Source organism: Stenotrophomonas sp. Steno-C15, assembly GCF_056393265.1.
Map to the genome: position 1 here is coordinate 1 of NZ_JBWJPF010000012.1, position 115,343 is coordinate 115,343.

Consider the following 115,343-nt stretch of genomic DNA (forward strand, 5'->3'; position numbering starts at 1 on the left):
GTTGATTCACCGAGGGCCCTGCCCAGGGCGTCAGATTGATTCGCCGAAGGCCTTGGCCAGGTTGCGGTATGCCTTCTTCTGCGCTTCGTCGGTGGCGGCCGGGGCAATGATCTCCAGCTCGACGATCTGATCGCCATCGGGATTGCCCGGCAGGCCGCGGCCGCGCAGGCGAAGCTTGCGACCGGCTTCGGAATCGGCCGGAATCTTCAGCTCCACCGCGCCGCCCAGCGTGGGCACGCTGATGCTGGTGCCCAGCGCCGCCTGCCAGGGCGTGACCTGCAGCGAATACAGGATGTTGCGGCCATCGACCTCGAACTGCGGGTGTGCGGCGTACTCCACCTCCAGCAGCAGGTTGCCACCGTGGTTGCCCTGCCCCGCCAGACGGATCACCTGGCCGGGACGGATGCCCTTGGGCACGCGCACATCCAGCTGCCTGCCGTTGACGGTGATGCGCAGGCTGTCGCCGTTGTAGGCGGCCTCCAGCGGCACCGACAGCTTGGCGCGGGTATCGCGGTTGGGTGCATGCCCCTGGCTGCTGAATCCCGGGCCCGGTCCCTGGCCACCGCGCTGGCGGGCGAACAGGCTCTCGAAGAAGTCGCTGAAGCCGCCATTGGGGCCACCACCGCCGAACACTTCCTCGAAATTGAAGCCACCGCCACCGTAGTTCGGTGGCACATTGAATTCCTCGCCCGGCCGGTAGCCCTGCGCGCGCAGCTGGTCATAGGCCGCGCGCTTTTCCGGATCGCGCAGCGCCTCGTAGGCTTCATTGACCGCCTTGAACCTGTCTTCGGCCCCGGCCTCCTTGCTGACGTCCGGGTGGTACTTGCGTGCCAGCCGGCGGTATGCGGTCTTGATCTCCGCATCACCCGCACTCGGTTCCACCCCCAGGGTGGCGTAATAATCCTTGAATTCCATCCAGCTACCTCGATTCGCTTCGGCCGCGCCGGTGGCGCCGCCCCGGGTTCATTCTACGCGCCGGCGATGCTACGCCGCCCCTCGTGCGGCCCCGGTGAGGCCGACTGATCCTGCGCAATGCGCCTGCCATCGGCCTGCGCCACGCTGTGGCTGGAACCCTGGCGCGTGCCCCCTGAAGATGGGGCCTGCACGCGGGGTTTCCAATGTCTTGACGCCCCTGTCCCATCCCGCCCACTAGCCTGCCCCAGCAAGGAGTCCATCATGACCATCCATGTCGGCGACCGCATTCCGGAAGTGACCCTCAAGCGCATCCGCGAGGGCATCGAGACGCTCGATACGCACTCGCTGTTCGACGCCCGCAAAGTGGTGATGTTCGCCGTGCCCGGCGCCTTCACCCCCACTTGCTCGGCCCGCCACCTGCCCGGCTTCGTCGAGAAGTTCGAGGCGTTCCGCCAGCGCGGCATCGAGGTCTACTGCATGGCGGTCAACGATCCGTTCGTGATGAAGGCCTGGGCCGCTGACCAGCACGTACCCGAGGGCCTGCTGATGCTGTCCGACGGCAATGCCGAACTGACCCGCGCGCTGGGCCTGGAACTGGATGCCAGTGCTTCGGGCATGGGCATCCGCTCGCGCCGGTTTGCCCTGTACGTGGACGACGGCGTCGTCCGCGCGGCCTGGATCGAGCAGCCCGGGCAGTTCGAAGTGTCCTCGGCCGAGTACGTGCTGGAGCACCTGCCCACCTGATCTTCCACCGCAAGAGGAAACGGCCAGCCATGTCCAATACGCCAGCCAACGCCACCACGTCTGCCCACCCGCTTCCCGGCATCAGCGACCGCAAGGTCCTGCGCGAACGCGCGCGGCGCAATCTTGAAGATGGCGCGATCACCGAAAGCTACAGTGCCGACCGCGAGGCCGTGATCAAGCTGCTCAACGACGCCCTCGCCACCGAGTATGTCTGCGTGCTGCGCTACTACCGGCATTACTTCACCGCCAAGGGGATGCTGGCCGATGCGGTCAAGGCCGAGTTCCTTGAGCATGCGCAGCAGGAACAGGCGCATGCTGGCAAGCTGGCCGAACGCATCGTCCAGCTCGGCGGCGAGCCGGACCTCAATCCGGACACGCTGAGCGCGCGTTCGCATGCCGAGTACAAGGAGGGCAGCGACCTGCGTGACATGGTCCGCGAGAATCTGGTCGCCGAACGCATCGCCATCGACAGCTACCGCGAGATGATAGACTTCATCGGTGATCGCGACACGACCACCAAGCGCATCCTCGAGGAGATCCTGGCGCAGGAAGAAGAGCACGCCGATGAGTTCGCCGACCTGCTGGACGGGTGGATCGGGGAATAGCGCTGCGCGTATCGGATACCGCGTGCCGGCCGTGGGCCGGCACCTACCGGAGGACGTTGAAACGCACCTGCGTCCACGCGCCATCGACAGCCAGCGCGGTCAGCGTATGGCTACCCGGTTCGGCGAACTCGCGCTGCATCAGCTGAGATCCCCGGGTCTGTGCGATCCAGCGGCCATCCAGCAGCCAGTCCACTGCCTGCTCGCTGCCCAGCGCGCGCAGCTGCAGGCGCACGCCGTGTTCGGCATTGGGCGCGCGCGCCAGCGTGGCCCCGTCATTCAGACCGTCCACGTGCAGCGCCACGCTGGCCTCACGGCCATCGTCGCGGCAGTCCGGTGACAGCGCCGGCAGCTGCGACAGCTCCCGGGTCGCCTTCGGCAGCCACGGCGACAGCAGCGCCGGCCAACGGGCGATTTCGCGCGCCACCTCCTCATGGGGCAGACGACAATCGGCCGAGACGCGCAGACCGGTGCGTGCATCTGCCAGGTAGCGCTGACGGCCCGGTTGCCAACGCCGGGCTTCGCGCTCGGGGAACGTGAGCGGTACGGCGCCGTCGAGCAGGTACGCCGGCATCCGCCGCTGGCACACGGCCGGCGGCAATCCTTCGGCGCGTTCACCGGTCGGCCAGCAGATGTCGCCCTGGCTGACGCTGGCCGGCATCGGTACCGCCGCCGAATCGCCACGCTGGCGCGGCAGACTGTCGACCACCTCGAACATCAGCGGCAGTGCGGTGACCGCGCCGTACTGACCCGGCAGCGGCGTGCCGTCGGGCCGCCCCACCCATACGCCCACGGTGTAATGCCGCGTGCTGCCGATGGCCCAGGCATCGCGGTAGCCGTAACTGGTCCCGGTCTTCCAGGCAACGCGGGGGCGCCCTCCCACATCGAAGGTGCCCACGCCATACCCCGGACGCGGGTTCGACTCCAGCATCTCGCGTACGATCCAGCTCGCCCCCGGCGACGCCAGCCGCCGCTCGATCATCGGCGCGTCATCGGTGTAGCGCACGCGGCCGGCGATACCGTTGCGGTTCAGTGCGGCGAATGCCCCGACCAGATCTTCCAGCCTCGCGCCGGTGCCACCGAGTATCAGCGAGAGATTGGGGGGGCTGCCCGCGGGAAACCGCAGCTGGATGCCGGCGTGTGACAGGCGCGCGGCAAAGCGCGCGGCGCCGACCCGCTGCAGCAGGTCCACCGAGGGTACGTTGAGCGACAGACGCAACGCACTGGAGGCGCCGATCGGGCCATTGAACGCCATGTCGAAGTTGCCCGGGCGGTAGCTGCCGAAGCTCTGCGGCGCGTCCACCAGCAGGCTCTCCGAGTGGATCAGGCCGTCATCCAGCGCCATCGCGTACAGGAACGGCTTGAGGGTCGAACCCGGCGAGCGCCAGGCCTGCACCATGTCGACGTGGCCCAGGCGCTGGCGGTCGCCGAAGGACAGCGTTCCCACGTAGGCGCGCGCCTGCAGGGTCTGGTTGTCGACCACCAGCAATGCCGCCGACGTCCGCTCCGGCAGGCTCGAGAAATAGCTGGCCACGCGCTCTTCCAGTGTACGCTGCAGGCCGATGTCGATGCTGCTCCGGATGCGCGCCTGGCCGGGGTGTGCCGCATGCAGCCGCTGCGCCAGCAATGCCGCATGCAGCGGCGGTCGCAGCGACCGCGCCACCACGTTCTCGATGCGTGCATCCTCCACCTCATCCGGTGTCCACGCCCCCCGTTCGGCCATGCGTGCCAGCACCTTGTCACGTGCCTTCTGCGCCGCTTCCGGATGGCGGTCCGGGCGCAGGCGGCTGGGTGCCTGTGGCAGCACCGCCAGCAACGCGGCCTCGGCATGTGACAGCTGCGCGGCCGGCTTGCCCAGGTAGGCCCAGCTGGCAGCCTCCACGCCCTCGATGGTGCCGCCGTAGGGCGCACGCTCCAGATACAGGGCCAGGATCTCCCGCTTGGAAAGATGCGCTTCCAGCTGCAGGGCACGCAGCACCTGCTTGAGCTTGCCCCAGGGGGTACGCGAATGCGGGTCGAGGATGCGTGCCACCTGCATGGTCAGGGTCGAGCCACCAGAAACGATGCGTCCGCCGCGCAGCAGCTGGCCGCCGGCACGCAGGATCGCCAGCGGATTGATGCCCGGATGGCGCCAGAACCAGCGGTCCTCGTAGGTCAACAACGCCTGCAGGTACAACGGCGAGACGCTGTCGATCGAGGCCGGATAGCGCCACACGCCCTCGGCATCGGCGAACGCACGCAGTGGCGTGCCGTCGGCAGCCACCACCAGGGTGCTGGTGTCGCGCTGCTTCGGCAGTGGCGGCGGGAAAACGACGTCCAGTACCAGCAGCAGCGTCAGCAGACCCGCCGTTCCCCAGCGCAGCCACGGCCACAGCGGCCGCAGCCGGCGGCGCAGGTCCGCCCGCCGGGTCGTCATCGCGCTCTTCATTGCAGGATGCCAGCAGGACGGGCCGCGCCGTCGCGGCCCGTCCGCGCGGTCACGGCTGCACCACCGTGATCGTGGTCGGGTTGCTGCGGCCGACGCCACGCAGCTGCGGCCGGTACATGTCTTCCACCAGCGGCGGCGGCACCGAGTAGGTGCCCGGGGTCACCGCACGCACCAGGTAGAACACATTGGCCTTTCCGCCGCGCGAGAGCTTGAGCGCTGCCACGTAACGGTCGTCGCGGAACTCCTCATGCTTGGTATCGGCCGCGTCACCGCGGTCGCTGATGGTGATGCCATCGACGACCACGTCCGCCCACTGCTTGGCATCGCCCAGGTTGAAGTTCTCGATCTCCAGGCCGGCCGGCAGCAGGTCGGTCAGCAGCGCATCCGGCATGGTGGTGTCGGCACTGACGGTGACCCGCACGATCAGCGCTTCGCCTTCCTTCAGCGGGCGCGGCGACCACGGCTTGCCGTCGGTACCGAAGTAGCTGCGCTCGACACCGATCACACTGTTGTCCGGCGCTGGCGCACTGCGCGGGATGCCCGCCACATCGATGCTGGCGAACATCGGCGGCTGGCCCTGCGGAGTGAAGCGCACTCCGCTGGCCAGTTCGCTGGCGCTGAAGGTGCGGCCGAACAGCTTGCGCTCGCTGATCGATTCACTGTTGCCACCGATCACCAGCTCGCCGGCTACCAGTGCCTTCTGGTTGGCCGCCAGCGCCTTGCCGAGGCGGGCAATGGCGACCTGCTCCTGCGTGCTCAGCCACATCCAGCCGGCGTTGCGGCGCGCATCCAGGCCGCGGCCGAGATCAACCGCACGCGCATCCCATGCCGGCTTCGCCAGCTTGTTCTCGTGGGTCAGCGCGATCATCAGCGCATCATCACGGATCGCGCTGCCGTAGTCGCCGAAGTACGACGGGCGCTCGCTGCTGGACTTGGCGAAGGCAGCTTCCAACGCGGCCTGGCCTCGCTTGGCGTCGCCCTGCAGCGACAGCGCCACACCCAGGTGGACCAGCGACAGGCCGCCAACCGCCTTGCTGCGCTCGTTGTCGTACAGCGTGCGCAGCGTACCCAGCGGCGCACGGTTGACCCGGGCCAGCACGTAGCCGGAATACGCCTGGTTGGCGAACTTCAGTTTCTCGCGCTCGTCCTGCCCGTAGAACGGGTTGCCGCCGGACAGCAGATCCTCGCTGAGACGGTTCAGTGCCTTCTGCAGCACGTTGTCCGGTACGGCGAAGCCGGCATCCCGGGCATCGAGCAGGAACTCGGCGATGTACGGGGTCAGCCACGGGTTCACATAACCATCGTCGCCCCACATCGAGAAGTTGCCGTTGGCCACCTGCATCGACGCCAGGCGGCCGAACGCGCCCTCCATGCGTTCGCGGCGGGTCTTGGCGTCCAGGCCGTCTGCGCCGAGCATCGACGACGTGGCCTGATCCAGGATCAGCGCAGCGTAGCCCTTGCTGGTGGTCTGCTCGGCGCAGCCATACGGGTAATTCAGCGCGCCCTGCAGAGCACTGGCAAACGGAATCGGGGGCAGCGGGCTGACCAGCAGGCGCGCATTGACCGACTCGGACATCAGGCCATCGGCCAGACCGCTGTCGAGGCTGACCGCCGCCAGCGGGTCGAGCGTGCGTACCTGCGAGCGCAGCACCTGCGGCCATGCCGCACGCACCGGCAGGTCGTAGCGGCGGTCGGCCTTGAAGCCATTGCCTTCCACACGCACCCGCACCTTGGCCACGCTGTGGCCTTCGCGTGCCAACAGCGGGAAGCTCAGCGTGGTCTTCGCATCGGCGTTGAGCTGCACGCTGCGGCTGCCCTCGCCAAGGGCCAGCGGTCCCTCGCTGTCCACGCGCACATTGAACTGGCCGGGCTTGCCGGTGAAGTTCTGCACGTCCAGCGTCACGGTGCTGCGGTCGCCCGGGGCGAGCACGCGCGGCATGCTGGCCTCGGCCAGGATCGGTGCGCGCACCACCGTTTCCACGTCGCGCTTGCCGTACTGGTCATCGCTGTACACCAGCGCCGACACGCGCAGCGTGCCGTTGAAGTCCGGCACCTTGAGGCGGATGCGGGCATTGCCCTTGGCATCAAGCTGTACCGGGCCGGAGAACAGATCCACGGTCTGCACGCGCGCGGTCGGCCGCTTGGCCTGAGGCAGGGACTGCAGCGCCATGTCACCGCCGAACTTCAGCTTGCCGGCGCCGCCGTCGAAGCTCTCGATCACCCGGCTGTAGATGTCATAGGCATCGATGCCGAGGCGGCGCTGGGCGAAGAAGTGCGCGCCGGCATCGGGCACGGGGAAACGGGTGATGTTGAGGATGCCCACATCCACCGCCGACACGGTGACGTGCGCGGCCTTGCCGGCCAGCTGCGGTGCGCTGACCGTCACCGGCAGATCCTGTTCCGGGCGCAGCTGCTTCGGCGCCACCAGGCCGACGGCCACGGTGCGGCCCCTGCGGTCCATCGGTACGTGCACCACGCCGACAGCGCGCGCCGGGGTGATCTTGCTCGGCGCACTGCCACCCCGGAACACCAGCGCGGTGATGTAGACATCGTGGCGCTCCCAGTCAGCGGTGACCGGGATGTTGAAGGTGGCACCGGGTTTGGCGTCGATGTCCTGCACGTATAGCATGCGATCGGTCTCGACCATCAGGATGCCCTTGCCGGCATGCGGCGGCGTCACCGTCACCTGCAGGGTGTCGCCCGCCTTGTAGCCGGTCTTGTCCAGGCCCAGCTTGACCTTGTCCGGGCGCGCATCGAGACCGCGATTGTCATCGCCCCAGCTCCAGCCGGCACGGAACGGATAGCGGCTGGTCAGGCCGGTGCCCGGATCGAACACGTCCACCCGGTACTCGCCCCACTCGACCGGGACATCGAACGCCACCGCGCTGCTGCCGGCATCGACCGTGCGGGTTTCCTTGTTCTCGAACCGACGGGTGAAATCGTAGTCCCAACGGTTGTCGTTGAAGGTCCAGTGATAGTCACGCAGCTCGCGCACCAGGGTGATCTTCAGGCCCTTGGCCGGCTGCGGCCGGCCGGCCGCGTCCACGCGCACCAGTTCGAAGCGTGCGTTGCTGTTGGAGTCGGCACCATCGTCGGGGTTGAACAGCGGACGCACGCCGACCAGTGCATTGGCTGGCCACATCACCCGCTTCAGGGTGCGGGTCACGGTCCGCCCACCGGTCTCGTACAGGCTGCCGGACAGCACCACCGCGATCGGCGCCTTGGCCTTGGCCGCTTCTTCCGGCAGCGTCACGTCCTCGCGCAGCTGGCCGTTGGCCGGCAGCGTCGTGTCGATCACGTCCTTGGCCTCGCGCGGCAGCTGCAGGGTCGGGTCGCCGAAGAAGTAGCCCGGCAATCCCTCGACCGGCTGCTGTTCGGCTGCCACAGCCAGGCGCGCGGTGAAGCGGTTGCCGTCAGCCGGCGCGCCGTACAGATACGCGCCATCGGCCTGCAGACGAAGATCTTCGCCCGGCTTGAGCGTCTTCTGCGGGCTGTCCAGGTCCAGCTTCATCCGTTCGGGCAGGAACTCTTCGATGCGCAGGGTCATGCCCTGGATCGCTTCCTTGCTGGCCGGATCAGTACGGAACTCCACCTGCCAGCGTCCCGTCGGCGCCTCGGCCGGGATGACCTGCTCGAAGGCGATGTAGCCCTGCTCGCCCGGCTGCAGGCGGGTCTCGCGGAAGGTCTTGCCGTCGGGCTGCTTCAGGCGCAGGAACACCGGCTGCGACTTGACCGGCTTGCCATCATTGTCGCGCAGCAGCGCGGACAGGCGCACGGTCTCGCCCGGCCGATAGAGGTCGCGGCCGGACCATGCGTAGACATCGAACCAGGCATTGTCACGGCCGGCAACGGCGAACTCGCTCAGGTCCAGGGCCGGCTGGTTGAAGGGCAGGAAGCTGGTATCGCGACCACTGCTGGCCACCAGCACGTGGGTGGCGTCGAGCGTGTAGTTCAGCAGCGCATTGCCGTTGCCATCGGTACTGCCCTTGAGCACCACCTCGCCTTTGCCGTCGAGCACGCGCAGCTCGACGTTCTTCAGCGGTGCTCCGTCCTTCAGTCCGGCGGTGTGGACGAACAGCTTGTCCTTGTAGGCGCGCGTGTGCAGGCCGATGTCGCTGACCGAGAAGAACGCGGTGTCGAACTCGCCCTCGTAATCGCCCGTGCGCTTGAGCAGTGCGAAGTACAGGCCCGGCTCCTGCAGCTCCTTGATGTCCTGGGTTGGCAGGTAGGTCAGCACCCGCTCGTTCTGCTTGCCGCCGAGGATGAAGCGGTTGACGTAGACCGGCTCGGCCAACGCATTGATCGGGCTGCGCTCGTAGTCGCTGCTCAGTTCCCAGCTGCCACGACGGCCGCCGCGCTGGTACTGGCTGAAGAAGGTCGGCAGATCCTTCTCGCGCACGCGCAGGAATTCGACGTCGACCTCGGGAACATTCACGGAGACAACCGGCAGGCCGCGACTGTCCTTGGCCGGCAGCACGCTGCCCTGCGAGGCGAAGCCGGCCACCGGCTTCAATTCGCCACTGAACACCTTCTGCTTCAGCTCCTTGCCCAGCCGGCTGCCATCGGCGGCCAGCAGGTCCGGCGATACCACCAGGCTGAACTCCTTGCCGGCTTCGACGAACGGATAGCGCAGGGTCAGTCCGTCATCGGACAGGGTCCAGCTGCTGTCGTCGGTGCCGACCTTCTCTTCGAAGCGCACCAGCGTGTCGAAATCCTGCGTGCCGACCAGCGGGCGCGAGAACTCCAGCGCCAGCGACAGGCCGTCATTCTTCTGGTCCGGGTAGGCGCGCAGCAGGGTGAAATCCTTCACCTGCTCGGCCTGGGTGGCAATGGCCTCGCCACTGGCCTTGGGCAGCTGCCCGCTGTCGTTGCGGCAACCGGCCAGACCCAGCAACAGGCCTCCTGCCAGTACCGCCGCCGCCCATCCCCACCGCTTGCGCCGTGCCGGACCGCTCATGTCGTCACTCCTTGATCGAGGCGGCCATTATAGGCGCGCCGCGTCAAGGTGTTGGCGCGGATCCGGCAGGAACACATCGGAACGGTAACGCCGGGCCATGCCCGGCGGTCCCGGTAGCGGCCAACCTTGGTTGGCGTTGGGCCCGTGCCAACCAAGGTTGGTACCTACCAGGGCGCGCCCTACCCCGGCCGGTACAGATCCACGTAGTCGGTCACCGGCATGGCCGCCAGCGCCACCGGTTCCAGCGAGGCCGCCAGGATGCGCTGCTGCTGGGTGGTGGGGAACCGATGGGCCAGATGCCGCCGGAACTTGTCCATCAACAGGGGCATGCCCTCGTCGCGTCGCCGGGCGTGGCCGAGCGGGTACTCGACCAGGACCTCCGGCAGTTCGCTGCCGTCGTTGAAGCGGACGGTCAGGCCGTTGGCGATGCTGCGCTTGTCCGGGTCCAGGTAATCCGCGCTGAGCTGCGGGTCTTCGTGGCAGGTCATCCGCGCGCGCAGCGCATCGATGCGGGGGTCAGCAGCAACATCGTCCTCGTAGTCCTCAGCCACCAGCCGCCCATGCAGCAGCGCGATGGCGACCATGTACTGCACGCAGTGGTCGCGGTCGGCCGGATTGTGCAGCGGGCCGCGCTTGTCGATGATGCGGATGCAGGCCTCCTGCGTGCGGATGGCGATATGCGCGATGTCATCGACGCTGCGCCCGCCTGCCCGCAGCTGCGCGTGCAGCGCGACCGCGGCCTCCACTGCGGTCTGGCCGTGGAACTCGGCGGGAAAACTGATCTTGAACAGCACGTTCTCCATCACGTAGCTGCCCAGCGGCCGCCCCAGCGTCACCGCCTGACCATGCATGGAGACCGCTTCGAAGCCCCAGGTGGGAGCGCTCAACACGCTGGGATACCCCATCTCGCCGCTGGCCGCCATCAGCGCCAGGCGCACGCCGCGACTGGTGGCATCCCCGGCGGCCCAGCTCTTGCGCGAACCGGTGTTGGGCGCATGCCGGTAGGTCCGCAGCGCCTGGCCATCGACCCAGGCCAGCGACAGCGCATTGAGCATGCGCTCGCGATCCAGCCCAAGCAGGCGTGTGACCACGGCGGTGGTGGCGACCTTCACCAGCACCACGTGGTCCAGCCCGACCCGGTTGAAGGAATTCTCCAGAGCCAGCACGCCCTGGATCTCGTGCGCCTTGATCATCGCCACCAGCACATCGTGCACGGTCGGCGGTGGACGACGCAGGGCCGCGGCATTGCGCCCCAGCCAATCGCAGACGGCCAGGATGCCGCCGAGATTATCCGACGGATGACCCCACTCGGCGGCCAGCCAGGTGTCGTTGAAGTCGAGCCAGCGCACCATCGCGCCGATATTGAACGCCGCCTGCACCGGATCCAGCACGTAGTGCGTTCCCGGCACGCGCGCGCCGTTGGTCACGCTGATGCCCGGCACCAGGGGCCCGAGCAGCTTGCTGCAGGCCGGGAAGGACAGCGCTTCCAGGCCGCAACCGAGGGTATCCAGCAGGCAGTAATGCGCGGTCTGGAATGCCAGTGGCGAGTCGATGCGCACGTCGCGCACGTAATCGACGATGTCCTCCAGCAGCGCATCCCACGTGGCACGTTCGTTGGACGGGGTGTGGCTGTCGGACATCGTCTGTTCTCCGCTGACGCCGGACCACGCCCGGCGGTTCATGGGCGGGCCCTGCCGCGCTCGCCGGGCATGGCCCGGCGCTACCGCCATGGTCCCGCGTTACAAGGTGTCGGCTGGTACCCGCACGCTGCCTTCCATCAATACACGGGCGCTGCGGCTCATGATGGCCTTGGTCACTGTCCACTGGCCGTCAACGAGACCGGCCTGGGCGCCCACGCGCAGCGTGCCGGACGGATGCCCGAAGGTCACCGCCTCGCGCTGGCCACCGCCGGCGGCACGGTTGACCAGCGTGCCCGGAATCGCAGCAGCGGTACCGATCGCCACGGCGGCAGTGCCCATCATCGCGTGATGCAGCTTGCCCATCGACAGCGCACGCGCATGCATATCGATGGCCGATGCCGGGATTGCCTTGCCGCTGGACGATACATAGTCCTGTGCCGGTGCCACGAACGCCACTTTCGGCGTGTGCTGGCGGGTCGCCGCCTCTTCCAGCGTCGAGATCAGGCCCATGCGCAGCGCACCGTGTGCACGGATGCTCTCGAACTTCTGCAGGGCAGCCTTGTCGTCGTTGATCGCCGGCTGCAGCTCGGTACCGCTGTAGCCCAGATCGGCCGCATTGAGGAAGATGGTCGGGATGCCGGCGGTGATCATCGTCACCTCGAAACTGCCCACGCCCGGCACATCCAGGGTATCGACCAGGTTGCCGGTCGGGAACATCGCGCCCCCGTCGCCATCATCGGAGGGATCTATGAACTCAAGCTGGATCTCGGCGGCCGGGAAGGTCACGCCATCCAGCTCGAAATCACCGATCTCCTGCACCTCGCCATTGCGCATCGGCACGTGGGCGATGATGGTCTTGCCGATGTTGGCTTGCCAGATGCGCACGGTGCACAGGCCGTCGCGCGGCACCCGGGCCGGATCGATCAGGCCGTTGGCGATGGCGAACGGACCCACCGCAGTGCTGAGGTTGCCACAGTTGCCGCTCCAGTCGACGAACGCGGTGTCGATCGAAACCTGGCCGTACAGATAGTCCACATCGTGATCGGGCACGGACGCACTGGAGATGATCACGCACTTGCTGGTGCTGGACGTGGCCCCGCCCATGCCATCGGTGTGCTTGCCATAGGGATCGGGCGACCCGATCACGCGCATCAGCAGCGCATCACGTGCCGGGCCCGGCACCTGTGCGGCTGCGGGCAGGTCCTGCAGGCGGAAGAACACACCCTTGCTGGTGCCACCGCGCATGTAGGTGGCGGCAATGCGGAGTTGCGGAAGAAAGCTCATGGAACGGTTCCTTGCAATGAAAGACGGCCCGTTGCCGGGCCGTCGGTTGTCTCATGCCACCCGGGCACCTTCGAGGAAATCCTGGGCGAAGCGCTGCAGTACACCGCCCGCTTCGTAGATCGCCACTTCCTCGTCGCTGTCCAGGCGACAGGTGACCGGCACGATGATGTCCTGCCCATCGCGGCGGTGGATGACCAGGGTCAGGTCGGCGCGCGGCGTGCGCTCGCCCACCACGTCGAAGGTCTCGGTACCGTCGATGCCCAGGGTCAGCCGGGTGGTGCCCGGCTTGAACTCCAGCGGCAGCACGCCCATGCCGATCAGGTTGGTGCGGTGGATGCGCTCGAAGCCTTCCGCCGCGATCGCTTCCACGCCGGCCAGCCGCACGCCCTTCGCCGCCCAGTCACGCGAGCTGCCCTGGCCGTAGTCGGCACCGGCGATGATGATCAGCGGCTGCTTGCGCTCCATGTAGGTCTCGATCGCCTCCCACATGCGCATCACCTTGCCCTCCGGCTCCACCCGCGCCAGCGAGCCCTGCTTCACGCTGCCGTCGTCGTTGCGCACCATCTCGTTGAACAGTTTCGGGTTGGCGAAGGTGGCGCGCTGCGCGGTCAGATGGTCGCCGCGGTGGGTTGCGTAGGAATTGAAGTCCTCTTCCGGCAGGCCCATCTTCGCCAGGTATTCGCCGGCGGCACTGGAGGCCAGGATCGCGTTGGACGGCGACAGGTGGTCGGTGGTGATGTTGTCCGGCAGCACCGCCAGCGCGCGCATGCCCGCCAGCGTGCGTTCACCGGCCAGCGCCCCCTCCCAGTACGGCGGGCGGCGGATGTAGGTGCTCTGCGGGCGCCAGTCGTACAGCGGACTGACCGCCGCACCCTGCTCCACGCGCACGTTGAACATCGGGTTGTAGACGCTGCGGAACTGCTCGGGCTTCACCGCCGCCTTCACCACTGCATCGATCTCGGCATCGCTCGGCCAGATGTCCTTCAGGCGCACCTCGTTGCCGTCGGCGTCCACGCCAAGCACGTCCTTCTCGATGTCGAAGCGCATGGTGCCGGCAATGGCATAGGCGATCACCAGCGGCGGCGATGCCAGGAAGGCCTGCTTTGCGTAAGGATGGATGCGGCCATCGAAGTTGCGGTTACCCGACAGCACGGCCGTGGCATACAGGTCGCGGTCGATGATTTCCTGCTGGATCGCCGGATCCAGCGCACCGCTCATGCCGTTGCACGTGGTGCAGGCGAACGCGACGATGCCGAAGCCGAGCTTTTCCAGCTCCGGCAGCAGGCCGGCCTCTTCCAGATACAGCTGCACCGCCTTTGAACCCGGGGCCAGCGACGACTTGACCCACGGCTTGCGCAGCAGGCCGCGCTCGTTGGCCTTGCGCGCCAGCAGGCCGGCGGCGATCACGTTGCGCGGGTTGGAGGTGTTGGTGCAGCTGGTAATGGCGGCGATGATCACCGCGCCATCAGGCATCAGGCCCCGCAGCTGCTCGGCCTTGCCGGCATCGAGCTTGGCTGCGTCGGCGATGCCGCGCTCGGCCAGCTCGGCCACCGGCAGGCGGCGATGCGGATTGCTCGGGCCCGCCATGTTGCGGACCACGCTGGACAGGTCGAAGCGCAGCACGCGCTCGTACTGCGCCGTGGCCAGCGCATCGGCCCACAGACCGGTGCTGCGTGCGTAGTTCTCCACCAGCGCCACCTGCGATTCCTCGCGGCCGGTCAGGCGCAGGTAATCGATGGTCTGCCCGTCGATGTAGAACATCGCCGCGGTCGCGCCGTATTCCGGGCACATGTTGGAGATGGTGGCACGGTCACCGATGGTCAGCGCGGCCGCACCCTCGCCGAAGAATTCAAGCCAGGCGCCCACCACGCGTTCCTTGCGCAGGAACTCGGTCAGGGCCAGCACCACGTCGGTGGCGGTGATCCCTGGCTGTGGCCGACCGGTCAGTTCCACGCCGATGATGTCGGGCAGGCGCATCCACGACGCGCGGCCGAGCATCACGTTCTCGGCCTCCAGGCCGCCGACACCGATGGCGATCACGCCCAGCGCATCGACGTGCGGCGTATGGCTGTCGGTGCCCACGCAGGTATCCGGGAAGGCCACGCCGTCCTGCACGTAGATCACCGGCGACATCTTCTCCAGGTTGATCTGGTGCATGATGCCGTTGCCCGGCGGAATCACATCCACGTTCTGGAACGCCCGCTTGGTCCAGTCGATGAAATGGAAGCGATCCTCGTTGCGGCGATCCTCGATGGCGCGGTTCTTCTCGAATGCCTGCGGATCGAAACCACCGCACTCCACCGCCAGCGAGTGATCAACGATCAGCTGTACCGGCACCACCGGGTTGACCTTGGCCGGATCGCCGCCCTTGTCGGCGATCGCATCGCGCAGGCCGGCGAGATCCACCAGCGCGGTCTGGCCGAGAATGTCATGGCACACCACGCGCGCCGGGAACCAGGGAAAATCCAGGTCGCGGCGACGTTCGATCAGCTGCGTCAGCGAGGCGGTGAGCATCGCCGGATCGCAACGCCGTACCAGGTTCTCGGCCAGCACGCGCGAGACATACGGCAGCGTGGCGTAGGCGCCGGGCTGGATCGCATCGACCGCAGCGCGCGCATCGAAGTAGTCCAGCGGGGTGCCGGGGAGGGTCTTGCGGTAATCGGTATTCATGGGCTGGCGGAATGCTTGGGGCGGGCCGGATGCCGGCGAGCGGCAATGAAGGCATCCGGCCGGCACCTGGCCGACCGGATGGATGGATCACGCGGCGGTCAGGCGCGCTTGTCGATGGCCACGAACTCGCGATCTTCCGGGCCGATGTAGTTCGCGCTCGGACGGATGATCTTGCCGTCGATGCGCTGCTCGACGATGTGCGCGCTCCAGCCGGCGGTGCGGGCGATGACGAACAGCGGGGTGAACATCGCGGTCGGCACGCCCATCATGTGGTAGCTGACGGCGCTGAACCAGTCCAGGTTCGGGAACATTTTCTTGATGTCCCACATCACCGTCTCCAGGCGCTCGGCGATGTCGTACATCTTCATGCTCGACTGCTCTTCGGACAGCTCACGGGCGACGTCCTTGATCACCTTGTTGCGCGGGTCGGACACGGTGTACACCGGGTGGCCGAAGCCGATCACCACTTCCTTGCGCTCGACGCGGGCCTTGATGTCCTCTTCGGCCTCATCCGGGCTGTCGTAGCGCTTCTGCACCTCGAAGGCCACTTCGTTGGCGCCGCCATGCTTGGGGCCGCGCAGCGCGCCGATGCCACCGCAGATCGCACTGTACATGTCGCTGCCGGTACCGGCGATGACACGGCAGGTGAAGGTGGACGCATTGAACTCGTGCTCTGCGTACAGGATCAGCGAGGTGTGCATCGCCTTCACCCACGAATCCTGTGGCTTCTCGCCGTGCAGCAGGTGCAGGAAGTGGCCACCGATGGAATCGTCATCGGTTTCCACGTCGATGGCGCGGCCGTTGTGGCTCCAGTGGTACCAGTACAGCAGCATCGAGCCGAGGCAGGCCATCAGCTTGTCGGCGATGTCGCGTGCACCCGGATGGTTGTGGTCATCCTTTTCCGGCGCCACGCAGCCGAGCACCGACACGCCGGTGCGCATCACATCCATCGGGTGTGCCGACGGCGGCAGTTCTTCCAGCGCGGCTTTCACCGCGGCCGGGATGCCACGCAGCGACTTCAGCTTGGCCTTGTACGAAACCAGCTCGGCGCGGGTCGGCAGCTTGCCGTGCACCAGCAGGTACGCGATTTCCTCGAATTCGCTGGTGTTGGCCAGATCCAGGATGTCGTAGCCACGGTAGTGCAGGTCATTGCCGCTGCGACCGACGCTGCACAGCGCGGTGTTGCCGGCGGCAGTGCCGGACAGGGCGACGGATTTCTTCGGCTTGAAGGTCGGGGTTGCGGTCGTATCGTTCATGTTTCCCTCCGAAAACTTGATGGTGCAGGGTACTGCTTATTTCTTGGCGGCGAACAGTGCGTCGAGCTGCTGCTCGAACGCGTGGTAGCCGATGCGGTCGTACAGTTCTTCGCGGGTCTGCATGGCGTCGACCACGCTGCGCTGGTGACCGTCGCGGCGCACCGCCTGGTAGACGTTCTCCGCCGCCTTGTTCGCCGCGCGGAACGCCGACAGCGGGAACAGCTGGATGGCGACCCCGGCCGAGGCCAGCTCGTCGCGGCTGAACAGCGGCGTCGCACCGAATTCGGTGATGTTGGCCAGCACCGGCACCTTCACTGCATCGACGAAGCGGCGGTAGGTATCCAGATCGTAGGCAGCCTCGGCGAAGATGCCATCAGCGCCCGCTTCGACACAGGCGATGGCGCGCTCGATGGCCTTGTCCACGCCATCCACCTGGATGGCATCGGTGCGTGCGATCAGGAAGAAATCCGGATCGGTCTTTGCATCAGCGGCGGCCTTCACGCGGTCGACCATCTCACCCTGCGAAACGATCTCCTTGCCGGGACGGTGACCACAGCGCTTGGCGCCCACCTGGTCCTCGATGTGGCAGGCGGCCGCGCCGGCCTTGATCAGCGACTTCACGGTGCGCGCGATGTTGAACGCGCTGGGTCCGAAGCCGGTATCGATGTCCACCATCAGCGGCAGGTCGCAGACGTCGGTGATGCGGCGCACGTCCACCAGCACGTCTTCCAGGGTGTTGATGCCCAGGTCCGGCAGGCCCAGCGAGCCTGCGGCAACACCACCGCCGGACAGGTAGATGGCGCGGAAGCCGGCGCGCTTGGCCAGCAGGGCGTGGTTGGCGTTGATCGCACCGATCACCTGCAGCGGCGATTCGGCGGCCAGAGCCTCGCGGAAGCGGGCACCGGCGGAAGAAGGGGCGGAAGCGGTCATGCGGCAATCCATGTTGAGGAACAGGTGGGCAGGCGCAAGCACCATGCCAAGCTGCAAGCGATTGATTTCAAAGGCATGACCGGCTGACAGCCATGAAACATATGAAACATTGAAACAGATGTATCATGAAACACTCCCGTGCCGGTGTCCGCCCCATGTACCTGCCCCGCTCGCCCCTGCGCCATGCCGATGCCGACCCCGGTCGCCCGGTGATCTGGACGGTCAGCGTTTCGCGGCTGACCGGCCTGCTGGGTGACGTCATTCCCGAGTTCGACCGCCGCGCGCGCATCGAGCAGATCAACCTCGGCTTCGAAGAGGCAGTGGAGGTGATCGGCCAACGCCTGCGCCGCGAGCACTGCGACGTGGTGATTGCCGGTGGCTCGAACGCGGCCTGGCTGCGCAGTCGGCTCGACCTGCCGCTGGTGCCGATCCAGGCCAACGGCTTCGACCTGATGGAGGCTCTGGCGCGCGCGCGCCGCATCGCCGCACGCATTGGCCTGGTCACCCATGCCAGCGACGTGCCGGTGTTCAGCGGCTTCCAGCAGAGCTTCGGCCTGGATATCGAGCACCGCCGCTTCGTCACCCGCGAAGATGCGCGCGACTGCATCGCCGATCTGCGTGCCAACGGCATCGAAGTGATCGTCGGCACCGGGATGGCCATCGACCATGCCGAGCAGGCCGGGCTGCCGGGCGTGCTGCTGTATTCGGCCGACTCGGTACGGCAGGCCTTCGAGCATGCGCTGGAACTGACCCAGACCCTGGCACGCTCGGTGGGTCCACGCCCCACCACGCGGCGCAGTGCCGCCCCGCGCGGCGATGCATACGCGCTGCTCGGCGACAGCGAGGCGATGGCGCAGGTGCGCGCACAGATCGCGCTCTATGCACCGCACGACAGCACCGTGCTGGTCACCGGCGAGACCGGTACCGGCAAGGAACTGGTGGCACGGCAACTGCACGCCGCCAGCGGCCGGCGCGGTCGTTTCGTCGCGCTGAACTGCGGCGCGATCAGCGAATCGCTGCTGGAAGCCGAACTGTTCGGCTACAGCGATGGCGCCTTCACGGGCGCACGTCGTGGCGGCCGGGTCGGCCTGGTCGAAGCGGCCGATGGCGGCACACTGTTCCTTGACGAGATCGGCGAGCTGCCCTTGCCGCTGCAGACCCGCCTGCTGCGCGTACTGGAAGAACGTGAAGTGCTGCGCGTCGGCGCCACCGAACCAACACCCGTGGACCTGCGGGTGGTGGCCGCGACGCTGCAGTCGCTGGAGCATCGCGCAGCTGCCGGCAGCTTCAGGCGCGACCTCTACTACCGGCTGGCGGCACTGCGCATCGCACTGCCCCCGCTGCGTGCCCGGCGCGCTGACATCCCGCTGCTGACCCGGCACTTCTTCCGCCAGCTGCGCGGTATCGACGCCCCCCTGGACCAGGACGCGATGGCAGTGCTGGGTGCCGCCGACTGGCCGGGCAATGTGAGAGAACTGCGCAATCTGGTCGACCGCCTGCGCATCCACTGGCAGCCGGCAGACGGGATGATCGACGCTGGGCGCCTGCTGCAGCTGGCGCCGGAACTGGCGCGCGAAAGCACCCCGTCCCTGCGGCTGGAAAGCAATGGCAGGCGCCCGGCACGGGCCCAGCTGCAGGCGCTGCTGCAGGAGCACCGCAATGACCGCGAAGGCATGGCCCAGGTGCTCGGCGTGTCACGCACCACCTTGTGGCGCTGGCTGCGCGCGGAAGGACTGTAGGCAGGCGCCGCGCGGACCGCGCGGCGCGCCGCCAGCCAAGGTTGGCACTACCCCCGCGTGACCGCGTCCAGCGGCATGCGGAAATAGACCACCCGCTCGGTCTCTACAAAGCCACAGGCGCGGTGTGCCGCATGCGCCTCTAAGTCCTCCAGGCCGCTGTCCGAGGCCAGCTCGCTGCAGCCCGCGTCCCGCGTCCACGCCTGCACTTCCGCCAGCAGGGCACGGCCGACAGCGCGGCCCTGCCACTGCGGCGTTACATACCAGCCTTCCAGGAACCCGACCGGCGAGGAACCGGTGCCGTTCACATAGTCGTGGCGCAGGCGTACCTCAGCGAAACCGACCGCCTCACCATCAGCCGCGCACGCCAGGAACACCGCACCTTCCGGATCGGCCAGCGACTGCGCCAGCTCCTCCAGTGGATCATCGGCGTCGGGCCACAGGCCCACGCGCAGCTGCGACCATGCAGCGGCATCGGCCGGTGTGGCCTGGCGGATCGTGGCAGCGCAGCCGCTCACGGATACAACAGGCGCTTGCTCCAGCGCCCCTCGGCGCCGGCTTCATAGCACCACCGCTCGTGCAGGCGGAACTGCGCGCCGTACCAGAACTCGATGCGGTCGGGCACCACGCGCAGGCCACTCCAGCCGTCCGGACGCGGCACGTCCTTGCCCTCGAAACGTGCCTCGACCTCGGCCACGCGCGCATCGAACTCTTCGCGCGTTGCAAGCGTCTTCGACTGCTGCGAGGCCCACGCGCCGATCTGGCTCATGCGCGGACGGCTGGCGAAATAGGCGTCTGCTTCCGCATCGGCCACCTGTTCGACACGGCCTTCGATGCGCACCTGGATGCCGGCCTCGCGCAGGCTGCGCCACAGGAACAGCAGGGCCGCCTGCGGATTGGCCCGCAGCTCCTGGCCCTTGTGGCTGTCCAGGTGGGTATAGAACACGAAGCCACGCTCATCGAAGGCCTTCAGCAGCACGGTGCGCGCCGATGGACGACCGTGCAGGTCGGCACTGGCCACGGTCATCGCGTTCGGCTCGACCTCGCGGCTCTGTTTGGCCTCGTCGAACACGGCCGCAAACGTGGACAGGGCTTCGGCGTACAGGTCGCTCATGATTGCGTTCTTCTCACACGGATTGATCTATTGTGGCGGCATGGTCGCTGCTGCGTATATGCCCCAGGTGAAAGGATTTCCCGAAACATTGGCCGAGCAGGCACTGGATGATGCGCTGGGCAGTGGCGCGGCGGTTCCAGTATTGGCGATCAGCGGGCTGCAGGGGAGCGGCAAATCGACGCTGGCCGAGCAGGTGGTGGCGCGCGCCCGGAACCGGGGCCTGAACGCCGCGACGCTGTCCATCGATGATGTCTACCTGACCCGCGCGCAACGGCAGCGGCTGGCACGCCAGGTCCATCCGCTGTTGATCACCCGGGGGCCGCCGGGCACCCACGACCTGCCGCTGGTCCACGCGCTGCTCGATGCCGCCGCCGCGCGCGAACCACTGGCGCTGCCGCGCTTCGACAAGCTGGCCGACGAGCGCCTGCCACAGGCGCAGTGGCCACGGCTGGAAAAGCCGCTGGACCTGCTGGTGTTCGAAGGCTGGTTCCTGGGCACACCGGCGCAGGAGGAATCCGAACTGGCTCAGCCGTTGAACGCCCTTGAACGTGATGCCGACAGCGATGGCCGCTGGCGCCACTGGTGCAACCAGGCCCTGGGCCGCGACTACCCGGCATTGTGGCAACGCTGTGACCGCCTGTGGTTCCTGCAGCCGCCGGACTTCTCGGTAGTACCGCGCTGGCGCTGGCAGCAGGAGCAGAGCCTGCAGGCGGCCCAGCCCGGCCGGCATGGCATGAGCCGGCCGCAGCTGGAGCGCTTCGTGCAGTACTTCGAGCGGGTCAGCCGGCAGGCACTGCATGCACTGCCGGCCCTCGCCGACCGGGTGGTGGTGCTGGATGCGCAGCGCCAGGTACAGGCACTGCGCTGAGGCCCCTCATTCCACCAGGAAGGTCACCCGCAGATTGACCCGCCACTCGGTGATCTCACCGCTGCCGTTGGTGACCACCTTGGTCTCGTTGATCCAGGCCCCCTGGATGCCCTTCACGGTTCCGGAGACCTTCTTCAGGCCGCTGCGCACGGCATCCTCCACGCTCGTGGGCGAAGAGGCGGTAATTTCGATGACCTTGGCAACCGACATGGCCTGTACTCCGTTGAACGCGGGAATCCCCGCAGGAAGTCCCACCCTGACGTGAAGGACGTAAAGGCCGGGGCACGGAGGTGTTAGCATCAGGGCGCATGAATCCTGCTCCGAACCTGATCCTGATCGGCCCGATGGGCGCCGGCAAAACCTGCATCGGCCGCCGCCTCGCCGAGCGCTTCACGCTGGACTTCGTCGATGTCGACCAGTCCATCGTCGACGCCGCCGGAGCCAGCATTCCCACGATCTTCGAGCACTCCGGCGAAACCGGCTTCCGCAGCCTCGAGCGCGACGCGCTGGCCCGCCTCCTGCAGGGCCACGGCCAACTGGTCTCGACCGGCGGCGGAGCGGTACTGGACCCGGACAACCGGGCATTGATCGCCCGCCGTGGCTTCGTGGTCTACCTGCGCGTCAGCGTGACCGCGCAACTGGAACGGCTGGCCCGCGACAAGGCCCGGCCGTTGCTGCAGCGCCCCGACCGCGAGCAGGTGCTGCATGACCTGGCCGCCCATCGCGATCCGCTGTACCGCGAACTGGCCGACCTCACCCTTGATACCGACCCGTACACCGCTGCCGACGCCACCGCCCAGCTGGTCGTCAAGCTCGCCGCGCAATGGCAGCGCCAGGACCTGATCGCATGACTTCCCCCACTCCGCTGCAGGTCGCCGTTGGCGGTGACCGCCCTTACACCATCTCCATCGGCGCCGGCGTCCAGAGCAATGGCCCTGCCCTCGCCCGCCACGTGCGGGGGCGCCACGTCCTGCTGCTCAGCGACAGCGACGTCGCCCCGCTGTACCTGGCGCGGCTGAAGCAGACCCTGCTGGCCGCGCGTCCGGACCTGGTCGTCGGCGAACACGTGCTGGCCGCCGGCGAAGCCTCCAAGACCCTGGCTGAATTCGGCCGCGCCATTGAAGCGCTGGCAGCCCTGGGCGCCACCCGCGATGCCTGTGTGTTCGCGCTCGGTGGGGGTGTCGTCGGCGACCTGGCCGGCTTCGCCGCAGCCTGCTGGATGCGGGGCATCGACTGCGTGCAGCTGCCGACCACGCTGCTGGCGATGGTCGATTCGTCGGTGGGCGGCAAGACTGCCGTAGACATTCCTGCCGGCAAGAATCTGGTCGGCGCCTTCCATCCGCCGCGCGCGGTGGTGGCCGATACCGCGGTGCTGGCCACCCTGCCGCCGCGCGAGCTGCGCGCGGGGCTGGCCGAGGTGGTGAAGTACGGCGCACTGGGCGATGCGGACTTCTTCGACTGGCTGCAGCACCACGCCGACGCGCTGTCCGCTGGCGAGGACGCGGTGCTGGCCGAAGCCATCGCCCGCAGCTGCAGGCACAAGGCCGCCATCGTCGAGCGCGATCCGTTCGAGAAGGGGGAGCGTGCCCTGCTGAACCTCGGCCACACCTTCGGCCATGCCATCGAAACCGAACAGGGCTATTCGGCGCCGGGCCGCGATGCGCTGAACCATGGCGAGGCGGTGGCAGTGGGCATGGTGCTGGCGGCCAGGCTGTCCACCGATCTCGGCCTGGCCGACGATGCCGACCGCGCGCGCCTGCAGGCGCTGCTGGAAAGGCTCGGGCTGCCGGTCGCGATCCCGGCCGGCCTGGATCCGCAGGCCCTGCTCGGCCGCATGCGGCTGGACAAGAAGAACGTGGCCGGTCGACTGCGCCTGGTGCTCTGGCGCGGCATGGGTCGGGCCGAGGTCGTGCCGGACGTGGATGAAGCAGCGGTATTGAAGGTGCTGGGCCAGGGTTGATCGCTTCCGCGTTGGCCGGGCATGGCCCGGCGCTACCCGGGTTTCCTGAGCGTCCGCCGGGCATGGCCCGGCGCTACCGCGTTGCGGCCGGGGTCACCCTGGCCCCGCTACAATCGGGCCATGCATGTCTACCTGCAACATCCCGAGGCCGGTGCGCAGGCACCGCGGTTCCTGCGCCTGAGCCTGCAGCCGGATCTTTTCGGCGGCTGGGAGCTGCTGCGCGAAAGCGGCCGCGTCGGTGGCCGCTCGCAGCTGCGCCGCGAGCTGTTCCTGCAGGCCGACGAAGCCCGCCACGCCTTCGAGAAGGCGCGCGATGCCGAACTGCATCGTGGCTTCCAGATCCTTTCGCACGGCGACTGATGCCGCTGCCCACCTTCGATCCAAGGAACGTTCAACGTGACCAGCCCTCTCCGCAACGATCGCCTGCTACGCGCTCTGCGCCGCGAACCGGTGGATTGCACGCCCGTCTGGCTGATGCGCCAGGCCGGCCGCTACCTGCCGGAGTACCGCGCGACCCGGGCCAAGGCCGGCAGCTTCCTGGCGATGGCCAAGAACCCGGAGATCGCCTGCGAAGTCACCCTGCAGCCGCTGCGGCGTTTCCCGCTGGATGCCGCCATCCTGTTCTCGGACATCCTCACCATCCCCGACGCGATGGGGCTGGAGCTGTACTTCGTCGAAGGCGAAGGCCCCAAGTTCCGCCACCCGGTACGTGACGAAGCCGCCATCGCCAGGCTGGCGGTGCCGGACATGGAGCAGGACCTGGGCTACGTGATGGATGCGGTGCGCCTGATCCGCCGCGAGCTGGATGGCCAGGTGCCGCTGATCGGTTTCTCCGGCAGCCCATGGACACTGGCCTGCTACATGGTGGAAGGCGGCGGCAGCAAGGATTTCTCGCGCATCAAGGCCATGGCGCTGAACCACCCGCAGGCGCTGCACCGCCTGCTGGAGGTCACCACCGACGCGGTCATCGCCTACCTGGGCGCGCAACGCGCCGCGGGCGCACAGGCCCTGCAGGTTTTCGACACCTGGGGCGGCGTGCTGTCGCCGGCGATGTACCGCGAATTCTCGCTGCGCTACCTGCAGCGGATTGCCCAGGGCCTGGACCGTGGCGAAGCCAGCGAGCGTACGCCGCTGATCCTGTTCGGCAAGGGCACCGGCCTGCACCTGGAAGCACTGTCGCAGACCGGTGCGGATGCACTGGGCCTGGACTGGACGCTGGACCTGGACGAAGCGCTGCGCCGCACCGGTGGTCGCGTTGCCCTGCAGGGCAACCTCGACCCCACCACGCTGTACGCTTCGCCCGATGCGATCGCCACCGCTGCCGCGCGCGTGCTCGATACCTACGCCGCCGGCAGTGGCGGGTCGCGCGAGGGCCACGTGTTCAACCTGGGCCATGGCATGTCACCGGACATGGACCCGGCCCACGTGCAGGTACTGGTCGACGCGGTGCACGCGCACAGCCAGCGCTGAACAGTGCGCATGCGGTTGCGGCGCGGTGTTGATCGCGCCGTGACCCGCAGTGCGCGATCATGGCGCCCCCACGTTGCACCGGCCACAACCCATGTCCACATCGCCATCGACCTACAACCGCCAGCGCCCCCTGCTGTGGCTGGTGTCCCTGGCGATCTTCATGCAGATGCTGGACTCGACCATCGTCAACACGGCGCTGCCGGCGATGGCGGCCAGCCTGGGCGAGAGTCCGCTGCAGATGCAGTCGGTGGTGTTCAGCTATGCACTGGCGGTCGCCACGTTCATTCCCGCCTCCGGCTGGATCGCTGACCGCTACGGTACCCGGCGCACCTTCCTGGTGGCGATCATCCTGTTCACCCTCGGCTCGCTGGCCTGCGCGCTGGCCCAGCACCTGCATCAGCTGGTGGGTGCCCGCGTGCTGCAGGGCATCGGCGGTGCGATGCTGCTGCCGGTCGGCCGCCTGGCGGTGATGCGTTCGGTGCCGCGCGAGGACTTCCTGCGTGCGATGAGCTTCATCGCCATCCCCGCCCTGATCGGCCCCTTGATCGGCCCGACGCTGGGCGGCTGGCTGGTCGAGATCGCCTCCTGGCACTGGGTGTTCCTGATCAACCTTCCGATCGGCGTGATCGGCTTCATCGCTGCGATGAAGATCATGCCGGACCATTACGCCAGCCACCGCACACGCTTCGACCTGCGCGGCTACATCATGCTGGCCTTTGCGATGGTGGTGCTGTCGCTGGCGCTGGACGGCATCTCCGGGCTGGGTACGCCGCACGCGCTGGTGATGCTGATGACCGTGGCGGGGCTGGCCGCACTGGTGGGCTATTGGCTGCACGCGGCCAACTCGACCGCGCCGTTGTTCTCGCTGGCGCTGTTCCGTGTGCCCAGCTATCGCATCGGCATCCTCGGCAACCTGTTCTCACGCATCGGCAGCAGCGCCATGCCGATGCTGATTCCGCTGCTGCTGCAGGTGGGCCTTGGCCTGGGACCGATGAACGCCGGACTGATGATGGTACCGGTGGCCGCGGCCGGCATGGTCTCCAAGCGGCTGGCGGTGAAGCTGGTCGAACGCTACGGCTATCGGCGCGTGCTGATGACCAACACCGTGCTGGTGGGCCTGGCCATGGCCAGCTTCATCCTGATGACGCCGGGCCAGCACCTGGGCTGGCGCCTGCTGCAGCTGGCCTTCTTCGGTGCGGTCAATTCGCTGCAGTTCACCGTGATGAACACCGTGACCCTGCGCGATCTGGATCGGGAGTTCGCCAGTTCGGGCAACAGTCTGCTGTCGATGGTGATGATGCTGGCTGCCGGCTTCGGCGCGGCGGCGGCGGGCAGCCTGCTGGCCGCCTTCGGCACGCACCTGGAGGGCCACGGCGCAACGGCGGCGTTGCACGCCACGTTCCTGTGCGTGGGCGCGATCACACTGACTTCGACGATGATCTTCTGGCAGTTGCCGGACACCAAGCCCGAACCCCGCCAGGTCGAACACGTCGCGGAGTAGCCTGCCGGACTGTGCCCGGCCTCAGCGCCCCAACACCTTGGCGATGGCCTCCACCAGCAGCTCGCCCGTGACCGGCTTGCGCAGGAAACCGCCGATCCCGGCCGCTTCCACCTGCTTCTGCAGGTCCGGGTCCGTGCGCGCGGTCACCGCCAGCAACGGCAGCGTGTACCCCTGGTTGCGCAGATGCTCGGCCAGCTCGAAGCCGCTGAGGCCCGGCAGGTCCAGGTCAAGCAGGGCCACATCGAAATCACTCCCGCTGATCTCGCGCAGCGCCGCCAACGCATGCCCGGCATGCACTACCTCATGGCCGCGCGCACTCAGAAGACCCTGCACGACATCGGCCACCGTCGCGTCATCCTCCACCAGCAGCACGCGCAGGGGGGGCATGTTCGCTACTGCATCCTCGCTCCGCGCGGCGCTGTCCGCATCGGCGTCGGCGTCCACTTCCAGCGGCAGGGGCAGCATCACTCCAAAGCAGGTTCCGCGCCCCAACTGGCTTTCGACCTGGATCCGGCCCTGCATCGCCTGCGCCAGCTCGCGGCAGATCGCCAGCCCCAGGCCACTGCCACCATACTGCGCCGCGGTACGTGCACCGTCAGCCTGCTCGAACCGGCGGAACAGGCGCAGCTGCTGTTCCTGGCTGATGCCCGGCCCGGTGTCACGCACTTCGAACTGGAGTGCACGCATCGCCTCATCGCACCGGGCATGCAGGGTGATGGTGCCACGGCTGGTGAACTTCACCGCGTTGGACAGCAGGTTGAGCAGGATCTGCCGCACCCGGATCGCATCGCCGGTGGCCTGCAGGCCGGGCGGCAAGCGATTGTCCAGGACGAAACGCAGTCCCTTCTGCGCGGCCAGCGGCCCCATCAGCGCGGCCAGGTCCTGCAGCAGGCAATGGAGCGCGAACGGCCGGGACTGCAGTTCCAGGCGCCCCGATTCGATCCGCGCCAGGTCCAGCGCATCGTTGACCAGATGCAGCAGATGCTCGCCCGCCTGGCGGATGGACTGGGTGTAGCCGCGCTGCTGAGGATCCAGCGGCGAGGACAACAGCAGCTCGCTCATGCCCATCACACCGGTCATCGGCGTGCGGATCTCATGGCCCAGATTGGCCAGGAAGCGTGTCTTGGCCGCCGAGGCCTGCTCGGCCAGTTCCTGCTTGTGCAACGCCAGCTGGTAGGCGTGGCGACGCTGCAGGCGGCGACGGTACAGCCATGCAAACCAACTGGTCAGCAGCAACGCGATCGACGTCAGCACCAGCAGGCCCGACAGGCTGCGCCACCACGGCGGCTGCACGCGGAACTCCAGGGTCTGCACCCGCGACCAGACGTGGTCGGCCGAGCGCGCCTGCACTTCCAGCCGATAGCTGCCCGGCGGCAGCCGCGAGAACAGGCGTTCACCGGCGGGCCCGACCTCGACCCAGTCCGGGTCATAGCCGGCCAGGCGGTAGCGATACGAATTGGAGGCCGAATCGGCGAAGGACAGCAGGCGCGCCACGATGCGCAGATCGCGGTCGCCGTCGGCGATCAGCAACGGTGCGTCGTGGGTCAGGTCCAGCACCTGCTCGTTGCGGCGCACCTCCACCCGCTCGATCACCAGCGGTGCGCGGCGCACCGAAGGTCGCACCTGTTCCGGATCGAACACCACCACGCCGGCCGGCGTGCCTGCCACCAGCCGTCCCGAAGACGTCGCGATCAAGGTATGCGCGCGGAACTCCTGGCTGGGCAGGCCATCGTGCACGCCATACAGGCGCACGCTCTGGCCGTCCGCGCCGACCCGCACCAGGCCGCGTGCGCTGGTGGCCCAGGCCACACCCTGCGCATCGACCACCAGACCGGTGGCGGAAACCGCCGGATATCCCTGTTCGGCACCAATGACCCCCTGCCGCTCCAGACGCCCCTGGCTCCATCGATAGCGCGACAACCGGCCGTCCTCGGACAGCCACACCTGGCCGTCGCTGCCGGTATACGCCGCGTACAGTGCCGTTGCCGGCGCGCCGGGCACCGGCTGGAAGCGCTGCTGCTCAGGCTGCCACTGCAGCAGCCCTCGGCTGCTGGCCAGCCACAGCTGCTTCTGCGGACCACATACCAGATCCTGGTTCAGCTGGCCGTTCTGCAGTCCGTTCTGGCCATTGTCCAGTTCGAGCAGCAGCCGACCATCCAGATCGCGCTGCTGCAGGCCGGCGGGCATCATCAACCACAGGCTGTTGCTGTCGCAGATCATCAGTGCGTCGACATCGCCCTCCATCGCGGCATCGGCAGGCGCATCGCGTCCCCAGCGGCGCAGCTCGTCGCGTGCCGGGTCATAGCGCAGCAGCGCTCCGGACGAACCGATCCAGACCCGGCCATGGCGGTCCTCGCGAACCGAGGTCAGCCAGTGGATGCCATTGACGCCACGCCGGAACTGCTCGATCTGGCCGGTACGGGGATTGAAGCGATCCAGCGCGCCGTGGCTGCCGACCGTCCAGACACCTCCGTTGCTGGACGCACTGGTGCCGAGTACGTAGGCGTTGCGCAGTGACGATGCATCGTCCTCCAGACGCGAGAACACCGAGAACTGCCACCACCGTGGCAACAAATGCCAGAGACCGGCATTGGTGCTGGCCAGCCAGATGCCGCCCTCGCGATCCTCGTAGGCGCCGGTCCAGTTCGGCCGCACCTGGCCGCGCGCGATCGCGCTGTACAGCGGCACCGTCTGGTACTGGCCATCGACCGCGCGGCCGAGTCCGCTGCGGGTGTCCAGCCAGTAGCCCCCCTGCTCATCGCGCAGCATCATGCCCAGCACCTCGTCGCCGGCCGGCACCGACCAGGGTTGCCGCTCGAAGCGACCATCCGGCCGGCGCACGAATGCGCCGGCCAGCGTACTGATCCACAGGCTGCCGTCAGGCTCGGCGGTCAAACCGTTGATCAGCTGGCCGGGCACCTGCTCGTCGCCGACCCGCTCGAAATCGCTGCCGGTCCAACGCGCCACGCCATGCTTGGTGCCCACCCACAGGCTGCCGTCGGGCAGCGTGGCCAGATAGGGCACCGCAGCGGCCGGCAGGCTGCGCGGATTGTTCGCCTCGGGCAGGAAGCGCTGCACGCGATCATTGCCATCCACCCGGTACAGCCCACCTTCGTGGGTACCGAACCAGATCGAGCCATCGGGGGTGGCGGCCAGGCTCCAGATCGTATTGGTGCTCATCAGCGGCTGGCTGCTGCGGTCGAAGAACCGCAGCTGCCGGCGGTCGGCCGACATCCTTACCAGGCCGGCATTCTCGGTGCCGATCCACAAGCGGTTGCGGGTATCGACCAGTACGGTCCAGATGCGGTTGTCGCGCAAGCCGTCCTCGGAGCGCCAGACCCGGTAGTTGCGGCCGTCGTATCGGGCCAGCCCGTCATTGGTGGCGATCCACAGGTAGCCGTAGCGGTCCTCCGCCATGCGGTTGACAGTGTTGGACGGCAGGCCATCGAACACCGTCACCTGCCGGGGCGTGGGCGGTACCGGCTGTGCGGCAGCGGGCGCCAGGCAGCACAGCAGAAGCATCAGCAGCATCGCCGCCCGCAGATACGCCACTGATCGCCTCCTCACGCGTTCCCAGATGGTGCCCGTCGTGCGGGCGTCGGCATGGTAAACCGAAAGTCGCGCCGTTCACGCCCGGCGCCGGCGCAATCAGCTCTCACCCTGGCGCTTGCTGCGAGCCTGCACGATGGCCGCCACCAGCATGTCGCCCGTGACCGGCTTGCGCAGGAAGCCGTCGAAACCGGCGGCCAGCACCTGCGCCTCCGCATAGGCATCGGACCGCGCGGTCACCGCCACCAGTGGCAGCTCATAGCCCATGGCGCGCAGCTGACGGGCGATCGCCGTTCCGTCCAGGGCCGGCAGATCCAGGTCGAGCAGACCGACATCGAACCCCTCGGTCGCGATCTCCGACAAGGCCCCCAGGCCATGCAGCACATGCACTACGTCGTGGCCACGACCGCGCAGCAGGCCGGCGATGACGTCCGCTACCGTGGCGTCATCTTCGACCAGCAGGATGCGCAGCGGCGGCAGCGGCGGTGGCGACGCCCTGTCCGAACCACTGTGGGCAGCCTGGCGGGTCCACGGCAGCGGCAGCTGCACGCGGAACCGCGCGCCCCTGCCCGGCTGGCTGTCGACATCGATGCGCCCCCCCATCGCCACGGCCAGTTCCTGGCAGATCGCCAGGCCCAGCCCGCTGCCGCCATAGCGCGACGCTGTCCGTGGACCATCGGCCTGCTCGAAGCGATGGAACAGACGCTGCTGCTGTTCGGCATTGATGCCGGGGCCGGTATCGAACACCTCGAAGCACACCCCGCCGCCATCCTCCTGCAGCCGCACGCCCAGTCCGACCTGGCCGCGCTCGGTGAACTTGATGGCATTGCCGAGCAGGTTCAGCAGGATCTGGCGGATGCGCATTTCATCGCCACTGACGCTGATCGGGCCGGGCAAGGCATCCTCGCGTACAAAATCGAGCTGGCGCTGCTGCGCCATCGGCCGCATCAGCATCTGCACCTGGTCCAGCAGCGCGGCAAGATCGAACGGACGCAGGTCCAGCTCCAGCCGCCCGGCTTCGATCCGGGCCAGGTCCAGGGCATCGTTGACCAGACGCAGCAGATGGCTGCCCGCCTGCTGGATCGATCCGGCATAGCTGCGCTGTACCGGATCCAGTGATGTGGCCAGCAGCAGTTCGCTCATGCCCAGTACGCCGGTCATCGGCGTGCGCACCTCATGACCCAGCGTGGCCAGGAAGTGGCTCTTGGCCTGCGAGGCCTGCTCGGCGAGCTGCTGCTTGTGCACGGTCAGCTGCCACTGCTGGCGCCTTCTCAGACGGCTGCGGATCGCCCATGCCAGCACCAGCAGCAGCAACGAGCCCAGCAGCAGGTAGCCGAAGATCGCCATGCCGCTGCGCCACCAGGGCGGCAATACCTTCACCTGCAGTTGCTGCGACGGCGTCCACGGACCACTGTCGGTGGCCGCCTGTACTTCGATCACGTAGGCACCGGGCGCGAGGCGCGACAGCGTGCGCTGGCCGTCGCCGCCCTGCTCCACCCAGTTCTGGTCATAGCCCTGCACCCGGAACCGATAGCGGTTGCCCTGCGGGTTGCCGTACGAGAGCAGCCGCGCGTCGATCTGCAGATCACGGTCATCCGGACCCAGCAGCAGCACCCCGGTGGTCGGCAGGGGTTGCCAGCCGCGCGCATCGTCGCGACGTACGCGCACCTGCGCGATCACCAGCGCGGAGAATGGCAGCGGGGTGTCGGCGGCATTGACGTCGAAACCGACCGCGCCGGTCTGGGTCACCGCGAGCACGCGGCCATCGGCGTTCACCGCAGGCGGCCGGCCGGTGAATTCGGCATCGGGCAGTCCGTCGCGCTCGGTGAACTGCCTCAGCCGCTTCGTTTTCGGATCCCAGCGCAGCAGACCGCGCGGCGTGGTGGCCCACAGGCGGCCATCGTCGGCCAAGGCCAGCCCACCCATGCTCAGGGGTGGCACGCCGGCGGCAGCATCGACGCGCTGCACCAGGCGCAGGCTCATGCCATCCCACTGGTAGCGCTCGAAGGCGCCCTGGCGGGCGAGCCACAGCTGCTGCGGATCGATCCACACCAGGTCGTAGATCGATCCCCGCGAGACGCCAGGAACCGCCTCGAAGCGCTCACCCTGCTGGCGCCAGAGGCCCATGTCACCCATCACCCAGGCCTGCCCGCGCGGATCGAATCGAATCTGTTCGATCGGCGCATCGCCCAGGCCGCGGAATCCCTCGACGGGGAAGCTGCGCAGCACCCGGCCATCGTCCAGACGCTGCTGCACGCCGACATTCATCACCGACACCCAGGCGGTGCCATCCGGCGCCTGCCGCATCAGGTCGATGCGCTGGCGCAGGTCGGAGCCGCCGTCGATGCGCCACTCCCGGGTTGCGCGGGTAGCCGGGTCATAGACGGTGATGCGCCCGGCGCGGCCCAGCCAGAGGCGGCCGTCCGGCCGCGGCAATACCGACCAGACCGCGCCACTGCCCAGCTCGCGATCACTGGCAAGCAGACTCAGCACGCCCTGCGCATCGATCCGGTACACGCCGTGTGCCGAACTCACGTAGTAATTCCGGCCATCGGTGGCCGCGCTGAGCAGGTACTGGCTGTCCAGCGGTTTGCCGTCGAGCTGGTTCCAGGTGGAGAAGCGGCGCCAGTCCGGCGGCAGATAGGCCAACCCCTGGCTCAGCAGGGCCACCCAGACCCCGCCTTCGTGGTCCTGCAGCAGATCGAGCACGCCGCTGTGGGCGGTCAGGAAGCCGCTGCCGCGATCGCCCTCCAGGCGCCACAGTGTCTGCGCATCACCGCGCAGCAGCCCATCCGAGGTACCTGCCCAGTAGCCTCCCTGCCGATCCGCCAGCACCAGTGCCGAGCGAAAGCGATCACTGCCGGACCAGCGTGGACGGCTGACGCGGTCCTGGGCATCGATGCGGAACAGGCCTTCGTTCTGGCTGCCGACCCAGATCGATCCATCGGGGTCGCGGCTGAGACGCAGCACGCTGACCCTGCCCAGCTCGCGCGGCGCGATGGCCTCGAAGCTGTTGCCGTTCCAGCGGGCGACACCGGCCTCGGTACCGACCCACAGGCGGCCCTGCGCGTCGACCAGGCTGCTGAAGATGGTGTTGCTGGGCAAGCCGCCGGGGCGCTGCGGATCATGCTGGAAGAAGCGCAGGCTGCCATCCTCGCCGAAGCGGCACACGCCATGGCCGCTGGTGCCGATCCACAGCGCATCGTCCGCATAGGCCAGTGTCCAGAACTGGCTCTGGCATTCATTGTTCACCGCGGCGAAGCTGGAGAAACGCTCGCGATCCGCGTCCAGCCGGGCGATGCCCTTGCCGTTGATGCCGACCCACACCCGGTCCAGCGGATCCACCAGCAGGGTCTCGATCTCGTTGCCCGGCAGCGAACCTGGCCGCTCCGGTTCATGCTGCCAGACCCGCAGCGTCGTGCCGTCGTAGCGGGCCAGCCCACCATCGGTGGCCGCCCAGATGTACCCCTGGCGGTCCTCGGCCAGGGCCACGACCATGCGCGACGGCAAGCCCTCGGCGGCGCCGAAGCGGCGCAGTCGTGGTGTCTCCCCAGCCATGTCCAGAGTCGCGGCCACCGTGGCGCTTGCCAGCAGCAGCAGACCCGTTACTGCGATGCCTCGGCACCACAGACGCCAGCCACTCGTCATCCTGAACCCCCGATCCAGCCGCGATTGTCACACAGCCCAGGCTTCACGACTGCAACAGCCCGTTTCCAGTGGCATCGCCACCACGAACTGTTGCAGCCATGCACGCAGCGTTGTCAGGGGGCTGTGCGTATGATCGCAGCGTCCCCTCCCGGAGCCCGCCATCGATGCGACCCCGCCTGCTCCTGCTGCCGTTGCTGCTCGCCGCTGCGCCCGCCTGGGCACAGCTCGATACCTACCGGCTGGATCCGGTGCACACGCGCGTGCTGTTCACGATCGATCATGCCGGCTACTCGCAGGCCATGGGGACGGTATCGGGCAGTGAGGGCCACCTTCAGTTCGATCCCGACAACTGGCGCGAGGCAACCCTGCAGGTCGATGTGCCGGTCGCCCGGCTGGATCTGGGAGATGCCAAATGGAACCAGGCCACGCTGGCCCGCAGCCTGCTTGATGGCGAGCGGTTTCCCAACGCCCGGTTCGTATCGTCGCGGGTCGAACCGATCGATGCGAACCACGCCCGTGTGTTCGGCACGCTGACCCTGCGCGGGGTCAGCCAGGAGGTCGCGCTGGATGTGACCCTCAATGCCATCAAACGCTATCCGTTGCCGCCGTTCCGCCGCACCGCCGGTTTTTCCGCCAGCACCACGTTGAGCCGCCGCGCGTTCGGCATCACCGCCTGGCCCGGGGTGATCGGCGACGCGGTACAGGTACGGATCGAGGCCGAGGCCTTCCTCGACCGCAGCGACAGGCCGGGAACTCCTGCCCCGGTTCCCCACTCCGACAGCAAGACGGCCCCCAAGGACCCCGCATGACCGCCAAGAACTCCCCTGCCGCCTGGGGCAGTGTCAGCCAGACCCTGCACTGGTTGATCGCACTACTGATCCTCGCCCTTGGCGTGGTCGGCCTGACCATGGGCGAACTGCCCAGGACGCCCAAATACTTCTGGGTCTACACCGCGCACAAGTCGATCGGCATCACCGTGCTGGCCCTGGTGCTGCTGCGCCTGGTCTGGCGCCTCTACGCCGGTGCGCCCAAGCCGGTGCCGGGTGTGCCCAGCTGGCAGGAGCGCATCGCCAGCGCTACCCACGTGCTGCTGTACGTGCTGATGTTCGCCATTCCGCTTTCGGGCTGGCTGTACGACTCTGCCAGCGGGCTGCGGCCCTTCCGCTGGTTCGGTCTGGTCGATGTGCCCAAGCTCAGCGGACCGGATCCGCAGGTCGTCGCCGTGTCGCATGCGATCCATGAGTACGGCTTCTGGCTGCTGATCGCTGTGGTGCTGGCCCATGCCGGCGCTGCCCTTTACCACCACCTGTTCCAGCGCGACGCGACGTTGAGCCGCATGCTGCCGCGTGGCTGGCTTGCCTCTCCCCAGAAGGACTGACCGATGAATCTGAAACTGACCACCCCGGCGGCCGTGGCCGCTGCCCTGGCCGGCATGCTGGCCACTGCCCCGGCGTTGGCCGCGGACTATGCACAGGCTCCCGGCGCGGGCTCGATCCTGGTATTTGCCAGCAAGTACGACGGCGAAGTGTTCACCGGCAGCTTCCCGGGCTTCGCCACCAAGCTCAGCTTCGATCCCGCCAATCCGGCGGCCGGCTCACTCGACGTCGTGATTCCGCTGGCCGGCGCCAGGAGCGGCAACAGCGATCGTGACTCGACGCTGCAGAGCGCGGACTTCTTCAATGTCGGCAAGTTCGCCACCGCGCGTTACACCGCGAAGGGCTTCCGCGCCATCGGCAATGACCAGTTCGCCGCCGATGGCACGCTCGAGCTGCGTGGTGTCAGCAAGCCGGTGACGCTCACCTTCACCTGGAAGCCGGGCACGCAGCCGGTGCTGACCGGCAAGGCCACCGTCAAGCGCCTGGACTTCAGCGTCGGCGCCGGCGATTGGGCCGACACCAAGACCATCCCCGACGAAACCGCGATCAGCACGATCGTGAAGTTCGACGCGAAGTAAGCCACGGGCCATGCCCGGCTCCACCTTGGAACGGTGATACAGGGTGGCGCCGGGCCATGCCCGGCGGCTTCACCCCGCAGCCAGCCAGGCCCGCACCCGCGCCGCATCGAAGGGCCAGTCCAGTTCGCGGCCGCCCGCCTCGTCGCGCAGCACCGGTACCCGCGCGCCGTAGTGCGCCTCCAGCGCTGGATGGTCATCCAGGAACACCGATTCGAACTCGGGCGCGCGTGCCTTGGCCAGTTCGGCCAGGGCCATATCGCACAGGTGGCAGTCGTCACGCTGGAACAGGGTCAACACCGGCTTGCCTCGCTTGGCGGAAATGCTGCGCCGCAGCCATCGGAGGGCCCGGCAAGCCGCTAGAATAGCCGCTTGTCCGGTACCCGCAGTTTGGCATCCATGGCTGTCAGCACGTTCGACGTCTTCAAGATCGGCATTGGCCCGAGCTCTTCCCACACCGTCGGACCGATGAAGGCCGCCGAGCGGTTCATCCATCGCTGGCTGCTCGACCCCGGCCGCCTGCACGAGGTCGCACGCATCCGCGCCGACGTTTACGGTTCGCTGGCGCTGACCGGTCGCGGCCATGGCACCGACAAGGCGATCCTGCTTGGCCTGGAAGGCCAGCGCCCCAACCTGATCGATCCGGACATCATTCCGTCCACGCTGGATCGCATCCGCAGCAGCAAGCGCATCCAGCTGATGGGCCAGCATGAGATCGCCTTCGACGAGAAGCGCGACCTCGGCATGAACAAGCGGCAGAAGCTGCCGTACCACACCAACGGCATGCGCTTCACCGCGTACAACGCCGACGATGAAGTGATCGCCACGCGCGACTATTACTCCGTTGGCGGTGGCTTCGTGGTCAACCAGGACGACGCGGCCGATGACCGCATCGTGCCCGACGAAACCCCGCTGCCCTATCCGTTCAAGAGCGGCGACGAGCTGCTCGCGCAGACCGCGCGCAGCGGCCTGAGCATCGCGCAGCTGATGTTCGAGAACGAGAAGTGCTGGCGCAGCGAGGACGAGATCCGCGCCCAGCTGCGCGAGATCTGGAGCGCGATGCAGTCGTGCGTGACGCGCGGCATCCGCGAGGAAGGCGTGCTGCCGGGCGGCCTGAAGGTCGGCCGTCGCGCGCCGGCGCTGTACCGCGAGCTGTCGTCGAAGCCGGAAGCGGCGATGCGCGATCCGCTGACCACGCTGGACTGGGTCAATCTGTACGCGCTGGCCGTGAACGAGGAAAACGCCGCCGGTGGCCGCGTGGTGACCGCGCCGACCAACGGTGCGGCCGGCGTGCTGCCCGCGGTGCTGCATTACTTCGACCGGTTCTGCCCGGGCGCGAACGAGCAGCGCGTGTTCGACTTCCTGCTGACCTCGGCGGCGATCGGCATCCTCTACAAGGAGAATGCTTCGATTTCCGGTGCCGAAGTAGGCTGCCAGGGCGAAGTGGGCGTGGCCTGCTCGATGGCGGCCGGCGGCCTGGTTGCGGCGCTGGGTGGCAATCCAAGCCAGATCGAGAATGCCGCGGAAATCGGCATGGAACACAACCTCGGCCTGACCTGCGACCCGATCGGTGGGCTGGTGCAGATTCCCTGCATCGAGCGCAACGCGATGGGCGCGGTGAAGGCGATCAATGCCTCGCGCATGGCGATGCGCGGCGATGGCAAGCACAAAGTGTCGCTGGACAAGGTCATCAAGACCATGCGCGACACCGGCCGCGACATGCAGGACAAGTACAAGGAAACCAGCCGCGGCGGCCTCGCGGTGAATGTCATCGAGTGCTGATGACGGGCATCTGCCGGACGACACCGTCACCGCATTCCGGTTAGGCTCGGGCGTCCCCTGTCACGGAATGTCCCATGCGCGTGATCGCCGCCCTGCTGCTGGCCTCCCTGCCCCTCACCGCCGCTGCCGCACCGGCCTATGGGCCACGGCTGGAGGGCTTCGATTACGGCCATCCGGTACAGACCTTCACCCTGGAATCGCAGCAGCAACCGCTGCAGATGGCCTATCTGGATATCGCGCCGACGACCGCGCCGATCGGCGTGGTGGTGCTCCTGCATGGCAAGAATTTCTGCGCGGCGACCTGGAAGGAAACCATCCCTCCCCTGCTCGCCGCCGGTTACCGCGTGATCGCACCTGACCAGGTCGGCTTCTGCAAATCCAGCAAGCCCGAGCGCTACCAGTATTCATTCGGCCAGCTCGCCGCCAACACCCATGCACTGCTGCAGCAGCTGCAGCTCGGCGGCCTGCCCGTGCACCTGGTCGGCCATTCGATGGGGGGCATGCTGGCGGTGCGCTATGCACTGACCTATCCGCAGGACCTGCGCAGCCTGTCGCTGGTCAATCCGATCGGCCTGGAGGACTGGAAGGCGCTGGGCGTGCCGTGGCGGAGCGTCGATGCCTGGTATGCCGGCGAGCTGAAAACCAGTTACGAGAGCATCCGCCGCTACCAGATGGACGTGTACTACGACGGCACCTGGAAGCCTGCCTATGAAACCTGGGCACGCATGCAAGCGGGCATGTACGAGGGCGACGGCAGGCAGGCGGTGGCCTGGAGCCAGGCACTTGCCTCGGACATGGTGTTCAACCAGCCGGTGGTATACGAGCTGAAGAATCTGAAGGTGCCGACCGCGCTGTTCATCGGCCAGAAGGACCGCACCGCGATCGGTCGTGACCTGGCACCGGCAGAAGTGAAGGCACGGTTGGGCAACTATCCGGCGCTGGGCAAATCGGCCGCTGCGGCGATTGCCGGCGCGACGCTGGTCGAATTCGCCGAACTGGGCCATTCGCCGCAGGTACAGGACCCCAGGCAGTTCAATGCCGCGCTGCTGAAGGTGTTGAAAGGGCGCTGAAACTGCGTATCCGCCGGGCATGGCCCGGCGCTACCGGGACGGACACGACATTGCAGGTAGCGCCGGGCCATGCCCGGCGAGCGCAGCGGTGCGGATAACACCGGGCCATGCCCGGCGGGCGCAGCGGGACGCTGCTCATCCCACGATGCGCAGCACGTCATCCAGCAATGCGGCAGCAGTGACTTCCGCGCCCGCTCCCGGCCCCTGGATCAGCAACGGCTGGGTGCGATAGCGGTCGCTGTGGATGGCGACGCGGTTGTCGGTGCCCGCCCCTTGCGCCAGTGGATGATCGGCCGGCAGTTCACGCAGCCCCACCTGTGCGCCGTCAGCGTCGACCCGGCCGACGAAGCGCAGAACACGGCCGCTGTCCGTCGCCTGCTGCCAGCGCGCCTGCAGCGGTGCGTCCAGCTGCTCCAGTTCGGCCAATGCTTCGTCCAGCGGCAGCGCAGCCAACGCCGAGGGCACCAGTGAATCCACGTGCACCTGTGCGGCATCCAGCGCCAGTCCGCTGCTGCGCGCCAGAATCAGCAGCTTGCGCCGCACATCCTCGCCGGACAGATCCAGGCGCGGATCCGGTTCGGTGTAACCCGCGGCCAGCGCCTCGCGCACTGCAGCCGAGAACGGCGAACGGCCGTCATAGCGATGGAACAACCAGGCCAGGGAACCGGACAACACCCCCTCGATCGCGTGGATGTGATCCCCCCCGGCCACCAGCGCGCGCAGGCTGCTCAACAGCGGCAGTCCCGCCCCCACGGTGGCACTGTCGCCGTACCGGGCGCCGCTGTCGGCGCAGCTCTCGGCGATGGCCTTCGCGCGTGACAGCTGCCCGCCCCGGCCCAGCTTGTTGGCCGTCACTACATGCACCCCGCGCGCCAGCCACTGCGCATGGCGGGCGGCCACGTCTTCGCTGGCGGTGGCATCAACCACCACATCGCCACGCTCCAGCCCTTCGGCACCGGCCCACGGTGGCACGCTCTGGCCGCCACGCGGTGCGCGCCGCGCCAGTTCGAGCGGCAGGGCCAGATCGCGGTCGATGGCCAGCGCAGTACGCGAGTTGGCCAGCCACTGCACGCTGGGCAGTTCCAGGCCGCGCGCCTGCAGGGCCTGGTAGCGCTGCACGAACGCAGAGCCCACCGTCCCGGTGCCCAGCAGTGCCAGGCGACCGCCGCCCATCGCCGGAATCTCGGCAGCCAGCGCGCTCATGCGTCCACCACCTGTTTGCGACGTGCGGCAGCGTCGATCACCGCTTCGGCGCGTGCCAGCGCCGCGCCCAGGTCGGCCAGCAGGTCGCGCTCGGCCTCGATGCCGACCGACAGGCGCAGCAGCCCTTCGCTGATGCCGGCGGCAGCACGCGCCTCAACGCTCATCGCTGCGTGGGTCATGGTCGCCGGATGCGCGACCAGGCTTTCCACGCCGCCCAGCGATTCGGCCAGGGTGAAGCAGCGCAGTCCATCGACAAACGCGCGCACGGCAGCGTGCGGATCCTCGCCGGCGCAGTCGGCCAGCTCGAACGACAGCATCGCGCCGAAGCCGCTCTGCTGGCGTGCGGCGATGGCATGACCGGGATGGTCGGCCAGGCCGGGGTAATACACCCGGGCCACGGCGGGGTGCGCGTCCAGCAGCGCGACGATCGAGGCCGTGTTCTCCTGGTGCACACGCAGGCGTGCATCCAGCGTGCGCAGGCCGCGCAGGGTCAGGAAAGCGTCGAAGGGAGAGCCGGTCAGCCCGAGTGCGTTGCCCCACCACACCAGCTGTTCGTGCAGCGCGGGATCACGTGCGATCACCGCACCGCCGACGACATCGCTGTGGCCGTTGATGTACTTGGTGGTCGAATGCAGCACCAGATCGGCACCGAAGGAGAGCGGCTGCTGCAGCGCCGGCGACAGGAACGTATTGTCGACCACCACCAGCGCCCCGGCCTTGTGCGCCGCCTCGATGACGAAGCGCAGGTCGGTGATGCGCAGCAGTGGGTTGGACGGGGTTTCCACCAGCACCAGCCGTGGCTGGGTGGCCAGGGCCTGCGCCAGCGTGCGCGGGTCGGTGAGGTCGGCGGTGACCAGTTCGAAATGCCCCTTCTTCGCCAGCGCGTTGAACAGGCGCCAGCTGCCGCCGTAGGCATCGTGCGGTACCACCAGCGTGTCGCCCGGCTGCAGCAGGGCATTCAGCACCAGGTTGATGGCGCCCATGCCGGTAGCGGTGACCACGCCACCGGCTCCGCCTTCCAGTTCGGCCAGTGCTTCGCCCAGCAGGTCGCGCGTCGGATTGCCACTGCGCGTGTAGTCGTACTGGCGCTTGTTGCCGAAGCCTTCGAAGCTGAAGTTCGACGACAGCACGATCGGTGGAGTGACCGCGCCATGGGCGGTGTCACGATCGATGCCGGCGCGGACGGCGGCAGTGGTGCGACAACAGGACGGCTCGGCGGCGTGCAGGCTCATGCGGTCTCTCCAGAAGTGCGGAAGGCGGTAGCGAGGATCGCGTCGATGCGATCGGTTTCTTTGAGGAAGGCGTCGTGGCCGTATGGGGAGCGCAGCACGCGCAGGCTGCCGCGCGGACCCAGCCCCTCGACCAGACCGACCAGGTCGGCCAACGGCACCAGCCGATCGCCTTCCACGGCCACCACCACGGTTGGCGGCAGGATGGCGGTGGGATCCACGCGGTGCAGGTCGATCGATTCGGACAGGCGCAGGTAGGCGGTCACTGGGGTGCGCGCGACGTACTGCGCGCCCGCCGCGTCGAGGTAGTCCTCGGCGGCCACACGGACGCGGCCGTTGACCACCTCGGGCGGAGCGTCGAAGCGCTCGCCGAACTCTTCCGGCGTGCGGTAGCTGAGCATCGCGAACTGCCTGGCCAGTGCCAGGCCATGGTCTTCACCGCATTGCAGCTGTCCCAGGGCGACCGCCCGGCGCTGCAACGCACGCCACGCCGCGGCATAGGGGTGCGGACGGTGCGCACCACTGGCCAGCACCAGCTGGCGCACGCGGGCGCGATGGCGGACAGCGAACTGCTGCCCGACCAGGGCGCCATAGGAGTAGCCGACAAACGCCTTCAGTGTGCGGATGCCCAGGTGATCCAGCAGCAGGGCCAGCGCGTCGGCCTGGTCGGCCGTGTCGATCGGCACGTCCAGCGCGCCATCCGCACCGATGAAGTCGAACGCCAGAACGCGCAGCTGCTGCGGATCGAGCGTGCGGCCACTGCCGACCAGTTCCTCGGCCCAGCCCTTCTCGGCGAACTGCGCGTTGGACGCCACATGGCGATGGGCGGAGATGCCGCCAGCCAGTACCACCACCGGTGCATCGACCGGTCCCACCCATTCGTAGCGAACGCGTACCGGGCACGCGCCGGCGTGGCGCATCGACAGCACCGCGGCGAACTCGCCGCGCTCGGCGTGCACGCGGTCTTCGACCGGCACGCTGACGGGGACAAAGGGTTCGGGGCGAAGCGTGGTGCTGGGGGCGAAGCTCATGGCGGGATCCGTTAGGGGAATCGGCCATCGAGCCTTCGCGGGGCTCGCGTTCGAGATGCACCTGCGGTGCATGGTTCGAACCATCTTCCGGTGGACGCCACGGTCCCCGCAGGATTTGGCACCTACGCCGGCGCTTGCGCGCCTGCGGGCTGCCCCGGCTTCAAAGGGCCTGTCCCTCTGCCGGTCTCGATGGTGGAGCCACGATGCCATCGCTTTCCGCGCATGTCAATCCCTTCATGCGGATAAAGCGATGAATACCCGGAGCGATCGCTGCGGCCCACCTTTTGCGGATCAGGTACAGTCGCGGCGGTCCCCCTGTCCGGAACGCCCGATGCCGCGCCTGCCCTTGTCCTGCCTGCTGCTGCCGTTGCTGATCAGCACCACCGCCGGAGCGGCCGACTGGCGGCAGGGCTGGGGCCTGGTGCCCTCACCGGCCCCCGCGCCCAGCACGCAGGGCATCGGCCAGGCGGCCCCCATGGCGCAACTGCGGCTGCAGCAGGTGGGCGAATACTGGCAGGCCCGGATCGACAACACCCTGGCCGGCCCATTACAGGTTGAACTGCGCGCTGGACCCGGGCGCCCCATCGAGGGCCTGCCGGTACGGTCGCTGGTGCAGGGCGACAGCAGCTTCGTGGTCGGTCACCTGCCCCCGCCCGTGGGCGGCAGCACGCTCGACGTACGCCTGCAGTCGGTACCGGGCCGTCCCGACGCCCGCGCCGAAGACGTGGCCTACCGCCTGCCGTTCGACGCCGCACGCCTGCGCGTGGACCAGGCGCCGCAGGGCCGGTTCAGCCACGATGACGAGGAGAACCGCGACGCCGTGGACTTCGCCCTGCCCGAGGCGACGCTGGTGCTGGCCGCGCGCGAGGGAACCGTGATGCAGATCCAGGACGGCTTCCGCGGCAACGGCCAGGACCGCGAGCGCGACGGCGGCAGGGCGAATTTCATCCGTGTCCTGCACAGCGACGGCAGCATGGCGCTGTACGGCCATCTGCAGGCAGGCGGCATGCGCGTCCGTCGTGGCCAGGCCGTGCAGCCCGGACAACCAATCGGCCTGTCCGGCAACAGCGGCTACAGCAGCGCCCCGCACCTGCATTTCGTGGTGCAGGTCAACCGCGGCATGGCCCTGCGCTCGGTACCCGTGCGCATCTTCACCTCCCAGGGACAGCTGCAGTTCGCCCGCCAGGGTGATACCGAGGGCGCGGCCGGGCGCTGACCGGCCACGGCCGGTATAATCAGGCGCTTATCTCTTTGAAAAGCGCCCCGGGCGGGCGCCACTGCCATGTCCGAAGTCGCCACCGAAGCGTCGCGTCGCCGCACCTTCGCCATCATCTCCCATCCTGACGCCGGCAAGACCACGCTGACCGAAAAGCTGCTGCTGTTCGGAGGCGCGATCCAGATGGCCGGCTCGGTCAAGGGCCGCAAGGCGGCCCGCCATGCCACCTCCGACTGGATGGCACTGGAGAAGGAACGCGGCATCTCCGTCACCTCCTCGGTGATGCAGTTCCCGTATGAAGGCAAGATCGTCAATCTGCTCGATACCCCCGGCCACGCCGACTTCGGCGAGGACACCTACCGCGTGCTGACAGCGGTGGACTCGGCACTGATGGTGATCGACGTGGCCAAGGGCGTGGAAGAGCGCACCATCAAGCTGATGGAAGTGTGCCGCCTGCGCGACACCCCGATCATGACCTTCATCAACAAGCTCGACCGCGAGGGCAAGGATCCGATCGAACTGCTGGATGAAGTGGAAACCGTGCTGGGCATCCAGTGCGCGCCCGTCACCTGGCCGATCGGCATGGGCCAGCGCCTGAAGGGCGTGGTCCACCTGCTGACCGGCGAGGTGCACCTGTACGAACCGGGTCGCAACTTCACCCGCCAGGATTCGACCATCTTCCCGTCGATCGACGCTCCCGGCCTGGCCGAGAAGATCGGCGTACAGATGCTGGCCGACCTGCGCGATGAACTGGAGCTGGTGCAGGGCGCCAGCCATCCGTTCGACCTGCAGGCCTATCGCGAGGGCAAGCAGACGCCGGTGTTCTTCGGTTCGGGCGTGAACAACTTCGGCGTGCAGCCCCTGCTGGACTTCTTCGTCGAGCACGCGCCATCGCCGCAGGCACGCGCCACCACCGGCCGCGAGATCGCCCCGGAAGAGAGCAAGCTGACCGGCTTCGTGTTCAAGATCCAGGCCAACATGGACCCGCAGCACCGCGACCGCGTCGCCTTCATGCGGGTGTGCTCGGGCCGCTTCAGCGCGGGCATGAAGACCTTCCACGTGCGCACCGGCAAGGAGATGAAGCTGGCCAACGCCCTGACCTTCATGGCCAGCGACCGTGAAATCGCCGCCGAGGCCTGGCCAGGCGATGTGATCGGCATCCACAACCACGGCACCATTTCCATCGGCGATACCTTCACGGAAGGCGAGGCCGTCACCTTCACCGGCATCCCCAACTTCGCCCCGGAGCTGTTCCGCCGTGCGCGCCTGCGCGATCCGCTCAAGCTCAAGCAGCTGCAGAAGGGCCTGGCCCAGCTCTCCGAAGAGGGCGCGACCCAGTTCTTCCGGCCGCTGACCAGCAACGATCTGATCCTGGGTGCGGTGGGCGTGCTGCAGTTCGACGTGGCCGCTTACCGCCTGAAGGACGAGTATGGCGTGGAAGCCACCTTCGAGCCGGTCAGCGTCACCACGGCGCGCTGGATCCACTGCAGCAACGAGAAGAAGCTGGAAGAGTTCCGCGAGAAGAACGCGCTGAACCTGGCGCTGGACGCCGCCGGCCATCTGGTCTATCTCGCGCCGACCCGGGTCAACCTGCAGCTGGCACAGGAGCGCGCGCCCGACGTGCGCTTTGCCGCCACCCGCGAGGCCGCGCACACCCTAACCGCTGGCTGAATCCGGCCAGTCAGGACATCGGACTTCCGTGTGGAGGCGGGCGTGCATGCGCCCGCCATCGCGGCGATGATAGGGGGGCGCGGGTCCCCCTCCCCGCGAATGATGCCTACGCCATGTCCTCGACTTCCGTTGCTTCGATCCGCGAAGAAATCGCCAGTGCGCTGACCCACGGTCTCGGCGCCGTACTGGCGCTCGGTGCGGGTGCCGTGCTGATCACCCTGGCCGCCATCTACGGCGATGGTTGGCAACTGGCAGGTGCGATCGTGTTCGGCATCGCGCTGCTGCTGCTGTACACCGCCTCCACCCTCTACCACGCCATCCAGCATCCGGTTGCCAAGGGCAGGCTGAAGGTCTTCGACCACTGCGCGATCTATGTACTGATCGCCGGTACCTATACGCCGTTCACGCTGATCGGCCTGCGTGGCCCGTGGGGCTGGGGTCTGTTCGCCGCGATCTGGACGCTGGCCCTGGCCGGCGTGGTGTTCAAGCTGTTCTATACCGGCCGCTTCAAGCGCCTGTCCACCGCCATCTACGTGGCCATGGGCTGGCTGGTGATCGTCGCGGTCAAGCCCATGCTGGCCTCCATCGATGGCTGGACGCTGGGCTGGCTGCTGGCCGGAGGTATCTCCTACACGCTGGGAACCTACTTCTATCACCGCGAATCGATCCCCTATTCGCATGCGATCTGGCACCTGTTCGTGATCGGCGGCAGTGTCTGCCACTTCGTCGCGGTGACCATGCAGGTGCTGTAGATATCCGTGCCACACGCGTTCCTGTGCACACCGCGCACATGAACGCTTCGCGCTGCGTCCACCCGCGCAGGGCAACCATGGCAGCGTGAATGCGACTGCCTCCCCTGCTCCGCCGCGTCCGTCGCGCTGGCGCTTCCGCCGCCCTGGCCCGCGAGGCCAGCGCTGGCTGGCGGTGCTGGTGTTCCTGCTGGCGGCCATCCTGGTATTGATCGCGCTCTGGGACTGGAACTGGTTCAAGGGGCCGGTCGAGCGGGCGGTACAGGCGCGGACCGGCCGCGTGCTGCAGATCGGCAACCTGGATGTCGACCTCGGCCGTACCAGCACGATCCGCGCCGACACCGTCACGTTCGCCAATGCGTCATGGGCGAAGCAGCCGAACATGGCCAGTGCCGACCGGGTCGAAATCGACCTGCGGGTGTGGCCCCTGCTGCGGGGCAGCGTGCAGCTTCCCGAGATCCGCCTGACCCGTCCCGACGTGCTGCTGGAAACCGCCCCACGCAAGGGCGAGCCGGGCAACTGGGATTTCCTGGGTGACAGCCGCGGCGGCGCCACGCCCCAGCTCAAGCGGCTGCGTATCGATGACGGCCGCCTGCAGTTCATCGACGCGGCGGGTCGCACCGACATCCATGTCAATGTGCGTAGTGGCCGGCCCAGGCAGGCGGATGCCGCGCCGCCCCTGCTGGTGCAGGGCAAGGGTCGTTGGCAGGGCAATCCTTTCACCCTTCGCGGCGGCACCGAATCTCCGCTGGAACTGACCGACAGCGATCATCCCTTCCGCATCCATCTTGATGGGCGTGCAGGTGCCACCCATGCCGTCGCCCATGGCACCCTGACCAATCCCTTCCAGCTGCAGGTGCTCGACCTCGCTTTCGCGCTCAGTGGCCAGGATCTGGCCGACCTGTATCCCCTGCTGGGCATCGCCATTCCGCCTTCGCCGCCCTATGCCCTGGAGGGGCGCCTGAAGCGCGACCATAACGTGTGGCGCTACGAGCAGTTCACCGGCAAGGTCGGCGACAGCGATCTCGGCGGCAATGTGAAGTTCGAAACAGGTGGTGCGCGCCCGCGCCTGACGGCCACGCTGGAGTCCCGCCGGCTGGACTTCGACGACCTGGCCGGCTTTGTCGGCGCCCCGCCCAGAACCGGTGGCGGCGAGACCGCCAACGCCGAGCAGAAGGCCGAGGCCGCACGCGTGGCGGCGCGTACCAGGGTGCTGCCGGACACGCCGTACAATCTCGGCAAGCTGCGCGCGATGGATGCCGATGTGCGCTGGAAGGCACATCGCATCAACGCACCATCGCTGCCGCTTGACGATATGGATGCGCATCTGCTGCTGGACGATGGCGTGCTGCGGCTGGACCCGCTGAACTTCGGTGTGGCCGGTGGTGACATCCGCAGCACGATCCGCATGGATGCGCGGCAGCCGCAGATCGCCACCGCGCTCAAGGCCAGCGTGCGCGGCGTGCAGCTGGGACAACTGTTCCCGGATGCGAAGCTGGCCGAGCAGGCCAAGGGCGGCATCGGTGGCGAAATCGACCTCAGCGGCCGCGGCAACTCGATCGCCGCCATGCTGGGCAGCAGCAATGGCGATGTGGGCCTGGCAATGGGACGTGGCCACGTCGGCAATCTGGTGATGGAACTGGCCGGGCTGGACATCACCGAGGCAGTCAAGTTCCTGGTGACCGGCGACAAGCAGATTCCGCTGCGCTGCGCCTTTGCCGACTTCGGCGTACGCGAGGGATTGATGACCAGCCGCACGTTCGCCGTCGATACCACCGACACGCTGATTCTCGGCGAAGGCACCGTCAGCCTGCGCGATGAGTCGCTGGACCTGCTGCTGAAGCCACGGCCGAAGGACCGCAGCATCCTCGTGCTGCGCTCGCCGCTGCACATCGCCGGAACGTTCAAGGATCCTTCGTTCCGCCCGGACTTCAAGGCGCTCGGCGTCCGCGGTGCGGTCGCCCTGGCGCTGGGAAGCATCGCGCCACCGGCCGCGCTACTGGCCACGATCGAACTGGGCCCCGGCAAGGACGCCGACTGCGGCGGGCAGTACGCGAAGTAGTAGCGTTTGTTGGATCGCGAATTGAGGGGCGCGCGCGGAACCACAAGGTGTTGCCAACCAAGGCTGGCCGCTACCCACCGCGTTCCCAGCAATGTATCCAGAAGCGGAGGGCATGGCCGTGCAGGACCGTTGGCGCCATGGATGGCGCCATCGAGCCCCCATGGAAGGGTTTACGGCGTGTCCTGCACGGCCATGCCCTCCGCCTTCCGGCGCATCAGCAAGGCACCGCTTTGGCTTTGGCTTTGGCTTCGGCTCCGAACAGCGGGCCGGCGGGCCGCAGGCCCGCCAGCGAAAACTCATCCCGCCACGATGTACTGCTGCAGCTGGTCCAGCTCGCGGCGCTGTGCATCGATCACCGACTTCACCAGATCGCCGATGGAAATCACGCCCAGCACCTGTCCCCCCTCCACCACCGGCAGATGGCGGATACGGTAATCGGTGACCAGCTGCAGGCAATGTTCGACCTGTTCGCCGGGCGCCACCGTCACCACCTTCGCAGTCATGATCTCGGCTACCGCCGTATCGCGTGAGGAACGATCGCGCAGGACGATCTTGCGGGCGTAATCACGTTCGGACAGGATGCCGACCAGTCGCGGCCCTTCCATCACCAGCACCGCACCGATGCCCTTTTCGGCCATCAGCCGGATCGCATCGATCACCGCCGCGCCGGGCGCGACCGCATGCACTTCAGGGGACTTGCCGTCCAACAGTTGCCGTACCGACGTCATCTGTCTGCCCTCCCAGGGTGGGTTGCACGACGGAGTCTGCCACGGACGATGCTAGCCAGGCGTCAACCAGGTACAGGGGACGCTGCTTGGACTCCTCATACAGGCGCCCCAGGTACTCGCCGATCAGGCCCAGCGCGATCAGCTGCACGCCGCCCAGGAACAGGATCACCGCCATCATCGTCGGCCAGCCCGCCACGCGGTCGCCGTACATCGCGGCCTTCACGATCACCCAGACACCGAACACGAAGGCCACCGCCGCAGTGGCCAGGCCCAGATAGGTGGCCGCGCGCAGCGGCACGGTGGAGAAACCGGTGATGCCTTCCAGTGCGAAGTTCCACAGCCGCCACAGGCTGAACTTGCTGCTGCCGGCCACCCGCGGGTGGCGCTGGTACGGCACCGCCACCCGGCGGAAGCCAACCCAGCTGAAAAGCCCCTTCATGAAACGGTGACGCTCGCGCATTTCACGCAACGCGCTCAGCGCGCGTGGCGACAGCAGGCGGAAGTCCCCGGTATCGGCGGGAATCGGCGTGCGCGACAGGCGGCCGATCACCCGGTAGAACATCGCCGCGGTCGCACGCTTGACCCAGCTCTCGCCCGCGCGCGCCCGGCGCGTGCCATAGACGTTGTCATAGCCCTCGCGCCACCGCGCCACGAACTGCGGCAGCAGTTCCGGTGGATCCTGGCCGTCGGCATCGAGAATCATCGCCGCACCCTCGCGGACGAGATCCAGCCCGGCGGTCAGCGCGGCCTCCTTGCCGAAATTGCGCGACAGCTTCAGCGCCGACACGCGTGGCTCGGACTGCGCCAGCGTGGCGATCACCTCCCAGGTTCCGTCCTGGCTGCCGTCGTCCACGTAAAGGATGTGGCCATCGATGTCCGGCATCGCATCCAGTACCGCGCACAGGCGCGGGTGCAGTACCGGCAGCGCCAGAGCTTCGTTGCAGGCGGCAATGACGACGGTGAGGCGTTCACGGATCATGCCCGGATTGTACGTCGCCAGTGCGGAGCGGCGCAGACGCCCGCCTCAGTCCTCGGCCAGGTACGCAGCGCCGCCCAGCTGCCGGGCCTGGCGCTGGATCCACGCGGCGCGACGCTGTACGTAGGGACCGGGCGAGGCCGCGCTGTAGCGCCGCGGTGCCGGCAACACGGCCGCCAACCGTGCGCTCTCGGCCGGGCTGAGGCGCGCGGCGTCCTTGCCCCAGAAGGTCTTCGCCGCCGCCTGCGCACCGTACACGCCGTCACCGAACTCGGCGATGTTCGCGTACATCTCCAGGATCCGCTGCTTGGGCCACAACGTTTCGATCAGCACCGTGTACCAGACCTCCAGGCCCTTGCGGATCCAGCTGCGGCCCTGCCAGAGGAACAGGTTCTTGGCCACCTGCTGGCTGATGGTGCTGGCCCCGCGCAGCCGGCCGCCCCGCGCGTTGTGGTCACGCGCCTTCTCGATGGCCTGCAGATCGAACCCACTGTGTTCGGGGAAACGCTGGTCCTCGGCCGCCACCAGCGAAATCGGCAGGCTCGGCGCCATCTGGTCCAGATCCCGCCACTGGTAGTGCAGCCGGTAGGCCCAGTCGCCCGCACCCAGCGCCTCCCCGTAGCGCCACAGCATCACGCTGGAAATGGGCGGATCCACGAAGCGCAGCACCAGCACCTGCAGGCAGCTGAAGGCCACGAACAGCACCGGCAGCCACAGCAGCCGCTTCCAGTGCCAACGCCGGCGGCGCGGAACGTCCCCGGCCACCTTCACCTTGTCCTGCTCTCCCCCTGCCCCCATTAGTGGTGCATCCTTCTTCTGCCTGGCTGTCGGCGCATTATCCGGCAACCACCCCTGTTTCCGCGCGATGTGAGCCGATGACCGCCCAACCTGATTCCCTGATCCGCTTCCTGCTTCCCGACGCGGGTGTCCGCGGCGTACACGTGCGCCTGCAGGCCACCTGGCAGGAAATCCTGTCCCATGCCCATTACCCGGACGCCGCAGCCGAGCTGCTCGGCGAAGCCTGCGTGGCCTCGGCGCTGTTCACCGGCCACACCAAGGTCGACGGCCGCCTGTCCATCCAGCTGCGCAGCAGCACGACCCTGCGCACGCTGTTCGCCGAATGCACCGCCGCCGGCACCCTGCGCGGCATCGCCCAGCTCAGCGAGGGCGCCGACGCGCCGCGCGACCTGTCCAGCCTGGGCGATGACGCCCTCCTCGCCATCACCATCGAGAACCCCGGGCTGGACCCGCGCGAACCGCAGCGCTACCAGAGCCTGGTCGGGCTCAGCGCCGCGGAACTGGACGAGGCCTTCGAGGACTACTTCCGGCAGTCCGAGCAGTTGCCGACGCGACTGCTGCTGGCCGCCGACCGCACGGGGGCCAGCGGCCTTCTGCTGCAGAAACTACCCGGCGACGAGGGCGACGAAGATGGCTGGTCACGCGCCAGTGCCCTGTTCGAGACCCTGGGCAGGGCCGAACTGCTCGCTACTCCCGCCGAGCAGCTGCTGCACCGCTTGTTCCATGAGGAGAACCCGGAGCTGATGGGCAGCAAGCCACTGTCCTTTGCCTGCTCCTGCTCGCGCGAGCGGGTCGCCTCGATGCTGCAGTCGCTGGGCGAGGAAGAGGCGCGGGCGGCGGCCGAAGCCACCGGCGAGGTCGAAGTCCGCTGCGAATTCTGCGGGCGGGAGTATCACTTCCCGTTGACGGAGTTCGGCATACTGTTCCACGGTGCCGAGGGGGCTGTTCCGGCACCTGAACGCCTTCAGTAAGCGGCGGGTCTTGCACCTGGGGAGGATCAAGGCTTGTTAAGAAATCATAAACACCCTAGGATCGAGTCCCCGCCCCTGCGGGAACTTCCGTTGTCTGTCCCTGTCTGAACTGGTCCGATGCGTACCTATCTGCGTCTACCGCTGGCCCTGCTGATCGCCCTTGGCGCGGTCGCGGGCGCGCATGCGCAGAGCAAGGACACCCGCACGGTGCTGCCGGTGTGGAACAAGGGCAGCGGCAAGGTCGAAGCCCTGCTCTACCTGGAACCCACCGGTGAGCAGGCCGCCGGCGCCCGCTGGCATTTCGGCCGCAATTCGCTGGATGCGGCCTTTGGCTTGTCGTCGGGCGACTCGCTGGGCCTGCTCTGCAGCAACAGCAGCAGTACCAGCATCAGCGGTCTGGCCAGCCACTGCATGCTGGCCAGCCTGGGCGACGACGATGACCTCAGCAGCCGCCGCTTCACCGGCACGGCTGCCCTGAACCGGGGCAGCGGCCGCCTGGGCATCACCGCCGGTACCGGTCGCGAAACACTGCCCGCCTGGCTGGCCGGCCCGAACAAGACGCCGTCCCTGCGTGCCGAGCAGAACGACCTGACCGTGTTCGCGCAGAAGAACATCGGCCGCGAAGGATTCGTGTCCATCGCCGGCACCTACGCCAAGGCACGCCTGGTTCCGCTGGCCGATGCCTCGCCGGCCCTGGTCGATCGCTGGGACAGCAAGAGCCTCAGCCTCGGCGCCGGTTACGGCAACTTCACCGGCAGCATCATCGGCCGCGTGGTCGACGTGCCCGGCCGCCCTGGCAAGTGGGAAGGTCTGGGCATCGGCCTGACCTGGCGGACGCCGTGGTCCGGCCAGCTCACCGTCGGCGCCGAGAACGTGATCAGCCGCGGCAAGAACCCCTTCTCTCCACGCAACGAGAGCAACGACGACGGCACCGTGCCGTATGTGCGTTACGAGCAGGATCTCTGACCGCTCACACCTCCCTCATGCAGTGACATCGCGGGCGCCGGAAGGCGCCCGTTGCGTTTGCGTGTGCCGCACTCCCTCTGCGCCCCTCCGGCGCTGTCGCAATGTGTGCGTTTCTCGCCGCCGCGACATGTTTCGATACATATCAATGGAAACTTTTTTCATCATTTTTTTTTAACAAACGAGGCACCATGCCACAAACCCTACTGCAAGCCGTTGAAAAGTATTGACATTCCATAAATTTACACAAATCACAGCTTTGATTAACACAGCTTTAATTCTTTGCAGGCGCCCGCTACTATCGGCTCAGCCTCGCGATTTGGAAGCGCACTTTCGCTTCCCCGCCGGGCATAACCCCAGCCAAGATTTCTTGGAGAGAGAGAGCCAATGAATTTCCAGTCCAACAAGCTGCGTGACGCTGTTGTCGTCGCGCTGATCGCGGGTGCGGCCACGTCCGTAACCGCCCAGGCGCAGGAAGCGACCAACCTGGATCGCATTTCGGTGACCGGTTCGCGCATCAAGAGCACCGACATCGAAACCTCGCAGCCGGTCCTGAGCCTGACCCGCGCCGATATCGAAAAGCAGGGTGTGACCTCGGTTGCCGATATCCTGCAGCGCGTCGCCGCCAACGGTGCCGCACTGAACCGCACCTTCAACAACGGTGGTGACGGTTCGGCCGGCGTCAGCCTGCGCAACCTCGGCGCCGAGCGCACCCTGGTGCTGGTCAACGGCCGTCGCTGGACCACCGGTCTGGACGGCAGCGTCGACCTGAACACCATCCCGACCGCGATGATCGAGCGCATCGACGTCCTGAAGGACGGCGCTTCGACCATCTACGGTTCGGATGCCATCGCCGGCGTGGTGAACATCATCACCAAGCAGAACTTCGACGGCGCCGAGGCAAACTTCTACAAGGGCCAGTACAGCCAGGGCGACGGCGATCGTGAAGCCTATGACTTCACCATCGGCACCACCACCGACCGTGCGTCGCTGGTGCTGGGTGCGTCCTACGTGAACGAGAAGGAGGTCATGGCCGGCAATCGCAAGATCTCCGCTGGCGGCCCGCCGTTCTTCAGCGGCCAGAGCGGCACCGGCATCCCGGGCTCCTACGTCCGCAATGATCAGCGCTACGTCATCATCAATGGCGTGGAAACCCCGTTCGTCAGCAACGTGCACGGCTACAACACCGCGCCGGACAACTACCTGCTGACCCCGAACGAGCGCACCTCGCTGTTCGCTGTGGGTTCGTACAACATCACGGACAACATCTCCTTCCGCACCGAGGCGATGTACAACGAGCGCAAGTCCGAGCAGCTGCTGGCGGCCATGCCGGTGACGGGCATGACGCTCAGCGCGGACAGCATGTACAACCCGTACGGCCAGGACCTGACCGGCGTGAACCGTCGTTTCAATGAAACCGGCGGCCGTTCGTTCAACCAGAACGTCAAGAACTGGCACTTCTACGGTGGCTTTGAAGGCTTCTTCGAGTTCGCCGACCGCAACTTCGACTGGGATGTCGGCTACCGCTACGACAAGACCGACCAGAACGACCTGACCTACGGCCTGTTCAACATCCAGCGTCTGGATGAGGCGTATGGTCCGTCGGCGCTCCGCGATGGCCAGGCTGTCTGTCTGACCGCAGGCGGAGCCGTCATTCCGGGCTGCGCACCGATCAATCCGCTGGGTGGCGAAGGTTCGATCTCGCAGGCGGCACTCGACTACACCTCGTTCACCGCGCACGATTCGGCCAGCCTGGTGTCGAAGAGCTACTACGCCAACATCTCCGGTGAGATCGTGCAGCTGCCGGCCGGTGCGCTGGGCTTCGCTGCCGGTTATGAGAACCGCAGGGAAAGCGGCCAGTTCGACCCCGACGCCTTCATCGCAGCGGGCCTGAGCACCGGCAACGGCGCTGCGCCGACCAAGGGTGCTTACGACCTGGACGAGTTCTACCTGGAACTGTCGATCCCGGTCCTGGCCGATCTGCCGGGCGCGCAGCTGCTGGACTTCAGCGTGGCGACCCGTTACTCGGACTACAGCAACTTCGGTAACACCACCAACAACAAGTTCGGTTTCCGCTGGAAGCCGATCGAAGACCTGATGGTGCGTGGTAACTATTCCGAAGGCTTCCGCGCTCCGAGCATCAACAACCTGTACCGCGGCGACACCGATTCGTTCGAGACCTACGCCGACCCGTGTGCCCGGGCCAACAACCCGACCGGCGCAGTGCTGGCGCAGTGTATCGCCCAGGGCGTTCCGGCGAACTTCGTCCAGCCGAACACCGATGGCGAGTCTGGCCCGCTGCAGACCGTCGAGCCGTTCACCTGGAAGTCGAACCCGGATCTGAAGCCGGAAACCTCGACCAGCAAGACGCTGGGCCTGGTGTGGAGCCCGAGCTTCGTCTCCGGCCTGAACGTGACCCTGGACTGGTGGCAGATCAAGATCGAAGACGCCATCACCCGCCCGGCGATCGGCGACATCATGGATCGTTGCTACGGTGGTACCGCGCAGCAGCAGGCAGCCTACTGCGGTCTGATCACGCGTGACCCGAACTACGGCACCATCAACGAGCGCTACACCATCACCAACGTCGACATGCCGCTGATGAACCTGGCGTCGTACAAGGTGGAGGGCTGGGATCTGGGCGTGCTGTACAAGCTGCCGGAAACCTCGTTCGGCCAGTTCACCGTCAGCCTGGACGGCACCTACCTGAGCAAGTGGGAGACCAAGTCGACCGAAGATGCTCCGGTTGATGGCCGTCAGGGCCGCTATCTGGACCAGGATCCGTACTGGCGCGTCCGTTCCAACCTGTACGTCGACTGGTCCTACGGTGACTTCGGTGTCAACTACGGCCTGCGCTACAAGTCGGGCATGACCGAAGACTGCCTGCTGGGCGCATCCACCCGTGCCTACTGCTCGGATCCGGAAGGTCGCAAGAACCACATTGGTGCCACCACGTACCACGACATCCAGGTGCGCTACAACACCCCGTGGAAGGGCACCATCATGCTGGGCCTGAACAACGCGTGGGACAAGGATCCGCCGGTCTCGTACACGGTGTCCTACAACATGTTCGACCCGCAGTACGACCTGCCGGGCCGCTACATGTACATGCAGTACAAGCAGAAGTTCTGATCGGTTGATCGATCGATGACTGCAGCAACGGCCCCGCAAGGGGCCGTTGTTCTTTCTGCACTGCCGGGGCGTACCACCCTGCACCGGCAACAAAAAAGCCGCGATCAGGTCGCGGCTTTTTCGTGGGCAACGGAAACCGTCAGCCGTTCGGGATGAGCGTCTCGATCAGGTGTTCGACATAGGCTTCGAAATCCTCCCGCGCCTGCTTCGGCTGCTGCAGCTGCAGCGACAGCTGCAGGAAGCCCACATAGGCCGCATAGGCCAGGCGCGCACGATGGCGTGCGTCGGTGGAGCTCAGGCCTGCCTGACGGAACGAGGCGATCAGGTAATCGAGGCGACGCTGCGAAACGCGGTCGATCACCGGCCGCACCATCGGATGGTCCAGCGCCTTCAGCAGCTCGCTGTAGATGATGTGCGGCTGCACTTCGTGCGCCACCATCTGGAACAGCTGACGCAGGCGCGCGCGCGGATCCGGCACGTCTTCCAGGCTGCCGAACACCTGCTCCTGCTCGAACAGCTCCCACCGCTCCAACGCCGCCTGCAGCAGTGCGTCGCGCGAGGGGAAATGCCAGTAGAAGCTGCCCTTGGTGACGCCGAGGCGCCGCGCCAGCGGTTCCACCGCGACGGCACCCACGCCTTGTTCAGCAATCAGATCGAGGGCCGCCTGGGCCCAGTCTTCGGCGCTCAGGCGGCTGTTGCGGCCGGCGCGCGGTTCGCCGGCAGAAGCGTCAGGTTGATTCATGGAGTGATTTAACCATACGGCGGGGTTCGTTGCAGTACGCGGATGCAGCCGAAGGGCTCCGCTGTGCAGACCGGCCACCTGACGCGCCGCACCATACCATGCAGTATTGACATCCCCCGCAACCGATCCATACTAGCAAGTATGGTTACTTCCCCCACACCCGTTGCGTTCCACGACCTGCGTCTGGAAGCCGCGCACGGCACACGGCTGGCCGCCACGGCCAGCGATCACGGCCGCCGCGGCCGGGTGCTGTTCGCCCACGGTTTCGGGCAGACCCGGCATGCCTGGAACGCCACGGCCCGCGCGCTGTCTGCTGCCGGCCTGCAGACGCTGGCCTACGACGCCCGCGGTCACGGCGATTCGGACTGGAATGCCGCCGACCTGCCCTATCACGGCGAGCAGTTCGCCGACGACCTGATCGTGCTGGCCGGCGAACAGCCGCGCCCGCCGGTGCTGGTCGCCGCCTCGATGGGCGGCCTGTTCGGCCTGCTGGCCGAATCGCGCTGGCCGGGCCTGTTCTCGGCGATGGTGCTGGTGGACATCACCCCGCGCTGGGATACCGCGGGCGTGGAGCGCATCCTCGCCTTCATGACCGCCCATCCCGATGGCTTCGCCTCGCTGGCCCAGGCCGCCGACGTGATTTCCGCCTACATGCCGCACCGGCCTCGCAAATCCGAGCAGTCGCTGCGCGCGCTGCTGCGCGAGGATGGTCACGGCCGCTGGCGCTGGCACTGGGATCCGCGCCTGGTCGCCGAGCTGGCCCGCGACAGCGAGCAGCACCAGGATGCGCTGGCCGATGCCGCGCGCCAGGTGAAGTGCCCGATGCTGCTGGTCAGTGGGGGGCGCAGTGACCTGGTCACGCCGCAGACCGTGGCCGAATTCCTGGCGCTGGCCCCGCACGCGCGCCACGTGCAGTTGCCGCAGGCCACGCACATGGTCGCCGGCGACGACAACGACGCCTTTACCGCTACTGTGTTGGACTATCTGGACGTGTTGCCTGCGGTGGACGCCGCAGCTTCGTCCGTCACAAACGAGCACGTCACCGGAGCACGCTCATGAGCATCGTTCTTCCCTTCCTTGCCCTGCTGCTGGCAGGTGCATTCGCCGCCTACCACCGCATGCGGCTGGTCACCTGGACGCTGATCAGCGCCGCGCTGCTGGTCGCCTGCTGGTTCATCCCCTACGTCAACCAGACCGCCACGATCGTCGCCGCCGCCGTGCTGGCCGTGATCGCTGTACCGCTGCTGCTGCCGTTCATCCGCAAGCCGCTGCTGACCGGTCCGATGATGAAGGTATTCCGCAAGGTACTGCCGCCGCTGTCGCAGACCGAGCGCATCGCACTGGAAACCGGCTCGGTCGGTTTTGAGGGCGAACTGTTCACCGGCGATCCGGACTGGAACATCCTGCTCAACTATCCCAAGCCGCAGTTGACCGCCGAGGAGCAGGCCTTCCTCGACGGCCCGGTGGAAGAGCTGTGCCGGATGGTCAACGACTGGGAGATCACCCACGTCCACGCCGACCTGCCGCCCGAGCTGTGGGCCTTCATCAAGAAGAACAAGTTCTTCGGCATGATCATCCCGAAGGAATACGGCGGCCTGGGCTTCTCCGCGCTGGCCCACCACAAGGTGATCCAGAAGCTGGCCTCGGTATCCTCGGTGGTCAGCTCGACCGTCGGCGTGCCGAACTCGCTGGGTCCGGGCGAACTGCTGGTGCATTACGGCACCCAGGAGCAGAAGGACCAGTACCTGCCGCGTCTGGCCGACGGTCGTGAAGTGCCCTGCTTCGGCCTGACCGGCCCGTTTGCCGGCTCCGATGCCACCTCGATTCCCGACTACGGCATCGTCTGCCGGGGCGAATGGAATGGCGAGCAGGTGCTGGGCGTCAGGCTGACGTTCGACAAGCGTTACATCACCCTGGCTCCGGTCGCATCGCTGATCGGTCTGGCCTTCCGCATGTACGACCCGGATGGCCTGATCGGCGAGACCCGCGACATCGGCATCACGCTGGGCCTGCTGCCGCGCGATACCGCCGGCGTCGAAATCGGCCGCCGCCACTTCCCGCTGAACTCGACCTTCCAGAACGGCCCGATTCGCGGCAAGGACGTGTTCATCCCGCTGACCCAGCTCATCGGCGGCGCTGCCATGGCCGGCAAGGGCTGGAACATGCTCAACGAATGCCTGGCCGTGGGCCGTTCGATCACGCTGCCGTCCACCGCCAGCGGTGGCGCCAAGGCCGGCGCTGCGGTGACCGGCGCCTACGCGCGCATCCGCAAGCAGTTCGGCCTGTCGGTCGGCCGCTTTGAAGGCGTGGAGGAAGCACTGGCCCGTATCGGCGGCAAGGCCTACAAGATCAGCGCGCTGTCGCAGGCCACGGCTGCCGCCGTCGACCGCGGCGACGTGCCATCGGTACCGTCGGCGATCGCCAAGTACCACTGCACCAGCATGAGCCGCGAGGTGATCTCCGACGTGATGGATGTCATCGGCGGCAAGGGCATCATCCTCGGCCCGCGCAACTTCGCCGGCCGCAGCTGGCAGGCTGCGCCGATCGCGATCACCGTGGAAGGCGCCAACATCATGACCCGCAGCCTGCTGATCTTCGGCCAGGGTGCGATTCTCTGCCACCCGTGGGTGCTGAAGGAGATGAAGGCTGCACAGGATCCGGATACCCGTGCCGGCCTGCAGGAATTCGACCGCAGCCTGTTCGGCCACATCCGCTACGGCATTTCCAACGCCGTGCGCTCGTTCTGGTTCGGCCTGACCGGCGCCCGCTTCGGTGCCGCCCCGGGCGATGCCTACACCCGCCGTTATTTCCGCAAGCTGGACCGCTATTCGGCCAATCTGGCGCTGATGGCCGACATCTCGATGATGACGCTCGGCGGCAAGCTGAAGTTCAAGGAATCGCTGTCCGGCCGCCTGGGCGATGTGCTGAGCCACATCTACATGACCAGCGCCATGCTCAAGCGCTACCACGATGAGGGCGCACCGCAGGCCGACCAGCCGCTGCTGGCGTGGGCCTTCCATGACAGCGTGCACAAGATCGAAGAATCGCTGTCGGCCGCCCTGCGCAACTTCCCGATCCGTCCGATCGGCTGGCTGATGTGGGCACTGATCTTCCCGCTGGGCCGCCGCGCCGAAGCACCCGGTGATCGCCTGAGCCGTCGCGTCGCCGCTCTGCTGATGGCGCCGAACGAAGCGCGCGACCGCCTGGCACAGGGTGTGTTCCTGACCCCGTGCGAGAACAACCCGGGCGGCCGCATCAACAGCTATCTGGCCAAGGCCATCATGGCCGAGCCGGTGGAGCGCAAGTTCCTGAAGGCGCTGAAGAGCAAGGGCATCGAGGCGCTGGACTTCCAGAGCCAGCTGGACGAAGCCGTGGCCGAAGGTGTGATCACCCAGGACGAGCGCACGCTGCTGGAAGAGCTGCGCACGCTGACCCTGGACACCATCACCGTGGACGACTTCGACACCCACGAACTGCGCGCGGCCAGCTACTACGACCGCCAGCACAAGGACCCGCACTCGCAGGCCGCCTGATCGCCCGCGACACGCGTTGCCTCGACGGCGGGCCTCGGCCCGCCGTCGCTTTATCCGCCCAACGGAATCCCACCATGTCCACGCCCCTGCTCTCGCTCTACCACCGCCTGCAGCGCTGGCCTGCCGGCACCTGGCTGTTCTCGCGCGCGGTGTGCTTCAAGGCGCCCTACTTCGCCAGCATCGCGCCGCGCATCACCCGCCTGGAAAACGGCCGCTGCGAAGGTACGCTGGTGGACCGGCGCAGGGTGCGCAACCACATCGGCACAGTGCACGCGATCGCGATGTGCAATCTGGCCGAACTGACGGCCGGGCTGATGGTTGATGCATCACTGCCGAAGGGCATGCGCTGGATCCCCAAGGGCATGCAGGTGCAGTACCTGGCCAAGGCACGCGGCACGCTGCAGGCGGTGGCACTGCCGGCGCAGCCGATCGTGGTCGCGGCCCAGGGCTATGCGCTGCCGGTGACGGTGAGCGTGCGCGACCGTGCAGGGACCGAAGTGTTCAGCGCGGTCATCGACATGTGGATGTCGCCGGCCAAGTGAGGTTCCGGCCAACGGCGCAGCCCCTCGTGGGTTGGTCGCGGCATGCGGTTATCGGTTGGGCCGGATGGGTCGAGCCAGGCGGGGACGCCGTGAACCCATCCCTGGGGGCTTAGCCGCGCCATCCATGGCGCGGATACCCCGCCCGGCCCGACCCATCCGGCCTCTGACAGATCTGTGCGGCGTCCAACCCACGCAGAAGAAAAAAGAAGAGCAGAAGCAAAAGCGGCCCATCGGCCGCTTTTGCTGTTGCTGTTGCTGTTTGCTCTTTTTTTTCTTCTGCGTGGGCTGGACGCCCGCGGAAACTGTCAGGGGCCGGGCGGGTTGGGTTCGCGGGGGTGTCCGCGGCATGGATGCCGCGGCCAAGCCTACAGGGACGTACTTGCGGCGTCCCCCGCGAACCCAACCTGCCTGGCCAAACCCATGACACGCTCTACGCGGCCAACCCACGAGGGGCTGCGCCGTTGGCCGGAACTCACACCAGCGCGCGCAGCACCAGCGCCAGGATCGCCGGCAGCGCCTGGATCATGAAGATCCGGCGGCTCACGCTGTACGCGCCATAGCACCCCGCCACGACCACGCAGGCCAGCGAGAACGTCACCAGCACCGGCTGTGCCATCACCAGCCCCGCCACGATGCCGGCCGCCAGGAAGCCGTTGTACAGCCCCTGGTTGGCCGCCAGCACCTGTGTGGTCTGCGCCTTCTCTGGCGTATTGCGGAACGTCTTCAGCCCCAGTGGCCGCGTCCACAGGAACATCTCCAGCACCAGGAAGTACACATGCAGCGCGGCAACCAGCAGCGTCAGCAGCAACGCGATCCATGACATCGTGGGTTCTCCTCAAATGGGGGGCGACCTCAGCGGTCGCGGGGCAGCTTCTTCTCTTCGCGCAGCACGCCGAACGCGGCCAGCGTCATGAACGCGGCCACCGCAACGCCTCCGATGAACACCACGTGCGAACCGAACAATGCCAGTCCCTTGTGCACCCAGGTGAAGCTCAGGTCGGCACCACGATAGACCACCGTGTCGATGGCCGCACCGGCCTTGTAGCGCCATTGCCGGTCGACACGGGTATAGATCGTCTCGCGTGCCGGCTTGGCCAGGGCGAACTCGCTGGCCCGGGTCATCACCTGCACCACCGCCACCATCAGCGGCATCGGCGACGCCGCCAGCACCGAGAAGCCGATCAGGATCGCGAAGCCGGGAATCAACAGCGCCGGAGCGATGCCGTGGCGCGACAGCAGCCAGCGGGTCAGGCCCAGCTGCATCAGCAGGGCCAGCGCGTTCACCGCCAGATCGATGCGCGAGAAAAATGCGGTGCTCGCCGCAGGGTCGGTGAACGACGCTCGCACGATGCTGGCCTGCTGGTTGTACAGCAGCGTTCCCACGCCGACGCCGAACACCACCATGATGGCCAGCCAGCGCAGCAGGGGCTCGCGCGCGATCAGCTTCAGGCCATCGAGCACGCTGCCGCCCATCGGCTGCTCGCCGGAGACCAGTTGCTGCTCGCGTTCACGCAGCACCGCCCAGTGCCGCAGGCGCCAGATGCACAGCAGGCACACGATCAGGAAGCCGGCCGAGACCAGCATCAGGTTGGCGATACCCACCCGCTGCACCAGCGCACTGGTGATGATCGGGCCGAGGAACGCGCCGAGCGTGCCGGCCGCGCCGATGTAGCCGTAGTACGCACGGGCCTGCACGTTGGAGAACACATCCGCCATGAAGCTCCAGAACACGGCGACGGCGAACAGGTTGAACACCATGACCCAGAAGAAGAAGGCCATGCCCCGCCCCGGCACGCCGCTATCGAACAGTGCGTAGAAGCCCAGCAGGGTCGCGATGAAGAAGCCATACACGGCCGGCAGGAATACCCGCCGCGGAAAGCGGCTGACCAGCCAGCCATAGACCGGCTGCAGCACCAGCATGATCACGAACACGCAGGAAAACAGGAACTGCAGGACGAAATCCTTCAGTGCGATGCCGTGGCTGGCGAACCAGGCGATCAGCACCGGCGGGAACACCGTCTCCAGGTCGGCCGAGGCCGCCATCGCCTCGCGTACCGGTCGCAGCACGTAGTAGCCGCTCAGCAGGCAGAAGAAGTAGAGGAACGACCACCACAGAGCCGGGGACTCGCGCAGCGCTGCCAGCAGCCCGCGCAACGGCCTCCCGTCCTGCACCGAACTCATGCGGCGCCCCACGCCAGCAGGCAGCGGTTGGACAGCGGCATGGCAGGCTCCGGGGGGCGGCAAAGCGCGTACGTTAGCCAATGCACTGCAACATCGCCAGCGCGGCACGCCGGTGGCACCGCAGGGGACTCGCACGGGCGACCGCCGACACGTTCGGATACACAATCCGGCAGCGTCAAAATTCCAACTTTTTCAACGAGATGCGCATTCATCTTCGCTTTGTTTGTGCACAGGCGAAAAGCGGCGCTAGAATCGCCATCAGCAGTCGCGCACGGGTCCAACCGATGAAAAAGAACAGCCTGCGTCGTCCGATCCGTTCGGCGGCCACCGGTTTGCTGGGCATGCTGATGCCCGTTGCCTTGTCCACCACCGCGCAGACCCCGCCGGCCTTGCCGCCGATGCCGGCCAACATCGAGACCGCGGCCGCGCCGGCCGTCGCTCATACCCAGCCGGCCGCTTACCGTACCGGGCTGACGCCGCAGGTGCAGGCGCCCGCCCCCGGCTTCAACGTTGCCAACATCGAATCGATGGCGCAGCAGCTCACCTATGGCGAGCGCGTGCCGGGCATGGCGGTGGCGATCGTGCAGGGTGGACGCGTGCTGAGTGCGCGCGGTTACGGCGTCACCGACGTCAACAATCCGCTGCCGGTCGATGCCCATACCGTGTTCCGGCTGGCCTCGCTGTCCAAGGCCTTCGCCGGCACCATGGCCGGCCTGCTGGTCAATGACGGCACGCTGCGCTGGGACAGCAAGGTCACCGACTATGTGCCCGGCTTCCGCCTCAACTCGCCGGAAGCCACCGAGCGTCTGACCGTCGCCGACGTGCTCAGCCACCGCGTCGGCCTGCCCTACAACGCCTACGACCGTGACATCGAAGGCAACGCCGAGTACTACGCACTGACCCAGAAGCTGGCCAACACCAGCCTCAAGTGCCTGCCAGGCGACTGCTACGCCTACCAGAACGTGGCCTTCAGCCTGATCGGCGACGTCGTCTACGCCGCCTCCGGCAGCTTCTACGAGCAGGCGGTCGAGCGCCGCATCTTCAAGCCGCTGGGCATGAACGATGCCAGCCTCGGCCTGGCCGGCATCCAGGCCAGTTCGCGGTGGGCACGTCCGCATGTGCGCAGCCGTAATGGCTGGGTGTCACTGACGCCGAAACCGACCTACTACCGGGTCGCGCCGGCGGCCGGCGTCAACGCCAGTGCCAGCGACATGGCACAGTGGCTGCTGGCCCACACCGGTCATCGCCCCGACGTGCTGCCGGCACCGCTGCTGGCCACCCTGCATTCGAGCCTGATCAACACGCCGGGCGAAATGCGGTCGGGCTGGCGCCGCGAGCGTCTGCATTCGGCCGGCTACGCGCTCGGCTGGCGCACCTTCGATTACGCCGGTCATGACGTGGTGTTCCACGCCGGCGCCGTGCAGGGCTACCGTGGCCTTGTCGCTCTGGTCCCGGAGCGTGATCTCGGCATCGCGATCATGTGGAACGGCGAAAGCGGCCTGCCCAGCGGCCTGCTGCCGACCGTGCTCGACTCCGCGCTTGGCCTTCCCTCGCAACGTTGGCTGGACGTGGATACCGACTTCGGCAGCGACAACCTGATGGCCGAGGGCGCAAGCCCGGCGCAGCAGGACAAGCGCAAGGGCAAGGGTGCATCCAGCAACCGCGCGGTCGCCTCGCCGCGCTGAACCGGCACTCCCTGGCATCACCGGAAGGGCGGCCCATCGGTCGCCCTTTTTTCTTGCGGGCTGCAGGCAGGGGATAAAAAAACCCCCTCCTCGCTGGGCAGCCGAGGAAGGGGTTTCAGGGTACGGCTATCGGGAAGTACTTAGATCAGCGGCGCCGGAGTTGCCGGCAGAGCGACCGGAGCGGCCTTCTTCTTGCGGGCGGCCGGCTTGCGCTTGGCGACCTTCTTCGCTGCCTTCTTCGGGGCAGCCTTCTTGGTCGCCTTCTTGGCCGCCTTCTTCGCAACCTTCTTTACGGCCTTCTTGGTCGCCTTCTTGGCGACCTTCTTGGCCGGCTTGCGGGCAGTGGTCTTCTTGGCGGCCTTCTTTGCAGTCTTCTTCGCTGCCTTCTTGGCGACCTTCTTCACTGCCTTCTTCGCGGTCTTCTTCGCCGGCTTCTTGGCTACCTTCTTTGCCGCCTTCTTCACTGCCTTCTTCGCAGTGGTCTTCTTGGCGACCTTCTTCGCAGCCTTCTTCACCGCCTTCTTGGCGGTCGCCTTCTTTGCGACCTTCTTCACTGCCTTCTTGGCAGCGGCCTTCTTAGCGACCTTCTTCACCGCCTTCTTGGCGGCGGGCTTTTTCTTCGCAGCTTTCTTGGTTGCCATGGGATGGCTCCTCGTCAGTGATAGGGAGTTGAAACGCCCAGGTGGATCAAACCCGCGGATGCTGCGTGCGGGGACCGCCGGCGCGTCAGGCGCGCCGTTACGGATGCGGCAATGCCTGCCTCGATCGGCGGAGCAGGCATCGGAACGGGAGTTGCCTTGCATTTCTCCGGGGGAAGCGGGGCCATGTCCACCGTCTTGGGGATCGCGGTGGCTTTCGAGGGGCTGCTTCGCATCGGACGATTGATTCTGCGCACTCGGTTGGGCAGGCAAGGTCTGCTGAGGCGAAACCTAATCACGCTTTTTTTTACTGTCAACAACCCCCGCGAAAAATTTTCACATTGGCGCCGTCCCGGACACCGTCTCCAGCGTCCTCGTTTCGCTTCCGCAGACACCGCTGGCGTGCACAACACGACCGCCACGCGCGCCACTGCGTGCGCGCGCGCTCAAGAAAAAACACTTGAAATAAGCACTCTGCGTAGATGCGTGCCATTCCTGCGCCACCTCGCGCACGCACCCGGGCTACGTATCGCAGCGGCCTGCCGCGCCACCACAACGGGGCCGCAACGAGGCAGGAAAAGTTTTCACATTCGAACGCGCCGGCGCGGGGTGGAAACGCGGATTTGCGCAAAACTGCGCGCGTCCGAAGACACCCTTCCGAAGCGCCTGATGCCGCGTCGTGGGTGTGCAGCGAACCGGGCGTCATGAGTCCGGCGCGTTCGCCGGAACGAAAACGGCCACCCGAAGGTGGCCGTTTTCAAACCAGGAAACAACGACTCAGTGGTCGTCGTTCTCCAGGACTTCGGCGTAAGCGTCCGGGTCCAGCAGCTCGTTGATCTCTTCGGCGTTGGACAGTTCGACCACGAACATCCAGCCCTCGCCGTAGGCATCTTCGTTGATGGTTTCCGGCTTGTCGGACAGCGCCGAGTTGACCTCGACGACCTTGCCGCTGATCGGGCTGTAGACGTCCGAGGCCGCCTTCACCGACTCGACGACAGCGATCTGCTCGCCGGCCTTGGCGTCGGCGCCGACCTCCGGCAGTTCGACGTAGACCAGGTCACCCAGCAGGCCCTGGGCGTGGTCGGAAATACCGACGGTAACGCGGCCATTGCCTTCGACACGGGCCCACTCGTGGGACTTGAGGAACTTGAGGTCGCCGGGGATCTCGCTCATGGGACTGCTCCAGGATTTGCAGGGGGTGGAAAAAACGGGGCTAGTGTAACCAACCGGCCGCCACTGCTGTCAGTGACGTCCGGCACGTTCGGATCAGGCGTCGGCGAGCACGCCGGGCTGGGCCTGGCCTTCGCGCACGAAGGGGAACTTGACCACGCGCACCGGCACCTGCCGGCCACGGATATCGACCGTGACCTGGCCGAGGTCACCTGCCGGCACTCGGGCAAAGGCGATGCCCTTGGCCAGCGTCGGCGAGAAGGTGCCGGACAGGATTTCGCCCTGGCCGCCGGCCGTGGTGACTACCTGGCCGTGGCGCAGGACACCCTTCTCGTCCATCACCAGGCCGATCATCTGCCGCGCATTGCCGGCGGCCTTCTGCGCTTCCAGCACGTCGCGACCGATGAAGTCACGGCCTTCGTCCAGCGACACCGTCCAGGCCAGTGCGGCTTCGTACGGGCTGATGGCTTCGTCCATGTCCTGGCCGTACAGATTCATGCCGGCCTCCAGGCGCAGGGTGTCGCGGGCACCGAGGCCCGCCGGCTTCACGCCTGCAGACAGCAGGCGGTTCCAGAACCCGACCACGGCCTCCTGCGGCAGCAGGATCTCGAAACCGTCCTCACCGGTGTAACCGGTACGGGCAACGAACAGTTCGACGCCCTCATCGGACCGCACCTGCAGCGCGGCGAAGCGGCCGAGCTTGCCCAGCGCCTCGCGGTCGGCGGCGCCGACCAGACCAATGACGAGCTCGCGCGCCTGCGGCCCCTGTACGGCGAGGATGGCCAGGTCAGGACGCTGTTCAACGGACACGTTGAACGGAGCGGCCTGCGTACGCAGCCAGGCCAGATCCTTCTCGCGGGTGGAGGCGTTGACCACCATGCGGAAGAAGTCCTCGCCCAGGTAATAGACGATGAGGTCATCGATGACGCCGCCCTCGGCATTGAGCATGCACGAGTACAGCGCCTTGCCCGGCACCTTCAGCTTGTCGATGGAATTGGCCAGCAGGCGGCGCAGGAACGGCTTGACCTGCTCGCCGCGCAGGTCCACCACGGTCATGTGGCTGACGTCGAACACGCCGGCCTCGCGACGCACCAGATGGTGCTCATCCAGCTGCGAGCCGTAGTGGATGGGCATGTCCCAACCCCCGAAATCGACCATCTTGGCGCCGAGGGCGCGGTGGGTATCGTTGAGCAGCGTCTTCTGGGTCATGACCGTTCCGGCAGCAGAGGAAACAAGAACCCCCATTATCCCAGATCGATCGCCCACGGGCGTGCCGCACCGCAGCGGTTCCCGCACGCACCGCCCGCAGGCTCAGCTGGCCGCTTCAACCACCAGCGTGCTGCCCTGCACCGCGACCACCCGCACCCGTGCCCCGGCCGGCAGTTCCGGACCGCTGACCTGCCAGTACGCATCGTCGATGCTGACCCGACCCTGCCCGTCCGTGATGCCCTGCTGCAATGGCACCACCCGACCGATCAGCTGCTCGGCGCGGCGGTTCAGCAACGGCTTGTCGCTGGCGCGTGCCCGCGACCTGCCCCAGCGCCGGTAGCACTGGATCGAAAGCACGCTCAGCACGACGAAGGCGACCACCTGCCACAGCAGCGGGATGCCGGCAAAGATCGCCACCAGCACGAACACCGCTGCAGCGCCGATGCCGATCCACAGCATGAACGCGCCGGGCAGCAGAGCCTCCGCAGCGAACAGGAGCAGGGCCAGCGCCCCCCAGGCGACGACGTCCCAGCGCATGTCAGCCTCCGATCGGCGGCGGTCGCTTGCCGGCCGCCTTGTTGTCCTGGCTCGCCAGCGCCTGCTTGGCCAGCTCGGCCACGCCGGCGATGGAGCCGATCACCCCACTGGCCTCCATCGGCATCAGCACCAGCTTCTGGTTCGGCGAGCTGGCCAGTTCCTTGAACGCTTCCACGTACTTCTGGGCGACGAAGTAGTTGATCGCCTGCACATCGCCCTCGGCGATCGCCGCCGACACCACCTTGGTCGCCATCGCTTCGGCTTCCGCCAGGCGCTCGCGTGCCTCCGCATCGCGGAACGCTGCCTCGCGCCGTCCTTCCGCCTCCAGCACCGTGGCCTGCTTCTCGCCATCGGCGCGCAGGATCTCCGACTGCCGCGAGCCTTCCGCCTCCAGGATCTGCGCACGCTTCTCGCGCTCGGCCTTCATCTGCCGCGCCATCGCGTCGAGCAGATCGCGGGGCGGCTGGATGTCGCGGATCTCGATGCGGTTCACCTTCACGCCCCACGGGTTGGTGGCATGGTCGACCACGCTGAGCAGCTGGGCATTGATCACCTCGCGCTGGCTCAGCGATTCGTCCAGGTCCATCGAGCCGATCACGGTACGGATGTTGGTCTGGACCAGAGCGATCATGGCCACTTCCAGGTTGGCCACCTCATAGGCGGCCTTGGCGGCGTCCAGCACCTGGAAGAACACCACCCCGTCGACGCGCACGGCGGCGTTGTCCTTGGTGATCACTTCCTGGCTGGGTACATCCAGCACCTGCTCCATCATGTTCACCTTGCGCCCCACGCCGTACACGATGGGGATCAGGAAGTGCAGGCCGGGGGTCATGGTGTGGGTGTAGCGGCCGAACCGCTCGACAGTCCATTCATATCCCTGCGGCACCATGCGCACGGCCTTGAACAGGATGACCACGGCCACGAAGGCCAGTACCACGGTAAAGAACATGGTCGGGAACATCAGGCTTTCCTTATCGGTAGACGTCCAACCCCGAGCATAGCGTGTGAATGCGGCGTGCACACGTTCTCACCACCGCACCCGCCCGCGCAGGATGTCGATAAACATCACCCAGTCGCCCAGGAACGAGTACAGCGGGTGGCGGAACGTGGCCGGGCGGTTCTTCTCGAAGAAGAAGTGCCCCACCCACGCGAACCCGTACCCACAGGCCAACGCCGTCAACAGCAGCAGCGGCTGGCCGCGCAGGATCGCCGCAGCGACCAGCAGCAGTACGCCGCAGCTGCCGATGAAGTGCAGTCGCCGCGACACGGGATGGCGGTGCTCGCTGAGATAGAACGGATAGAACTCACGGAAGCTGGAGAAACGGGACATGTGCGCACTCCCAACGCCACGATCCGCCCCATCATGCCCCTTTCCGGCGGGCCTCGCACTGCCGCGGTCAGCCCGGCTGGCGCGGCCCGAACATGATCACCGCCATGCCCGCCAGGCACAGTGCAGCACCCAGCAGATCCCAGCGGCTGGGCCGGACGCCATCGACCAGCCACAGCCAGAACAGCGCGGTGCCGATGTACACGCCACCGTAAGCGGCATAGACGCGGCCACTGGCGGTCGGATGCAGGGTCAGCAGCCAGGCGAACAGGGCCAGACTGGCCGCCGCCGGCAGCAGCAGCCAGACGCTGCCTCCTTTGCGCAGCCACAGCCACGGCAGGTAGCAGCCGACGATCTCGGCCAGCGCGGTCAGCAGGAACAGGCCGAGTGTCTTCATTCCTTCTCGGCGGCCTTGGCGTGCTGCCAGAGCGCTTCCTGCGCGTCCAGGTCCAGCGAGGCGAGGGATGTGCCCTGTGCCTCGGCCTGTGCCTCCATCGCCCGGAAGCGACGCTCGAACTTGTGGTTGGCACCGCGCAGCGCGGCGCCCAGGTCGATGTCGGCGTGGCGGGCCAGATTGGCGCAGACGAACAACAGGTCGCCCAGTTCCTCCTGCAGCCGCGCCTTGTTGCCGGCGATGTCGCCGCGCTCGAACTCCTCGCGCAGTTCCTGCAGTTCCTCGGCGGCCTTGTCCAGGACCGGCAGCGGGCCCGGCCAGTCGAAGCCCACCTTGGCCGCGCGCGACTGCAGCTTCACCGCGCGTTGCCACTCCGGCAGGCCCCGCGAGATTCCAGCCAGGGCGGAATGGTCCTGTTCGCCCTTGGCTGCCCGCTCCGCGCGCTTGATCGCATCCCAGTTGCGCATGACCCCATCGGCATCATCGACGCTGACATCGGCGAAGACATGCGGATGGCGGCGCTGCATCTTGTCGCTGATCGCGCGGGCAACCTCTGCGAAAGCGAACGCCCCCTGCTCTTCGGCCATGCGAGCATGGAATACCACCTGCAGCAGCAGGTCGCCGAGCTCGTCGCAGAGATCATCGAGGTCACCGCGATCGATCGCGTCGGCGACTTCGTAGGCTTCCTCGATGGTGTACGGGGCAATGGTCGCAAAGTCCTGCTCCAGGTCCCACGGGCAGCCGCCCTGCGGATCACGCAGGCGGGCCATGATCGCCAGCAGGCGTTCCAGTTCCGTGCTGGCGGCACTGCCGGCGGTGGGGGTGTCATGCGCGCTCATGCGGCCTCCAGGTCAGTCGGACAACCAGTCGCGCCACGGCAGGCTGGTATCGCCAAGGGCGATGAAATCGCCGTTCAACAGCGTCTCGCGGCGGTTGTAGCGGAAGGGCTTGCCGGTCGCCGCCGAGAGGACCGCGCCGCCCGCCGCGTGCAGCACGCACTGGCCGGCGGCGGTATCCCATTCGGAGGTCGGGCCGAGCCGCGGGTACACATCCAGGCCCGCCTCGGCAATGCGGCAGAACTTCAGCGACGAGCCCTGGGCGATGGTCTCGATGCGGCCCATGCGCGCCAGCAGCGCTTCGGTTTCCGGCGAGCGGTGGGAGCGGCTTGCCGCCACCCGCAGCGGAGCGGTCGCCGGGCTGCGCGTGCGCAGCACGGTGTCGTGCAGTCCCTGCCGGCGGTACGCCAGTTCGCCGCGCATGGCGTGCCACAGAATGCCGGTGACCGGCGCCAGCACGACGCCAAACGCCGGGGCACCCTGGTAGATCAGGGCGATGTTGACGCTGAATTCGCCGTTGCGCTTGACGAACTCGCGGGTACCGTCAAGCGGATCGACCAGCCAGTAGGCGCCCCAATGGCGGCGCAGTTCCCAGGGCACCTGGGCCGACTCTTCAGACAGGATGGGCAGATCCGGGGTCAGTTGCCGCAGACCCTGCTCGATGACCTGGTTGGCGGCCAGGTCAGCGGCGGTCACCGGACTGTTGTCGTCCTTGATCCGCACGTCGAATCCTTCGGCGTAGACCTGCATGATGGCCTGGCCGGCTTCCTGCGCGATGGCGATCGCGGTCTCGCGCAGATCCGTGGTCAGCTTGATCATCGGGCTCCCTGCAGCCACTGGCGGGCGATGAACAACGCCGCCAGCGAGCGGCCCTCGGAAAAGTCCTCGCGCAGCATCAACCGGTCCAGCTCGGACAGCTTCCAGGGCACCACCTCCAGCTCCTCGGGCTCGTCACCGATCAGCTTTTCCGGATACAGGTCGCGCGCCACCACCAGCCACGACTGGTGGCTCATGTACGTCGGCGCCAGCGTCATGGCGCGCAGCACATCGACCCGATGCGCGCCATAGCCGGCCTCTTCCTTCAGTTCGCGATCGGCGGCCTGCTCGGGGGTCTCGCCGGCATCGATCCGGCCCTTGACCAGGCCAAGCTCGTACCGATGTACCCCGGCCGCGTATTCACGCACCAGCAGCACCGTCTCGTCGTCGAGCATGGGCACCACCACCACCGCACCGTGGCCACGACTGACCAGGCGCTCGAAGCGGCGGCGTTCACCATTGGAGAATTCCAGATCCAGATGCTGGCGCTGGAAGGGACCGTTCTCTTCATCGGTGATCCGATGGATGATCGGCAGGCGACGGCTGGCACGGTCATCGTTCATGCGGAATCTCCGCGGCGGCCGACGCGGGCGCCGGGGCCGATAGAATGTGCAGGCAGCAACATGTTCATGAGCCCGAAATGCTAGCAGACCCAACCCCCTCCCCGCTGGCCCTGCACTGGCGGCAACGCGACCTGCAGGTGCTGTGGCATCCGTGCACACAGATGCGCGAGCATCCCGACACCCTGCCGCTGGTGCCGATCGCGCGCGGCGAGGGTGCGTGGCTGATCGACCATGACGGCAACCGCTATCTGGATGCCGTCAGCAGCTGGTGGACGAATCTGTTCGGCCACGCCGAGCCCCGCATCGGCGGCGCCATCGCGGCCCAGGCCGGCCAGCTGGAACAGGTGATGCTGGCCGGCTTCAGCCATGAGCCGGCGATCACCCTGGCCGAACGCCTGCTGGCACTGGCCCCGCGGCAGGCCGGGCGCGATCCGCTGGCCAAGGTGTTCTACGCCGACAACGGCTCGGCCGGGGTGGAAGTGGCACTGAAAATGGCCTTCCATTACTTCCATAACCGCGGCGAGACCCGGCGTACGCGTTTCATCGCGCTGGAAAACGGCTACCACGGTGAAACGCTGGGTGCGCTGGCGCTGGGCGACATCCCACTGTACCGGCGGGTGTACGCGCCGTTGCTGGCCGAAGGGCTGTTCGCCCCCTCGCCCGACGCCTACCTGGCCGAGCCAGGGCAGAGCGCCGCCGAGCGTGCGCGCCAGGCCGCCGATGGCCTGGCGACGCTGTTCGACCAGCACCCCGGTGAAGTATGCGCGGTGATCCTGGAACCCCGCCTGCAGTGCGCCGGTGGCATGCGCATGCATGATCCGGTGTATCTGCAGCGCGTGCGTGAGCTGTGCGACGCGCACGGTGCGTTCATGATCGCCGACGAGATCGCCACCGGCTTCGGTCGCACCGGCACGATGTTCGCCTGCGAACAGGCCGGGGTGATGCCGGACATGATGTGCCTGTCCAAGGGCCTGACCGGCGGGTTCCTGCCGCTGGCCGCGGTCCTGGCCACGCAGGCCCTGTACGACGCCTTTCTCGACGACTCCCGCGAGCGTGCGTTCCTGCACTCGCACAGCTATACCGGCAATCCGCTGGCGTGCGCTGCGGCGCTGGCGACGCTGGACATCTTCGGCAGCGACGATGTGATCGCGCGCAACCGCGGCACCGCATCGGTGATGGGCACCCTCGCGGCACCGTTTGCCGACCACCCGCATGTGGCCGATGTGCGCCAGGCCGGCATGGTGGTGGCATTCGAACTGTCGCGCGGCGGCGACAGGCGCACGCCCTTCGACCCTGGACTGCGGCTCGGCCTGCACGCGTACAAGGCAGCACTGAAGCGCGGCGTGGTCCTTCGCCCGCTGGGCGATGTGCTGTACTGGATGCCACCGTACTGCGTGGACGACGAACAACTGGATCTGCTGGCGCATACCACGCTGGCCGCCATCGACGAGGCGATTGCATGCGCGTGACCCGCTGTCCCATCGACCTGCCGCTGCACAGCGGCCAGACCGTGACCCTGCCCGAGGAGACCGCCAACCACCTGGTGCGGGTGATGCGCCTGCGCGAAGGCGATGGCTGCGTCCTGTTCAACGGCGATGGCCATGACTACGCTGCGACGCTGACCGTGGTCGGCAAGCGCGAAGTGCAGGCACGCATCGACAGCGTGCAGGCCATCGACATCGAATCGCCGCTGGCCATCACCCTGATGCAGGGCATCGCGCGCGGCGAAAAGATGGACCTGATCCTGCAGAAGGCCACCGAACTCGGCGTCAGCAGCATACTGCCGGTGAACGCGGAACGTACCGAGGTGAAGCTGGACGCGGCCCGCGCGGAAAAGCGCGTGGCGCACTGGAACAACGTCGTGCAGTCGGCCTGTGGCCAGTCCGGGCGCGCGCGCATTCCACAGGTGGGTGCCCCGCTGTCGCTGGCGCAGGCGACCGCTGCGCTGCCCGCCGATACGCTGCGGTTGACCCTGGACCCGATGGGTTCGCACCGGCTGTCGACATTGGCAGCGGCGCCCGCGGGCGGCATCGTGATCGCGATTGGTCCGGAGGGCGGCTGGTCGCCACGCGACCGCGAGCAGCTGGCCGCCGCCGGCTTCCAGGGCCTGCAGCTGGGCCCGCGCATCCTGCGCACGGAAACCGCCGGGCTGGCCGCGATCGCCGCGTTGCAGGCGCGGCTGGGTGATCTCGGTTAGGTCCACCGACAACCTGCACGCCAACGGCAGCGCCGGGCCATGCCCGGCGGCCTGTGTCCGGGGGGCGGCCTCAGGCCGCCAGTGAAGCCAGCGCGCTTTCCAGTGCGTCCAGATTCGGCAGCAGCGCGCTCTGCTCACCCAGCAGTACGCGCATGTGCACGATCTGCGGCAGGGTCTCCTCCGACGCATCGGCCAGCAGGCCATCGCGCGGCACCGAGATCAACTGCGGGAAGTTCTGGGTCAGCAACGCGTAATACGGCCGCTGCTGATCGCCGCTGAGCGCCTTCAGTACCACCACCTTGTTGTGGACACCGGCTGCCTCGTCCCCCAGCCCCGAAAGCCGTGCGAATGACACCAGCGGCACCTGCCAGCCATGCCAGGCGATCTCGCCAACCAGCCAGCGGGGGGCGTCGGCCACCGGCTGCACCGGCACCCGCGACATCATTTCAGCCACCGTGGCATTGGGCAGCAGCACGCGTTCGTTGCCGGCCTGGATCAGGACACCACGGATTTCATCGTTGCTGGCGTAACTCATGGAGCTTCTCCGTTGTGGTCACCCTCGCCCCAGCGCGCGGCGATGATCTGCGCCAGTTCCTGCGGTTCGCCAGCGGCCATGCCGGCGGCGACCACGGCGGTGGCGGCGGCCGGGTCGTAGCATCCCTCCCCCACCTGCCCGGCCACCCACGCGCCCGCGGCAGCCAGGTCCAGCGCCGGCCCGACATGGCCCAGATCGGCACCGCTGAGCAGTACCAGTGCGGTGTACTGGGCCGGCAACGCGGCAATCGAGATGCCCTGCGCGTCGGTCAGGAAATGCAGGCCGTCGCTGGCCGCGCGGACGCCGATGTCATCGGCCAGCACATGCACCTGCCCGGGCGTGGCGCGCTGGCCGGCTTCGGCCAGCTGCACCGGCAGCGGCGAGACACGCGCCATCTGCTTGACGAGATTGCCGTAGCGGCCCCCATCCAGGCGCATGTGCACCAGCACCGGCACCGCCAATGCCGAAGGCAGCGCGCCCAGCAGGCGACGCAACGCATCAGGGCCACCGATCCCGGCCAGCACCAGCAGCGCGCCCGCGCGTGCGCCGGGCGGGGCGGCCGCATCCAGGTCGACCAGGCTCAGGTGGTCGGTATCGAACGACGATGAGCGCGCCTCGACCTCCGCTGCGGCGTACGCCGGGGTGGCGGCATCGGCCGACTCGTCCACCAGCGACCACGCGGTGTGATCGAACGTCACCGACGGTGCCGTGGGGGGTTCTGTCCGTGCGACCGGCGCTTCCGGCGGTTCGGGCACGATCGGCTGCAGCGCGGCCAGAGCGTGTTCGAACGCGACCGGTTCATGCAGCTGCGCCGGCGGTGCGTACAGGCCATCGGCTGGCACGTCGTCGGCCCAGCGGTGTGCCTGTTGCAGGTGCGTCTGCAGCGCTGCCTCCTGCGGCGCAGGTGGCGGCGCAGGACGGCCTGGCTCCAGCTGCAGGGCCGGTTCGTCCTCGGCGCCCGGCGGCAGCACCTGCTGGTGTCCATGCAGCTTGGCGGCCAGGTGACGCCCCCAGCGCTGCGCCTCCCAGCCGTTCCGGCGCGCGGCCAGCTCGGCTTCGTCGAACACCAGGGTCAGGCCGGGGGCCGACAGCACGGGCTCCAGGCGTTCCAGTGCGTCCTCGACCGCCGCTTCCAGTGCGATCACCACGAACTGCGGCCGCGCGTCATGCAGCGCCTGCGGTTCAAGGCCATTCGGATCGTCTTCCAGCACGATCTGCACGTCGGCGTGCGCCAGCGCTTCGCGCAGGCGCTCACGCGCCGCGCCAGGCCGGGCCAGCAGGGCGACGGCCGGGTTGGCGGCTTCACTCTCGGACACGGGCGATCCCCAGCAGGTCGTACACGTTACGCATCAGGTCCAGCTCCTGATAAGGCTTGCCCAGGTAGCGCTGGACGCCGATCTCGAAAGCGCGCTGCCGGTGCTTGTCGCCGCTGCGCGAGGTGATCATCACGATCGGAACGTCCCTGTAACGCGGGTCGGCGCGCATCGCGGTGGCCAGCTCGTAGCCGTCCATGCGCGGCATCTCGATATCCAGCAGCATCAGGTCGGGAACACGCTCCTCCAGCCGCTCCAGCGCTTCCACGCCATCGCGGGCGACGCTGACCTCGAAGTTGTGGCGCTCCAGGATGCGGCCGGTGACCTTGCGCATGGTCAGCGAGTCGTCGACCACCATCACCAGCGGCACCTGCCGTTCCTGACGCGGCGCGTTGACCAGCACCGGCGGCGTCGGGTTGGCCAGGTAACGACGCACCAGCGGCGCCACGTCCAGGATCACCACCACACGGCCATCGCCGGTGATGGTGGCACCGTAGATGCCCGGTACCGACGCGATCTGCAGGCCGACCGGCTTGACCACGATTTCGCGGTTGCCCAGCACCTGGTCGATCGCCACGGCAGCTCGCAGGTCGCCGGCGCGGACCAGCAGCAGCGGCACCTGCGCCTGGCCCTCGGCACGTGCCGGTGCCTGGCCGACCAGGCTGCCCAGGTCGTACAGCGGATAGTCTTCGCCGCTGTAGCGATAGCTGCTGTCGGCGGCCTCGAAGCGCTCGCGCGAGAGGCGGCCGATACCGCTGACCGAAGCCACCGGCACGGCAAAGGTGGTTTCGCCGATCTGCACGAACACGGCCTGGGTAACGGCCAGCGTCTGCGGCAGGCGCAGGGTGAAACGCACGCCCTGGCCACGCACCGACTGGATATCGACCGAACCACCCAGCTGGCGCACTTCATTGCGCACCACGTCCATGCCCACGCCGCGGCCTGCCAGCTGGCTGACCTGGTCGGCGGTGGAGAAGCCCGATGCGAAGATCAGGTTGTCCAGTTCGTGATCGGCAGGCTGCGCGTCGGCGGCCAGCAGGCCACGGTCGATCGCGCGGCGACGGATCGCCTCCCGATCCAGGCCGGCGCCGTCATCGGCCACGTCCAGCACGATTTCCGAGCCTTCGCGATGCAGGCGGATGGCAATCTCGCCCTCTTCCGGCTTGCCGGCGGCACGGCGCTGCTCCGGCGCCTCCAGGCCATGGGCCACCGAGTTGCGCAGCATGTGTTCCAGCGGCGCGACCATGCGGTCGAGGACGTTGCGGTCCAGTTCGCCATGGGTGCCTTCCAGGGTCAGGTGGACCTGCTTGCCGGTGTCGATGCCGGCCTGGCGCACCACGCGGCGCAGACGCGGCACCAGGCCGTCGAACGGCACCATCCGCGCACGCATCAGGCCATCCTGCAGCTCCGAACTGACGCGCGACTGTTGCTGCAGCAAGGCATCGTACTGCCGCGAGAGATCGTCCAGCACGCCCTGCAGGCCGCCCAGGTCGGCGGCGGACTCGTTCAGCGCACGGCTGAGCTGCTGCAGGGTGGAGAAGCGGTCCAGTTCCAGCGGATCGAACTTCTGGTCGGCCTGGTCCTGCTCACGCTGGTAGCGGGCAACGATCTGCGCTTCGGTCTCCAGGTCGAGGCGACGCAGCTGGTCGCGCAGACGCGCGTTGGTGCGTTCAAGCTCGCCCATCGCGCCGCGGAAGGCGCCGAGCTGCTGCTCCAGGCGCGACCGGTAGATCGCCACCTCACCTGCGTGATTGACCAGGCGGTCGAGCAGATCCGCGCGCACGCGCACCTGCTCCTGCTGGGGACGTGCCAGCGGATCGTCCTCGACCGTGCTTTCGACCGGCAACGGCGCGGACAGCGGTGCATCGACCAGGGCAACGTTCGCGGGTACGACGGTGGTTTCAGTCTCCACCGGGCCAGCCGTGCCGACGGCGGCAGCCGCTGCCGGATCGGTGGCGGTACGTGCCTCGAAAGCATCGACCAGGTCCTGCGCCGGTTCCACCACACGATGCTCGCCGGTACGGGTCAGCAGCTGGTGCAGGCGATCGAAACCGCGCTCGAGCAGCTGCACGTCGCGGCGCTCGATCTCGGTGCGCCCCGCCGCGACCACCTCCAGCAGCGATTCGATGCTGTGGCCGAGGTCGCCGATGGCGTTGATGCCGGCCATGCGTGCGCCGCCCTTCAGCGTATGCAGGTCACGCTGCAGGCCGGCAAGCACTTCGCGGTCCTGCGGCGCATCGCGCAGCTCGCTGATCAGGCCATCGCAGTGATCAAGCAGGTCCTTGCCTTCTTCGACGAAGATGTCGACCAGCTCGCGGTCATACACGGTGAAGTCAAGCAGATCGGCAGGCTCCTCGCCCACGCTGCCTTCCGGTTCCGGTTCCGGTTCCGGTTCCGGCATCGGCTCGATCGGCTCGTGTGCCGGCACGTCATCTTCGGCAACCGGACCCTCGACCGGCGTGGAACCGCCCGGTCCGGCAGCGCCGCTGCCCTGGCCCGGCGCGTCTTCCATCTCGAAGAACGGCGACGGCGGCGCGGCTGCCGGCTGCGGATCGACCGCAGGCTCTGCAAGGGACTCCCCGGCATTCACCGTCGCCGGGGACGGCGGGTCGGCGCTCTCTCCTTCACCGACCGCCGTCTCCCCGCCGACGTCCGCATCCTCGGCAAAGGCATCCGCCTCGCCCGGCGCGAGTTCGCTGGCCTGCAGGCCGAGCACGGACCACTGCCCGTCGTCGGCCGGAGTCTGCTCTTCGTCGATCACATGCAGGCCGGCTTCGAGCGCAGCTTCCAATGTGACCGGTTCCGCAAAACCCGGCGCAGCCATGTCATCCTGCAGGCTCGACAGCGTGCTGTCGAGTGGCAGTGCAGCAGCGTCATCACTCGCATCGAACCCTTCCACGTCATCCCACGACGTATTCAGGTCGATCGTTTCGGTGAACGCAGCGGCGTCCGCCGCCTCATCCGCATCACGGTCGTCGACCGGCAGCGCGCTGGCGTCCAGGTACGGCGACAGGTCGTCCGCGCCTGTCAGCGCGGCGTCTTCGGCCAGCGCGGGGGGCGCATCGGCGACCGCCGATGACACTTCCGCTGCGGATTCATCGGCAGCGAGCGCGACCGGCGGCAGCGTGGCTGCGGCCTCCTGTCCGGTACCGCCCAGCGACGGCCAGCCGGCGTCGAAGTAGCGCGAAAGGTCATCACTGGCCGTGAGCTCGGCCACGTCCAGTCCGTCCTTCGCCGGATCGGCTGCGGGCACGTCATGGGTGTCAGCAGGTGCACTGTCGATCCCGGCGTTGATTTCGGCGTCGATGTCGCTCTGCGCATCGGCAGGAAGCTGCGCGTCCACCTCGTGCGCAGGCTCTCCATCGGTCGCGAGCGCCTCTTCGTCATCCAGCCCCACCAGCGGCCAGCGCGCTTCCGGCAGTTCGCCGGCCAGGGCCTGCAGGCGCTGTACCAGCGCAGGCTGAGGCGCAATGCGCGGCTGCTCCGCCTGCAGTGCTTCCATGGTCGCGGTAATGGCCTGCGCGGTCGCGTCGAGCGCAGCAACGCCCTCGTCGCCCGGCACCACATCGGCAGCCAGGGCCCGCTTGATATAGGATTCGGCGCCGCCCGTGACCGCCGTGATCTCCGGCACCTCGGTCATCGCGAAGGCGCCATTCATGGTGTGCACGGCGCGCAGCAGCGCATCGCTCACCGGCTGTGGTGCCTGCTGCGCCGAGCGCAGCCACGCCTGCAGGGTTGCCTGGTGGACCTCCACCTCGGCTTCGAGTATCTCGCGCAGCACGCTGTCGATATTGGCCGGAGTGCCCTCGACCGCGGTCGCGTTCCCGGCGTCGGCTGTCATCGCCGCTTCCGCTTCGAGAATGCGGCTGATCTCGTCCTCGCCTTCTTCCGCCGCCGGCGCCACCGGTGCGGGCGCCGCAGCCGGCAGCGGCACGTAGAACGTCTCTTCGCCGGCACCCACGCGATCAGCAACGGCCTGCATCGCCTGCAGATCGACACTGATGCGCTGGCCATGACGCAGTGCGTCGCTCAGCTGCGGCAAGGCGGCATGCGCGTGATCAACCATCGCCAGCACGGCCGGCGTGGCCGGACGGCTGCCGTCAAGCACACGGTTGAGCATGCCTTCGATCTTCCACGCGAACTCGCCCAGCGTCCGCGCACCGACCAGACGGCCGCTGCCCTTGAGGGTGTGGAAGATGCGGCGGATCGGCCGCAGCCGGTCCAGATTGTCCGGCTGCGCGTGCCATGCCGGCAGCAGCGTTCCGAGGTTGGCACGCTCGTCGTCGAACTCTTCCAGGAACACCTCGCGGATGTCCTCGTCGATGTTCTCCGCATCATCGTCGAAGCCGGCATCGAAGCCCGCTTCGGACGCAGCCGTGATCGCGACCGGCGCGTCGGCGGCCGATGGCATCGCCCGCGGGTTGAAGTCCTCCGCGGCGGCGCTCAGTTCAGCGAAGAACCGGGCATCGGCCTCGCTGAAATCGATCGGTGCGATGGTGTCAATCTCGATCAGGGCCACCGCCGGTGCTGCATCTGCGGCAGGCGACGCGTCCGCGGCGAGGGTGACCGGATCCGTTGGCTCCGCATCAACGCTGTCCAGCACCGGATGCAGGTCTGCGTCGTCTTCCAGCACCAGCGTTTCCATCGCATGCAAGGACAGCACGTCGTCGGCGTTGTCCAGTGCACCGGCGTCGAAACGGAATACGACCTCATCAGCCGCCACGTCCGCGGCGCCATGCTCGGCGGCCACCGGATCGAATACCGGCGCCGACGTGATATCCGGGGTACCGGATCCGGACGCGAACGTCACTGTGTCGTCGCCGGAGACCGACGGTGCATCCGCCATGTCGTCCACCTGGGACAGCGTCCACTGCGGTGCCTCGGCCGGTGCCGGATCGATCGTTTCGTCGCTGGCCAAGGCCGGCGCATGTGCATCGTCCGCGTGCCCGGCACCGACCTCCACAGCGGCAAGGTCCCATTGCGGCACGGCCGGGGCCGGTGCGCTGGACGCAGCGAACACCAGCGAGCCACCCGCATCGGGCGTCGTCCCCGGTACCGCGACCGGTGCTGACAACCCACCGAACATCAGCCCGTTGTCGGTCACTGGCGGTGCCGGCGGCGGATCGAACACGAAGTCCGGCAAGGCGGCAGCCACACTGCCGACGGCGGGCGCGGCCGTGCTCACATCGATGTCGACATGGCCGGGCTGCAATGGCATCACCTGCAGGTCAACCGCCTCGCGCTCGACCGCCTGCACGCCCTGCGGCGCCTCGTCGATCGCGGCGCGCTCCGGCAGCGGCCAGTAGCGCAGCGCTTCCAGGCTGCTGCGGGTGATCTCCAGAATGTCCTCACGGCCCGGACGACGATCACGCAGGGCTTCGAGGTAGTACTCCAGGCTGGCCATGGCGTCGGCGAGCGTATCCAGCTGGCGCCCGCTGGGCACACGCTGGCGACCGATCAGCTCGGCGTCGATGTACTGCTGCACGCCGCGCAGGTAGTCGGCGGCAGTCCCCAGGTCGAGCATCCGCAGTGCACCGGCGACGTCGCCGAGCAGGCGCGGCACGTCCTGCAGTTCCGCGTGGTTCCAGCTGGTTTCGATGAACGCGACAAAGTGCTCGCGGGCCGCAGCGAAATTGGCGATGGCCTCGTGTGCCAGCACCTCGACGGTACGACGGTTTTCCACGGCGGCAGGGTCATCCTCGCCGCTGCCATCCGCACCCAGATGGGCAACCTGGTCATCCAGCGACGCATCGACGTAGAGCAGCGCGCCGGCGATGTCCAGCAACAGGTTCTCGTCGATCTGCTGGCGGCCCTCGACCACGCCGCGCAGCGCGTCGCGCTGCTGCACGACCACGCCGCGGGCCACGCCCAGGCCCATCATGCCCAGCGTATCGGCCACGGCCCCCAGTTCGTCGGCCTGCGTCTGCAGCTGTTCCGCTGCACCGCCGGTGCGCAGATGCAGGTCCAGCGCATCCTTGATGCGCAGCAGCTCTTCCTTCACCGCGCTGCCGACCGTATCGAGCAGTTCGCGGTTGCGCCCGCTCAGGCTGCCGCGCGCATGGTCGAGCTCGGCTTCGGTGGCGGTGACGCTGTCGGGAGCGAACGCGAACAGGACACTCTCGTTGATGCCGGCCGCACCGCGCGCGGCGCGGATGTCATTGAGCAGCGGCAGCAGCACGATCGGAATGTCGCGGTGGCCGTTCTGCAGGCGCTCCAGATAGTCGGGCAGCAGCACGCTGCCGCGCATCAGCGTGGCGCAGGCCTCGTCGCGATCAGACGCCTGGCCGCTGCCGATCGCATTGGCCAGCTGCTCCAGCTCCTCGGCCACCATTGCCGGGGCGTACAGTTCGACCATGCGCAGGGTGCCCTGCACCTGGTGCAGGTGGCCGGCGCAGATACGCATGCGGCTGGCATCGGACGGATCCTCGGCGTAGTACTCGACCTCGTTGCGCACCTGGCGCAGGGTCTCGTCCAGCTCGGGCTTGACCCAACCCAGCGCTGCGTGGCTCATCGCATCGCGCAGAGTGCTCATTGACAGGCTCCGGTCGCCGCCGCGCGAAGGCCGCGCTGGATCTGGCGTGGGGAATGGAAATGCTTCATCGACGGGTTCCTTGCTCTTCGCCCTGCCCGCGTCACGCCGGCAGCTTGAAGTCGGCGACCGAACGACGCAGGTCGGCAGCCAGCTGCGCGAGGTGGCCGATCGACTCCGCGGTCTGTCCGGCACCCTGTGAGGTCTGGCCCGTGATCTGGCGGATCACGCCCATCGTGCGGGTGATGTCCGACGCGGCTGCGGACTGCTGCTGGGCCGCGATGGAGATGTTCTTGATGAGGGTGTTCAGTGCATTGGACACGCGCTCGATCTCGGTCAGTGCCGTACCGGCGTCTTCGGCCAGACGTGCACCGGACACCACTTCGGCGGTGGTCTGCTCCATCGAGGTGACGGCCTCGTTGGTGTCGGCCTGGATGGCCTGCACCAGGTTCTCGATACGGCGCGTGGCGCCCGATGTGCGCTCTGCCAGGCGCTGCACTTCGTCGGCCACGACCGCGAAACCGCGGCCCGCTTCGCCCGCCGACGCGGCCTGAACCGCTGCATTCAATGCCAGGATGTTGGTCTGTTCGGAAATGTCGTTGATCAGTTCCACGATCGAGCCGATCTCCTGCGACGACTCACCCAGGCGCTTGATGCGCTTGGAGGTTTCCTGGATCTGGTCGCGGATCTGGTCCATGCCCTGGATGGTCTCGCGGACCACGCCGGCACCCTCGGCGGCAATCACCACCGAGCGCTGAGCCACGTCGGCCGATTCGGCCGAGTTGCGCGAAACCTGCTCGATGCTCGCTGCGATTTCGCCGATGCGGTCCGAGGCCGAGGTGATCTGGTTGGCCTGGTGGCCGGCTGCTTCTGCCAGCTGCATGGCCGTCGCCTGGGTTTCCTGGGTGGACAGCGCGACCTTGGCCGAGGTGTCGTTGATGGTCGTCACCAGGTGGCGCAGCTCGTCGACGGCGTAGTTGATCGCGTCGGCGATGGCGCCGGTCATGTCCTCGGTCACCGACGCCTTGACGGTCAGGTCGCCCTCGCCCAGCGAGGAGATTTCGTCCAGCAGGCGCATGATCGCCTGCTGGTTGCGGCTGTTGAACTCCACCTGGGTCTGGTAGCGCAGCTCCTGCTCACGCGAGCGGCTGCGCACGTTGGTGGAGACGAAACCGATGATCGCGATCAGCGACAGCGCACCGGACGCTACACCGATCCAGAAGTTCGGGAACAGGCGGGTATCGGACACCGAGCCGAACGAAGAGAAGGCTTCGAACAGCTTGCGGCTGTCATCCAGCATGTGCGCCGAGCCCTGGCCCAGCGCGGTGGCCGCCGACTGCGCGGCGAACAGCTGGCGCGAGCTGGCCAGGATCGCATCGGCATCGGCCTTCATCGCCTGCCACTGGGTGTGCGACTGCTCCAGCGCGGCCACGGCGGCCGGGCCACGCACTGCGGTGATGCCCAGTTCCTCGTTGCCGTTGCGCAGGCCGTCGAGCACCTGCGAGAACACGGTGATGTCACGCGCCAGTGCGTCGCCCGCGGCGGCCGCCGAAGAGCCGCCCGCACGCATTTCGGTGACCCGTCGGGCCATCGAGCCGGCCACCACGACCTGCTGCAGCGCGCTGTATACCTGCGCGGCCGGCGCACCCGAAGCCGACATCGCGCGCACCACCTCGTTCAGCTGCGCCTGCAGCCCCGGCACCGCGCCAGTGAAGTTGTTGGCATTGCCGGCCAGGGCCAGCACCGCCGGCTCGCTGGCGACCAGCTGCCCGGCCTGCTTGCCCAGCGGCGCCCAGGTTTCACCCAGCGTCGAGATCGCCTGCGACACGCCCGGTTCCTTGCCGTAGCGCCCCTGCAGCGTCGAGACATTCTGTTCGATCGCGTTGCGGGTGGCCTTGAAGGCAGTGAACGCCTGGGCATTGCCGCCCACCGCGTCACGCCCCTGGTTGGCCAGCTGCTGCGACAGCACCTGCAGGTCCGCGGCCTTGGAACCGGCATCGGCCAGGCGGCTGCCCTGCCAGGTCGCTACGCCGGTATTGACGCCGAACAGGATCATCGATGCCAGCAGCAGGGCCAGCCAGAGGTTGCTGCCGCCCAGCCGAAGCTTGCCGGTCTTGGTGGCGTCCGAAGCAGTACTCATCGTTCAACCTCGATCTTCAGTGCAGGGGGCGATGCCCGGCCTCAGGCCGCGGCTTGCCGGAATTCAGGAGTGCGCGACAGCAGCGAGAGCGAGAACACGCCCCAGTCCTGGCCGTCAGCATGGAAACCGCGCTCGACGAAGTGCCCGTAACGACCCTCGGCCAGGCTGCCGGCCTCGATCTGCTGGTCGGCTTCGAAGCTGCGCTGGCCGAACAGTTCGTCGATGGTCAGTGCGACGTCACCGCCGGCCTGGCGCATGATCAGCACGCGCTGCCCTTCCTGCTGCACGGTGCGTGTGCCTTCCAGGAAGTACTTCAGGTCGACCACCGGGAACAGGTTGCCGCGCAGGTTGCCCACGCCCAGCAGCCAGGGCTGCGCGCAGGGCACGGGCGTGACCGGCGGCATCGGCACGATCTCCACCACTTCGCGGAAATCGGACACCAGCCGGCGCTGGCCGACGCGATAGCCGACGCCTCGCCACAGGTCCTGGACGAATTGCCGGCCCGGCAGCTGCACCGCATGGGCCAGGCTGCGCCGTTCGTAGGCTTCGAGAATGTCGAAAGGCGAGCGCATCAGGCCACCAGTTCGTTGATCCGCGCGATCAGTTCATCCTCGCGCGGCGGCTTGACGATGTAGTCGGCCGCACCCTGGCGCAGCCCCCACGCCTTGTCGGTCTCCATCGCCTTGGTACTGACGATGATGACCGGGATGTGCCGGGTCGCGGCGTCGCGGGCCATCGCCCGGGTGGCCTGGAAACCGCTCATGCCCGGCAGGACCACGTCCATCAGCACCAGCTGCGGCACCTGGTCGCGGACAAGCTGCAGGCCATCCTCGGCGTTGTCCGCTTCCAGCACCTCGTGGCCGGCACGGCGCAGCCACTGGGTGAACACCGCGCGGTCGGTCGGTGAATCCTCGATCAGGACGATACGAGCCATTGTGCCTTTCCCCCCTGGTCAGGCGTTGACGTATGTGCGGATGGCACCCAGCAGTTCTTCGCGCGTAAAAGGCTTGGTCAGGTACTGCTCCGACCCGACGATGCGCCCCCGCGCCTTGTCGAACAGGCCGTCCTTGGACGACAGCATGATCACCGGGGTCGCCTTGAACAGCTGGTTTCCCTTGATCAGCGCGCAGGTCTGATAGCCATCCAGACGCGGCATCATGATGTCGACGAAGATGATCTGCGGCTGCTGGTCGGCAATCTTCGCCAGCGCTTCAAAGCCGTCGGTGGCGGTGACCACCTCGCAGCCTTCGCGCTTGAGCAGCGTTTCCGCAGTCCTGCGGATGGTCTTCGAATCATCGATGACCATCACCCGGAGTCCTGCGAGTTCCCCGCCCGCAGTCGTGTTTTCAGTCATTGCCTATCCCCAAGCGCACGGCCCGGTCTCAGGCGGGGGCCGCTACGAAAGCGTATCTATATCGCACTTTCCGCGCCCGCTTCAAGGCCGGCCCATCACGCGGGCCGTGCTACCGGGCTGAACGTGACGGGGTTCGCATACGGTGCGCGGCCCGGGGGACGGACGCAGCGTTGCATCGCCGCGGGGAGGCGCACGGCGGGCGTTGCCGCTACCATCAACGCCTTGCCTGACAGGTGCGCCCATGCCGTTGAACGTCATCGTGGTGATGGACCCCATCGCCCACATCAAGATCGCCAAGGACACCACCTTCGCCATGCTGCTGGAAGCCCAGCGCCGCGGCCATGCCCTGCACTACGTGCGGCCGGGCGGACTGGCCCTGGAAGGTGGCGTGGCGGTGGCCCAGACCGCCCCGCTGCGGGTCCGCGACGACCCCGCCGGCTGGTACGAGCTGGGCGGGTTCAGCCGGACCGAGTTCGGTCCCGGCCAGATCGTGCTGATGCGCAAGGATCCGCCGGTCGATGCCGAATACGTTTACGACACCCAGGTGCTGGACGTGGCCGCTGCGGCCGGCGCCTGCGTGGTCAACAATCCGCAGGGCCTGCGCGACTACAACGAAAAACTGGCCGCGCTGCTGTTCCCGCAGTGCTGTCCGCCGACCCTGGTCAGCCGCGACGCCAAGGCATTGAAGGCCTTCGCGCTGGAACATGGCCAGGCCGTGCTGAAGCCCCTGGATGGCATGGGAGGGCGCTCGATCTTCCGCAGCGGCCAGGGCGACCCGAACCTGAACGTGATTCTGGAAACGTTGACCGACGGCGGACGCAGGCTGGCGCTGGCACAGAAGTTCATCCCGGACATCAGTGCCGGCGACAAGCGCATCCTGCTGATTGACGGCGAGCCGGTCGACTACTGCCTGGCGCGCATTCCGCAGGGCGACGAGTTCCGCGGCAACCTGGCCGCTGGCGGGCGCGGCGAAGGCCGTCCGCTGAGCGAGCGCGACCGCTGGATCGCCGCGCAGGTGGGACCGGAAATGAAGCGCCGCGGCATGCGCTTCGTTGGCCTGGATGTGATCGGCGACTACCTGACCGAAGTCAACGTCACCAGCCCCACCTGCGTGCGCGAACTGGACGCGCAGTACGGCCTGAACATCGCCGGCACGCTGTTCGACGCGCTCGAGGCCGGCCTGCGCTGATGCCCGCCGCACCCGCCGTCCTGCCACCGCCGCCGCGCGAAGCGCAGCGCCTGGGTGCCGCCCTCACCCTGTCGGTGCTGGTCCACGTCCTGCTGATCCTGGGGGTGGGTTTCGCCGTGAAGGGCGAGGCCCCACTGGTGCCCACGCTGGAAGTGATCTTCAGCCAGACCCGCACCGCGCTGACGCCGAAGCAGGCGGACTTCCTGGCCGCCGCCAGCCAGGAAGGCGGCGGTGACCACGACCGCGCGCAGCGTCCGCGCGACAACCAGGCCGGGATCGTGCCGCAGGCCCAGGCCGGGGTCAGCCCGGTGCCACAGCAGCAGCAATCCGCAGCGCCCGTGCCACCGCCGCAGGCCCGCGTGGTCAGCAGCCGCAATGGCCAGGACACGGTGGCACGTGCGCAGGCCCAGCCAACGCCACTGGAACCGGTGCCGGACGCACCGATGACCGCACGCGAGCAGCGCGATGCGGAGATGGCGCGGCTGGCAGCCGAGGTCCACCTGCGCTCGGCGCAGTACGCCAAGCGACCGAACCGCAAATTCGTCTCGGCCAGCACGCGCGAATATGCCTATGCCAATTACCTGCGCGCCTGGGTCGACCGCGCCGAGCAGGTGGGCAACCTGAACTATCCGGACGAGGCACGGCAACGCCGTCTCGGCGGCCAGGTGGTCATCAGCGTTGGCGTGCGTCGCGATGGCAGTGTGGAAAGCAGCCGCATCCTGCGTTCAAGCGGAACACCGCTGCTGGATGAGGCCGCGCTGCGGGTGGTGATGCTGGCACAGCCGTTCCCGCCGCTGCCGCGTACCGAGGACGGGATCGACATCCTGCAGGTCACCCGCACGTGGGTGTTCCTGCCCGGCGGCGAACTGCGCGACGACCGGTAGGGGGTGTTGCCCGGGCCTGCGGCCCGGGACCCGCTGAAGGCAACGGCAACGGCAACAGCAACGTCAACAGCAAAAGCGGCGGTCAGTGTAGTGACGCCTGGCGGGGCGGTGTCGGGCGGCGGGGACGCCGCAGGTACGTCTGTGCAGGCTCAGCCGTTGGCCTTCGCCTTGGCCTCGCGCGCGGCCTGCTGCTCGACCAGGGTCAAGGCCACGTTGTCGCGCAGGTAGGCCGGTTCCACCCTCTCCGGCGCGATGCCCTCGCCACGTGCCAAGGCCGGCACCGCCAACGCCAGCACGTCCGATGCCCGCGGCAGCGCCGCGGCGTCGAACCCCCGCAGGCCCGCCCCCAGCTGCGTGACCAGCGCGCCCTCGGCCGCACCAAATCCAGTGCCGACACCGAACACCGACAGATCGTCCGGCAACGCTACTGCGGCCGGTGCGCACACCCGCTCTGCATCGTACGGCATCGGCAGGCCGTCCACGCGCTCGAAACGCGCGACGTAGAGTTCGCCCATCCGTGCATCGATCGCCGACAGGATCTGCCTTTCTTCTGCCGGCGCACGCAGCGCCAGCACCTGCAGGGTCGATACCGGCAGCAGCGGACGGTCCAACGCCAGTGCGATGCCCTGGGCAAGGGCGATCGCCAGGCGCACCCCGGTGAAGGCACCCGGACCACGACTGAGTGCGATGCCATCGAGCTGGCGGCGGCTGATACCGGCCTCGGCCAGCAGCGCGTCGGCCCACGGCAGGCTCAGCTCGGCATGCCGGCGCGGGGCGATCTCGAAGCGTTCCAGGACCTGCCCGTCCACGTGCAGGGCAACGGAACAGGCTTCGGTGGCGGTTTCAAAGGCGAGCAGTTTCATCGGGTCGGATCAGAACAGGGGGAACGTGCCACCCGGGGCGGGGTGCGTGGCCGCCACAGGGACGTCCGGCGCTCCAGCATCGGTGGCGGGGTGCCATTGTGGCGCAAAGAAGGACTGCACATCGGCCAGACTGCGGGTCCGGCGGAAAGGTGGCAGCGAGTCGAGGAAGACCCGGCCATAGCCACGGTTGAGCAGCCGCGGGTCGCACAGCACCAGCACGCCGCGATCGCTCTCACTGCGGATCAGCCGGCCGACGCCCTGCTTCAGCGCGATCACGGCCTGCGGCAGCTGCTCGTCGCGGAACGGATTGCCCCCCTGGCTGCGGATCGCCTCCAGCCGCGCCTCGTAGACCGGATCGTCCGGCGCGGCAAAGGGCAGCTTGTCGATCACCACGACGCTCAATGCTTCGCCGACCACGTCCACCCCTTCGCGGAAACTGGCCGAGCCCAGCAGCACGCCGTTGCCGGAGTCGCGGAACTGCTGCAGCAGCGTGGCGCGTGGCGCCTCGCCCTGCACGAACAGCGGCCACGGCCCATCGCGCAGCGCCTCGGCCGCTTCGCGCAGGGCCCGGTGCGAGGCGAACAGCAGGAATGCCCGGCCCTGCGAGGCCTGCAGCACCGGCCGCAGGACCTGGATGAGCGAGGTGCCGAACCCCCGCGCGGCGGGATCGGGCAGGCCTTCGGGCAGGTAGCACAGTGCCTGCTCGGGCCAGTTGAATGGACTGGACTGGACCAGTGTCTGCGGATCATCCAGGCCGAGCCGGCGGGCGATGTGATCGAAGCCACCGCCGACGGTCAGCGTCGCCGACGTGAAGATCCATGCGGCACGACTGCGCTCGCGATGCTCGCGCAGCGGACCGGACACATCCATCGGCGTACGCTGGCAGCGGAATCCGCGCGGGGTAAGTTCGTACCAGAGCACATCGGCGCTCGCCGCCTGCGCAGGGTCGGCATCGAAATCAAGCGCCGGTTCGTCATCGCCCAGCCAGCGCCCCAGACGCGATACCGCCTCGCGCGCACGTGCGTGGCAGGCATCGAGGCCTGCGGCGGCTTCGCGCAGCGGCTGCAGCGCCTGCTCCAGATTCACCAGACCGGTCATCACCGCATCAAAGCCATCGCGCACCTGCGGCATCGCCAGTGCGCGCCACTGCGTGCCACGGGATGGCAGGCCATCCATGGCCGAGCGCAGCGCACGCAGTGCCTCCTGCAGCTGATCGACCGGCGCCTGCAGCGCTGACTGTGCGCCACCGACACCGCGCGCCTCGGCCAGACAGTCCCGGCCCAGCTCCTGCCAGGGTCGCATGCCGAAGCCCTCACCGAAGAACTGCGCTGCCAGTTCAGGCAACTGGTGCGCCTCATCGATGACGAAGGCCTGTGCGCCCGGCAGCAGCTCTCCGAAGCCCTCCTGCTTCAGCGCAAGATCGGCCAGCAGAAGATGATGGTTGACCACCACCACGTCCGCAGCCTGAGCGCGTTGCCGCGCGCGCACCACGAAGCAGTCATCCCAGAACGGACACTCGGTGCCCAGGCAGTTGTCGACGGTGGAGGTAACCATCGGCAGCAAGGGTGAGTCATCGGCCAGGCCTTCCAGTTCCGCGATGTCGCCATGTTCGGAACGACCGGACCAGGCCAGGATGCGCTGGAACTGCGCCGCCTGCTCCGGGCTGGAGAAGCGTGGCTCGCCACGCGCCTGCTGCAGGCGGTAACGGCACAGGTAATTGCTACGCCCCTTCAGCAGCGCGCTGCGCAGGCCGACCCCCAGTGCCTGGCGCACGCGTGGCAGGTCGCGATGGTAGAGCTGGTCCTGCAGCGCGCGGGTACCGGTGGAAATGATCGTGCGCAGGCCGGACAGCAGCACCGGCACCAGGTAGGCGAACGTCTTGCCGGTACCGGTGCCGGCCTCGGCCAGCAGCAGGTCGCGCTGCTGCAGCGCATCGGCGATGGCCTCGGTCAGGCGCAGCTGTGCCGGACGCGGGACGAAGGCATCCAGGTGCGAGGCAAGCGCGCCGCCTGCGCTGAGTGCTTCGCGGCTGGCGTGGACAAGGTCGGACATCAGACGGAAAGGATACCGGGCCGGGCGCTGCCCGGCACCCGTTTGTAGCGTCGAGCTTGCTCGACTGAACTGGAAGGGGTCAGAGCCGTTTCCTTTCGGAAAACGGCTCTGACCCCATCGCGAGCGCGCGACCGGCTTCTGATCTTTCTGTTCTCGCCCGCGGCCCGCGCGGCGTGTGACGCGCCCGATGGAGGGGAATACCTCAGTACCGCTTGATGCCCGGTACCGTGCACCCTTCCAGCTGTGCATGCGCCGACACCGCGTTCTCCTTCTCCCCGCGCGCCAGCCGTGACTGCTCGATCGTCGCCCAGTGGCGCCGGCACAGCGGCCCGGTCTTCGACCCCAGATCGATGGCCTTGCGCGCGAACGTCTCCGCCTCCGACCACTTGCCCTGCAGCAGGGCGATTTCGGCCCGCTCCTGCAGCACTGCGGGGTCTGCGGCGACGATCTGCAGCGCCTGATCCAGGCTGGCGGCGGCGGCCGGCAGATGGTTGGCCTGGCGCTGCGTCAGCGCGGTCTGGCGCAGATCCTCAACCTGTGGATCGCGCAGCGGCTGCACCGACAGTTCCTTGTCATCCGGTCCCGCCGCCGCTTCGACCGCAGCCAGGCGCTGCACCGGCGTGGTGGTAGCGGCGACCGGCTTGACCACCGGCGGCGCGCTGCTGACACAGGCGGCCAGCACCACAGTGAGGCCGGCCAGGGTGAGCGGATGCAGGAAAGTTCGAAGCGTCATCGGATTCATCGACTCGGAGGAGGAGTGGTCGCCGCCGGCGCGGCTGCGGGTTCTTCCGCCGGTTCCGGCTTGCGATCCAGGCCGAACCAGCTGCGCCAGCCACCGCCTTCGCTGCCGGCGCCGTCCTGGGCTTCGGGCGAAACCGCCGGCGCGCAGGGCGCATATGCCGGCGCATAGCCGACCACGAACGGGAAGCGCCGCGCGCCCGGACAGCCCTCATCGGTACTGTTGGTGCCGCTGGCGGCGATCGGCTGCCAGTCCAGCCCCTTGTTGCTGACCCGCAGCGGCGCGCTCGGCAGGCGCTGGAAGATGCCCGACCACACGCGCATCGCACCGGTGGCGCCATACAGCCCGGCCTGCTCGTTCTGGTCGTTGCCCATCCAGATCACCGCCAGGTGGTCGCCGGTGTAGCCGGCATACCAGCTGTCGCGGCCATCATTGGTGGTACCGGTCTTGCCGGCCGGCTGCAGGCGGCCCAGGCCGTCTGCGTTGAGGCGCTGCGCGGTGCCGCTGGCAACCACCTGCTGCAGGCCGATGCTGATCAGGTTGGCCGCGATCGAATCGCCTTCCTGCGCCGGCGCAGGCGACTTGTCATAGCGCTTGAGCAGCTTGCCCTGCGGATCAAGCACGCCACGCACCGCGTGCAACGGCTGGATCTCGCCGCCCGAGGCCAGGAACTGGTACAGCTGCGCCATCGCATACGGGCTCTGGTCGGTCGAGCCGAGAATCACGGCCGGATTCGGTTCGGCCTTGATGCCGGCCAGCACGTGGATCAGCTGGGTCACACGCTCTGGACCGACCTGCATGCCGACCCGCACCGTGGCCTGGTTGTAGGAATTGGCCAGCGCATCGATCAGCCGCACGGTGCCATGGCTGCGGTTGTCCGCATTGCCCGGGCTCCAGTTGCGGCCACGGCTCAACTGGACGGTCACCGGCGAATCGTCAACCCAGCTCGCCAGCGAGTAGCGGTCTGGCTGGGCCAGCGCCAGCAGGTACACGAACGGCTTGAGCAGCGAGCCGACCGGTCGCTGCGCCTCGATGGCGCGGTTGAAGCCGACCTCGGAGACCTCGCGGCTGCCGATCACTGCCAGCACGTCGCCGTTATGCACATCGGTCAGCACCATGCCGGCCTGCAGCTCGGGACGGCGCTTGCTCTCCAGCGACTTGATGGTACGGGTCACAGCGCCTTCGGCGTAGGCCTGCGCGGACGGCGACATGCCGGTCATGACGCTCAGGCCCGCGCCCTGCAGTGCGGACTCGGGATAATCGTGGCCGAGCTGGCGACGGACCAGATCGACATAGGCCGGGAAGCGGTTGGCGGCGACCAGGCCCGGTGTCTTCGGCACCCCCAGCGGAGCCTTCAGCGCCCGCTGGTATTCGGCATCGTCGATCAGCGCCGCTTCGCGCAGCTTGCCCAGCACGAAGTTGCGACGATCCAGCGCACGTTCCGGGTTGCGCCGCGGGTCGTAGTAGGACGGGCCCTTGACCAGGCCGATCAACAGCGCGATGTGCTCGGTTTCCAGCGACGACAGGTCGCGGCCGAACCAGAATTCGGCGCCGGAGGACATGCCATGGATCGCCTGGCTGCCGCGCTGGCCCAGGTACACCTGGTTCAGATACGCCTCGAAAATGGTGCGCTTGTCGTAACGCGCTTCCATGATCAACGCATACAGCACTTCATTGAACTTGCGGGTGAGGGTCTGCTCCTTGCCGATGCCGAGCAGGCCGCTGCGGGCCAGCTGCTGGGTCAGCGTGGACGCACCCTGCCGGCTCTGCCCGCCGGAACGGACGGTCACCCAGACCGCACGGGCGATGCCCGACAGGTCGATGCCGTGATGGCGGTTGAAGTCCTTGTCCTCCACCGCCTGCAGGCCGGTCACCAGCAGGTCCGGCGCCTCGTCCATGCGGATCAGGCGACGCTCTTCCTGCTTCTGGCCGTACAGCGTGGCGATGCGTGCCGGATCCAGGCGGGCGGCCTTGAGCGCCTTGCGGCTGTCGGCATCGCGCAGCGACGCGACGGTGCCGCCAGCGAGCGACAGCTCGACGCGACGTGCGGCCACCCGGCCATCGACGTCGGCGTAGCCACGGCTGGCAATGACGAAGCGGCCACCCTTCACCGCGTAGGTGGCCGGCTCCCTGCCTTCGCCGTCATCGCGGTAGGCGGACGCGGCCAGTTCGGTCTTCAGGGTCGCCGCATCCATCGCCTTGCCGGGCGTCAGCACCAGCGGGCGGGCGTAGACACGGGTCGGGATCTGCCAGCGCAGCTCTCCGAAACGCTGGGTCACCTGCTGGTTGAGGTACAGGGTGTACGGGATCAGGAAACCCAGTCCCAGTGCGACCGCTGCCATGCTCCAGGTGATCAGCCTGCGTCGCCAGGGCGAGCTGCCGCCCTCCTGGTCGTCGTCGTCGAAATCGTCGTGGTCGTCGGAATCGTAGCGTCGGGGCACGGGAAAAGCATGGCAGGGGCGTCAGCGGAGTCTACCCCAGCCCTTTCCCCAAGACAGGTTCGATCGGTCGTCCGTTCAGCGATGGCCCGGCGGCAGCGGACCGGCCCGGCCGCGGATGCCGTCCCACAGCCCCTTCAACATGAACCGCAACCGAATCCAGCGCGGCGCCAGGAACAGCCCGTTGCCCACCAGCTTCAGCAGCAGGCGTGGCACGTCCTGCGCGATCCAGACCCGCGGCGTATAGGCGCGCCCGTAGAGCAGCACGCGGTTGCGCATGATGAAATACAGGCGGAACGGCTTGTGCACGATCACGCCGTCCGGCTTCGCCCGCGACGGCAGCAGTTCCTCGCCGATGCTGTGGCTCATCTGCGCATCGCAGATTCCGTACAGCGCGTGGCCACTGCGTTTGGCGCGGAAGCACCAGTCCATGTCCAGGTTGTCGATGAACAGGCTTTCGTCCATCGCACCGATGTCACGCAGCGCCGACATCGGCACCAGCGATCCGGACGTGATGAGGAAGTCGCAGGAGATGCGCTGGCCCGGGCCGCCACGCAGCTTGTGGTTGAAGGGGAAGCCGAAGCGGACGAACGGGGCCAGCATGCCGCTGCGTGCGTCGCGGAACTGCGGTCCCACCGCAGCGATCCGCTCATTGCCCGCCAGCTCGACCAGCGCGGTGCCCAGCACGTCGACCATGCCTGGCTCCAGCACACTGTCCTGGTCCATCAGCAGCACGTAGTCAAACCCCAATGACTGCGCCTGCTCATACGACCGGTTCAGCGCACTGCCGAGCCCGACGTTGTGCGGCGAGGCCAGCAGGCTGATGCCGGGCGCCGCGCCCAGCAGCGCTTTCACATCCACACCTCGGCTGCCGTTGTCGAACACCACCAGATGCCCGACCTGCTGCAGCACGCTGTCGACCACCCGCCGCAGCAACTCCGGATCGGGGCCATAAGTAACGATCACGGCGCAGACGCGGTGCGCGTCGAAGGCAGCACGCGCTGCCGGCATCTGCGAAGTCATTGGATTCCCTGCACGAGGTCGCTGGCCGCCGAACGCAGGCCGTTGGAAAAACGATGATAGCGGCCACTGCCCAGCTCACGGGCGATGTGCAGCATGCGGGACGGCAGCCGGGTTGGCGCGCAGGCCCGCGCCTCGGCATGGCGCAGACGCTGGTCCAGTGTCGCCAACTGTGCGGCATCCAGTGCCGGCCGGCCCAGCCGCGCCTGCTCCTGCAACGAGCGCAGGCGGGCCAACGCCGCCGCGAGGTAGGTGCGGCGCGCGGAACCACTGCCCACGGCCCGCTCCAGCAGCCCGCGCTGGCGCGCGCCCACCTGGTTGTCGCCATGCTGCCGGTAGTCGGTGGTGATCGCTTCGATGCTGTCCAGGCCACCGCTTGCCGCCGCCACCAGCGCCAGCCATTCGTCGTGGATCCAGCCCTTGGCCACCGGCAGCGCCTGCGTGATCAGGCCACGCCGCAGCGCGGTCACGGCGCCGGTCACCAGATTGCGGCCCATCAGCAGCTCGAAGCCTTCACCGCGGTGTTCCCGGTCCAGGTCGCGGCGGCTGATCGACAGCGCCTGGAACAGGGTCGCCGGCAGCGGCCGGCCCTGCGCATCGACCAGCCGTGCATCGCTGTGCAGCAGTTGTACCGTGGGCCGCACGGCGAACGCCTGCAGGAAGGTGGCGACCTTGTCCGCATGCCACACATCGTCCTGGTCGCACAGGAAGACGATGTCGCCGCTGCAGGCCGACAACGCGGTTTCGAAATTGCGCACGTAACCGACGTTCTGCTCCTGCTGCCGCAGCACCACCTCGATGCCGGCCGCACGCAGCGCTTCAGCCTCGTGCAAGAGCACGGCCCAGGTACCATCAACAGAAGCATCGTCGACCACCACCACCTGTGTCGGCAGTACGCTCTGCGCGGCGATGCTGCGCAGTTGGGCGGCGACATAGCGCTCACCCTGCCAGGTACACAAGGCAACGGAGACGGTGGGTGCGACGCTGGACATGTTCTGGGGAGCGGCCGGAGCGGCTGGACTATACCCGACTGGCACCACCGGCACGAATGGTCGTCGCATCAGCGCGGCTGCGGCTCGCCACCTGCGCGCCGCAGCCGTTCCTCGAATGGCGGCAGTTCGGCCAGGTCCGGTTGCAGCCGCCGCGCCTGCTCGGCGGCATGCGCGGCAAATGCCAGATCGCCGCTTCCCAGCCGTTCGCTGCCGATCGCCAGCCAGCGCTGGGCCAGGCGCAGCCGTGCGGTCGGCAACCCGGCGTCGGTCGGCGCCAGCGTCTGCCACGCCTGCAGACAGGCGCCGGCGGCCTGCACCCGGTTCTGCCGCAGGTTGTCGTCGAAGCACTGGCGGCTGGCCGGCAGCAGCCGCGTGGCAGCCGCTTTCACGCGGGTGTCGCGTGGGGCCAGCGACTGCGCTTCGCGCAGCGCATCGAAGGCACTGTGCCCGGGCGGACTGATCCATTGCCCTGCACGCTCGGCGCGTTCGACCTGGCGCAGGTGATCACGCAGCAGACGCTCACGCTGGCTGTTGCTGATCGACGGCTGCTGCAGGGCCTGCTGCGCCTGCCGTGCACGCTGCAGGCGCTGCTCGAGCTGCTGCCTAGCCGCTGCCGAGGCACCCAGCGACGCTGCCAATGCGGCATCGCGCTGTGCCGCCTCGAACTGGAAGTCATCGGCCCGCTTCTGGCTGCGTGCGAGGACCGCCTGCAGTGTCTGCTCCCGGCCGCGCTGGGCACTGGGATCGTCGGCCGCCACCGCCAGGACCGCCTGGAAGCCCGCCGCCGCCGCTTCCAGCTGCTGTCGTTTCAACGCACGCTGCGCCTGCCGCAATCGCTGATCCATCGCCTGCGCCAATGCTTCCTGGCTGGCCGGCAGGTCGGCGTGCCCGGCATCGAACTGACGTGCCCGCTGCACCACCGCGGCCGCGTCGGCCAGATCACCTCGCGCGGCCAGGGCACGCGCCTGCTGCAGCAGGTCACTCAGTGCATCCTCGCGACCTTCCAGCGCCGATAGGTTGTCCGGCTGCAGGGCCAGAATGCGCTGGAACATCGGCAGGGCGCTGCTGTCGCCGTCATCCAGGCGCCCAGCGGCGAGTGCGTTGCGCGCCTGCGCAAGCATCGCGCCAATCCCTGCCCCGGCCGTGCGACGTGCCTGCAGCTGGCGCGCCAGCGCATCGGTCTGGCTCTGCGGCACCTGCAGCTCGCGTGCCAGCGCCAAGGCCTGCGCACTGGCGTCCAGTTCCCCGGCCTGCAGCCGGTCCCGCGCCTGCTGCAACGCAGCGGCACCGGTCCGTGCCAGGCCCTCGCGCGCCTGCGGGCGATCGCCGTCGAGCGCAAGCGCGGCCTGGTAGCGCTCGCGCGCACCACTGCCATCGATGGCGCTCAGCCGTCCCGCCGCCAGCGCACGATCACCTTCGGCCAGCAGCTGTTCGATCTGCGGTTCGTCCCAGAACCAGTCCGCCAGCGGCTTGCGCAGCAGCACCAGCAGCACGAACACCGCCATCGCCGCCACCAGCGCCCAGCGCCAGACCCGGCGCGCATGCCGCGCCTGCAGCCACCACCAACGGCCTTCACGGCGGACGCGGTCCAGCGCAGGATGATCGGCGCCGTGAGGGCGATGCGGAGGCTCGCGTTCCATGCGTGCAGGGTAGCCGGGGTGGCGTGAAGCTCAGCCGAGGCGACGTGCCTCGCTGACACCGGGCAAGGCATCGAGCTTGCCCAGCAGCGTCGACAGCTGTCCGTAATCGCTCACCTTCAGCCGCAGGCGCAGGTGGGCACGGCCGCTGTTGCGCACGTTGTCGCTGTGGATGTCGAGCACGTAGGCGTCTTCCTGGGCGATCAGGTTGGTGATGTCCTTCAGCAGCCAGCGGCGATCGACCGCATCGACCACCACGTCCACTTCGTAACCGCCGCCCGCCTGCCCCCATTCCACCGGCAGGATGCGTTGCGGGCTGGCCGCGGCAAGGCGGGCCAGCGCTGCACAGTCTGCGCGATGCACCGTGACACCCCGGCTACGGGTCAGGTAGCCGACGATGGGTTCGCCCGCCACCGGCTGGCAGCAGCGTGCCAGCTGCACCAGCAGGTTGCCCACGCCCTGCACGGTGAACTTGGACTTGCCCAGGTTCTCGCGCCGTGCGGTCGGGCGTGGCAGGGTCGGCGGCGGCGCTGGCTGGCTGGCCGCACGTTCGGCCTCCAGCAGCGCGCGGCTGATCTGGTTGGGGCCGGTATCGCCCAGCGCCACCTGGATGTACAGGTCGTCGACGCTGTCGGCATGGAACTTCTTCGCCGCGGCCGCCAGATCCGAATGCTGCAGCCCGAGCCGCTTGAGCTCGCGCTCCAGCAGTTCGCGGCCGGCCTGCACGTTGCGCGCGCGGTCAAGCTTGTGGAACCAGCTGCGTACCTTCTCGCGCGAGCGGTTGCTGGCCAGGAAGCCGTTGGCCGGTATCAGCCAGTCGCGGCGCGGATCGGCCTCCTTGCCGGTAAGGATCTCCACCCGGTCGCCGCTGCGCAGGCGGTAGGTCAACGGCACGATGCGGCCGTTCACCTTGGCGCCGCGGCAGCGGTGTCCCACCATGGTGTGCACCTGGTAGGCGAAGTCCAGTGGCGTGGCCCCCTGCGGCAGATCCAGCACTTCGTCCTTCGGGCTCAGCGCATAGACGCGGTCTTCGGTGAGCTCCGCATCCAGTGCCCCGGCCAGTTCATTGCCCTGCCCGTCCTGCGCCTGCTCCAGCAGCTGGCGCATCCAGGTGATCTTGCGGTCGAAGGACTTTTCGGCGCCCTTGCCACCTTCCTTGTACTTCCAGTGCGCAGCCACGCCCAGTTCGGCCTGCGCATGCATCTCGTGGGTGCGGATCTGCACTTCGATGGTGCGCCCTTCCGGGCCGACGACGGCGGTGTGCAGCGAACGGTAGTCGTTGGCCTTGGGTCGGGCGATGTAATCATCGAACTCGCTCGGCACCGGCGCCCACAGCGCGTGCACCACGCCCAGCACGGCGTAGCAGGCCGCGACGTCGTCGACCATCACCCGCACCGCACGGATGTCATACAGCTGGTCGAACGCCAGCCGCTTCTTCTGCATCTTCCGCCAGATGCTGTAGATGTGCTTCGGCCGCCCGCTGACCTCGGCCTTGATGCCCTGGGCCGAAAGTTCGCGCGAGAGCACCTTCTTGACGTTCTCGACGTAACGCTCGCGGGCGATGCGCGTTTCATCCACCTCGCGGGCGATGCGTCGGTAGGTGTCCGGCTCCAGATGGCGGAACGCCAGGTCTTCCAGCTCCCACTTCAGCTGCCAGATGCCCAGGCGGTTGGCCAGCGGGGCATGGATGTCGCGGGTCAGCTGGGCCAGCGCGCGGCGCTGCTCCTCCTCCAGCCTGTCGGCCGCGCGCATGCGCGCCAGCTGCCGCGCCAGCAGGATCGGCACCACCCGCAGGTCGCGGATGATCGCCAGCAGCAGCCGGCGCAGGCCCTCACTGTTGCGTCCTGCCTCGCGACCGGCGTGCAGCGCCCATACCGGGTCGGCCGCGTCCTGGCCGTCGAGCAGGCCGATCACCGCCGCCCGGTGGCTGCCAAGCGGCAACTGCTCCAGGTGGGCGCGCAGGCCGGGCAGGTCGAACAGCAGGGCCGCGACCACCGCGCCTTCGTCCGCCGAGAGCATTGACAGGGCATCGAGGGTGTCGCCCAGCACCGACCAGCTGGCGCGCATCTGCGTGTCAGTCCCGGCAGCTTCCCAGTACTCGCGCAGGGCCTGGCGCAGCGGAGCGGGCAGCACCGCTGCCGAGGGACGGTTCAACAAGGCATCCAGGCCGGGGACGGAAGCGCGGTTCACAGCATCGAGCAGGCAAGACAGAGGCCCCTACACTAGCGCCGGCACCGTTCAGGGACAATCGCCACCGCTGCATCGCCGGGCATGAGCACATGCCGCTACACTCGCGGGCAAACCCCGGAGAGACCTGTCATGCCTTCCATTGTCCTGCGCGCCCGTCCACGGCTGCTGGCCTGTGCCGCCGTGCTGTTGTCCCTGTCCGCGCCCGCCCTGGCGCAGCGCGTGGTGGAGGGCGATCTGCAGCAGCAGATGTCACCGGCCGAGTTCAAGGCCGCCGGCCTGGACAAGCTCAGCGCCGCCGAACTGGCCTCGCTCAACCGCTGGCTGCAGGGCAAGGTCGAAGCCGCTGCCACCGAGGCGGTTGCCGCCGTGCGCGAGGAAGCGCGCGAGGAGGGGCGACAGGAAGTGATCCGCAAGAACCGTGGCTTCTTCGACTTCGGCAGCAATGAGCCGATCACCGGTGTGCTGCAGGGCGAGTTCCGCGGCTTCGGCAAGGGCCGCGTCTATTCGCTGGACAACGGCCAGCAATGGGAACAGACCGACACGACGTCAATTTCCGGTGTCCGCAGGCAATCACCCAAGGTCAGCATCACCCCGGGCGTGATGGGTGTGTGGTACCTGAAGGTCGAGGGCGTCAATACCCAGCCCAAGGTCCGTCGCACCAAGTAACGCGCAATCCGTCCGAATGCAGCCGGGCACTGCCCGGCTGCACGCTTCATGCCTGGCGCAGTGCCGCCACCCGCTGCGCCAGCTTCTTGGCCGAGATGCCGGTGCGCGCCCCCAGTTCCTGGGCGAACAGCGAAACCCGCAGCTCCTCCAGATCCCAGCGCAGCGCCTGCCACTGTGGCCGCTCGCGCAGGCCCTGCTGTTCACCGGCAGCCAGCGCCTCCAGGAACGGATGCAGTTCCAGCATGCGCGCCTGGTCACGTGGCGGGTCACGCTTGGCACGTTCGGTGCGAAGGATCATCGCCTTCAGGTAACGGGGATACTGGGCCAGCGCATCAGCCGGGGTGTCGCGCAGGAAGCCGGGGTGGATCAATCCCGCCAGCTGCGCTTCCATGTCGTCCAGGTTGCCCCGTGCCCAGCCCATCAACGGCGTTTCCAGCATCGGCTTCAGTTCCGCCACCAGCGCCAGGATGGTCTCGGCCAGCTTCAGCCGCGACATCGCCTCGCCAAACAGGGCCTTGGCTGCATGCTCGCGGCGCTGTTCGAAGGCCGCCGCATCGCGGATGCTTTCCAGTCCTTCGGCCAGCACGGCGTTCATCGCCGCATCGACCAGATCGCCTCGCAGGCGCTCCTGCGATTCGATCGCCGCATACAACAGGCCCGTCTTGGCACCGACCGGCAGCTGCTTGCGGGCCTGCTTGACCTTGTCGGCCAGCGCTATCTCCAGCAGGCGGCGCACGCCCAGTGGGTGGGCCTCCTCGGCCTGCTGGCGGTCGGCGAAGATGCGCAGGGCCACACTGTCACCCTCGTCCAGCAGCGCCGGATAGGCGGGCACGCCCGCCTCACCGGGTACCTGCAGTGGAATCGGCGCAGCCGGGAAGGTGCGCAGCCCATCGGCCGCCATCTCGCGACCGGCACGCGCGGCAAAGGCATCACCGGCTCGGCCGCCGAATCGCGCCCGCAACGCGTCGAGGTCACGTGAGGTGGCCAGCACCTTGCCCTGCTCGTCGCGCAGTCGCAGATTCATGTGCAGATGCGGCTCGATGGAATCCGGCTCGAAATCAGTCGCCGCGACTGGGGCGCCGGTCGCGCGCGACAGGAAGCGTGCCAGTTCGCCGGTGATCGCATCGGCACTGGCATTGGGGAACGCCTCATGGAACGCACGGCCGAAATCCGGGGCCGGCACATAATTGCGGCGCATCGCCTTGGGCAGGCTGCGGATCAGCGCTGCCGCCTTGTCGGCGACGAAGCCTGGCGCCAGCCAGCCCAACTGCACTGGATCGAGTGCGTTGAGCAGGTGCAGCGGCACCTCCAGGGTGACACCATCATCTTCGGCACCCGGCTCGAAACGGTAGTGCAGCGGCAGCCTTGCCTGGCCCAGCGGCAGATACTTCGGATAACGCTCCTGTTCGCTGCCTTCGCCCGGCAGCAGGTCCGCCAGCGTCCAGTGCAGCCCCTTGCGCTGTGCGGGCGGCAGTTCCTTCCACCACGCGTCCAGGCCGGATGCCGAATGGATGTGGGGGGGAACCCGGTCCAGATACCAGCGCGCCTGCCAGTTTTCATCGGCAACGATGCCAGCCCGGCGCAGCTTCGCTTCTTCCTCGCGCGCCACCTCCAGCACCTTCTGGTTGTCTGCCACGAAGCTGGCGCGGGTGTTGATCTCGCCGGTCACCAGCGCCTGCCGCACGAAGATGTCGTGCGCCTCGCCGGGTGCGATGCGTCCGTAATGCACCGGCTTCTTCGGCGCCAGCACCAGACCGAACAGGCTGATCTGTTCCGATGCCAGCACCTGGCCCTGCGCACGCGACCAATGCGGGTCGAAGTGCTTGCGCAGGAGCAGGTGCGGCAGCTCGGCAATCACCCAGTCCGGCTCGATCGCCGCCAGGGTCATGCCCCACACCTTCTGCGTGTCGAGCAGGTTGGCCACCAGCAACCAGGGGGGTGGCCGCTTGGACAGCACGGAACCGGGGAACGGCAGGAAGCGGCGCTGGCGCGGCGCGAGGAAATCCCCCTTCTCGGTGCGATGGCCGATCTGCGTAGGCAGGCCCGCCACCAGTGCACGATGCAGCGTCTGATAGGCCGAAGCCCGCACGCGTTCACTGAAGCCGCCGCCGGCAGGCGCCTGCTCTTTCTGCGCCCGTGCCGCCACCGGCGCCGGCACGGCCTCCGCCTTGCCCTCGCGGGCCAGGCGGGCAGCGCGGTGCAGCTGGCCCCGCGTGGCTTTCACCGCTGCCGCGTCATCACGTGCGGCCGCCGGCGCACTGCTGCCCGCCAGCAACGGTGCCATCGATGCTTCCACGGGCTCTTCCTTCCAGCCCAGCTCCTCGCACAGCAGGCGTAGTTGGCGATGCAGCTCGCGCCACTCGCGCATGCGCAGGAATCCAAGGAAATGCCGCCCGCACCAGTCGCGCAGCTTGGACTGGGTCAGGTCTTCATGGGCCTGCCGGTAGGCATCCCACAGGCGCAGCACGCCGACGAACTCGGAGCGGCCGTCGGCGAACTGGGCATGCGCGGTGTCGGCGGCCCCCCGTGCCTCGGCCGGTCGCTCGCGCGGGTCCTGGATGCCCAGGAACGAGGCGATCACCAGCATCGGCCGCAGGCAGCCGGCCGCCTGTGCCGCCACCAGCATGCGTGCCAGCTTCACATCCACCGGCAGGCGCGCCATCTGCTTGCCGATCGCGGTCATGCGCCGCTCGCTGTCGATCGCGCCCAGCTCGGTCAGCTGCTGCCAGCCATCGGCCACCGCACGTTCGTCCGGTGCTTCCAGGAAAGGAAAATCCTCGATGCGGCCCAGACCCAACTGCAGCATGCGCAGGATCACCCCGGCCAGGCTGGAGCGGCGGATTTCCGGATCGGTGAACTCCGGCCGGGCCTGGAAATCGGCCTCCGCATACAGGCGATAGCAGATGCCCTCGGCGATACGGCCGCAGCGGCCCTTGCGCTGGTTGGCGCTGGCCTGCGAGATCGGCTCGATGTGCAAGCGGTCAAGCTTGTTGCGCGGGCTGTAACGCTTGACGCGGGCGAAGCCCGGATCGACCACATAACGGATACGCGGCACCGTCAGCGAGGTCTCGGCCACGTTGGTGGCCAGCACGATGCGCCGGTTCGGCCCGGGGTTGAACACCCGGTCCTGGTCCTGGTTGGACAGCCGTGCATACAACGGCAGCACCTCGGTATTGCGGTACCGGCGTCGCTCCAGCGACTGGTGGGCGTCGCGGATCTCACGTTCACCCGGCAGGAAGATCAGCACATCGCCCCGCGCGTCCAGGCGCGTGATCTCGTCGATCGCCGACACGATCGCATCGTTGACGGTGCGTTCGCCCTCCTGCTCGCCCTCGCCTTCCAGCGCGCGGTAGCGCACCTCGACCGGATAGGTACGGCCCTCTACGCTGATCACCGGCGCGTCGTCAAAATGCTGGGCGAAACGGTCGGTGTCGATGGTGGCCGAGGTGACGATCAGTTTCAGGTCCGGCCGCTTGCGCAGCAGCTGCTTCAGATAGCCGAGCAGGAAGTCGATGTTGAGGCTGCGTTCATGCGCTTCATCGACGATGATCGTGTCGTAGTTCGACAGCCAGCGGTCGCTGGCGATCTCCGCCAGCAGGATGCCGTCGGTCATGAACTTGATGCGGCTGTCCTCGCTGACCTTGTCGTTGAAGCGCACCTGGTAGCCGACCAGCTGGCCCAGCTCACTGTGCAGCTCCTGTGCCACGCGGCTGGCCACCGCGCGTGCGGCGATCCGGCGCGGCTGGGTGCAACCGATCATGCCGGCCTGGCCACGGCCGGCGGCCAGGCACAGCTTGGGCAGCTGGGTGGTCTTGCCCGAGCCCGTTTCGCCCGCGATCACCACCACCTGGTGATCCCGGATCAGCGCGATGATGGCATCGGCTTCACGCGCAATCGGCAGCTGGGGGTCCAGAGTAATGGCTGGTTGCTGCTGCGCCCGTTTCTGCCGGCGCTGCACCGACGCCTGCAAGGCCTGCTCGAAGGTAGCAGCCAGTGCCGCATCCTGTGGCTTGGCCTGGCAACGCGAGAGCATCCCCAGCAAACGGCCCCGGTCGCGGCTCATTGCGCCGTCGATGGCGGCGCGCTGTTGGCGCAGGCGGGACTGCGGCATTTTGTCGATAGCGTTCATCAATCGGTTCGTTTAAAACTTTGAAAGCAAACAGTCGTCAAGACTGATTTATTGTGAAGACCAACGATTCCACAAGGAGGAACCCCATGGCGAAGACCAAGAGCCCGACCAAGGCCAAGACCGGCAAGCAGAAGCTTGCCGCTGCGGCGCCGTCGGCCCCCAATATCGATATCGGGATCACCCAGGGCGACCGCAAGAAGATCGCCGACGGTCTGTCGCGCTTCCAGGCCGACGCGTTCACGCTCTACCTGAAGACGCACAACTTCCACTGGAACGTGACCGGGTCGATGTTCAACTCGCTGCACACCATGTTTGAAACACAGTACACCGAGCAATGGGCGGCCCTGGACGATGTGGCCGAGCGCATCCGCGCGCTGGGCTTCAATGCCCCGGGCTCCTACCGGGAGTTCGCTGCGCTGACCTCGATCGCCGAGGAGCCGGGCCTGACCGACAGCGCGGACTGGCGGGAAATGGTACGCCAGTTGGTGGTCGCCAACGAAGCGGTCTGCCGTACGGCGCGTGAAGTGCTAGAGGTGGCGGCCAAGGGCGATGATGCCCCGACCGAGGATCTGATGACCCAGCGCCTGCAGACCCACGAGAAGTATGCGTGGATGCTGCGCTCCCTGCTGCAGTAAGGGTTGGGGGGTGTTCGGCAGGGCTGCGCCCTGCACCCGCAGAAGCAACTGCAACGGCAACGGCCGGAGCAAAAGCGGGTTTCCTGTGGGTTGGCGGGGTGGGTCCGGTTGCGGGGGACGCCGCAAGTACGTCCCTGTAGGCTCGGTCGCGCCATCCATGGCGCTCACGCCCCCGCAACCGGACCCACCCCGCCTTCGACAGATCTCCGCGAGCTGTCAGGACATGCCTTGGGATCGGATCCGTTTTCCGCAGGAAAACGGATCCGACCCCATTCTGTTTGTCGATATCTGACAGATTTCATCCACGCAGGGCGTGGATGGCCCCACCGTCACCGGGAAACTGTCGAAGGTGAGGCGGTGTCGGAGTGCGGGGTGTCAGCCGCATGGATGCGGCTGCCAAGCCTACACGGACGTACTTGCGGCGTCCCCGCACTCCGACACCGCCCCACCAGACCGCGGATCAGCCCAGAGCCGGCTGTTGCCTTTGACGTTGCACTGGCTTGCAGCAGGTGCAGGGCGCAGCCCTGCCGAACCCCTACCCCTCCCTCCGGGGTAAACTAGCGCGATGGCTTCCCGTCCCGCGCACGACCTGCTCAACCGCGTCTTTGGTTACGACGATTTCCGTGGTCCGCAGCAGGACATCGTGGAGCACGTGGCTGCCGGTCACGACGCCCTGGTGTTGATGCCCACCGGCGGTGGCAAGTCGCTGTGCTACCAGGTGCCCGCCCTGCTGCGCGACGGGTGCGGCATTGTCATCTCACCGCTGATCGCACTGATGCAGGACCAGGTCGAAGCCCTGCGCCAGCTGGGCGTGCGCGCCGAATACCTGAACTCGACGCTGGACGCGGACACTGCCGGCCGCGTCGAACGCGAACTGCTGGCCGGTGAGCTGGACATGCTCTATGTCGCACCCGAGCGCCTTCTGACGGGTCGCTTCCTGTCCCTGCTCTCGCGCAGCCGGATCGCCCTGTTCGCGATCGACGAAGCCCATTGCGTGTCGCAATGGGGCCATGACTTCCGCCCCGAGTACCGCCAGCTGACGGTGCTGCACGAGCGCTGGCCGCAGATTCCCCGGATTGCCCTGACAGCCACCGCCGATCCGCCGACCCAGCGCGAGATCGCCGAGCGCCTGGACCTGCAGGATGCCCGCCATTTCGTCAGCTCCTTCGACCGCCCCAACATCCGCTACACCGTGGTACAGAAGGACAACGCACGCAAGCAGCTCACCGATTTCCTGCGCGGTCATCGCGGCGAGGCGGGCATCGTCTACTGCATGTCGCGGCGCAAGGTCGAGGAAACCGCCGAGTACCTGCGCGGACAGGGCTTCAACGCCCTGCCCTACCACGCCGGCCTGCCCGCCGACGTCCGCGCGGACAACCAGCGCCGCTTCCTGCGCGAGGACGGCATCGTCATGTGCGCCACCATCGCCTTCGGCATGGGCATCGACAAGCCGGACGTGCGCTTCGTTGCGCATACCGACCTGCCCAAGTCGATGGAAGGCTACTACCAGGAAACCGGCCGCGCCGGCCGCGATGGCGAAGCGGCCGAAGCATGGCTGTGCTACGGCCTGGGCGACGTCGTGCTGCTCAAGCAGATGATCGAGCAGTCCGAAGCCGGCGAGGAACGCAAGCAGCTGGAGCGGTCCAAGCTCGACCACCTGCTCGGCTACTGCGAATCCATGCAATGCCGCCGCCAGGTGCTGCTGGCCGGCTTCGGGGAGACCTATCCCCGCCCCTGCGGCAACTGCGACAACTGCCTGACCCCGCCAGCGGCATGGGACGCGACAGTTCCCGCGCAGAAGGCACTGAGCTGCGTCTACCGCAGCGGCCAGCGCTACGGCGTCGGCCATCTGATCGACATCCTGCGCGGCAGCGAGAACGAGAAGGTGCGCCAGCAAGGTCATGACCAGCTCAGCACCTACGCCATCGGCCGCGACCTGGATGCAAGGACCTGGCGCAGCGTGTTCCGCCAGCTGGTGGCCGCCAGCCTGCTCGAAGTGGACAGCGAAGGCCACGGCGGCCTGCGCCTGACCGATGCCAGCCGCGACGTACTGAAGGGCCGCCGCACGGTGAACATGCGCCGCGAGGCTGCGACCAGCGCCGGCCGCGAACGCAGCGCGCAGCGCACCGGCCTGTCGGTCCCCCCGCAGGATCTGGCCCTGTTCAATGCCCTGCGCGGCCTGCGTGCCGAACTGGCCCGCGAGCAGAACGTGCCGGCCTTCGTGATCTTCCACGACAGTACCCTGCGCAACATCGCCGAACAGCGCCCCACCAGCCTGGACGAGCTGGCCCGGGTCGGCGGCATCGGTGGCACCAAGCTGAGCCGCTATGGTCCGCGCCTGGTGGAAATCGTGCGCGAAGAGGGGTAGCGCCCGGCCTCCTGTAAAGCCGAGCCCACGCTCGGCTGCCATTGCCGCAGAAGCAGCCGAGCGCGGGCTCGGCTCTACATTGGTGCCGCTCCAATCTTGAACCGGCCATTCAGCCGGAAGTGCATCCGGGCCCGCTTGCGGCTAGATTAGCGCCATGTCCCTGGCCTCTACCCTGCTCCGCGTCGTGCTCATGCTCAGCCTGTTGCTCAACGGGCTGAACGCGGCCATGGCCAGCGGTCATGAGGAGATGGGCCGCATGGCCCACGTGATGATGGCGACGATGGCGGGCGACGCCGACTGCCATCACCACGCCGCCATGTCCGCCGACGAGGCGCCGCAGGCCCAACCGGCGGCCCACGATGCGCATTGCCAGATCAAGGACTGCCTGCGCAGCTGTGCCCAGCATCCCCTGCTGGCGGTGCAGGCGCTGCCCTTCATGGCCGGTCCCGGCCTGTCGCTGACACCGCAGCCGATGCCGGCCAACGGCCGCCCGGCGCCGCCGTTGCCGCCACTTTCCCGCCCCCCCATCGCCTGATCCACACGCGTCGTGCGCCACGCGCACTCAAGCCGGCCCGCTGCCGGCGTCCTACCGTGTCTGGAGTCACCACCATGAATACCCGCATTCCCCCCGGCCCGGGCGCCCTGCCCATGCCGTCGCGCCGCCTGTTCGTTCAGGGTCTCGCCGCTGGCGGCGTGGTTGCCGGCATCGCCGCGGTCGGCGTGCCGCAGCGCGCGCTCGCTGCGGCCAGTGCCGCCCCGCGCCTGGCCGGCGCACCGGCCGTGCTGACCGATACCCGCCTGGAACTGGCCATCGGCGAATCGCTGGCCAACTTCACCGGTCGCACCCGGCCGGCGATCACCGTCAACGGCTCACTGCCGGCACCGATCCTGCGCTGGCGCGAGGGCCAGACCGTGGATCTGTTCGTACGCAATACGCTGGACCGCCACCCGACCTCGATCCACTGGCACGGCATCCTGCTGCCGGCCAACATGGACGGCGTCCCGGGCCTGAGCTTCAACGGCATCGGTCCCGGCGAGACCTACCACTACCACTTCCAGCTCAAGCAGTCGGGCACGTACTGGTATCACAGCCATTCGATGTTCCAGGAGCAGGCCGGCCTGTATGGCGCACTGATCATCGACCCGGCCGAGCCGGCCCCGTACCGGCACGACCGCGAGCACGTGATCATGCTGTCGGACTGGACCGACATGGACCCGGGTGCACTGTTCCGGCGCATGAAGAAGCTCGCCGAGCACGACAACTACTACAAGCGCACCCTGCCCGACTTCGTGCGCGATGTGCGCCGCGATGGCTGGTCTGCGGCGCTGTCCGACCGCGGCATGTGGGGACGGATGCGGATGACACCCACCGACATCTCCGACATCAACGCGCATACGTACACCTACCTGATGAACGGCACCGCGCCGGCCGGCAACTGGACCGGGCTGTTCCGCACTGGCGAGAAGGTGCTGCTGCGCTTCATCAACGGCGCCTCGATGACCTACTTCGACGTGCGCATTCCCGGCCTGAAGATGACCGTGGTCGCTGCCGATGGCCAGTACATCCATCCGGTCAGCATCGATGAGTTCCGCATCGCCCCCGCCGAGACCTACGACGTGCTGGTCGAACCCAGCGGGCAGGATGCGTTCACCATCTTCTGCCAGGACATGGGCCGCACCGGCTACGCGGCCGGCACCCTGGCCGTGCGCCACGGCCTGCAGGCGCCGGTTCCCGCCCGCGACCCGCGCCCGCTGCTGACGATGAGCGATATGGGTCACGACATGGGCGGCGGTCACGGCGGTCATGACATGGCCGCGATGAAAGGCATGGAAGGCGGCTGCGGCGCCAGCATGGGGCACGGCGCGCATGGCGGCGCGACGACCACCGGCAAGGCACCGCAGCACCCGGCCAGCGAACGCAACAATCCGCTGGTGGACATGCAGAGCTCGGCCACCGATCCCAAGCTGGACGATCCCGGCATCGGCCTGCGCGACAACGGCCGCCAGGTGCTGACCTACGGCGCGATGCGCAGCCTGTTCGAGGACCCCGATGGCCGCGAGCCCAGCCGTGAGATCGAGCTGCACCTGACCGGCCACATGGAGAAGTTCTCCTGGTCGTTCGACGGCATTCCATTCGCCAGCGCCGAGCCACTGCGGCTGAACTACGGCGAGCGCATGCGCATCGTGCTGGTCAACGACACGATGATGCAGCATCCGATCCACCTGCATGGCGTCTGGAGCGATGTGGAGGACGCGCAGGGCAACTTCCAGCTGCGCAAGCACACGGTGGACATGCCGCCGGGCACCCGCCGCAGCTACCGCGTGCGCGCCGATGCGCTCGGCCGCTGGGCCTATCACTGCCACCTGCTTTACCACATGGAAGCGGGGATGATGCGCGAAGTGAGGATCGAAGAATGAGACGCTCCCTTTTCTCCCCCAGCCTGCTGGCAATGGCCCTGACTGTCGCACTGCCTGCTTTCGCACAGTCGCACGCGGGCCATGACATGCCCACGCCCGCACCGGCACCGGCGCCGAAGACCAAGCAGCCCACTGCCGAAGACGCGGTTGATCACTCGAAGATGGATCATTCGACGATGGATCATTCGAAGATGGATCACTCGCAGATGGATCACGCGGCGATGGGTCACGGCACGTCCGCACCGACCGAGCCGCGCGAGCCGATTCCAGTGCCCACCGACGCCGATCGTGCCGCCGCGTTCCCGCCCATCGCCCATGGCGCGATGGAGCATGCGCCGGAAATCAACAGCCTGCTGCTGATCGACCGCCTGGAGCACTGGGATGGCAAAAACAGCAACGGCCAGGCCTGGGAGGCCACCGGCTGGATCGGCGGCAACATCAACCGCCTGTGGCTGCGCACCGATGGCGAGCGCAGTGAGGGCCGCACCGAATCCTCGGCGGTGGAAGCACTGTACGGGCGCAGCGTGTCGCCCTGGTGGGATGTACTGGTGGGTGTCCGCCAGGACTTCCGCCCCGCCGATTCCCGAACCTGGGCGGCCATCGGCATCCAGGGCCTGGCGCCGTACAAGTTCGAGAGTTCGGCCACGCTCTATGCCGGCTCCGGCGGACAGCTGCTGGCCAAGGCCGAAGTGGAGTACGACGTGCTGCTGACCAACCGGCTGATCCTGCAGCCGCTGGTGGAGGCCACCGTGGCCAGCAAGGACGAACCGGAGTACGGCATCGGGCGCGGCCTGAACAAGGTCGAGGCCGGACTGCGCCTGCGCTACGAGTTCAGCCGCCGCTTCGCGCCTTACATCGGTATCACCCATGAGCGCAGTTTCGGCGATACCGCCGACTATGCCGGCGACCACGCGCGCGACACGCGCTGGGTAGCGGGCGTGCGCATGTGGTTCTAGTCGGCACAATGCGTGCAGCAGCCGGCCCCGGTTCAGACCGGGGCCGGCTACACTGCGGCACGTTCTTTCGCAGCTTGCATCATGGCCTTGCAGATCCGCCGCGCCACCTTCGCCGACGCTGAAGCGCTCTCAGCGATCGCCATCGCCACCTACACCGAAACCTGGGGCGACTCCTATCCGCCACAGGATCTGCATGCGTTCCTGCACGCACACTACAGCACGCAGCCGCAGCGCATCGAGCTGTCCGATCCACGCAGCGCGGTCTGGCTGCTGCTCGATGGCGATACGGTGGTTGGCTATCTGGCCGCAGGAGCCAACACCCTGCCGCATGTCGACGCCCGCGACGGCGACATCGAACTCAAGCGCCTGTATGTGCTGGCGGCGTACCAGAACGGCGGCCACGGGGCGCGCCTGATGGAGGCGTTCCTGCATTGGCTGGATACGCCGCAGCGCCGCACCCTGTGGGTCGGCGTCTGGGAGGAGAACCTCGGCGCACAGCGCTTCTACGCGCGCTACGGTTGCAGCAAGGCCGGCGAATACGACTTCATCGTCGGCGACAGCCGCGACCGCGAGTTCATCCTGCGCCGGACCTGACGCCCCCGGGATCGCCGCTGCCCCGTGGGCCTGTCAGAAATCGAACAGGTCGGACAGGAAGCTTTCCTTCTTCTTTTTCTTGTAGCCGTAACCGTGCTGGCCACGGTTTTCGTCGTGACGCTGGCCAAGGTGGCGGGTATCGCGGTGCATCACCGGCGGTGGCACTGCCGCCGGTTGTGCCTGTGCTGGCGGCGGTGGCGGCACCGCCGCACCAGCATTGGCGCGCTCGATGATCTTGTCCAGTTCGCCACGATCCAGCCACACGCCGCGGCAATTCGGGCAGTAGTCGATCTCGATGCCATGGCGCTCGGCCATCTGCAGGGTCTGGGTCTTGCACACGGGGCACAGCATCGGCATTGCTCCTGTCAGGTCTGCTCTGGACTCTACCTGCTCTGCGATGACTGCCCGGCAACGCATGACCGATGGCAGGGGGACTTCCGGCGCGTGCCCTGCATCGCGCCGCATCGCACACTGCGGTCTGGTCCCGCATGGAATGCGCTGATGAGTGTCCTGTCCCGCCTGCCGACTGCCGCCCGGATCCTGCTGGTCCTGCTGGGAACGGGCCTGGGGCTGAACGTACGTGACATCGCGGCGGCGCTGGGGCGGCCCATCCCCGGCCTGCCGATCCCCTATGGCGGCAGCCTGCTCGACAACGCCCTGGCGGTGCTGGTGGCCGTGCTGCTGGCCCTGCTGCTGCGTCCGCGCCACATGGGGTTGGCCGAAAGCCTCGGCCTGCGCGGCAACGGGATGCGCGGACCGCTATGGGTGCTGCTCGCCAGCCTGCCCTGCTGGGTGGGTCTGGCCGTGCTCGGCCGACCCAACACGGCGCTGACCGCCCTCGATGCGACGATGCTGGCCGTTCTGTTCCCGCTGGCCGAAGAGATTCTGTTCCGCGGCCTGGGCTTCATTCTGCTGGTGAAGATCGTGCGCGGCCCGTGGCCCTTGCTCGCACTGCCGCAGGCCCTGTTGTTCGGCATGGTGCACTGGCTTGGATTCGGCGGTTTCGATGGCGGTGGGGTGGCGCTGTTCGTCGGCGCAGTGATCGCCTTGGGGGGCTTCGTCTTCGCCTGGCTGGACCGCCTGGATGGCAACACCCTGTGGTGCGGCCTGGCGCTGCACGTGTCGATGAACCTGGCCTGGAACGTGTTCAGCCTGGACGACGCCGTGGCGCTCGGTTGGCAGGCCACCAGCCTGCGCATCGGCACGGCTCTGCTGGCGGTCGCGGTCCTGGCCTGGGGCGTGCGCCGGCGCCGCCGTCTGTAACATCCACGTGGCTTGCCGTGCACGCCGGGATCACTACCGGATTGCGCATACTTGCGCGCCTTTTCACCGTCGCTGTCCGGAGTTGTCGCGTCATGTTGCTGTCCAAGCGCCACGTTGAACCGCGCGTCCTGCTGATCGAGGACGCGGAGGAGACCCGCGAACTGAGCCGCATGGCGCTGGAAAGCCAGGCCTGCCACGTGGTGGGGGTGAGCTCTGCCGAAGCGGCACTGGGCCTGCTGGCCGCCGGCGAGCGCTTCGACCTGCTGTTCACCGACGTCAATCTGGGCCCGATCAGCGGCATTGAAGCCGCCAACCGGGTCCGCGGCCTGCATCCCCAGCTGCCGATCCTGGTGACATCGGGCATGGACCAGCACGCCGTCCTGCCGCAGCTGCGCGACGGCATCCATTTCCTGCCCAAGCCGTACAACATGAGCGAGTTGCTCGATGCGATCCGCCTGTGCTTCCGCCACGCGGATGTGGGCGTATTGACCGGGCCGGATGCACAGGCGGCGTGAAGCATCCATCCACGCCCTGCGTGGATGACCTCCGCCGTCAACCGCTGCTGTACGGCCCGGTGCCCGGGAACACCCTCAGCAGCGCGCGCGTGATCACGTCCGGGTAGACCGTGAAGTGGTCCTCGTCATCGATCACCATGTTCTCCACCTTCAACGAACGCCCGCTGCTGCGCAGCTGCTCGGCGAACTCGGCGTTGTCGCGCAGCATGTCGTTGCGGGTGAAATAACGCGGCTCGGGCTTGACCGTTTCAAAGCTGCCTACCGACAGCACCACCGTGGTCGGCTGCGTCGGCGCCTTGGCCTCCGCCTGCATGCGCGGCACGTGATGATCATCGAACCACAGCGACGGACTGGACAGGATGTAGCTACGGAACATGTCCGGGCGCGTGGTCAGCACATAGGCGCCGAACAGGCCACCATAGGAATGGCCTGCATAGGCACGCCGCGCCGGATCGGTGCGGTAGCGCGCATCGATCATCGGCAGCACCTGCTCGGCAAGAAAGTCGCGATAGTGCGCGGCACCGCCGTAGCTGACGTCATCACTGTAGTCCCGCGGATCGGTACGTGCCGGGTCGCTGGGCGTGTAGTCGCGCGAACGGCTCTGCCTGGAGGTCAGCCCCTCCTGCGGCGGCAGCCCCACCAGGATGAAGTCTTCGATGTTGACGCCCCGCTGCCCCACCATGTGTCGCACGCTGCGTACCAGCGGGAAGCTGTACAGCGCGTCGGTCACGTACAGCACCGGATAGCGCTTTTCCGGATGTGCGGCGTAGTCGGCCGGCAACGCCACCCACACCGGGTAATCGCGGCCGACCGGATCGTGCACGCGCAGCGCCTCGGTATCCGGCAGCACCACACCCGGCGCGACGGTAGACGCGCTTTGCTTTGCCTCACTCTGCGCCGCCGGTGGCGCCACCGACATCGCACAGCCACTTACGGCCAGACAGGCCGCCACACTCCATCCACGCACACGCTGCATCCACACGCTCCCGTTACGGGCGGCGCACCGGATGGCGCCGCTGCCGCATCCTTGCATGCGGTGCACGCCGGTGCCAGTGCGGTCAGGGCGAAGCCGCTGGCGGCGCCGGGAACAGCGTGCGCAGTGCCTGCAATGCGGCCGGGTGATAGATCGTGGCGTGGGTTTCTTCCGGCAGCGGCAGGTACTTCACCAGCGGCGACGGCGACGGCTGTTGCAGCAGCGTGGCCAACTGCGCCGCGGAACTGGCCAGTTCCGGTTGCCCACTGCTGGCCAGGAATACGCGTGGCTTTGCCTGCGTCACCGCCGGCAGCTGCGTGGCTGCGCCGGCCAGCAAGGTGCCACGGTTCCACCACAGGCTGGGATCGAGAGCGATGTAGCTGTTGAACAGCGCCGGTTCCTGCAGCAGTGTTTCAATCACGAACAGGCCGGCCAACGATTCGCCGATCAACGCACGCTCATCGGTGGTCGGGTAGCGCTGGCGCACCTGCGGCATCAGTTCATCGCGCAGGAAGGCGCGGTAGGCCGCCGAACCGCCGATGCGCGGCGCGATCTTCTGGTCCTGCGGGTCCTTGCTGGGGCCGGTCATGTCGCGGCGGCGCTCGGTGTTCTCGATGCCGACCAGCAGGAACGGGCGCATGCTGCCGTTACCGGTCAGCACCTGCACCAGCCCCGCCACATGCAGGAAGTCCTCGCCGATGCCGCCGTCGGGCATGTAGAGCACCGGCAGCGGTGCCTTCGGATCCAGGCCCCACGGCTGCGGGCGGTAGACATTGATGCGGCGGGTCTCGCCCAGCGCCTTCGATTCGAGGGTGAAGGTTTCGCCGATCACCAACGGGGTGGCTTGCGTTGTCCGTGTGGATGGGGCCGGCTCGGCGGCTATCAGTGGCGCGGCGGAGACGGCGGACAACAACAGCGAAAGCACGATGAGGCGCATGGGGAACCCGTCCTGGGAAAGAGGCCGAGCATAGCGCGAGGTCGCTGTAGATCCACGCCAAGCGTGGATGGATCACTGTAGAGCCGAGCCCACGCTCGGCTTGGCCCTGACGCGAACTGCAGCCGAGCATGGCTCGGCTCTACAACACATCGCTCTGGCGCGGACGCCAACATCTCGGTCGTCGCAAATGCACCGATTTTCGAGGGTACGACTCGCAGGCCTTGCCACCGCTGCAGGCGAAAGTCACGCCCATTTTCCACGCGACACATCACGGCATGGTCGCCGCCACCCGCTGTTCTCGACAACTTCCAACGCGATAAACCGGGCGTAAGCATCAACACGTCGCGTACTGTCGCTTGCCGCATCAGATACGCCTGCACCACCATCGTCGCGCGCCTTGGTTCCGCATTTCTCTTCGGAGAATCCTCATTGAAATCCAAGCGCGTGCGTAAACACCATGCAGCGCCACCGACAACGGGTGGCACCGGGCCTGCAAGCCCGTGATGACATTCACGCTGTTGTTTGCGCTCACCGGCCGACGCTGTCTTTGGATGGTGCCGGCGGGTGATCCGTCGGCCGTTATGGCGGGCGGTGCGTGGGGGTTTTCGGACCCGCCGGTTACTGCGTGATGTCATTCCGGCTTGCAGCCACGCATCGCCCGCCACCCGCGCTGCGCGGTGGCACGCCCACGCAAGAGCCGAGGAAGCCGAAATGACCGAACGCCCGCACTATGCTTCATTCGACGCCAGCACCAATGATGACGACAACAATCCATCGCCCGAACTGAGCACCTTCCTGGGCTGCCTGAAACGCATCCGCGCGGGTGAAGGTGCCGATGGT

91 protein-coding genes and 1 riboswitch (1 of these 92 running past the window's edge) are annotated in these 115,343 nt (G+C 67.7%); of the genes, 39 read left to right on the plus strand and 52 right to left on the minus strand.

Annotated elements, in window-relative coordinates; genetic code table 11:
• Nucleotides 1-30 precede the first annotated feature (30 nt).
• Nucleotides 31-915 carry a DnaJ C-terminal domain-containing protein gene (locus tag AC06FB_RS10855; protein ID WP_053518631.1) on the minus strand — a complete coding sequence of 295 codons (885 nt, stop codon included), beginning with the start codon at nucleotides 913-915 and terminating at the stop codon, nucleotides 31-33.
• A gap of 261 nt (nucleotides 916-1,176) precedes the next feature.
• Here AC06FB_RS10855 and AC06FB_RS10860 point away from each other — a divergent pair, with 261 nt between their 5' ends.
• Together AC06FB_RS10860 and AC06FB_RS10865 are read left to right on the plus strand one after the other, a co-directional pair.
• Nucleotides 1,177-1,659: a peroxiredoxin gene (locus AC06FB_RS10860; protein ID WP_197601069.1), complete on the plus strand. Its 483-nt coding sequence runs from the start codon at nucleotides 1,177-1,179 to the stop codon at nucleotides 1,657-1,659.
• A gap of 29 nt (nucleotides 1,660-1,688) precedes the next feature.
• Nucleotides 1,689-2,264 carry a ferritin-like domain-containing protein gene (locus AC06FB_RS10865; RefSeq protein WP_111186363.1) on the plus strand — a complete coding sequence of 192 codons (576 nt, stop codon included), beginning with the start codon at nucleotides 1,689-1,691 and terminating at the stop codon, nucleotides 2,262-2,264.
• Between the two features lie 43 nt (nucleotides 2,265-2,307).
• Here AC06FB_RS10865 and pbpC read toward each other — a convergent pair whose 3' ends face one another.
• From pbpC to prpB, 7 genes are all read right to left on the minus strand, one after another.
• Nucleotides 2,308-4,689, minus strand: a complete 2,382-nt coding sequence (gene pbpC / locus AC06FB_RS10870; RefSeq protein ID WP_263175297.1) for a penicillin-binding protein 1C — start codon at nucleotides 4,687-4,689, stop codon at nucleotides 2,308-2,310.
• A 49-nt stretch (nucleotides 4,690-4,738) separates the two neighbouring features.
• A complete protein-coding gene (locus AC06FB_RS10875; protein WP_478053690.1) occupies nucleotides 4,739-9,646 on the minus strand; it encodes an alpha-2-macroglobulin family protein in 4,908 nt (1,635 codons plus the stop codon).
• A gap of 179 nt (nucleotides 9,647-9,825) precedes the next feature.
• The gene (locus AC06FB_RS10880) at nucleotides 9,826-11,286 is read right to left on the minus strand and encodes a bifunctional 2-methylcitrate dehydratase/aconitate hydratase (protein WP_478053691.1); all 1,461 of its coding nucleotides are present in this window, start codon (nucleotides 11,284-11,286) and stop codon (nucleotides 9,826-9,828) included.
• A gap of 99 nt (nucleotides 11,287-11,385) precedes the next feature.
• Nucleotides 11,386-12,570 carry a 2-methylaconitate cis-trans isomerase PrpF gene (gene prpF / locus AC06FB_RS10885; RefSeq protein ID WP_478053692.1) on the minus strand — a complete coding sequence of 395 codons (1,185 nt, stop codon included), beginning with the start codon at nucleotides 12,568-12,570 and terminating at the stop codon, nucleotides 11,386-11,388.
• A 51-nt stretch (nucleotides 12,571-12,621) separates the two neighbouring features.
• On the minus strand, nucleotides 12,622-15,240 hold the full coding sequence (gene acnD, locus AC06FB_RS10890; RefSeq protein WP_164151582.1) for a Fe/S-dependent 2-methylisocitrate dehydratase AcnD: 2,619 nt from the start codon (nucleotides 15,238-15,240) through the stop codon (nucleotides 12,622-12,624).
• A gap of 98 nt (nucleotides 15,241-15,338) precedes the next feature.
• Nucleotides 15,339-16,496, minus strand: a complete 1,158-nt coding sequence (gene prpC / locus AC06FB_RS10895) for a bifunctional 2-methylcitrate synthase/citrate synthase (RefSeq protein WP_053518648.1) — start codon at nucleotides 16,494-16,496, stop codon at nucleotides 15,339-15,341.
• Between the two features lie 36 nt (nucleotides 16,497-16,532).
• Nucleotides 16,533-17,426: a methylisocitrate lyase gene (prpB, locus tag AC06FB_RS10900; RefSeq protein ID WP_053518670.1), complete on the minus strand. Its 894-nt coding sequence runs from the start codon at nucleotides 17,424-17,426 to the stop codon at nucleotides 16,533-16,535.
• A gap of 155 nt (nucleotides 17,427-17,581) precedes the next feature.
• On the opposite strand from prpB, the gene prpR reads away from it, so the two are divergent.
• On the plus strand, nucleotides 17,582-19,165 hold the full coding sequence (prpR, locus tag AC06FB_RS10905; RefSeq protein WP_277381800.1) for a propionate catabolism operon regulatory protein PrpR: 1,584 nt from the start codon (nucleotides 17,582-17,584) through the stop codon (nucleotides 19,163-19,165).
• A gap of 47 nt (nucleotides 19,166-19,212) precedes the next feature.
• Here the strand turns inward: prpR and aacA are convergent, their stop codons facing one another.
• Nucleotides 19,213-19,680, minus strand: a complete 468-nt coding sequence (gene aacA, locus AC06FB_RS10910) for an aminoglycoside 6'-N-acetyltransferase (protein WP_478053693.1) — start codon at nucleotides 19,678-19,680, stop codon at nucleotides 19,213-19,215.
• A complete protein-coding gene (gene pdxH / locus AC06FB_RS10915; protein ID WP_263175306.1) occupies nucleotides 19,677-20,276 on the minus strand; it encodes a pyridoxamine 5'-phosphate oxidase in 600 nt (199 codons plus the stop codon). The genes aacA and pdxH overlap by 4 nt, the downstream gene beginning before the upstream one ends.
• Before the next feature lie 40 nt (nucleotides 20,277-20,316).
• Between pdxH and AC06FB_RS10920 the strand changes: the two genes are divergently transcribed.
• Nucleotides 20,317-21,144: a kinase gene (locus AC06FB_RS10920; RefSeq protein ID WP_111186370.1), complete on the plus strand. Its 828-nt coding sequence runs from the start codon at nucleotides 20,317-20,319 to the stop codon at nucleotides 21,142-21,144.
• 6 nt (nucleotides 21,145-21,150) lie between these two features.
• Here the strand turns inward: AC06FB_RS10920 and AC06FB_RS10925 are convergent, their stop codons facing one another.
• Complete coding sequence (locus AC06FB_RS10925; RefSeq protein ID WP_053518657.1) at nucleotides 21,151-21,354, minus strand: dodecin family protein; 204 nt, start codon at nucleotides 21,352-21,354, stop codon at nucleotides 21,151-21,153.
• 98 nt (nucleotides 21,355-21,452) lie between these two features.
• Here AC06FB_RS10925 and AC06FB_RS10930 point away from each other — a divergent pair, with 98 nt between their 5' ends.
• The 5 genes from AC06FB_RS10930 (at nucleotide 21,453) to mdtD (ending at nucleotide 26,075) form a co-directional block, all read left to right on the plus strand.
• On the plus strand, nucleotides 21,453-21,995 hold the full coding sequence (locus AC06FB_RS10930; RefSeq protein ID WP_065174808.1) for a shikimate kinase: 543 nt from the start codon (nucleotides 21,453-21,455) through the stop codon (nucleotides 21,993-21,995).
• Nucleotides 21,992-23,104, plus strand: coding sequence for a 3-dehydroquinate synthase (gene aroB / locus AC06FB_RS10935; protein ID WP_164151576.1), 1,113 nt, complete (start codon nucleotides 21,992-21,994; stop codon nucleotides 23,102-23,104). Before AC06FB_RS10930 ends, aroB begins: the two co-directional genes overlap by 4 nt.
• Before the next feature lie 120 nt (nucleotides 23,105-23,224).
• Nucleotides 23,225-23,464 carry a WGR domain-containing protein gene (locus tag AC06FB_RS10940; RefSeq protein ID WP_053518663.1) on the plus strand — a complete coding sequence of 80 codons (240 nt, stop codon included), beginning with the start codon at nucleotides 23,225-23,227 and terminating at the stop codon, nucleotides 23,462-23,464.
• Nucleotides 23,465-23,500: 36 nt separating this feature from the next.
• Entirely contained in the window at nucleotides 23,501-24,574 is a 1,074-nt protein-coding gene (gene hemE / locus AC06FB_RS10945) for a uroporphyrinogen decarboxylase (protein WP_478053694.1), read from the plus strand.
• A gap of 91 nt (nucleotides 24,575-24,665) precedes the next feature.
• Entirely contained in the window at nucleotides 24,666-26,075 is a 1,410-nt protein-coding gene (gene mdtD / locus AC06FB_RS10950) for a multidrug transporter subunit MdtD (RefSeq protein WP_065182627.1), read from the plus strand.
• Nucleotides 26,076-26,096: 21 nt separating this feature from the next.
• Here the strand turns inward: mdtD and AC06FB_RS10955 are convergent, their stop codons facing one another.
• Both AC06FB_RS10955 and AC06FB_RS10960 read right to left on the minus strand, forming a co-directional pair.
• A complete protein-coding gene (locus tag AC06FB_RS10955; RefSeq protein ID WP_322522911.1) occupies nucleotides 26,097-29,627 on the minus strand; it encodes a hybrid sensor histidine kinase/response regulator in 3,531 nt (1,176 codons plus the stop codon).
• 96 nt (nucleotides 29,628-29,723) lie between these two features.
• Complete coding sequence (locus AC06FB_RS10960; protein WP_111186373.1) at nucleotides 29,724-33,272, minus strand: sensor histidine kinase; 3,549 nt, start codon at nucleotides 33,270-33,272, stop codon at nucleotides 29,724-29,726.
• A gap of 164 nt (nucleotides 33,273-33,436) precedes the next feature.
• Here AC06FB_RS10960 and AC06FB_RS10965 point away from each other — a divergent pair, with 164 nt between their 5' ends.
• The 3 genes from AC06FB_RS10965 to AC06FB_RS10975 are packed head-to-tail and all read left to right on the plus strand — an operon-like array spanning nucleotide 33,437 to nucleotide 35,226.
• Nucleotides 33,437-34,081, plus strand: coding sequence for a YceI family protein (locus tag AC06FB_RS10965; protein ID WP_111186374.1), 645 nt, complete (start codon nucleotides 33,437-33,439; stop codon nucleotides 34,079-34,081).
• Entirely contained in the window at nucleotides 34,078-34,650 is a 573-nt protein-coding gene (locus AC06FB_RS10970) for a cytochrome b (RefSeq protein WP_053519880.1), read from the plus strand. The genes AC06FB_RS10965 and AC06FB_RS10970 overlap by 4 nt, the downstream gene beginning before the upstream one ends.
• A gap of 3 nt (nucleotides 34,651-34,653) precedes the next feature.
• Nucleotides 34,654-35,226 (plus strand): YceI family protein, encoded by a 573-nt coding sequence (locus tag AC06FB_RS10975; RefSeq protein ID WP_053519881.1) that lies wholly within the window; start codon nucleotides 34,654-34,656, stop codon nucleotides 35,224-35,226.
• A gap of 69 nt (nucleotides 35,227-35,295) precedes the next feature.
• Here AC06FB_RS10975 and AC06FB_RS10980 read toward each other — a convergent pair whose 3' ends face one another.
• A complete protein-coding gene (locus AC06FB_RS10980) occupies nucleotides 35,296-35,481 on the minus strand; it encodes a thioredoxin domain-containing protein (RefSeq protein ID WP_053519891.1) in 186 nt (61 codons plus the stop codon).
• A 141-nt stretch (nucleotides 35,482-35,622) separates the two neighbouring features.
• On the opposite strand from AC06FB_RS10980, the gene AC06FB_RS10985 reads away from it, so the two are divergent.
• A complete protein-coding gene (locus AC06FB_RS10985; RefSeq protein ID WP_053519882.1) occupies nucleotides 35,623-37,005 on the plus strand; it encodes an L-serine ammonia-lyase in 1,383 nt (460 codons plus the stop codon).
• A gap of 74 nt (nucleotides 37,006-37,079) precedes the next feature.
• On the plus strand, nucleotides 37,080-38,075 hold the full coding sequence (locus AC06FB_RS10990) for an alpha/beta fold hydrolase (protein ID WP_111186375.1): 996 nt from the start codon (nucleotides 37,080-37,082) through the stop codon (nucleotides 38,073-38,075).
• Nucleotides 38,076-38,210: 135 nt separating this feature from the next.
• Here AC06FB_RS10990 and AC06FB_RS10995 read toward each other — a convergent pair whose 3' ends face one another.
• The 3 genes from AC06FB_RS10995 to metX are packed head-to-tail and all read right to left on the minus strand — an operon-like array spanning nucleotide 38,211 to nucleotide 41,538.
• A complete protein-coding gene (locus AC06FB_RS10995; protein WP_459040143.1) occupies nucleotides 38,211-39,278 on the minus strand; it encodes a homoserine dehydrogenase family protein in 1,068 nt (355 codons plus the stop codon).
• The gene (locus tag AC06FB_RS11000) at nucleotides 39,275-40,510 is read right to left on the minus strand and encodes an O-succinylhomoserine (thiol)-lyase (protein WP_262218583.1); all 1,236 of its coding nucleotides are present in this window, start codon (nucleotides 40,508-40,510) and stop codon (nucleotides 39,275-39,277) included. Before AC06FB_RS11000 ends, AC06FB_RS10995 begins: the two co-directional genes overlap by 4 nt.
• On the minus strand, nucleotides 40,507-41,538 hold the full coding sequence (metX, locus tag AC06FB_RS11005; protein WP_197571440.1) for a homoserine O-succinyltransferase MetX: 1,032 nt from the start codon (nucleotides 41,536-41,538) through the stop codon (nucleotides 40,507-40,509). Before metX ends, AC06FB_RS11000 begins: the two co-directional genes overlap by 4 nt.
• 77 nt (nucleotides 41,539-41,615) lie before the next feature.
• Nucleotides 41,616-41,734: riboswitch (SAM riboswitch) on the minus strand.
• A gap of 135 nt (nucleotides 41,735-41,869) precedes the next feature.
• On the opposite strand from metX, the gene AC06FB_RS11010 reads away from it, so the two are divergent.
• From AC06FB_RS11010 to AC06FB_RS11025, 4 genes are all read left to right on the plus strand, one after another.
• Nucleotides 41,870-42,754, plus strand: a complete 885-nt coding sequence (locus AC06FB_RS11010) for a M23 family metallopeptidase (protein ID WP_478053695.1) — start codon at nucleotides 41,870-41,872, stop codon at nucleotides 42,752-42,754.
• A gap of 66 nt (nucleotides 42,755-42,820) precedes the next feature.
• Entirely contained in the window at nucleotides 42,821-44,425 is a 1,605-nt protein-coding gene (locus AC06FB_RS11015; protein ID WP_053519888.1) for a peptide chain release factor 3, read from the plus strand.
• Between the two features lie 113 nt (nucleotides 44,426-44,538).
• Nucleotides 44,539-45,177: a PAQR family membrane homeostasis protein TrhA gene (gene trhA, locus AC06FB_RS11020; RefSeq protein WP_053519889.1), complete on the plus strand. Its 639-nt coding sequence runs from the start codon at nucleotides 44,539-44,541 to the stop codon at nucleotides 45,175-45,177.
• Between the two features lie 85 nt (nucleotides 45,178-45,262).
• Entirely contained in the window at nucleotides 45,263-47,236 is a 1,974-nt protein-coding gene (locus AC06FB_RS11025) for an AsmA family protein (RefSeq protein WP_478053696.1), read from the plus strand.
• 296 nt (nucleotides 47,237-47,532) lie between these two features.
• Here the strand turns inward: AC06FB_RS11025 and AC06FB_RS11030 are convergent, their stop codons facing one another.
• The 3 genes from AC06FB_RS11030 to mtgA are packed head-to-tail and all read right to left on the minus strand — an operon-like array spanning nucleotide 47,533 to nucleotide 49,738.
• The gene (locus tag AC06FB_RS11030; RefSeq protein WP_053520201.1) at nucleotides 47,533-47,964 is read right to left on the minus strand and encodes a CBS domain-containing protein; all 432 of its coding nucleotides are present in this window, start codon (nucleotides 47,962-47,964) and stop codon (nucleotides 47,533-47,535) included.
• Complete coding sequence (locus AC06FB_RS11035; RefSeq protein WP_478053697.1) at nucleotides 47,924-48,943, minus strand: glycosyltransferase family 2 protein; 1,020 nt, start codon at nucleotides 48,941-48,943, stop codon at nucleotides 47,924-47,926. The genes AC06FB_RS11030 and AC06FB_RS11035 overlap by 41 nt, the downstream gene beginning before the upstream one ends.
• Before the next feature lie 45 nt (nucleotides 48,944-48,988).
• Nucleotides 48,989-49,738 carry a monofunctional biosynthetic peptidoglycan transglycosylase gene (gene mtgA / locus AC06FB_RS11040; RefSeq protein WP_053520199.1) on the minus strand — a complete coding sequence of 250 codons (750 nt, stop codon included), beginning with the start codon at nucleotides 49,736-49,738 and terminating at the stop codon, nucleotides 48,989-48,991.
• A 77-nt stretch (nucleotides 49,739-49,815) separates the two neighbouring features.
• On the opposite strand from mtgA, the gene hslO reads away from it, so the two are divergent.
• The 3 genes from hslO (at nucleotide 49,816) to AC06FB_RS11055 (ending at nucleotide 54,804) form a co-directional block, all read left to right on the plus strand.
• A complete protein-coding gene (gene hslO / locus AC06FB_RS11045; RefSeq protein WP_180876610.1) occupies nucleotides 49,816-50,709 on the plus strand; it encodes an Hsp33 family molecular chaperone HslO in 894 nt (297 codons plus the stop codon).
• Between the two features lie 117 nt (nucleotides 50,710-50,826).
• Nucleotides 50,827-51,675: an XOO1806 family protein gene (locus AC06FB_RS11050; RefSeq protein ID WP_053520197.1), complete on the plus strand. Its 849-nt coding sequence runs from the start codon at nucleotides 50,827-50,829 to the stop codon at nucleotides 51,673-51,675.
• A gap of 384 nt (nucleotides 51,676-52,059) precedes the next feature.
• Nucleotides 52,060-54,804, plus strand: coding sequence for a TonB-dependent receptor (locus AC06FB_RS11055; protein ID WP_065174797.1), 2,745 nt, complete (start codon nucleotides 52,060-52,062; stop codon nucleotides 54,802-54,804).
• Nucleotides 54,805-54,943: 139 nt separating this feature from the next.
• Here AC06FB_RS11055 and AC06FB_RS11060 read toward each other — a convergent pair whose 3' ends face one another.
• Nucleotides 54,944-55,546 carry a TetR/AcrR family transcriptional regulator gene (locus AC06FB_RS11060; RefSeq protein ID WP_053520195.1) on the minus strand — a complete coding sequence of 201 codons (603 nt, stop codon included), beginning with the start codon at nucleotides 55,544-55,546 and terminating at the stop codon, nucleotides 54,944-54,946.
• 141 nt (nucleotides 55,547-55,687) lie between these two features.
• Here AC06FB_RS11060 and AC06FB_RS11065 point away from each other — a divergent pair, with 141 nt between their 5' ends.
• The 3 genes from AC06FB_RS11065 (at nucleotide 55,688) to AC06FB_RS11075 (ending at nucleotide 59,621) form a co-directional block, all read left to right on the plus strand.
• Complete coding sequence (locus AC06FB_RS11065; RefSeq protein ID WP_065174796.1) at nucleotides 55,688-56,605, plus strand: alpha/beta fold hydrolase; 918 nt, start codon at nucleotides 55,688-55,690, stop codon at nucleotides 56,603-56,605.
• Complete coding sequence (locus AC06FB_RS11070; RefSeq protein ID WP_065174795.1) at nucleotides 56,602-59,079, plus strand: acyl-CoA dehydrogenase; 2,478 nt, start codon at nucleotides 56,602-56,604, stop codon at nucleotides 59,077-59,079. Before AC06FB_RS11065 ends, AC06FB_RS11070 begins: the two co-directional genes overlap by 4 nt.
• 74 nt (nucleotides 59,080-59,153) lie before the next feature.
• Nucleotides 59,154-59,621, plus strand: coding sequence for a hotdog fold domain-containing protein (locus tag AC06FB_RS11075; protein ID WP_478053698.1), 468 nt, complete (start codon nucleotides 59,154-59,156; stop codon nucleotides 59,619-59,621).
• Between the two features lie 472 nt (nucleotides 59,622-60,093).
• On the opposite strand, the gene AC06FB_RS11080 is transcribed toward AC06FB_RS11075, so the two are convergent.
• Nucleotides 60,094-60,444, minus strand: a complete 351-nt coding sequence (locus AC06FB_RS11080) for a DUF1304 domain-containing protein (protein ID WP_111186717.1) — start codon at nucleotides 60,442-60,444, stop codon at nucleotides 60,094-60,096.
• Nucleotides 60,445-60,473: 29 nt separating this feature from the next.
• Entirely contained in the window at nucleotides 60,474-61,802 is a 1,329-nt protein-coding gene (locus AC06FB_RS11085) for an NTP/NDP exchange transporter (protein ID WP_053520263.1), read from the minus strand.
• Nucleotides 61,803-62,086: 284 nt separating this feature from the next.
• On the opposite strand from AC06FB_RS11085, the gene AC06FB_RS11090 reads away from it, so the two are divergent.
• Nucleotides 62,087-63,487: a serine hydrolase domain-containing protein gene (locus tag AC06FB_RS11090; protein ID WP_279942212.1), complete on the plus strand. Its 1,401-nt coding sequence runs from the start codon at nucleotides 62,087-62,089 to the stop codon at nucleotides 63,485-63,487.
• A 140-nt stretch (nucleotides 63,488-63,627) separates the two neighbouring features.
• Here the strand turns inward: AC06FB_RS11090 and AC06FB_RS11095 are convergent, their stop codons facing one another.
• From AC06FB_RS11095 to nudE, 10 genes are all read right to left on the minus strand, one after another.
• A complete protein-coding gene (locus AC06FB_RS11095) occupies nucleotides 63,628-64,128 on the minus strand; it encodes a histone (RefSeq protein WP_065174792.1) in 501 nt (166 codons plus the stop codon).
• 774 nt (nucleotides 64,129-64,902) lie between these two features.
• Complete coding sequence (gene gcvH / locus AC06FB_RS11100) at nucleotides 64,903-65,298, minus strand: glycine cleavage system protein GcvH (protein ID WP_053520260.1); 396 nt, start codon at nucleotides 65,296-65,298, stop codon at nucleotides 64,903-64,905.
• Nucleotides 65,299-65,391: 93 nt separating this feature from the next.
• Nucleotides 65,392-66,504, minus strand: coding sequence for a glycine cleavage system aminomethyltransferase GcvT (gene gcvT, locus AC06FB_RS11105; RefSeq protein WP_053520259.1), 1,113 nt, complete (start codon nucleotides 66,502-66,504; stop codon nucleotides 65,392-65,394).
• A gap of 102 nt (nucleotides 66,505-66,606) precedes the next feature.
• A complete protein-coding gene (locus AC06FB_RS11110) occupies nucleotides 66,607-67,041 on the minus strand; it encodes an NfeD family protein (RefSeq protein WP_053520258.1) in 435 nt (144 codons plus the stop codon).
• A 1-nt stretch (nucleotide 67,042) separates the two neighbouring features.
• Nucleotides 67,043-68,002, minus strand: a complete 960-nt coding sequence (locus AC06FB_RS11115) for an SPFH domain-containing protein (RefSeq protein ID WP_053520257.1) — start codon at nucleotides 68,000-68,002, stop codon at nucleotides 67,043-67,045.
• A 66-nt stretch (nucleotides 68,003-68,068) separates the two neighbouring features.
• On the minus strand, nucleotides 68,069-68,371 hold the full coding sequence (locus tag AC06FB_RS11120; RefSeq protein ID WP_197601056.1) for an Mpo1-like protein: 303 nt from the start codon (nucleotides 68,369-68,371) through the stop codon (nucleotides 68,069-68,071).
• Between the two features lie 67 nt (nucleotides 68,372-68,438).
• Complete coding sequence (locus AC06FB_RS11125; protein WP_065182615.1) at nucleotides 68,439-68,765, minus strand: YnfA family protein; 327 nt, start codon at nucleotides 68,763-68,765, stop codon at nucleotides 68,439-68,441.
• A complete protein-coding gene (mazG, locus tag AC06FB_RS11130; RefSeq protein WP_053520254.1) occupies nucleotides 68,762-69,601 on the minus strand; it encodes a nucleoside triphosphate pyrophosphohydrolase in 840 nt (279 codons plus the stop codon). The genes AC06FB_RS11125 and mazG overlap by 4 nt, the downstream gene beginning before the upstream one ends.
• 12 nt (nucleotides 69,602-69,613) lie before the next feature.
• Nucleotides 69,614-70,417 (minus strand): 3'(2'),5'-bisphosphate nucleotidase CysQ, encoded by an 804-nt coding sequence (cysQ, locus tag AC06FB_RS11135; RefSeq protein WP_053520253.1) that lies wholly within the window; start codon nucleotides 70,415-70,417, stop codon nucleotides 69,614-69,616.
• Nucleotides 70,414-70,977, minus strand: a complete 564-nt coding sequence (gene nudE, locus AC06FB_RS11140) for an ADP compounds hydrolase NudE (protein ID WP_053520252.1) — start codon at nucleotides 70,975-70,977, stop codon at nucleotides 70,414-70,416. Before nudE ends, cysQ begins: the two co-directional genes overlap by 4 nt.
• 77 nt (nucleotides 70,978-71,054) lie before the next feature.
• On the opposite strand from nudE, the gene bioA reads away from it, so the two are divergent.
• Both bioA and AC06FB_RS11150 read left to right on the plus strand, forming a co-directional pair.
• Nucleotides 71,055-72,446: an adenosylmethionine--8-amino-7-oxononanoate transaminase gene (bioA, locus tag AC06FB_RS11145; RefSeq protein ID WP_279942216.1), complete on the plus strand. Its 1,392-nt coding sequence runs from the start codon at nucleotides 71,055-71,057 to the stop codon at nucleotides 72,444-72,446.
• On the plus strand, nucleotides 72,437-73,174 hold the full coding sequence (locus AC06FB_RS11150) for a 16S rRNA (uracil(1498)-N(3))-methyltransferase (protein ID WP_478053699.1): 738 nt from the start codon (nucleotides 72,437-72,439) through the stop codon (nucleotides 73,172-73,174). Before bioA ends, AC06FB_RS11150 begins: the two co-directional genes overlap by 10 nt.
• A gap of 70 nt (nucleotides 73,175-73,244) precedes the next feature.
• Here AC06FB_RS11150 and AC06FB_RS11155 read toward each other — a convergent pair whose 3' ends face one another.
• From AC06FB_RS11155 to pilG, 7 genes are all read right to left on the minus strand, one after another.
• Nucleotides 73,245-73,709, minus strand: coding sequence for a chemotaxis protein CheW (locus AC06FB_RS11155; protein WP_053518915.1), 465 nt, complete (start codon nucleotides 73,707-73,709; stop codon nucleotides 73,245-73,247).
• Nucleotides 73,706-75,025, minus strand: coding sequence for a chemotaxis protein CheB (locus AC06FB_RS11160; RefSeq protein ID WP_193396745.1), 1,320 nt, complete (start codon nucleotides 75,023-75,025; stop codon nucleotides 73,706-73,708). The genes AC06FB_RS11155 and AC06FB_RS11160 overlap by 4 nt, the downstream gene beginning before the upstream one ends.
• Entirely contained in the window at nucleotides 75,012-81,554 is a 6,543-nt protein-coding gene (locus AC06FB_RS11165) for an Hpt domain-containing protein (protein WP_478053700.1), read from the minus strand. Before AC06FB_RS11165 ends, AC06FB_RS11160 begins: the two co-directional genes overlap by 14 nt.
• A 100-nt stretch (nucleotides 81,555-81,654) precedes the next feature.
• On the minus strand, nucleotides 81,655-83,691 hold the full coding sequence (locus AC06FB_RS11170) for a methyl-accepting chemotaxis protein (protein WP_111186722.1): 2,037 nt from the start codon (nucleotides 83,689-83,691) through the stop codon (nucleotides 81,655-81,657).
• Between the two features lie 41 nt (nucleotides 83,692-83,732).
• A complete protein-coding gene (locus AC06FB_RS11175) occupies nucleotides 83,733-84,263 on the minus strand; it encodes a chemotaxis protein CheW (RefSeq protein ID WP_053518924.1) in 531 nt (176 codons plus the stop codon).
• The gene (locus AC06FB_RS11180) at nucleotides 84,263-84,625 is read right to left on the minus strand and encodes a response regulator (RefSeq protein WP_053518925.1); all 363 of its coding nucleotides are present in this window, start codon (nucleotides 84,623-84,625) and stop codon (nucleotides 84,263-84,265) included. The genes AC06FB_RS11175 and AC06FB_RS11180 overlap by 1 nt, the downstream gene beginning before the upstream one ends.
• A gap of 18 nt (nucleotides 84,626-84,643) precedes the next feature.
• Nucleotides 84,644-85,045, minus strand: coding sequence for a twitching motility response regulator PilG (gene pilG, locus AC06FB_RS11185; protein ID WP_005418455.1), 402 nt, complete (start codon nucleotides 85,043-85,045; stop codon nucleotides 84,644-84,646).
• A gap of 241 nt (nucleotides 85,046-85,286) precedes the next feature.
• Here pilG and gshB point away from each other — a divergent pair, with 241 nt between their 5' ends.
• Together gshB and AC06FB_RS11195 are read left to right on the plus strand one after the other, a co-directional pair.
• Entirely contained in the window at nucleotides 85,287-86,234 is a 948-nt protein-coding gene (gene gshB / locus AC06FB_RS11190) for a glutathione synthase (RefSeq protein WP_053518927.1), read from the plus strand.
• A complete protein-coding gene (locus AC06FB_RS11195) occupies nucleotides 86,234-87,118 on the plus strand; it encodes a TonB family protein (RefSeq protein WP_478053701.1) in 885 nt (294 codons plus the stop codon). The genes gshB and AC06FB_RS11195 overlap by 1 nt, the downstream gene beginning before the upstream one ends.
• 149 nt (nucleotides 87,119-87,267) lie before the next feature.
• Here AC06FB_RS11195 and tsaB read toward each other — a convergent pair whose 3' ends face one another.
• The 8 genes from tsaB to AC06FB_RS11235 all read right to left on the minus strand — a co-directional run bounded on the left by tsaB (nucleotide 87,268) and on the right by AC06FB_RS11235 (nucleotide 99,049).
• A complete protein-coding gene (gene tsaB, locus AC06FB_RS11200) occupies nucleotides 87,268-87,981 on the minus strand; it encodes a tRNA (adenosine(37)-N6)-threonylcarbamoyltransferase complex dimerization subunit type 1 TsaB (RefSeq protein ID WP_180876599.1) in 714 nt (237 codons plus the stop codon).
• A 9-nt stretch (nucleotides 87,982-87,990) separates the two neighbouring features.
• On the minus strand, nucleotides 87,991-90,033 hold the full coding sequence (locus tag AC06FB_RS11205) for a DNA repair helicase YoaA (RefSeq protein WP_253118623.1): 2,043 nt from the start codon (nucleotides 90,031-90,033) through the stop codon (nucleotides 87,991-87,993).
• A 202-nt stretch (nucleotides 90,034-90,235) separates the two neighbouring features.
• Nucleotides 90,236-90,775, minus strand: a complete 540-nt coding sequence (locus AC06FB_RS11210) for a hypothetical protein (RefSeq protein ID WP_478053702.1) — start codon at nucleotides 90,773-90,775, stop codon at nucleotides 90,236-90,238.
• Nucleotides 90,772-93,213, minus strand: a complete 2,442-nt coding sequence (gene mrcB / locus AC06FB_RS11215; protein ID WP_065174782.1) for a penicillin-binding protein 1B — start codon at nucleotides 93,211-93,213, stop codon at nucleotides 90,772-90,774. Before mrcB ends, AC06FB_RS11210 begins: the two co-directional genes overlap by 4 nt.
• A 75-nt stretch (nucleotides 93,214-93,288) precedes the next feature.
• Nucleotides 93,289-94,233, minus strand: coding sequence for a glycosyltransferase family 2 protein (locus tag AC06FB_RS11220; RefSeq protein WP_111186726.1), 945 nt, complete (start codon nucleotides 94,231-94,233; stop codon nucleotides 93,289-93,291).
• The gene (locus AC06FB_RS11225; RefSeq protein ID WP_164152986.1) at nucleotides 94,230-95,222 is read right to left on the minus strand and encodes a glycosyltransferase; all 993 of its coding nucleotides are present in this window, start codon (nucleotides 95,220-95,222) and stop codon (nucleotides 94,230-94,232) included. Before AC06FB_RS11225 ends, AC06FB_RS11220 begins: the two co-directional genes overlap by 4 nt.
• Before the next feature lie 68 nt (nucleotides 95,223-95,290).
• Nucleotides 95,291-96,862: an MATE family efflux transporter gene (locus tag AC06FB_RS11230; protein WP_164152987.1), complete on the minus strand. Its 1,572-nt coding sequence runs from the start codon at nucleotides 96,860-96,862 to the stop codon at nucleotides 95,291-95,293.
• A 30-nt stretch (nucleotides 96,863-96,892) separates the two neighbouring features.
• Nucleotides 96,893-99,049, minus strand: a complete 2,157-nt coding sequence (locus AC06FB_RS11235; protein ID WP_053518941.1) for a bifunctional (p)ppGpp synthetase/guanosine-3',5'-bis(diphosphate) 3'-pyrophosphohydrolase — start codon at nucleotides 99,047-99,049, stop codon at nucleotides 96,893-96,895.
• 129 nt (nucleotides 99,050-99,178) lie between these two features.
• Between AC06FB_RS11235 and AC06FB_RS11240 the strand changes: the two genes are divergently transcribed.
• Nucleotides 99,179-99,715: a hypothetical protein gene (locus AC06FB_RS11240; RefSeq protein ID WP_065174777.1), complete on the plus strand. Its 537-nt coding sequence runs from the start codon at nucleotides 99,179-99,181 to the stop codon at nucleotides 99,713-99,715.
• Between the two features lie 46 nt (nucleotides 99,716-99,761).
• Here AC06FB_RS11240 and hrpA read toward each other — a convergent pair whose 3' ends face one another.
• A complete protein-coding gene (gene hrpA, locus AC06FB_RS11245; RefSeq protein ID WP_478053703.1) occupies nucleotides 99,762-103,844 on the minus strand; it encodes an ATP-dependent RNA helicase HrpA in 4,083 nt (1,360 codons plus the stop codon).
• Between the two features lie 86 nt (nucleotides 103,845-103,930).
• Between hrpA and AC06FB_RS11250 the strand changes: the two genes are divergently transcribed.
• The 6 genes from AC06FB_RS11250 to AC06FB_RS11275 all read left to right on the plus strand — a co-directional run bounded on the left by AC06FB_RS11250 (nucleotide 103,931) and on the right by AC06FB_RS11275 (nucleotide 110,815).
• On the plus strand, nucleotides 103,931-104,479 hold the full coding sequence (locus AC06FB_RS11250; RefSeq protein WP_053518946.1) for a Dps family protein: 549 nt from the start codon (nucleotides 103,931-103,933) through the stop codon (nucleotides 104,477-104,479).
• 565 nt (nucleotides 104,480-105,044) lie between these two features.
• Nucleotides 105,045-106,847, plus strand: coding sequence for a DNA helicase RecQ (gene recQ, locus AC06FB_RS11255; RefSeq protein ID WP_053520157.1), 1,803 nt, complete (start codon nucleotides 105,045-105,047; stop codon nucleotides 106,845-106,847).
• A 154-nt stretch (nucleotides 106,848-107,001) separates the two neighbouring features.
• Nucleotides 107,002-107,382: a CopL family metal-binding regulatory protein gene (locus AC06FB_RS11260; RefSeq protein ID WP_053520158.1), complete on the plus strand. Its 381-nt coding sequence runs from the start codon at nucleotides 107,002-107,004 to the stop codon at nucleotides 107,380-107,382.
• 74 nt (nucleotides 107,383-107,456) lie between these two features.
• Nucleotides 107,457-109,265 carry a copper resistance system multicopper oxidase gene (locus AC06FB_RS11265; RefSeq protein ID WP_065182602.1) on the plus strand — a complete coding sequence of 603 codons (1,809 nt, stop codon included), beginning with the start codon at nucleotides 107,457-107,459 and terminating at the stop codon, nucleotides 109,263-109,265.
• On the plus strand, nucleotides 109,262-110,221 hold the full coding sequence (locus AC06FB_RS11270) for a copper resistance protein B (RefSeq protein WP_478053704.1): 960 nt from the start codon (nucleotides 109,262-109,264) through the stop codon (nucleotides 110,219-110,221). Before AC06FB_RS11265 ends, AC06FB_RS11270 begins: the two co-directional genes overlap by 4 nt.
• An 81-nt stretch (nucleotides 110,222-110,302) precedes the next feature.
• Entirely contained in the window at nucleotides 110,303-110,815 is a 513-nt protein-coding gene (locus tag AC06FB_RS11275) for a GNAT family N-acetyltransferase (protein ID WP_164153086.1), read from the plus strand.
• 33 nt (nucleotides 110,816-110,848) lie between these two features.
• On the opposite strand, the gene AC06FB_RS11280 is transcribed toward AC06FB_RS11275, so the two are convergent.
• Complete coding sequence (locus AC06FB_RS11280; protein ID WP_053520162.1) at nucleotides 110,849-111,166, minus strand: TFIIB-type zinc ribbon-containing protein; 318 nt, start codon at nucleotides 111,164-111,166, stop codon at nucleotides 110,849-110,851.
• A gap of 150 nt (nucleotides 111,167-111,316) precedes the next feature.
• On the opposite strand from AC06FB_RS11280, the gene AC06FB_RS11285 reads away from it, so the two are divergent.
• Together AC06FB_RS11285 and AC06FB_RS11290 are read left to right on the plus strand one after the other, a co-directional pair.
• Nucleotides 111,317-112,078: a CPBP family glutamic-type intramembrane protease gene (locus AC06FB_RS11285; protein ID WP_478053705.1), complete on the plus strand. Its 762-nt coding sequence runs from the start codon at nucleotides 111,317-111,319 to the stop codon at nucleotides 112,076-112,078.
• 92 nt (nucleotides 112,079-112,170) lie between these two features.
• Complete coding sequence (locus AC06FB_RS11290; protein WP_065174769.1) at nucleotides 112,171-112,593, plus strand: response regulator; 423 nt, start codon at nucleotides 112,171-112,173, stop codon at nucleotides 112,591-112,593.
• Nucleotides 112,594-112,630: 37 nt separating this feature from the next.
• Here the strand turns inward: AC06FB_RS11290 and AC06FB_RS11295 are convergent, their stop codons facing one another.
• The gene (locus tag AC06FB_RS11295; protein ID WP_128990233.1) at nucleotides 112,631-113,569 is read right to left on the minus strand and encodes an alpha/beta hydrolase; all 939 of its coding nucleotides are present in this window, start codon (nucleotides 113,567-113,569) and stop codon (nucleotides 112,631-112,633) included.
• A gap of 82 nt (nucleotides 113,570-113,651) precedes the next feature.
• On the minus strand, nucleotides 113,652-114,503 hold the full coding sequence (locus AC06FB_RS11300) for an alpha/beta hydrolase (protein WP_478053706.1): 852 nt from the start codon (nucleotides 114,501-114,503) through the stop codon (nucleotides 113,652-113,654).
• 711 nt (nucleotides 114,504-115,214) lie between these two features.
• Between AC06FB_RS11300 and AC06FB_RS11305 the strand changes: the two genes are divergently transcribed.
• Nucleotides 115,215-115,343 carry the 5' end (the start) of a hypothetical protein gene (locus tag AC06FB_RS11305; RefSeq protein ID WP_461289557.1) on the plus strand. Its footprint extends 228 nt past the window's final position, so the window shows 129 of its 357 coding nt (coding positions 1-129); its start codon is at nucleotides 115,215-115,217; its stop codon lies beyond the right edge, outside the window.

Coding starts and splice junctions, on each gene's coding strand:
- AC06FB_RS11155 (WP_053518915.1), bottom strand. CDS start 73,709: ATGAGTTACGCCAGCAACGATGAAATCCGTGGTGTCCTGATCCAGGCC.
- AC06FB_RS11090 (WP_279942212.1), top strand. CDS start 62,087: ATGAAAAAGAACAGCCTGCGTCGTCCGATCCGTTCGGCGGCCACCGGT.
- AC06FB_RS11165 (WP_478053700.1), bottom strand. CDS start 81,554: ATGAGCACTCTGCGCGATGCGATGAGCCACGCAGCGCTGGGTTGGGTC.
- prpR (WP_277381800.1), top strand. CDS start 17,582: ATGTACCTGCCCCGCTCGCCCCTGCGCCATGCCGATGCCGACCCCGGT.
- AC06FB_RS11220 (WP_111186726.1), bottom strand. CDS start 94,233: ATGACTTCGCAGATGCCGGCAGCGCGTGCTGCCTTCGACGCGCACCGC.
- AC06FB_RS10880 (WP_478053691.1), bottom strand. CDS start 11,286: ATGTCCGACAGCCACACCCCGTCCAACGAACGTGCCACGTGGGATGCG.
- aroB (WP_164151576.1), top strand. CDS start 21,992: ATGACTTCCCCCACTCCGCTGCAGGTCGCCGTTGGCGGTGACCGCCCT.
- AC06FB_RS11030 (WP_053520201.1), bottom strand. CDS start 47,964: ATGACGTCGGTACGGCAACTGTTGGACGGCAAGTCCCCTGAAGTGCAT.
- metX (WP_197571440.1), bottom strand. CDS start 41,538: ATGAGCTTCGCCCCCAGCACCACGCTTCGCCCCGAACCCTTTGTCCCC.
- AC06FB_RS11060 (WP_053520195.1), bottom strand. CDS start 55,546: ATGAATCAACCTGACGCTTCTGCCGGCGAACCGCGCGCCGGCCGCAAC.
- gshB (WP_053518927.1), top strand. CDS start 85,287: ATGCCGTTGAACGTCATCGTGGTGATGGACCCCATCGCCCACATCAAG.
- AC06FB_RS11275 (WP_164153086.1), top strand. CDS start 110,303: ATGGCCTTGCAGATCCGCCGCGCCACCTTCGCCGACGCTGAAGCGCTC.
- AC06FB_RS10865 (WP_111186363.1), top strand. CDS start 1,689: ATGTCCAATACGCCAGCCAACGCCACCACGTCTGCCCACCCGCTTCCC.
- AC06FB_RS11230 (WP_164152987.1), bottom strand. CDS start 96,862: ATGGAACGCGAGCCTCCGCATCGCCCTCACGGCGCCGATCATCCTGCG.
- AC06FB_RS11010 (WP_478053695.1), top strand. CDS start 41,870: ATGCCGCGCCTGCCCTTGTCCTGCCTGCTGCTGCCGTTGCTGATCAGC.
- AC06FB_RS11270 (WP_478053704.1), top strand. CDS start 109,262: ATGAGACGCTCCCTTTTCTCCCCCAGCCTGCTGGCAATGGCCCTGACT.
- AC06FB_RS11000 (WP_262218583.1), bottom strand. CDS start 40,510: ATGAGCCTGCACGCCGCCGAGCCGTCCTGTTGTCGCACCACTGCCGCC.
- AC06FB_RS10855 (WP_053518631.1), bottom strand. CDS start 915: ATGGAATTCAAGGATTATTACGCCACCCTGGGGGTGGAACCGAGTGCG.
- gcvT (WP_053520259.1), bottom strand. CDS start 66,504: ATGACCCAGAAGACGCTGCTCAACGATACCCACCGCGCCCTCGGCGCC.
- AC06FB_RS11205 (WP_253118623.1), bottom strand. CDS start 90,033: ATGTCCGACCTTGTCCACGCCAGCCGCGAAGCACTCAGCGCAGGCGGC.
- prpB (WP_053518670.1), bottom strand. CDS start 17,426: ATGACCGCTTCCGCCCCTTCTTCCGCCGGTGCCCGCTTCCGCGAGGCT.
- AC06FB_RS11280 (WP_053520162.1), bottom strand. CDS start 111,166: ATGCTGTGCCCCGTGTGCAAGACCCAGACCCTGCAGATGGCCGAGCGC.
- AC06FB_RS10860 (WP_197601069.1), top strand. CDS start 1,177: ATGACCATCCATGTCGGCGACCGCATTCCGGAAGTGACCCTCAAGCGC.
- AC06FB_RS11070 (WP_065174795.1), top strand. CDS start 56,602: ATGAGCATCGTTCTTCCCTTCCTTGCCCTGCTGCTGGCAGGTGCATTC.
- AC06FB_RS11290 (WP_065174769.1), top strand. CDS start 112,171: ATGTTGCTGTCCAAGCGCCACGTTGAACCGCGCGTCCTGCTGATCGAG.
- AC06FB_RS10985 (WP_053519882.1), top strand. CDS start 35,623: ATGGCTGTCAGCACGTTCGACGTCTTCAAGATCGGCATTGGCCCGAGC.
- AC06FB_RS11175 (WP_053518924.1), bottom strand. CDS start 84,263: ATGCGCTCGCCTTTCGACATTCTCGAAGCCTACGAACGGCGCAGCCTG.
- prpC (WP_053518648.1), bottom strand. CDS start 16,496: ATGAACGATACGACCGCAACCCCGACCTTCAAGCCGAAGAAATCCGTC.
- AC06FB_RS10920 (WP_111186370.1), top strand. CDS start 20,317: ATGGTCGCTGCTGCGTATATGCCCCAGGTGAAAGGATTTCCCGAAACA.
- AC06FB_RS11260 (WP_053520158.1), top strand. CDS start 107,002: ATGTCCCTGGCCTCTACCCTGCTCCGCGTCGTGCTCATGCTCAGCCTG.
- AC06FB_RS11080 (WP_111186717.1), bottom strand. CDS start 60,444: ATGTCATGGATCGCGTTGCTGCTGACGCTGCTGGTTGCCGCGCTGCAT.
- AC06FB_RS11180 (WP_053518925.1), bottom strand. CDS start 84,625: ATGGCTCGTATCGTCCTGATCGAGGATTCACCGACCGACCGCGCGGTG.
- pdxH (WP_263175306.1), bottom strand. CDS start 20,276: ATGAGCGACCTGTACGCCGAAGCCCTGTCCACGTTTGCGGCCGTGTTC.
- acnD (WP_164151582.1), bottom strand. CDS start 15,240: ATGAATACCGATTACCGCAAGACCCTCCCCGGCACCCCGCTGGACTAC.
- AC06FB_RS10990 (WP_111186375.1), top strand. CDS start 37,080: ATGCGCGTGATCGCCGCCCTGCTGCTGGCCTCCCTGCCCCTCACCGCC.
- AC06FB_RS10925 (WP_053518657.1), bottom strand. CDS start 21,354: ATGTCGGTTGCCAAGGTCATCGAAATTACCGCCTCTTCGCCCACGAGC.
- AC06FB_RS10930 (WP_065174808.1), top strand. CDS start 21,453: ATGAATCCTGCTCCGAACCTGATCCTGATCGGCCCGATGGGCGCCGGC.
- AC06FB_RS11195 (WP_478053701.1), top strand. CDS start 86,234: ATGCCCGCCGCACCCGCCGTCCTGCCACCGCCGCCGCGCGAAGCGCAG.
- AC06FB_RS11265 (WP_065182602.1), top strand. CDS start 107,457: ATGAATACCCGCATTCCCCCCGGCCCGGGCGCCCTGCCCATGCCGTCG.
- AC06FB_RS11120 (WP_197601056.1), bottom strand. CDS start 68,371: ATGTCCCGTTTCTCCAGCTTCCGTGAGTTCTATCCGTTCTATCTCAGC.
- AC06FB_RS11085 (WP_053520263.1), bottom strand. CDS start 61,802: ATGAGTTCGGTGCAGGACGGGAGGCCGTTGCGCGGGCTGCTGGCAGCG.
- AC06FB_RS11285 (WP_478053705.1), top strand. CDS start 111,317: ATGAGTGTCCTGTCCCGCCTGCCGACTGCCGCCCGGATCCTGCTGGTC.
- AC06FB_RS11015 (WP_053519888.1), top strand. CDS start 42,821: ATGTCCGAAGTCGCCACCGAAGCGTCGCGTCGCCGCACCTTCGCCATC.
- pilG (WP_005418455.1), bottom strand. CDS start 85,045: ATGACTGAAAACACGACTGCGGGCGGGGAACTCGCAGGACTCCGGGTG.
- nudE (WP_053520252.1), bottom strand. CDS start 70,977: ATGAACGATGACCGTGCCAGCCGTCGCCTGCCGATCATCCATCGGATC.
- AC06FB_RS11125 (WP_065182615.1), bottom strand. CDS start 68,765: ATGAAGACACTCGGCCTGTTCCTGCTGACCGCGCTGGCCGAGATCGTC.
- hrpA (WP_478053703.1), bottom strand. CDS start 103,844: ATGAACGCTATCGACAAAATGCCGCAGTCCCGCCTGCGCCAACAGCGC.
- cysQ (WP_053520253.1), bottom strand. CDS start 70,417: ATGATCAAGCTGACCACGGATCTGCGCGAGACCGCGATCGCCATCGCG.
- AC06FB_RS11150 (WP_478053699.1), top strand. CDS start 72,437: ATGCGCGTGACCCGCTGTCCCATCGACCTGCCGCTGCACAGCGGCCAG.
- AC06FB_RS11110 (WP_053520258.1), bottom strand. CDS start 67,041: ATGCGCTGGGACGTCGTCGCCTGGGGGGCGCTGGCCCTGCTCCTGTTC.
- AC06FB_RS11075 (WP_478053698.1), top strand. CDS start 59,154: ATGTCCACGCCCCTGCTCTCGCTCTACCACCGCCTGCAGCGCTGGCCT.
- AC06FB_RS10970 (WP_053519880.1), top strand. CDS start 34,078: ATGACCGCCAAGAACTCCCCTGCCGCCTGGGGCAGTGTCAGCCAGACC.
- AC06FB_RS11300 (WP_478053706.1), bottom strand. CDS start 114,503: ATGCGCCTCATCGTGCTTTCGCTGTTGTTGTCCGCCGTCTCCGCCGCG.
- AC06FB_RS10975 (WP_053519881.1), top strand. CDS start 34,654: ATGAATCTGAAACTGACCACCCCGGCGGCCGTGGCCGCTGCCCTGGCC.
- AC06FB_RS11225 (WP_164152986.1), bottom strand. CDS start 95,222: ATGTCCAGCGTCGCACCCACCGTCTCCGTTGCCTTGTGTACCTGGCAG.
- AC06FB_RS10965 (WP_111186374.1), top strand. CDS start 33,437: ATGCGACCCCGCCTGCTCCTGCTGCCGTTGCTGCTCGCCGCTGCGCCC.
- AC06FB_RS10960 (WP_111186373.1), bottom strand. CDS start 33,272: ATGACGAGTGGCTGGCGTCTGTGGTGCCGAGGCATCGCAGTAACGGGT.
- AC06FB_RS11210 (WP_478053702.1), bottom strand. CDS start 90,775: ATGAATCCGATGACGCTTCGAACTTTCCTGCATCCGCTCACCCTGGCC.
- AC06FB_RS11035 (WP_478053697.1), bottom strand. CDS start 48,943: ATGATCCGTGAACGCCTCACCGTCGTCATTGCCGCCTGCAACGAAGCT.
- AC06FB_RS11250 (WP_053518946.1), top strand. CDS start 103,931: ATGGCGAAGACCAAGAGCCCGACCAAGGCCAAGACCGGCAAGCAGAAG.
- AC06FB_RS10995 (WP_459040143.1), bottom strand. CDS start 39,278: ATGAGCGCGCTGGCTGCCGAGATTCCGGCGATGGGCGGCGGTCGCCTG.
- prpF (WP_478053692.1), bottom strand. CDS start 12,570: ATGAGCTTTCTTCCGCAACTCCGCATTGCCGCCACCTACATGCGCGGT.
- AC06FB_RS11240 (WP_065174777.1), top strand. CDS start 99,179: ATGCCTTCCATTGTCCTGCGCGCCCGTCCACGGCTGCTGGCCTGTGCC.
- AC06FB_RS10875 (WP_478053690.1), bottom strand. CDS start 9,646: ATGAGCGGTCCGGCACGGCGCAAGCGGTGGGGATGGGCGGCGGCGGTA.
- gcvH (WP_053520260.1), bottom strand. CDS start 65,298: ATGAGCGAGATCCCCGGCGACCTCAAGTTCCTCAAGTCCCACGAGTGG.
- AC06FB_RS11295 (WP_128990233.1), bottom strand. CDS start 113,569: ATGCAGCGTGTGCGTGGATGGAGTGTGGCGGCCTGTCTGGCCGTAAGT.
- AC06FB_RS11115 (WP_053520257.1), bottom strand. CDS start 68,002: ATGTTCCCGACCATGTTCTTTACCGTGGTACTGGCCTTCGTGGCCGTG.
- AC06FB_RS11065 (WP_065174796.1), top strand. CDS start 55,688: ATGGTTACTTCCCCCACACCCGTTGCGTTCCACGACCTGCGTCTGGAA.
- mtgA (WP_053520199.1), bottom strand. CDS start 49,738: ATGGGGGCAGGGGGAGAGCAGGACAAGGTGAAGGTGGCCGGGGACGTT.
- trhA (WP_053519889.1), top strand. CDS start 44,539: ATGTCCTCGACTTCCGTTGCTTCGATCCGCGAAGAAATCGCCAGTGCG.
- hslO (WP_180876610.1), top strand. CDS start 49,816: ATGACCGCCCAACCTGATTCCCTGATCCGCTTCCTGCTTCCCGACGCG.
- AC06FB_RS11095 (WP_065174792.1), bottom strand. CDS start 64,128: ATGGCAACCAAGAAAGCTGCGAAGAAAAAGCCCGCCGCCAAGAAGGCG.
- pbpC (WP_263175297.1), bottom strand. CDS start 4,689: ATGAAGAGCGCGATGACGACCCGGCGGGCGGACCTGCGCCGCCGGCTG.
- AC06FB_RS11055 (WP_065174797.1), top strand. CDS start 52,060: ATGAATTTCCAGTCCAACAAGCTGCGTGACGCTGTTGTCGTCGCGCTG.
- AC06FB_RS10940 (WP_053518663.1), top strand. CDS start 23,225: ATGCATGTCTACCTGCAACATCCCGAGGCCGGTGCGCAGGCACCGCGG.
- AC06FB_RS11050 (WP_053520197.1), top strand. CDS start 50,827: ATGCGTACCTATCTGCGTCTACCGCTGGCCCTGCTGATCGCCCTTGGC.
- mdtD (WP_065182627.1), top strand. CDS start 24,666: ATGTCCACATCGCCATCGACCTACAACCGCCAGCGCCCCCTGCTGTGG.
- AC06FB_RS10980 (WP_053519891.1), bottom strand. CDS start 35,481: ATGGCCCTGGCCGAACTGGCCAAGGCACGCGCGCCCGAGTTCGAATCG.
- recQ (WP_053520157.1), top strand. CDS start 105,045: ATGGCTTCCCGTCCCGCGCACGACCTGCTCAACCGCGTCTTTGGTTAC.
- tsaB (WP_180876599.1), bottom strand. CDS start 87,981: ATGAAACTGCTCGCCTTTGAAACCGCCACCGAAGCCTGTTCCGTTGCC.
- mazG (WP_053520254.1), bottom strand. CDS start 69,601: ATGAGCGCGCATGACACCCCCACCGCCGGCAGTGCCGCCAGCACGGAA.
- AC06FB_RS11170 (WP_111186722.1), bottom strand. CDS start 83,691: ATGAGTACTGCTTCGGACGCCACCAAGACCGGCAAGCTTCGGCTGGGC.
- bioA (WP_279942216.1), top strand. CDS start 71,055: ATGCTAGCAGACCCAACCCCCTCCCCGCTGGCCCTGCACTGGCGGCAA.